The sequence below is a fragment of the Polymorphum gilvum SL003B-26A1 genome (genome assembly GCF_000192745.1).
Lineage (GTDB): Bacteria > Pseudomonadota > Alphaproteobacteria > Rhizobiales > Stappiaceae > Polymorphum > Polymorphum gilvum.
In genome coordinates this window covers 3,800,045-3,913,887 of the sequence record NC_015259.1, presented here as the reverse complement: position 1 = coordinate 3,913,887, position 113,843 = coordinate 3,800,045, and the positions used below count along the sequence as shown (strand labels likewise).

Below are 113,843 nucleotides of genomic sequence, written 5' to 3'. Positions count from 1 at the left end.
GACCTTTTCAAGATACACGATCATCGGCGGCCGTATCCTCCGCCGCTGCCTGCGTGCGCGCAGCGGGCAGGTAGCGGTAGAGCGTGGCCGGCGAGATATTGAATCGCTTCGCCACATATTCGATTGAGATGTCGCTGTCGGCGAGCATGGTCCGCGCGGCGGCCACATCCTCGTCCGTCAGTTTTGGCGGGCGGCCGCCGCCCCGTCCTCGCGCTCTGGCGGCATCGAGGCCGGCGCGCGTCCGCTCAAGGATCATCGCGCGCTCGAACTCGGCCAAGGCCCCGAAGATATGGAAGACCAGCCGGCCGCCGGCGGTCGTCGTGTCGATCGCTTCCGTCAGGGAGCGGAAGCCGACGCCCTGACGTTCGAGGACTTCGATCGTTTCGATGAGCTGCTTCATCGACCGGGCCAGGCGGTCGAGCTTCCAGACGACGAGCGTGTCGCCCGGCCGTAGATAGTCGATTGCCGACATGAGGGCCGGGCGCTCCCGATGTGCGCCGCTCGCCTTGTCGATGAAGGTGCGCCCGCAGCCCGCCTGCTTCAGCGCGTCGAGCTGAAGGGCCGGATTCTGGTCGTGCGTCGAAACCCGCGCATAGCCGACCAGCACCTACTGTCTCCCATGGTCGAGAACCCGAACTTCCGGGACGTGCAGTTCGTCGGGCTTCCTGCCGCGCAGTTGTGCGATCAGGTCACGTTGGTCGTGGAGCGTCGCCCGAAACAGGTCGAGCACGATCTGATCGAGCACGGTCGCCGGCTTCGTGACGTCGATGTGTTCCGGCAGGTCGCCCATCTTTGCACAAGCGTCTTCGAGCACCTTGGCAAGAGCGTCGAGCCTTTGCCCGATTGCAACGGCGATCGGATTCTCCGGGTCATCATCGTCAAGCGCCGCCAAAATCGCGGCCCTGTCATTGTTGTCGAATGGCTTGGTCACATACTCCTTCCCTTCTCTCAAAACCCGTCGGTGCGTGCGAGCGTGAGCGGTTGATTTCTAGATGCGTTTTTGAGAGCCGACAGGCGCGGCTTACAGGGCGCGACGCGGACGTCGCGGGTTTCTCTCAATAACGGTCGTTTCTGCGGTTGCCGTCACGACGGCGCGCGGCGCCGGTGACGATGCATCCGAAGCAGGCAGTTGGCATTCCCTGGGAAGCGAACGTCGCCACCGGGCGGGAAGCACCAGAGCCACATAATTTGCGACGAAGACTGCCGGGACGCAGACTCCGGCAGCGATGAATGTGTCAAGCAGTGCATCAAGGCCGACCGCGTGACCAGAGAGGAGCACCACGGCGCAAATGGTGGGGACCGCGAGGGCAACGCTACCCAGCGTCGTCTTCGCCGCGCTGTGTATCGGGCAATCAGTCATCGTGCCGCTCCCGCGTTCGCTTGATCGGAACGCTGACGGTCTGCACGCATCGCGCGGCGAATGCATTGTCCGTGCTTGCTGTTCCCTCCTCGCCTGTGAGGAAGCTGCGGATCGAGGGGGTGAACAGCCCACGCAATTGTGTCGCTGACCAATGCCACCCGGCATCGAACGTCCCGGCGAAGGCGCCGACATCTCGCCCGACATAAAGGGTCGTCAACTCGGCCTTGGTCGGCAACCGCCACTGTGGCCCCAATGCGGCGCAATCTGCCTTCGCGCGCTCCCATGAATGCAGTTCGCCGCGTGGCAGGGCCTCGACATAGATGTAGCTGCCGTCACTGATGCCGCCGAAGACAACATCACCGCAGCGCTGCCCAATCGCCGGGGCAGCGCCTTCTCCGCATCCTGCGGGAACAGCCTGCTGCCCCCACGCCGGATTGCAGAGAGACACCGCAGCAATTGAAACAAGAAAATACAAATATATCGACAGTCTTGAATAAGGCATCTATGTTCAAATCAATATTCAATGAATTTGATAAACATATCACATCTAGAAGTTTATGATAAAGCACATTATCAAGATAACAACCGCATGCATAATGATTGCCGGGCTTCTGCTGCTCTCAAGCGGTCCCGTCGCCGCCTCATGCCCTGTTCCGCTCGCCGGTCAATTCTCCCTGACCTATAACAACGGCACGAAATTTATGGCGGGCTGCAAATTTGGAGATTCCTACCGGAATCTCTGCGGCTTGCCCGGCGCGGCATGTACGCCTTCACAGGAAGGCGACCTCGAATATAGCACAGCCGGAAGCGTGCTCCGCTACTGCAACGGCAGCAATTGGATCAACGTCCAGTGCGAGGCTCTTGGATCATGCGTCGGGATTGAAGCCGGGACGATAACAGCCGACGCCCTTCAGATGAAATACTGTAACGGTGTCACCTGGCAAGCGATGTACAATGACGGTATCTGCACCGGGATCGGTGTCCAAGAGGCACTATTCACGCCATCGGGCGCCGCTGGTGGTGTCGAGGCGACCTACTATGCCTGGGGACGAAGCATCGACATGACCGATGACTACGCGATTGTTGGAGCCCATCGGGCAACAACAAATCGTATCGTTGATGGTGCAGCGACGATCTACAAGCGTTCCGGCGCATCGTGGACACGGCTGAAGGAGTTGTCGCCTACGGTCCACTCTGCAAATGGTGCCTTCGGGCGAGCAGTTGGACTATCTGGCAACTACGCGATCGTCGGTCACGAGGGCGCATGGCGCATATCGATATTCAAGAAGGATCAGGGAGGTGCTGACAACTGGGGGCAGATCGCAACACACACAGGCGACAGCAACTTTGGGGTTAGCGTTGATATCTTCGGCGATAAAGCGATCGCGGGGAGCCACAATTACTCGGCAGGCGGAACCGTTGGGATCGGACGTGCGCGCATCTATCGCCGCGACCGAGGTGGGGCAGACGCTTGGGGCCTCGCCGCAATCCTCAACTTCCCAGACGTGAATCCCGTCCACTACGACTATTTCGGCTGGGTGGTGACGATCGCCGGGGACATCGCGGCCGTAGCGGCGGCGCACCGCGACGAGCCGGGAGCGGTGAACACCGGAGCAGTGTACCTCTACCGCGAGACGTCCCAGGACACCTGGACGTACTTCAAGAAGCTGACAAACCCCAATGGCATGGATGCGAACGACTATTTCGGTCACTCCATGGATATCATCGACTTGGACGGCGACGGCACAGCCGACCGGCTCGCCATTTCTGCGCCTTATGATGACGAGCAATTTGGGGATCGAGGCACGGTCTTCATCTTTGAACGCAATCAGGGCGGTGCAAACAACTGGGGACTCGTGGCGAAGGCGGCGGACGCGACCGTTTCTCCGACATCGCGGCATATCGGTCTTGAACAGCTTGGCCTCGGGGGCGACTACATGGTCGTTGGATCGCGCTTGAATGACGCGCTCGGAACCGACTCAGGAGCGGTCCTTGTTTTCCGCAAAGACGAGGGCGGGGCCAACAACTGGGGTTTGCAGACGTACCTCTGGGGATCAGATACCAACACCTTGGACGAAATCGGCAGGGCCGCAACGGTATCCTCGACCGGCAACTACCTCATGGCCGGCGCCCCGTATCAGGAAAACGACGGCATCAAAGTCGGAGCCGCATACGTCTTCGGTCGGTCGGGAGCCACGTGGTCCCAGCAGGCGAAACTCACTCCGCCCGGGACGTATGGATACTCAAGACGTATGGGTGACTCTGTTGCAGTGTCCGGCGACTACGCGGCGGTTTCCATCATCTTCAAGAGCGGCTTCTGGCTGACAAACCGGCTTGCACGTGAGGGGGGAGTAAACATCTACAGACGACAGCCTAACTCTACCTGGACACTTGAAAAGCATGTTACACCGCCATCGCCGCAGAACGATCTATATTTTGGCCAGAAGATCGACATTTCACCGGAATACATGGTTGTATCTGTGCCGCTCGATAGCACCGGCGGTGTCACGAGAGGCGGTGGGGCGTGGATTTTCGGGCGTAACGTCGGAGGTGCGGGCAACTGGGGGCAAATCAAGCTCATCAAACCGATCGGTGTGCAGGTGGAAGACCGTGCCGGTGAGACAAATGGTCTTTCCCTTTTTGGGGACTACATCGCATTGGGCGCATGGCGCCACGACCGCGATCTTATTCCGCCGCTTCAGGGGGATGCTGGAGCCGTGTATTTGTTCCATCGCAATGAGGGTGGGGCAGACAACTGGGGACAGAGAAAGAAGATCGAATCGAGCGTGACGGAGCACTCGGCCCGGTTTGGTCAGTCGGTTGACATAGCCGGAACAGTATTGGTTGCAGGGGCGCCCTACGAGGACGCCAATGGGACGGACGCCGGAGCGGTCTACATATTCGAGCGAGACTTCGGCGGCGCGGAGAACTGGGGCCAGACGAAAAGGTTAGTCGGGCAAGCGGCCAGCGACCTTTACGGTTGGGATGTTGCTGTCTCAGGGGACACCGTTGTTGTGGGGTCGCCCAACCATGACGAAGGCGGCACCGACAAAGGCGCCATATACATCTACTATCGGAACCATGGCGGGCCGGGTAACTGGGGGCTTTTCAAGAAGATTCCCTACCCAGGAGCAGGCGTGGGGAATGCTCTCTTTGGGAGGTCTGTAGACCTCTCCGGCGACATTCTTATCGTTGGGGCGCCAGCGGACGATGTGAATGCGACTGACGCAGGATACGTCTATGTGTATTCCCGAAACGAGGGAGGAGCAGACAATTGGGGCGTGTTGGCGACGATCGTTCCGAATACGCCTTCTGAGGGCGACTATTTTGGAGAGGATGTCGCCGTGTCCGGCAACGTCGTTGCGGGAAGTGGACTATACAATGATGACAGCGCAACCGATGACGGTTCCGTTTATCTTTTTGGATGTCCACCTCTTTGATGCTTGTTTCCGATTTCAATCGGGTATGATATATTGATGGTATAGCTCATTTACTGCGGCTATGTCAGAAAACTAAAACGCCCCTGATATTTCAGGGGCGTTCTTTTGTCTCGGTGGTGTGCCATTTATCTGATCTTGTATCCGAAGGCGCACAGCTTCTCGGTGTTATTTTCGCGATAGTTGCGACCGTTGACGCAGGTTTCTTGACCAAATGCAAGAAGCGACCCCGTGCCAGGAACACCATCGTCGATCTTCCGATCAAGACGTGCTGTTTCGGAAGGCGTGTTTACCCGGCCCGAACGGGGGTTGGCATTCTGGTGCAGCGACTGGCTCACATAGATTCCGGCCGGTGTGAACGCCGTACCGGAGCCTCGGTGATAGGATGCGTTTCCAAGGATGTCTCCAAGATACAGGTAGCCACCGATTTTCGCGCTGATGAGCGCGTCAGTTCCAGGTGCGGTGTTCAGGCGAATGCCGCCGATGAGGTCGGCTGCCGCCATGTGCTTCAGGGCCTGATACAGCTCGCCGGCGACGCCTTCGTCAGTCGCGCCAGGATTGCTCATAGAGCTGTTGGCGTGCCAAATCCAGCCATTCCCGTCACCATTGCGACAGCGGTTCCCGCCAATGCAGGCTTGTATTTTGGCGGTGGCAGTGGACAGATCGCCAGGCTTCCCACCGTAAACGTCGATAAAGGTCGTGTAGGCCGCTTCAAATGCCTTGAGCTGTGCAGCTGTTGCCGAAACTGACGCGTTCTTGATAAGCTCTTGGCCCTTCAAAATGCCGCCGATCAGCAATCCAATGATGACCATCACAATTGCTAGCTCGACGAGCGTAAATCCCTTTTCTTGTGTTACCGTTTTCATCAAAATCTCCTAGTAGATATTTTCTATAATGCTTTGCTTTCTGCAATGTATGGTCATTATACATGAGGAAATAAGAAACAAGTAGTTAACGATGAATGTCCAAGATTCTCAATTCAGAGTATTGAGCAGCTTAGTGGTGCGTTCGATTTTGGAATATTTGCAAGCCCTTCGGGTCAGGCTTTACTCGCGTTGCTCCCCGAACCGGCCGCAAGCGCCCGTTTCGGCCATTCGGTGACAATCCTTCTTGCAAGGGTCGAGTGCGGTCATCGCCCACCTTTCCTTCTCCTTTGATGCTGCGGCTCCGTTGGATCGGATTGAGCGGCGTCATCGCGCACAGGGCGGGAGCGCAGGCTTGATGCCCTTACGGTCCGATCGCATCGGACAGTGGCCGGAGCGGGCGGGCTTGGTTCCCGGCACGAGGGAATACGGAGCCACTTCGTGGCGGCTTCTGCCTTTCGGCGGAGGAGACGCATGACCGTCCCGATCATGGAACGAGGTTCCGGCGAACGCCCCCCGCACGGCCTTTTTTCGGGAGGAGCAAGGCCCATCCCGGCCGTCGCGCAAGGGGATGCCCGCACCACCCCCTTCGGGGCCGTGTTACCCCTTGCGCCCCGGCCTCACGGGATCGGCCCGAATGTCCCCCGTAAGGCCGCGAGGGTCGCGGTCTTGGAACCCAAGATCAGGAGATACGATCATGACCACCACCGAAACCACGAAAAGCAAGAAGCCCACCCACGCCGTGTTCCACGTCACCGGCAAAGAAGACAAAGCCCGCTGGAACCGCATCGGCGCCGCCTGGGCGCACAAGGACGGCAAGGGCTTCAACCTCGACCTCGACATGATCCCGATGAAGACCGGCCGCTTCGTGATCCGCGAGAACCGCCCGGAGGACGCCAAGGAGGAGAAAGAGGGGCAATAGGCCCCTCGACCTTCCCGCCCCGGCGGGAAGGCGTCCCGTCTTGGGCTGCGGCACGATGGCGCCGGGCGGTGCGCCCGGCAAGGAAGGGCGCGGCGAGTGCCGCGCCACCGCCTTCAGCGCGGCTTGTGCAGATCGTTGCCGAGCCCCTCCAGGGCGGGATCGGCGAACCAAGGCGTCTTGTCGGCGAGGATCGGATAGCCGTTCTCGACGAACAGAAGCTGGCGCTCCTGCCGGAGCGTCATCAGTTCGTCGGGATAGGCGAGCGAGCGTTGCGCGTTCGCCGTCGTCCGGCTTTCCGACTCGCGGCTTCCGCCGCCCATCGCCGACGACACGGCGGTCGAGATGTTCCACACCGTCGCCACGCCGCACAGGGCGGAGAAATACTCCGCCGTCATGCGGTCCCGGCTCCCGAAATACTGCAACACCCCGGAATTGCCGATGAAGGTCTCCCAGCCGTCGCCGTAGAGGCGACGGAGCTGGGACAGGTCTTGTACGATCCCCCAGAGCTGCATGCCGAAGCCCGCCATGAGGCCGAAGGCTTGCTCGACCATCGTCAGGCGGCCGAGGGCCGCCATCTCGTCGAGCAGGAACAGGATCGGCCGCGCGGGGGTGGCCTCGATGTTGCGGGCGTTGACGAGGATCGCCTGTTGCACCAGCAGCCGCAGCCAGCGGCCATAGGTGTCGAGGCGGTCGGCCGGCAGGATCAGGAACACGGTCGAGGGCTTCGCCTTCAGATCGGCGAAGGATAGATCGGAGCCGGAGAGGCTTTCCCGGATGCGCGGGGAGTCGAGCATGTTGGTGTGCGACTGTGCCGTCGCCAGCACGTTCGAGAAGACCTTCTCCTCTTTTTGCATGGCGCGGGTGCCGGAGGATTCGACCACGGGATGATCGGATTCGATCATCCGCCCGAACACCCCGAATAGCTCCTTGGGTTCGAGGACGAGCAGGTCGCGCACGCGGCCGAGCGTGCGCTTGCCCTCTTCCTGCGGCGCGGTGACGACCCATAGGATGAGGCCCACGATCATCGCGCGCGCTTCGTCGTCCCAGAAGCGATCATTCGCCCCGCCCGACGATACGACGAGCGCGTCGGCGATCAGGTTGGCGTTCTCGACGAGATCGGGATCGTCGGGCCGCAGCATGTCGAGCGGGTTGAACCGCGCGGGCTTCATGCCGAGCTTGCCGGCGGCGATGTTCCACGGATCGAGCAGGTGGACGGCCTGGCCAAGCGCCACGCGGCGCTTGGCCGTGATCAGCGCGTTCTCTCCCTTCGGGTCGATCACGAGCGCCGAGCCGCGATAGGTGAGCAGGTTCGGCACGATCGCCGCGACGCCCTTGCCGGCGCGCGTCGGCGCGACGGTCAGGAGGTGACGCGATCCCGCATAGCGGATGATCGCTTCCTCCTTGCCCTCCCGGAAGGCGCCGAGCCGAAAGCCTTCCTCGCCGGTCAGGCCGGCATCGGTGAGGTCTTTCAGCTTCGCCCATCGTGACGTGCCGAAGGTCTCCGGGAGGGAGACGCCTTCCTTGCCGAACCACCACACGCCGAGCGCGATGCCGCCGACCACGGCGGCCGCGCCGGTGAAAAACACCATCCCCGTGCCGACCACGGGCAGGAAGATGAAATAAAGCAGCAGCACCCCCAGCAGCGCGAGGCCGATATCGCGGAACCGCGTCATGAGCAGCACCGGGACGAGGCCGAGGATCAGACCCGCGACGGCGGCGAGGGCGTTCGCGCCGAGCTGGGAGAACAGGAAAGCTTCGGGCGGCTGCCCGCCCACCAATGCGGGCGGGACGTTGCGCCGCGCATGTTCAAAGACCAGCCATGCCCCGACCACGAAAACGATCAGGCCGCGCCGGTAGCGCGCCCATGCGCCTTTCTGTGACTCCGCCGCTTGCCCCCGCGCCTTCGGCGCATCGGGCTGCGGCGTCGGCTTTGCTGGACGCTTGGGCGTCTCGCTATCGGTCGCCGTGGCCGTCTCCCGCAGCGCCGCCCCGGCCGCGTTCAAGCGGCCGAGCGCATCGCGCCCGAACCGCCCCAGCGTGGCCTTCAGCTCCGGCGCCCTGGCGGCGACATTGGCCAAGGGCGAAGGCGCATCCGCGCCCTTCGCCTCATCGTCTGCTTTCCCGGCGGCCGTCCTTGGCGGCTCCGCCGGCCGGGCCGCATCGCCGTCCTGAAGGTTCTGGAACATCGGAGGCGGCTTGCCGAACGCGCCGCTGGCCGGGAAGGGACTGAACGGCGGCTTGCCGGCTTTGTCCTTGTCGTCCTTTCCCGCCATTGCGACACCCCTGTGCTATGTCACGGCCTTAATATGATGGACGGCTTTGACGGCGGCTTGTCCGCCGTGCCGCCCTGACCCGGCAGGATCAGCGACGACTTTGCCGGAGCTTCTCTTGCCGCCGTATGCGGTGTCTCTTGTGGCACGGGCGGCGCGGCCTTGGGGGCCTGCGCCTGCCGTGATCCGGCGGCATCTTCGAGCGACGGCGACGCTACGGATGCCAGCCATTCCGCGAGGAAGTCCCGGTCCTTGTCACCGGCCTTCTCTTCGATCAGGCGGCGCACTGCGGCCCGCAGGTCCGCGTCGCTTTCCATCTCCGCCATGACCAGCCCGCCGATGATGATCTTGCGGCGGGTGTCGTCCTTGCGCTGTTGCTCACGATCACGCGCATCGAGCGCCTTCAATTGCGCTTCGATCCTGCGGCGCTTTTCGAGCAGCGCGTCGCGTGAGTTGCGAGGGGCCATCGGTCGAGCCAGGCGATTGAATCGTGGTGCGAGTTGCCCCCATCGTGCCGGATTTCGGTGCATGTGTCCAGATTACCACAAATGCGTTAAGGAATTGGAAAGCTGAAGCGTGTGAAACTATAATAGCGCGGTTATACATTGCTGGCGCAATGTTCCGCGCTAGGTGCTCAAGGGGAGGTATCCCCTCGCCGCAGGGCTTCCCCTCGCCTGCGCGCCTTTGGCGCTTCGGCACGGGCGCTGCCCGAACCCGCGAACACAAGCGCCGTTCGATCACGCCCAGAGGGAGGCGGCCCCTCTGGACTGGCCGGGCGGCAGGGAGACCCATCGGTGGCGATCTATCGCTGCGAGTTCAAGATCATCTCGCGCGCGGCCGGCCATAAGGCCGTCGCGGCGGCCGCCTATCGCGCCTCCGAGAAGATCGTTGACCAGACCTATGGCGAGACGCACGACTTCACCCGGAAGTCGAACGTCAAGGCCGCCTTCATTCTCGCACCCGATAACGCCCCCGACTGGATGCAGGACCGCGCCAAGCTCTGGAACGCGGTCGAGGCCGCCGAGCGTCGCAAGGACGCCCAGCTCTCCCGCGAGGTCCTGCTCTCCCTGCCGCACGAATTGACCGACCAGCAGCGTGAGGCTCTGGTCCGGCAATTCGTGAACGAGCGGTTCGTCAGCCGGGGCATGATCGCGGATGTCGCCATCCACGGCCATTCCCCGTCGGGCGACGAGCGCAACTACCATGCGCACGTCATGCTGACGACCCGCGCGCTCACGCTCGGCACCTTCGGCCCCAAGGAGCGGTCCTGGAACGGCAAGGAGTTTCTGCATGAGACGCGGGTGGCCTGGGCCGAGGCGCAGAACCGGCTCTTCGAGCGGCTTGGCCTCAATCTCCGCGTCGATCATCGCAGCCTTGCCAATCAGGGTGTGGACCGCGAACCGGAGCCGAAGCTCGGCCCGACCGCAACGGAGGCGTTGCGCAATGGCGAGCCGGAGAAGGCCGAGCGCACGATCGGCGACTACGAGGCGGTCAAGGACCGCAACGCCGACCGTGAGCGCCTGAAGGAACAGCTCGAAGTGATCGACCTTGCGCTCGCCCGGCTGGACAAGGCCCAGGGGGATCGCGCGGCCGAGGCCGTGGCGGAGCTGGCACTTCGCCACAGCCGGAGCTTCGAGGCCCTTCAGGACGCGCAGCGCATGGCGCAGCTTACCGCCCGCCGTGCGGCGATGGCGGAGCTGCGCAGCGCCGTCCATGACGCCCGCGCGGCCCATGACGCCTACCGGGACGAGCTGAAGCCGGGCTTCATCCGCCGCCTTGGCGAGATCGTCACCTTGAAGGGGCGTGCTGCCAAGGCCGAGCGCAATGCAAAGCTCGCCGCCTTCAAGATGGAGCAGGACCGCCAGCTCAACCTGCTGCGGGCGCGGCTCAGGGCCGAGGGCCGCAGCCTGCTGGCCGATCATGCCGACGCGCGGGACCGGCTGCGCGAGGCGCAGGCCGGGGAGCGCGATGCGCTCGCGCGTCAGCATGAGCAAGACCGGACGCGCGAGGTCGATGCCCTGATCGAGCGCATGAAGGCGCGCCATGCGCAGGCCGAGGGCCGCGCGGTGTCGCAGGGAGGATCTTCACCTTCGGCCGCAACGCCGGTCGCCCGTCCGGTCGCCGAGATACCGGAGGCCGTCCCGTCGTCGGAGCTTCAGCCCGATGACACCCATCCAGACCTCGATCCCGCCCGCCTGAAGGCGATGAACGAGGAGGTCGATCGCATTGTCGCGCGCGTCCTCGACGAGCTCGGTCACGGCGATCAGGGGGGCGGCTCAGACAGCGGCGACAAGGGCGACGGCAAGTCCGGGTCGTCATCGTCGGGCGGCGGCGCGAAGCCGCGCGCGACCGTGCTGCCCGATACCGGCCAGCCCTCGACCTTCAAGCGCAAGCCCCCGGCTGGACAGCAGGGTCTCGATCCGCTGCCCGATCAGAGCGTGCCGGGATTCGATGCCGAATCCCTCAAGCGCATGGACGCGAAAACGGACGCGGTGGTGGCGCGACTCAGGGACGAGCTGGAGGCCAAGGAGCGCGGCAAGCCCGCACCGCTCCCCGTCGCCAAGGTCGATCCGGCCAGGGTGCGCGGTGGGACGCCTGTCGCCCCCGGCGGCCAGCCGCCGACGGTCAAGCCGCCTGCGGCGCCTCCCGGATCGACGCCGGAGGCGAAGCCGGCGGGTGCGCTGCCGGGAGATACTGGCCGGCCGCGCGAGCGCGACAGGAAGCCCGGCCTGATCCCTTCTGACGGATTGAAGCCGGCGGACGAGCGCACGCCCCTGACGCAGGAGGAGCTTGAGAAGCTGGCGCGCCGCGAGAAGGCCATCCGCATGAAGAAGGCGCGCGAGGCGCGTGAGCGGCGCGCCCGCGAGAGAGACCGCGATAGAGGCGGGCCGGAGCGGTAAATACCTATACGATCAAACCAGTATATTTCAAAACCTGTATATGTGTTAATGTGTATACATGTTTGATTCGTATTGTATTGGTGAGGCGTTATTGAAGATAATTTCCATTATTTCTCAAAAAGGCGGCGTCGGAAAAACGACACTTGCAACAGCGCTCGCGGTCGAGGCGACAAGGCGCGGGCAACAATGCCTGCTTCTCGACCTCGATCCGCAGGCGAGCGCGACATTCTGGAATGACAACAGGGGCGACGACGGGCCAGCCGTCACGGCGATCCCGCCCGCCCGGCTTGAGCATGTCCTGAAGGCGTCCGAGGAGGCCGGGGCCGATCTGGTCATCATCGACACGCCGCCTTTCGCCAAGGACATTGCCTATGACGCGGCGAAGCTCGCCGACTTCGTGTTGATCCCCGCCAAGCCCGCCGTTCTCGACATCATAGCCATGACGCGCACGGTCGATCTCATCAAGGCGTTCAGCAAGCGCGCAGCCGTGGTGCTGACGTTTTGTCCGCCGAGCGGCAGGGAGGTAGGCGATGCGGAGGAGGCCGTGGCGCAGCTCGGCATCGCCCTTTGTCCGGTGCGGATCGGCAACCGCATCGCCTACTCCCGCGCCCAGCAAACCGGCCAGGTCGCGCAGGAATACGAAGCCCAGGGCAAGGCCGCCGAGGAGCTCAAACACCTATACGACTATACCTGTATACACATTGCGGAGGCACCGAATGACATCACCGAGCAGAAAACCAAACGCGCTCTTGGCGGCCATTAACCGTGCAGCGCCACTCGATGAACCGCCACCCGCCGCAGCGCCGGACGTCAGCAAGTCATCGGCTGACGCCCGAAGCGCGCCCGCTGCGCAGCGGCCATCACGCGTCGGCACCAAGCTTGTCGCCGGGCATTTCGATCCGAGGATCGCACGTCAGCTTCGCATGATCGCAGCGGAGGAAGACACCACCGTTCAGGCCCTTCTCGAAGAAGCCCTCGACCTGCTGTTCGTGAAGAAGGGGAAAGCCCGGCTGGACGACATCGCCCGCGCTTGATTCTCGAATCGGCGCTTTGATTCGTGACTTGGCGGCTATTTCAGGATTGGACGACATCTCGAAAGCAAGGGTTTCTGCGCCATCCAATATTCTTGTTGCCAATAAACAAAAATATACCCACCATGTTTTCATGAAAAGCAATAAAGAAGTCAAAACCAATAAAGAATACCTTGCTCTGTACCACGAGAAGAAGCGGTCGGAAGGGGGGCGTATCGTCAACGTCTACGTTCCCGCCAATCTCGTTGCCCGCCTTGACCAAATAAAGGACGCTCTCGGCGTTCGGAGTCGCGCTCCGGTTATAGAGAAGGCGCTTGAAGCCTACCTAGATAACATCAACCAAAGGGCAAAATGACAAAGCCCCTGCCGTTTGCAGCGGCGAGGGGCTTTTTTGATTGGCGATAGACGCGCCTATATTCGGAAACCAACATTCCCAATATAGGCCAAAGCGACATCGACTTGCAAGTATTACTTGCGAGGCAGGAGTGCTTTTGTCTTTCGCCCGCGTCATCGCGCCCTCCAACAATGGAGGAGACCATGACATTTCAACATATACACACATTCGTTGGCGACGGGCCGCGCAAGCGACCGGCTTCCGTTCCGGTGCGCCGCGCAAGCCGTCCCAAGGGGCGCTGCGAGGCCGCGTTCTGGCAGCCTATAGGACGGCATGAGGCGAAAGCCGTGCTCATGGCCGCCAAGCGGTTTGAACTGGCCGAACGGCGACCTGGCGAGCGCAGCGGGCCGCTCGGATCGGTGGCGATCGAGCTGCTTGAGCTTCTGGTCCGCCTGGTCGATTTCCGCACCGGGCGGCTGGAGCCGTCCATCCAGACCATGATGCACCGACTGAAACGGTCGAAGGACGCCATCGTCCGCGCCATGAAGAACCTCCGCCGTCACGGCTTCATCGACTGGCTGCGCCGCTACGAGCCGACCGGGCTGGACGGGCGCGGGCCGCAGCTCCGGCAGACGAGCAACGCCTATCGCCTTTGCCTGCCGCAGGCCGCGCGGCGGATACTCGGCTTCTTCGGCATGACGACACCGGTTCCCGACGATCACCTTCATGCACGGCAGACGAGCGAGGCCGAGACGGAAGAACGCTTGGCGTCGCTACCCCTCGACCGGTGGGCCACGTTCATCGCGGCCGACGACGTGATCGGGCGCACCCTGGCGCGCTTTGCCCGCTCGATTGAGCAACGCGAGTCCGCCGGGCAGGCTGAATCCATGATTTAAATCCAATATGGAGCCTGATCCCGACATCCGCATGGGTCTTTGACGCCCAACCCCGACATTCGCGCATGCGGGATCATCGCATAGGGCTATCCGAGGATGCGCCCGTGGCAAGATCGCGCCCTTTGGGAAGGAGGGGCGCGAGGCTGTTTCTCCGCAAGGCATCTTCGCGTGAAGGGGAGGACGGGGCGCCGCCCCATCCCTCCCCAGCAAGCGCAATCAGCGCGGCCGTGGCTCCGCGTTGCACTTGTGCGCCCGCACCACCCGCGCAGATTCCGTTTGCTCCCCTCCCATTCCCCGCTCTCGGCGAGGGCCAGGGGTTCAGGGCGCGGGCCTGAACCCGGCCTTTAACCTCGATCACGGAGAGCAAACATGACCACCATCACCACCCCGGAAACCGTCACCATCCCCCTCAACAAGCTGGTGCCGAGCAAGGCCAATGTCCGGCGCACAGGAGCCAAGGACGGGCTGGCTGCGGGCATCGAGCGAGAACCTTGAGCGCCATGTCGAGGTCATGGAGGACTGCACCGCCCATGCAGCCCTTGCCAAGGAGGCGGAGCGGTGGGGCGACCACCTTCCGGGCGATGCCGCCGACCTGTTCGGCTGGTGCCTTGCGCAGCCGCAGGACGTGTTGCTCGATCTTCTGGCCTTCCTTGCGGCCCAGAGCGTCAACGCCGTCGAGACGAAGCACGATCACACGAAGACCGCCCGTCTCGATCATGCCAGCGATCTCGCCGAGGCCCTGTCCTTCGACATGGCGCAGCACTGGACGCCGAGCGTCGAGGGCTTCTATGGCCGTGTCAGCAAGGCGACCCTTCTGCATATCGTCACCGAGACCCGCGCACCGATGCAGGTGTCGATCAGCGAATTGAAGAAGAAGGACGCCGCCCGGTACGTGGCGAAGGCCATGCAGGGCATTGCATGGCTTCCGGCCCCGTTCCGCATGACCGGAGCCGAACCCGTGCGGGCGGCAGCCTGACCACGGCAGGGGCGGCCCAAGCGGCCGCCCCGAACCGCCCCTGAAAACTCGCCGCCGCCGTCCAAACCGGACGGCGGCGGCTTCGCCTTGCTGCGTTTCGGCATGGGTTCGGCCCGCCATTCGTGCAATATGGCCGGAGGCTTGGGGCTGACTTCATGGCGGAGACGCAGGCAGCGGAGCGAACACAGCAGACCCGGTTCGATCAGGCGGACCGGGATCGTGTTCGGCGTGCCTTGCTGCGCTACATGGAAGATCACCGCATCGGCGTGCCGACCCTGCAAAAGCTGATCGCCGAGGCCAACGACCTGGCTCTCGACAACCTTCCCCTGAAAACCCTGCAACGCTTCCTCGCCGCGTCGCACCGTTCCAACGACATCATCGTCCGGTTCTGCCACCGCTTTGCGGAGGGCTTGCCGGACGATGATCCGCTCGCCGATCTTGGCGAGGCCGTCGCCGCCTTCGTCGGCGGACGCCGCGACGGCGCGGCATTGCAGCCGCCCGCCGATTTGATCGGCGTCTTCGCGGGGCGAACGGAACCTGCGCAGACCGGCTTCGCCGTCTCTCCGCCGGGCTATGACCATTGGGTGCCGTTCTCGACTCTGACCGTCGCGGCTTTGCCTGCGCGGCCCTTCGCGGCCGTTTCCGAGACCGTCACCAACTGGCGGCGGGCGACGGTGGAAGCCACCGCGCCCGCGCGCCGTACTTATGAGGGCGTGCTGTTCCAGCCCGCCGGAGCCTATTGCGCCCTCATGCGCAACGTCCTGACCGGGACGCTGCGGCTCTATTGGCTTGGCCCGGTTCCGGGCGAGCCGTTCCCGGTCGTCGGTCACGGCCATGAGGGCATCGGCCCGCTGGACGATGCACCGACCACGGGGCCGCGCCTGTTCCGCGCGGAGCGCGTGAACTTCGCGCCCGCTGCGGGGGAGGCATCGCCATGAGCGCCGCCACGCCCAAACGTCGCGCGGCACGGCCGCAGGACAGTGCCGAGGCGGAACGCCTCGACCGCGCCTTGCTCAAAGCGGCCTATGACGCCGACTTCGACAGCGCGGTCGCCGCCCTGGAGGCCGGGGCCGATATCGACTTCGCCGATCCCAGCACCGGCCTTGCCGCGCTTCACATCGCGGTCGGCACCAACCAGCTCGCGCTTGTGCGCGCATTGATCGAGGAATGGGGCGCGACCATCGGGCCGGACGGGCGGGGCCGCTGGCCCAGCGTCATCGCGGCCCGGAGCAGGGTGGACGACGAGCTATCGGACTACATCGTCGAAGCCGAGGAGCGAATCTTGTCTGGATAAACGCCCGATCTTGGCTGGGAGAATCGGGTCGGATCGGGTATAATCGGGTATGGAATCGGATATGACGGCTTCCCGATCATGAGGGAGCCAAAGCTCATACTCGGCCCCGATCTCGTCAAGCTCGTCGCCGAAATCGACGAGTTCAAGGGGAGATGGGAGGCCCTCAAGACACTCTCTCCCGACCGCCTCAGCGCACTTCGCAGGGTCGCGACCATCGAGAGCGTGGGCTCCTCTACGCGCATTGAAGGAGCGAAACTGTCGGACATCGAGGTCGAAGACCTGCTTTCGCGAGCGATCTCCGTCCAGTCCTTCAAAACGCGCGATGAGCAGGAGGTGGCAGGGTACGCCGAAGCCATGGACCTCGTTTTCGAGGTCTATACCGATATGCGCCTCACCGAGAACCATATCCGCCAATTGCACCAGACGTTGCTTCGCCATAGCGAAAAGGATTCACGTCACCGCGGTGCCTATAAGACGTTGCCCAACAACGTCGTCGCTCTTGATGCGGAAGGGCGGGAAATCGGAGTGATCTTCGAGACGGCCTCGCCTTTCGACACGCCGCGCGAGATGGAACAGCTTGTCAGTTGGACACGCAAGGCGCTTGACGAAGAATCGCTTCATCCGCTTCTTGTCATTGCGGTATTCGTTGTAACCTTTCTTGCAATTCATCCCTTTCAGGACGGGAACGGGCGGCTTTCGCGCGTCCTTACCACTCTTCTCTTGCTACGATTGGGCTATGCGTATGTTCCATACGCATCGCTGGAGCGCGTAATCGAGGAAAACAAGGACCTGTACTACAAGGCATTGCGGCGAACGCAGACAACGCTCAAAAAAGACGTGCCAGATTGGGAGCCGTGGATCGGCTTCTTCCTTCGTTGCCTCAAGAAGCAGAAGGATGGCCTTGCGGCACGGTTGGAGCGCGAACGCGCGGGCCAGGGGAGCGAATCCGAATTGCCGGAACTGTCTCTACAGGTCATCAAAGCTCTAAAGGCGAAAGAGCGTCTCACGATCGCCCAGCTTGCCGAGATCACCGGCGCAAACCGGAACACGCTGAAGGTGCGGCTTCGCGAGCTCGTCACGACAGGGCGCATCCGGCAACACGGCAGGGCGCGTGCGACATGGTATTCGCTATGAACGCCGAAGCGCCAATCGACCAAGGCCAGCTCACCGGCATTATCTGTGAGCGGCCGCAAAATTTCGGATGGTTTCTTGGTGCGGGAACCTCGCGAACCGCCGGTCTTCCGACCGCGACCGACATCATCTGGGATTTGAAACGCCGCTACTACTGCCAGCAGGAAAACGAAGACATCTCCCGGCAGGACGTGCAGCTTGAAGCAGTGCGATCGCGTATTCAGTCCTACATGACATCGAAAGGTTTTCCAGACGAATGGGCGCCAGAAGAGTATTCGACCTACTTCGAGAAGATATTTGGCGAGGACAGAGAGCGACAGCGCCGCTATCTGGCGGGCATCCTTGCCGAGGACAAGGCCACGCTGTCCATCGGCAATCGCGTGCTCGGGGCGATGCTTTCCTGCGGCCTCAGCCGGATCGCCTACACGACCAACTTTGATACCATCGTCGAGAAGGCTATCGCAGAGGTCAGCGGAGCCTCGCTTTCCGCCTTTCATATTGAGGGGTCCCGTTCGGCCGTCCAGGCCATCAACAACGAGGAGTTTCCGTTCTACTGCAAGCTTCATGGCGACTTCCGGCATGACAGCATCAAAAATCTTGCCTCAGACCTTGCCGCTCAAAATGCGGAGCTTGCACAGTCTTTCAAAGTATCCGCCGCCCGCTTTGGCTTCGTCGTCATGGGCTTCAGCGGGCGAGACGACAGCGTAATGACCATGTTCAAGGAGGCGCTCGACGCTCCAAACGCCTTTCCGCACGGTTTCTATTGGACGGGCATCAAAGGCACAGCGCCGGCTTCTGCGGTCGATGAACTCGTGAACGCAGCGCGCGCCAAAGGTGTCAAGGCGGCATACGTCGCCATAGAGACATTCGACGCCCTGATGCTTCGTATATGGCGGAATCTTCCGGGCAAGCCGCCTGATCTGGACAAGAAGGTTCGCAAATCGCAGGCGGCCAGCGTTTCGATCCCGTTGCCGGGCGCCGGAACCGGCAAGCCGATCATGCGGCTGAATGCGCTGCCGCTCACCAGCCTTCCCGGCGAATGTCAAAGCCTTTCCTTTACGTGTGATAAGGACTGGCGCGCATTGCGGGATGTGCAGCGGAAATCGGAAGGCCGCCTGATCCTGACCAAGGGGGATACGGTCCTTGCCTGGGGAGCTGAGGCCGATCTGCGCGAGCATTTCAAGTCCGATCTCAATGCGCTCGTTCCGCACGATCTTGGCCAGCAGCTCCTTACTCTTGATGAGCATCTGTACCTCAAGGGCTTCCTTGAGGAGGCGCTATGCGCGGCGCTCGTTCGAGGCAAACCGCTATTGACGCGAACCCATGGGCAGAGCGCCTTCATCATCGCGAACGCCCATGCGGAGGATCAGTCGCCTTTCTATGGGCTGGCCCAAACAGTGGGGAAGGTTCACGGCCAGATCGACGGCTTGACCGCGCCCGCCGACGATCACCATCCTGAGCCGGAACGCGTTCGGTGGGCCGAGGCAGCGCGCGTATCCCTCGACCTGCGCGACGGGAAATACTGGCTGATCGTCGATCCCGACATCTGGATTTGGCCCAGCCGAGCACGCCGCATTGCCGACGAATTTCTGTCAAAGCGGCGAGGCGATCGTTTCAACAAGAAGTACAACCAGCTCCTTGATGCCTGGGTCCGCCTCGTTGGCGGAACGGAGGCGAGAAACACGGAAGTCACTGTATCTGCCTTTGGCTCCGGTAACGTCGCCGAGAATCCTACGTTTTCCTTCGGCACACGGACGGGCTTCTCCCAAAGGCTTCGGTCATGAGCGGCCCGCAAAGCGAACTGTCGGGCTATGCGATCCTGCCGGAGCCGGACCTGTTGTTTGCGGGAAATAAGCGGCACAAGCACCCGCTGCTGGGCCTCATCAACCACGGCCCCTTCGGCCTCAAATACGGTACTCCGAGCACCTTGCGGCTTGCGCTTGTTGCACCGAAGCTGGATCAGAAAAAACTGCCGGCCCTTCTCCGGGAATTGAACGGCCGCGCGAAGCCGAAGGAGGCCGTCAACTACTATCCCGACTATCCGGGATTCACGGACGTGTTTCGGATTCCGGTCGCGGCCGTAAGCGACAATCTGACCCTGACATTCCCGGACGCTCTGGAGAACCATGCGCGCAACGGCGAAAAGCACGAGCTTGCCCGCGGACTTTTCCAGTGCCTTGCGCAGCTCGGGCCGTTGCGCAGCAATTTCGATGTTGCCATGGTCTATCTCCCGGAACATTGGGCGACCTGTTTTGAGGGCGAGAATTTCGACTTTCACGACTTTCTGAAGGCGTACTGCGCAGCGTCCAGTATTCCCATTCAGATCATCCGGGAGTCGAGCCTGACACGCACTTGCCGCGCGAACGTCATGTGGGGGCTGAGCGTCGCCCTCTATGCCAAAGCCGGCGGCGTTCCGTGGAAGTTGACCGGCTTGCGCCAGGACGAAGCCTATATCGGCATCAGCTATGCGATGAAGGCGGACAAGGCAGGCAACCAGTACACGACCTGTTGCAGCCAACTTTTCGACCCGGACGGCACCGGCTTCAGGTTTGTCGCCTACGACGCACGAGAGTTCACGCAGGACGGTCGGAAGAATCCCTATCTGTCCTACTACGAGATGCAGTCCGTCCTCTCTCGCAGCCTGGAGATTTATCAAGGAGGGCATTTCGGGCGTTCACCCCGAAAGGTCACGATCCACAAGAACACGCCGTTCAAGGAGGAAGAGCAGCTTGGTGCGCTCGACAGTTTCAAGGACGGTACCGAGATAGAACTGGTTCAGATCGTGAAGGGAACGGATTGGAAGGGCGCGCGATTCGACCTCAAGTCGCCGCCACAGCCCCACAACTATCCGGTTGAGCGCGGAACCTACTTTCCGATTTCGACGAATGAAGCCCTTTTGTGGACGCAGGGCAGCGTCCGGGGTGTACACGTCACCAACCCGAACAACAATGTCTACAAAGAGGGCGCGCTCAAGCCCACGCCGTCGCCTGTCCTAGTCCGGCGATTCAGCGGAGCTGGGGGATGGCACGAGACATGCGCCGGGATCATCGGCCTTACGAAAATGGATTGGAACAACAACACGCTCTACAAGAAGCTCCCCGTGACGCTGGTCTATTCCAAGGCGTTTGCCGACATCATCCAGCAGAACCCCAACATGGTTGACAGCGTGTTCGATTTTCGGAGCTTCATGTAGGGAGGCCAACTCGCCTCCGGCGGAGTGCGCCGACCCAGCTACGCCTTAGATGAAAATTTATATAGCAGAAACAATGACATATGAGTTCCCAGTTTCATCCTCACGGGCGCGCCATTTCTCTTTTAGAGTCGTGAATTTCACTCAAAATCTTGAACGGTAATGTCATATTTTCCGTTCTGCATCCATCACCGCGCGTAGCGCAGGCGCTCCCCAAATGTCAGTTTGAGTACCGTACGGCGGTTGTCGAGACACCCAGAATATTGACCTGCCCCCCGGTCGTCCCTCGATCATAACGAGAGGCCTTGGGGCTGATAGTGGTCGGTTTGGTTTTGGACAAGCGGGCCGGGCGCGGAACCCTCAGAGTGCTCAAGCGCCCGGCCCGCTTCTGCGGGTGTCTTGTTGCCAAGCAAGGAATGCGGCCTGACGGTGTTGTAGTCGTAGCGCCAGATGTCCTGCTTCCGCCGCTCCCGATACCCGGGTTGCGGCAGCGACGATCATATGCCCTCGGGCGAATCGGGGCAAATCCGGCAATGCCGGCGGGGGCCTCAATCCGCGTCCGGCGCGCGCACCAGGAGGGCGACTAGCCGGCGCACGATCGGGGCGACGACCAGCACGCTGGGAAAGGCGATCGCCCAGGCGGCCAGCCACGCCTGCAGCCACAGCGCGACGAAGTCTGGCGCCGGCCCGAGCGCGCGCAGCGTTGCGATCGCCGACACGATCAGCGACATCAGTCCGGACAGCAGGGCGCCGAACAGCAGCGGAGCAAAGCGGGGATGCATGTGGCGCGGGTCCTCTGAGGTGCGGTCGTGCGGGCGGGGCTCAAAGCCCGCGCGCGATCCCGGTGATGATATCGTAGGCCGCCGTCACGTCGTCGCGGGTGGTCTCGAACTGGCCGGCCTGGAAGCGGATGGCATAGCGGCCGTCGACTGTGGTCTGGGTCAGGTAGATCCGGCCGTCGTCGTTGATGGCGGTGAGCAGCCGCTGGGTCAGCGCATCCGCATCCGCATCCGCGCAGCCGGCAGGCTTGTAGCGGAACGAGAACAGCGACAACACCGGTGCGCTGACGATCTCGAAGTCGGGTTCGGCATCGATCCGCTCCGCGAGGTCCCGCGCCCAGGCGACGTGGTTGCGGATCATCGTCCTGAGGCCGTCCAGGCCATGGGCGCGGATCAGGAACCACAGCTTCAGCGCGCGGAAGCGGCGCCCGAGCGGCACCGACCATTCCGAATAGTTGACGACGCCGTCCTTGCCGTGGGTCCTGAGATAGTCGGGCCTGATCGCCAGGGTGCGTACCAGCGCCTCCGGGTCGCGGACGAAATGCGCCGAACAGTCGAACTGCGCGCCGAGCCACTTGTGCGGATTGAACACCAGGCTGTCGGCCGCCTCGACGCCGGCCCACAGGGTGCGGAATTCGGGGCAGATCATCGCCGAGCCTGCCCAGGCGGCGTCGACATGCAGGAACAGTCCGTGCCGGGCGGCGACGGCAGCGACCGCCGCGATGTCGTCCGTGCCGCCGATGCTGGTGCCACCGATGCAGGCGACGATGCCGGCCGGCAGGAAGCCGGCGGTTCGGTCGGCGGTGATCGCCGCCTCCAGCGCCTGCGCCTGCATGCCGCGCAGCGGGCCGTGGGTCGGGATGCGCACCAGGTTGTCCGCACCGATGCCGGCGATCCAGATCGCCCGTTCCACCGAGCTGTGCGCCTCGGGCGAGGCATAGACGCGCACCGCCGGCACGCCGGCGAGCCCCTGTCGGTTGCCCGCCCAGCCGAGCGCCCTCTCGCGCATCGTCAGCACGGCGGCCAGCGTCGCCGAAGAGGCGGAATCCTGGATGACACCGTGAAAGCCGTCCGGCAGGCCGAGCGCCTGGCGCAGCCAGTCGAGCACGCGCGTTTCCAGTTCCGTCGCCGCTGGCGATGTCTGCCAGAGCATGCATTGTGCCGCCATGGCGCTGACCAGGATTTCCGCCACCACCGAAACGGGCGCCGCATTGGCTGGGAAATAGGCGAAGAAGCGCGGGTGCTGCCAGTGCGTCATGCCCGGCACGATGTCGCGCTCGAAATCGGCGAAGATCGCCTCCATCGGCTCGGGCGCCTCCGGCGGCGCTGCGGGGATCCTTGCGGCGATCTCGCCCGGCGCGGTCCGCGCCCGCACGGGCCGGGTGCGGATCGTGTCCCGGTAGTCGGCCGCCCAGTCCGCCGCCCTGCCGGTCCAGAACCTGTAGTCCGCGCTGTCCACTGTTGTTCTCCCTGCCCGTCCCGGGCGCGCTCCGTCCATCTTGGCCAAAGGCCTAGCGGCTGCGTCGATACCTGGCAAGGGCGGGTCGTGCGGCCTGCGGGTGGAGCTATGGCGAAATGCGGCGATTTTGGTAAAGTCTCAACCAATGACCTCCAGACTTCGGGATTCGCGGGTGGTGAGCGGGAGGGCGTCGGGAGACGCCGCCGAAGGGGACGATCCTTGACGCCGGAACAGATCAGGCTGGTGCAGCAGAACTTTGAGGCGCTGAAGCCGGCAGCGGACGAGGCCATGGCGACCTTCTACCGGCGCCTGTTCGTGCTGGCGCCGGACGTCAGGCCCCTGTTTCGCGCCGACATCCGCTCGCAGGAGCGCAAGCTGGCCGAGGCGCTGACGGCGGTGGTCGACATGCTGTCGAGCCTGCAACTGATCCTTCCGGACATCGAGGCGCTGGCCAAACGCCACGTCGCCTACGGTGTGCGCGAACGGCACTACCGGGCCGCCGGCGAGGCGCTGCTGTTCACGCTCGAGGTCCACCTCGGCGAGGACTTCACGCCGCAGGTGCGCAAGGCGTGGCAATCCGCCTATGCTGTGCTGTCGGACATCATGATCGCCGGCGCGGAATACCGGGCCGCCTGACCCGGCGGTTCGGTCAGGTACTGACGCTCGAACGGATGAAGAGGGACGGGCCCATGCAGCCTCTCACGGTTGTCGGCACCATCAGCGGCACATCGGCGGACGGCATCGATCTGGCCGTGATCGACACCGACGGCATCGCCGTCGCGCGCCAGGGCCCGGCGATGACCGTGCCCTATCGGGCTGCCACGCGCCAGGCGGTGCTGGAGGCGATCGCCGCCGGTCCGTCCGACCGCAGCCGTTGGGACGAGATCGGTCGCGCCGTCGGCGACGACCATGCCGAGGCGCTGGGCGCCTTCGTCGCCGCCCACGGCCTGCGGCCCGACCTTGTTGTCTTCCACGGCCAGACGGTGTGGCACGATCCGGATGGCGGTGAGACCGTCCAGCTCGGCGATCCGCAGCACGTCGCCGATGCGATCGACCTGCCGGTGATCGGCGATCTGCGCAAGGCCGACATGGCCGCGGGCGGCCAGGGTGCGCCGCTGGTGCCGGTCTATCACCGGGCGCTCGCCGCTGGCCTCGATGCCCCGTTGTGCTTCCTCAACATCGGTGGCGTGGCCAACCTGACCTATATCGACGGCGACGCGATCCTCGCCTTCGACGTCGGCCCTGGCAACGCCCTGCTCGACGACTGGATCCGCCGGCACGGTCTCGACGACTGCGACCGCGACGGCCGCTGGTCGGCCGCCGGGGTCGCTGAACTCGCCCATGTCGAGATCGCGCTGACGCATCCCTTCTTCGCCCGGCCGGCGCCGAAATCGCTCGACCGCAACGCCTTCTCGCTGAAGCTCGTCGACGGCATGAGTCCGGAGGATGGCGCGGCGACGCTGGCCGCCCTTACCGCGGAGGCGGTCGCCCGCGCGGTCGCCCTGCTGCCTGCCGATCCGCTGCTGTGGGTTGTCTGCGGCGGCGGCCGGCGCAACCCGACCGTCATGCGCGAACTGTCCGAGCGCCTCACCGGCCGCGTCGCACCGGCCGACGACTACGACCTCGACGGCGACGCGCTGGAGGCGCAGGCCATGGCCTTCCTCGGCGCCCGCTTCATGGCCGGTCTGCCGACCAGCTATCCGCAGACCACCGGCGCGCGCGAGCCCGTCATCGGCGGTCGCCTGTTCAGGCCGTCTCGCCGATGATGTTCGGACGCGAAAGGATTCCAAACGACGCGCGGACAGGCTATGGAACCGTCATGAACGGAGCCGAAATCTACAAGCGCCTGGTCGAGGCGATCGAGGACCGGACCCTGAAGCCGGGCGACCGCCTGCGCGAGGCGGAACTGGCCGAGTCCTACGGTGTCAGCCGCACGCCGATCCGCGAGGGCCTGAAGCGTCTGGAAGCGCAGGGCCTCGCCGTGCACGAGCCCAACCGCGGCATGGTCATCCCGACCCTCGACCACGGCCAGATCAGCGAGGTCTACTACATGCGCGAGGTGCTGGAAGGCACCGCCGCCCGCCTCGCCGCCCAGCACGCCTCCAACGCCGAGATCGAGATCCTGCAGGATCTGGTCGAGGCCGACCGCAAGCGCGTCGCCGACGAGGACAGCCTGGTGCGCTCCAACCGCGAGTTCCATCGCCGCCTCTGTCTGGCCTCGCACAACCGCTACCTGGTCGACCAGATCGACCACCTGCGCCTGTCGATGATTCTCATGGCCGGCACCACACTCGACACGCCCGAGCGGCGCGAGACGGCGGTCGAGGAGCATGCCGCCATCGTCGCGGCGATCGCCTCGCGCGATCTCGATGCCGCCGAGGCGGCGGCGCGTCGCCACATCGAGCACGCCCAGAAGACCCGTCTCAAGCAGAACTGACCGGCGGATCCGAGCGGCAGTGCGAACCGGCGGCGGCCTCCGCTTCACGTCGCACTGGTCAAGACGCGGCTTCGGTGCTTACCTTGCGCCGACGCATGCCCACACCACACGGGAGGATACCTGCATGAAACGTCGTGACTTCCTCAAGACCGGCGCCCTCGCGGCGGCGGCCGCGCCCGCGCTGGCGGCGCCGGCGCTTGCCCAGGCAACCCTGAATCTCAAGCTCGTCGGCGGCTTTCCGCGCGGCTTTCCGGGTGTCGGCACCGGCGCCGAAAAGCTCGGCAAGCGGCTGGAGGAGATGTCCGACGGCAAGGTCAAGATCACCTATTACGGCGGCGGCGAGCTGGTTCCGCCCTTCGAGGTGTTCTCGGCGGTCTCGTCCGGTACGGCGGACATCGGCCACACCGCGCCCTATTTCCACGTCGGCAAAGTCCGCTCGACGATGTATTTCACCACCGTGCCCTACGGCCTCGACCAGACGGAACTGTCCGGCTGGATCGCCTACGGTGGCGGCCAGGAGCTGTGGGACGAGGCTTATGCGCCCTTCGGCGTGAAGCCTTTCTACGCCGGCGGCTCCGGCGCCCAGGCCGGCGGCTGGTTCAAGAAGCCGATCGAGAAGCTGGACGACCTCGCCGGCCTGAAGATGCGCATCGCCGGCCTCGGTGGCGACGTCATGCGCAAGCTCGGCGTGGCGACCGTCCTTACCCCGCCGCCGGAGATCTTCCCGGCGCTGCAGTCGGGCGTCGTCGACGCCGCCGAATTCGTCGGCCCGTGGAACGACGTTGCTCTCGGCCTCTACAAGATCGCGCCCTACTACTACCTGCCGGCCTTCCACGAGCCCGGCCCGGCGCTCGAGATGATGGTCAACCGCAACGTCTACGAAAACCTGTCGCCGGCCATGCAGGCGATCTTCGCCAACGCCGCCAAGGCCCAGGCCGAGGATACCGTGGCCGAGTTCCGCTACAACAACACCAAGGTTCTGGCCGACCTCGTCTCCAAGGGCGCCAAGGTATCGGCCTTCCCGGACGACGTCGTCGCCGCCCTCGGCAAGGCCGCGCGCGAGGTGCTGGACGAGTTCCCCAAGGGCGACGCCATGTCGGAGAAGATCCACGGCGCCTACATCGACTACATCAAGGAATGCACCGCCTATACCAAGGCGATGGAAGGCCGGATGTTCGCCGAGCGCGCCGCCGTCTGGGGCATCTGACGCATCATCCGGTGCGGGCGGTTCCTGCCGCTCGCACCGGTCGCCCTCACTGGCCGCTCACTGGCCGCCTCAGCATTCGACGACGTTGACAGCCAGACCGCCGGTCGAGGTCTCCTTGTATTTCTCCGCCATGTCGAGGCCAGTCTGGCGCATGGTCTCGATACAGTCGTCGAGCGGCACGAAATGTGTGCCGTCGCCGCGCAGGGCGAGCGAGGCGGCCGTCACCGCCTTGACCGCGCCGAGCGCGTTGCGTTCGATGCACGGAACCTGGACCAGGCCGCCGATGGGGTCGCAGGTCATGCCGAGGTGATGCTCCAGCGCGATCTCGGCCGCGTTCTCCACTTGCTCGTTGCTGCCGCCGAGGGCGGCGCACAGGCCGGCGGCCGCCATCGCCGAGGCCGAGCCGACCTCGCCCTGGCAGCCGACCTCGGCACCGGAGATCGAGGCGTTGGCCTTGATGATGCCGCCGATCGCCGCTGCGGTCAGCAGGAAACGGCGCACGCCGGCCGCATCCCCGTGCGGGCAATGGTGCAGGTAGTAGCGGATCACCGCCGGGATCACGCCGGCCGCGCCGTTGGTGGGCGCCGTCACCACCCGGCCGCCGGCGGCGTTCTCCTCGTTGACGGCCATGGCATAGACGCCGAGCCAGTCCATCACCGCATGCGCCATCGGCAGGTTGGTGTCGGCTTCCGCCCGCAGCTTGTCATGGATCGCCTTGGCGCGACGTTTCACCTTCAGCCGGCCGGGCAGCACGCCCTCCTGCGCCAGGCCGCGCTCGATGCAGCCGTCCATCGCCACCCACAGCCGGTCGAGCTCGGCGTCGACCTCCTCGGGTGCGCGCGTCGCGCATTCGTTGCGCCGTTTCATCTCGGCGACGGACAGTCCCGACGCTCGGCCCATGGCCAGCATCTCGGCAGCGCTGGCGAAGGGGAAGGGCACGTCCTGTCCGGCCAGCCGGTCGACGGCCTCGCTGGCGCGGCCGAGGTCCTCCGGCGTGGCGACGAAGCCGCCGCCGATCGAGTAGTAGGTCTGTTCGGCGCGCACGCCTCCGCCGGCATCCATGAGCCGGAACACCATGCCGTTGGAATGCAGCGGTAGCGCCGGGCCGAAGTCGAACACGAGGTCCGTCTGCGGATCGAAGGCGAGCGGCGGCAATCCGGGCGGCTCGATGAGCTTGGCGGCTTCGAGTTGCGCCAGCATCGGCTCGACCGCTTCCGGGTCGAGCGTGTCGGGTCGCGCGCCCATCAGCCCGAGGCAGATCGCGCGGTCCGTGGCGTGGCCCTTGCCTGTGAAGGCCAGCGAGCCGTGGAGGCGCACGCTCATTCGGTCTCCGCCGGCTGCCGTGCCGTCGGCCGCGATCACGTCCAGGAACCGTGCCGCGGCGACCATGGGACCGACCGTATGCGAGCTGGACGGACCGAGACCTATCTTGAACACGTCGAAGACGCTGATGAACATGGGGGCACCGGGCCGGTGGATCGAAGTTGCCGGATCATGGCGGCAGTTCCGGCCGTCGTCACGCGGCACTGCAGCACCCGGCGTTTTCGCGACAGGATCGCGTCGCAAAACCGCGTCGCGAACGGCCGGTAGGCAACGCTCAGCCGCCCGCTTGCGGCCACAGCGCCTCGTAGACGGCCAGCGAAAAGCCGATGTGCTCGATCAGCAGGGCTTCGGCGCGTGCCGTGTCCCGGGCCAACGTGGCCTCCATCAGCGCGCTGTGATGGGCAAGGCCGAGATGGTCGGCGAAGATCTGCCGCAGGGCGTCGTTGCCGGGGGCGGCAAGGCGCGCGGCGACCTCCGGCGCGCGCAGCATGAAGCGGTGGTGGCGGCGCAGCTGCTCCGCCACCTGGGCGGCGAAGGCGGCAAGCCAAGGCGCTTCGGCGCCGGCCAGCAGCGCGGCGTGGAAGGCGTCGTGGCGGGCCTCCCAGACGCCGACCTCGGCTACCGTCGCGTTCGCAAACGGCGCCGGCGCCTTGGCCAGCAGGTGATGGGCGGCGACGATCTGCGCCTCCCAGTCCTCGCCGCCGCGGTCTATGGCACGCGACAGCAGCCGGATCTCGATCGCCCTGCGCGCCTCCTGCAGGTCGCGCAGGCTGGCGGCGGAAACGCCGGCGACCCGGTAGCCCTTGTTGGGTTGGAACTCGACCAGCCGCTCCGCCTCCAGCCGCGACAGCGCTTCGCGAAGCGGCGTCCAGCCGAAGCCGAAGCGCGCCTTCAGGCTCGACACGGCGAGCGGCGCCTCCGGCGGCAGGCGGCAGTCCAGGATCGCGGCCCGCACGGTCGCATGGGCGTCTTCGGTCTTCGACATTCCACTCTCCGCAGCCGGATGGTTCCGGATAGAAATATAGGATCGATCATGTTATATATAATCATTGCGACTGCTCCTGTCTGCTGTTAGCGTTCGTGAAAGTGCCGGAAAGACACCCGACAGGCAGGACCATTCCATGCAAGACCGATCCGATGCCGTCCATCCGCTCGATGCGGCAGATCCGCTCAGCCGCAAGCGCGCCGCCTTCGAGCTGCCTGCCGGCGTGATCTATCTCGATGGGAATTCCCTCGGTCCCCTGCCGGCCCATGTCCCGGAGCGGCTCGCCGGGGTGGTGCGCGCGCAATGGGGCCAGAGCCTGATCCGCGCCTGGAACGACCACGACTGGATCGACCTGCCGCGCCGCGTCGGCGATCGTATCGCCCGCCTGGTCGGCGCCGCGTCCGGCACGGTCGTCGCCGGCGATTCCACCTCCGTCAACCTGTTCAAGGTGCTCGCCGCCGCGCTTGCCCTGCGCCCCGGCCGCACGGTGATCCTGTCCGACACCGGCAATTTCCCGACCGACCTCTACATGGCTCAGGGATTGAGGGACCTGCTCGCCCGCGGCCACGAGCTTCGTGTCGTCGCGCCGGAGGAGGTCGCCGGTGCCCTCGGTCCCGACGTTGCGGTGCTGATGCTGACCGAGGTCGACTACCGTACCGGCCGCCGCCACGACATGGCTGCGCTGACCCGCGCCGCGCATGTTGCCGGTGCCCTTGCGGTCTGGGATCTTGCCCACTCCGCCGGCGCCCTCCCGGTCGATCTCGCCGGTGCCGGCGCCGACTTCGCCGTCGGCTGCGGCTACAAGTATCTGAACGGCGGCCCCGGCGCGCCGGCCTTCCTCTATGTCGCGCCGCGCCACCAGGCCGAGGCCGTCCAGCCGCTTGCCGGCTGGATGGGCCACGAGGCGCCCTTCGCCTTCGATCTCGACTACCGCCCGGCCGCCGGCGCTGACCGCATGCGCGTCGGCACGCCGCCGATCCTGTCACTGGCCGCGCTCGACGCCGCGCTCGACGTCTTCGACGATGTCGATATGGCCGCCCTGCGTGCCAGGTCGATCTCCCTCTGCGAGCTGTTCCGCACCGAGGTCGAAGCGCGCTGTCCCGGGCTCGTCCTCGCCAGCCCGCGCGATCCGCAGGCGCGCGGCAGCCAGGTGTCGTTCCGCTTCGCCGACGGCTACGCGCTCATGCAGGCCCTGATCGAGCGCGGCGTCATCGGCGACTTCCGCGCTCCCGACATCGTCCGCTTCGGCTTCGCGCCGTTGTATGTCTCCCATGCGGACGTTCTCGCCGCTGTCGACATCCTCGCCGACATCCTCGACACCCGCGCGTGGGATGCCCCGCGCTTCAAGATCCGCGCCAAGGTGACCTGATGACCGGCCCCGACACCACGCCCTTCGACACCACCCCCTTCGATCCGGCCGGGGACGGCGCCCAGATGCGCTTCGATGGCCGCATGTCCTATGGCGACTATCTGTCTCTCGACGCGATCCTGTCGGCGCAGAAGCCGCTGTCCGACGCTCACGACGAACTGCTGTTCATCGTCCAGCACCAGACTTCGGAGCTGTGGATGAAGCTCGCCCTCCACGAGCTTGCCGCCGCCAAGGCGAACATCGCCGACGGCTGCCTGCAGCCGGCGTTCAAGCTGCTGACCCGTACCGCGCGCATCTTCGAGCAGCTCAACTCCGCCTGGGACGTGCTGCGTACCATGACGCCGAGCGACTACACCGCTTTCCGCACCGCGCTCGGCCAGTCCTCGGGTTTCCAGTCCTACCAGTACCGCGCCATCGAGTTCATGGTCGGCAACAAGAACCCGGCCATGCTGCGCCCGCACGAGCACGTGCCGGAGGTCCATGCCTGGCTGGAGCGGATCCGCCGCGACACCAGCCTCTACGACGAGGCCGTCCGCCTGCTCGCGCGCACCGGCTTCGAGATCTCCGATGCCGTCCGCAGCCGCGACGTGTCGCAGCCCTATGTGGCTGACGACAGCGTCCGCGCGGCATGGACGGCGGTCTACCGCGACCCGCAGCGCTACTGGCCGTTCTACGAACTGGCCGAGAAGCTGGTCGATTTCGAGGACTATTTCCGCCGCTGGCGCTTCAATCACGTCACCACGGTGGAGCGCGTCATCGGCTTCAAGCGCGGCACCGGCGGCACCAGCGGCGTCACCTATCTGCGCCGTATGCTCGATGTCGTGCTGTTCCCGGAACTGTGGGATCTGCGCGCCGATCTTTAAAGCATATTCCGGCCGGATCGAATCGATCCGGCCGGTAAGAATATGCTCCAGTGACCAAGCTGGAGCGAATTCTTGTCGATCAAGCGGCTCCGCTTGATCGGAAAGGGTTCTGGCGGCCGCCGTCAGGTCGAGCGCAGCACGCGCCCGGGCTGTTTCGGCGTCACCATCTTCAGGTGCGGCTCGAGCCGCTGCTGGGTCCGGTACAGCTCGACGAACTCGGCCAGCGGCAGCGGTCGGCTGAAATAGTAGCCCTGGTATTCGTCGCAGCCGTTCTCCACCAGCCAGTCGAGCTGCTCGCGTGTCTCCACGCCCTCGGCCACGACACGCACGTTGAGCACGTTGCCGAGTGACAGGATCAGGCGCGTGATCGGTTCGCTCGTCCGGATGTTCTTGATGAAGGTCTGGTCGATCTTCAGCACCCCGATCGGGTATTTCTGCAGATAGGCGAGGTTGGAATAGCCGGTGCCGAAATCGTCGATGATGATCTCGAAGCCCTTGGCCTTCATCCGGCGCAGGGCGGTGCGGATCGCCTCGCTGTCGCCGAGCAGCACCGACTCGGTGATCTCGAAGCCGAGCCGCTTGGCAGCGCAGCCGGTTTCCTCCGGCAGGCGCAGGATCTTCTCGATCAACTCCGGATCGGAGAACTGGCGCGGCGACAGGTTGATCGACAGCGAGATGTCGATCCCCGCCTCGCCGAGCTCGCGCTGCTGGCGCGCGACGGTCCGGTAGACCCACTCGCCGACGTCGATGATCAGGCCCATCTCTTCGCAGGCCTGGATGAACAGACTCGGCCCGAGCAGGCCGCGCTCCGGATGCTGCCAGCGCAGCAGCGCTTCCGCCGACAGGATGCGCCCGGTCTGCACGCACAGGCGCGGCTGGTAGAACATCACGAACTCGCCCCTGTCGAGCGCGCGCAGCAGGTCCTTCTCCAGCGCGATCTTCTCTTCCATGCGCTCGCGCAGGTCCATCGAGAACTGGGTGCAGCGGTTGGCCCGGTCGGTCTTGGCCTCGTAGAGCGCGAGATCGCAATGGCGCATCAGGGTGTCCATGTCGCGGCCGTCGTCGGGGCAGATGCTGAGCCCGACGGCCAGGGTCACCTGCAGGACGTGGCCGCTGATGTCGATCGGCTCGAGGAACAGGTCGAGCAGTTGGCGGCCGAAGTCCTGCGCGTTGAGCGTGCCCGACCGGTCGGGAATGCAGACCAGGAATTCGTCGCCGCCGAGCCGGGCGACGATGCCGCGCTCGCCGACGAAGCCGGACAGCCGTCCGGCAACGGCGCGCAGCAGCAGGTCGCCGGTGGTGTGGCCGAGCGTATCGTTGACCGCCTTGAAGCCGTCGAGGTCGATGAAATAGAGGTAGAGCGGCTGGTCCTGATCGACCGATTCGACGATCAGCGGCGGCAGGTGCGTCTGCAGGTAGCTGCGGTTCGGCAGGCCGGTCAGGAAGTCGTTGTCGGCGAGATACTGCGCCCGCTCTTCCGTCTCCTTCAGTTCGGTGACGTCGATCTCGCTGACCAGATAGGCCGGTACGCCGGTGACCGCGTCCTTGCAGGTGCGCGCGGTGATCTCGTGCCAGCGGATGCCGCGGTTCGTTCGCGTCCGGGCGATGATGCGGCAGTCCTTGCCGTCCTTGAGCGCGGTCGCCAGCGCGGCGGCCTCGCCGCAATCGACCAGCCGGTTCTGCAGCGTGGTGTCGGGATCGATCTGCGAAGCGCGCGAAGCCGGGTTGCGGTACAGCGGCTCGCCGTCGCTGGCGAACATGGAGATCATCACCGGCGTGTGCAACAGCGCCTCCGCGCTGCGCAGGGTGTCCGGCTGGCTCTCGTGATTGATCTTGCCCTCGCACAGCATCGCCATGCGGCCGTCCTTGAGGTGCAGGCCGCGATAGACGACCTTGACGGTCTTCGGCACGTCGTTCGGATAGATCGTCCAGACCTCGGAAAAGGCGACGTCGCGCCGTTTGAAATCGTTCTTGTACTGGTTCAGCTGCTCCGCGACGCTGCGCGACATGTCCAGCCCGAGGTCGCGGGCGCGCAGCGCCTCCATGGACTCCGCGTCCCAGATGTCGAGCGCGGCGCGGTTGGCCCACAGCACCCGCTTGCGATCGAAGTCGTAAACCCACAGCGCCGTGGCGATGCGGTCCGCCTGGTGCAGCAGGAGGTCCCGGTCGAGCACTTGATGAATTTCGGGGCAGTCGCCTTTGCTGACCATGTCCGTTCCGGTTTCGCTTCGCTGCTGCACTGGTTGCTGCAGCCGATGCCCGCCGCCCTCGTGTCCTTTCCTGCATCGTCCGCGGCGCAATCTCGAATTGCAGCCTGACTGTTCCAATATCGCATGAATATATGGGCTATCGATTAACGGGGATGGTTAACAGGAGATTAAATCTTAAGAATTCAATGAGATATGAAATATGTTCCGTTGGTGGTGCTGGCTTGGTTGGAAGTCTTCGTAAGGATCGAAGTCTTTTCGATCGGCAGCTGATAGAATTGCCGAGGGTTGAAATCCAGCGGGAGACGGAAGGCGACGCGATTGCCGAGAGGAGCTACCCAGACGCGCGCAATTCTCGGTTGTATAGATTGTATGCGTCGTTTCATTCTGTGGATTTGCTTCCCCCTAATCACTAAAGTGTATTGTTAGTATATTTTTCATATATTTGAATATTTATAAATTATATATGGTATAATATAAAGTAAAAATACAAGTTGTGATCGATTTGTATTCAAGACGACTGTCCGTGCGTCGGTGTATCCGTGTCGCAAGGGGTCGCAAAGGCGTGCGCTGCACACATTGAAAGCGTCTGGTGCGCGCTGGAGAAGCCTGAGCCGCGCAACCGCGAGCGCCTCCGGAGCCGGCGGTTGCACAGGTGCCGGGGGCGCGGGATGCGCGCCGTATCGGCTGCGCATTGCGGCTGCGGTCGTCCCTCGGATAAGGTTTCCACCGTGGCGCCATGCCAGCGCAGGTCGGATCTCGGGCATGTGCCGGGACAGCGGGCCGGGACAGCGGGCTGGGACAGAGTGTCGCGCTGCATGACCGGGAACGGGAGCATTGCCTTTGGGCCGCATCATCGACATCACGCCGGCCGTCCGTCTCGGCATGGCCGTCTTCCCGGGCGACGCCGCCTATCGGGTGACCCAGACTTTTGCGATCGGGCCGCAATGCCCGGTCAATGTCGCCGAGTTCGCCATGTCGTGCCACTGTGGCGCCCATGCCGACGCGCCGCTCCACTACGATCCGGACGGTGCGCCGATCGATCGGCTCGACCTTGACGACTTCATCGGTCCCGCCCGGCTGGTCGACGCGCGCGGCGACGGCCCCCTGGTCCGCCCGCAGGACATCGAGCCGGCGCTCGACGGCGTCCCGGCACGGGTGCTGCTGCGTCTCGCCGAGCGCCTCGACCCGCTGGCGTGGCCGGCCGGCTTCCGCGCCCTGGCGCCCGAGACCATGGACCTGCTGGCGGCGCGCGGTGTCCGCCTTGTCGGCGTCGATGTGCCTTCCGTCGACCCGGATACCTCGAAGGATCTGCCGGCGCATGGGGCTGCTCGGCGTCACGACCTCCGGATTCTGGAAAATCTGGCCCTTCAGGACGTGGAATTCGGCGATTATGAGTTGATTGCGCTGCCCATCAAGCTAGAAGGGCTCGATGCGGCACCGGTCCGAGCCGTGTTGCGTCCGCTGCGCGCGGACTGACGCACCGGAACGGCAAGGAAAAAACAAACGAGAACTGGGCGGCCGCCGGCGAAACCGGTCCGGGCGGACCGCAGCCGGCGACGGGGATGAGTAAATGCTGGAGCTAGACCAGCTTGTCATGGATTTTGGCGGCTTTCGGGCCGTCGACAGATGTTCCTTCCGTGTCGAAGCGGGAACGATCACCGGCCTGATCGGGCCGAACGGGGCGGGAAAGACCACGCTCTTCAATCTGATCGCGGGCGCGTTTCCCCCGGTCAGCGGCAGCATCCGCTTCCTCGGTGAGGAGGTCACGGGCCTGTCCAGCGACGCGCTGTTTCACAAGGGCCTCGTGCGCACCTTCCAGATACCGCATGAGTTCCACCGGCTGACGGCGCTGGAGAACCTGATGATGGTGCCGCCGGCCCAACCGGGCGAAAGCCTGTTCGCCAACTGGCTGTCCTGGGGCCGGGTCAGGGCGGCGGAGGCGAAGGTGGAGCGTCTCGCCTGGGAGGCGCTGGAGTTCCTCGAACTGACCCATGTCGCCCACGAGCGCGCCGGCAATCTGTCCGGCGGCCAGAAGAAGCTGCTGGAACTCGGCCGCACAATGATGACCGATGCTAGGCTGGTGCTGCTCGACGAGCCGGCGGCGGGCGTCAACCGCACCTTGCTGCGCAAGCTCGAGGACAAGATCCGCATCCTCAACGAGGAGCGCGGCTACACTTTCATCCTGATCGAGCACGACATGGAAATGATCCAGAAGCTGTGCGCTCCGGTCATCTGCATGGCCGAGGGAAAGGTGCTGATAGAGGGCGATTTCCAGACCGTGCGTGCCGATCCGCGCGTGCTGGAAGCCTACCTTGGCGAGACCGTGGGAGATGCGGCATGAGCGCGCTTCTCGACATGCGGGAGCTGAGCGGCGGCTACGGCGACGCCGACATCCTGCAGGGCGTCTCGCTGCATGTCGGCGAGCGCGAAATCGTCGTCATCGTCGGTCCCAACGGCGCCGGCAAGTCGACGGCGATGAAGGCGATCTTCGGCCTGCTGCGCATCCGCCGCGGCAGCATCGTGTTCGACGGCGGCGACATCACCGGCTGGGCGCCCAACCGCATCGTCCAGCGCGGCATCTGCTACGTGCCGCAGGTCGACAACATCTTCCGCGAGATGACCATCCACGAGAACCTCGAGATGGGCGCCTTCCTGCGCAAGGGCGACCTGTCGGCCGCCTTCGACCGGGTCTACAGCCTTTTTCCCGACCTGAAGGAACGCCACCGCACGCTCGCCGGCAATCTGTCCGGCGGCCAGCGCCAGATGGTCGCCATGGGCCGGGCGCTGATGCTCGATCCCAAGCTGTTGCTGCTCGACGAGCCGACCGCCGGCCTGTCGCCGAAATACATGGAGCAGATCTTCCAGATCAGTCGCGACGTGCGCGATACCGGCGTCGCCATCCTGCTGGTCGAGCAGCACGCCAAGCAGGCCCTGGCCTTCGCCGACCGCGGCTATGTCCTCGCCGCCGGCGCCAACCGCCACGAGGGCACCGGCAGCGCGCTTTTGGCCGACCGTGAGGTCGCCGAAATGTTCCTCGGCGGCTGAGGGGGCAGGGCACATCATGACCGTTCTCGATCTTGTCAACTTCTACCTCGTGCCGGGCCTCGTCATCGGCTCGATCTATGCGCTCGGCGCCGTCGGCATCACGCTGATCTTCGCCATCCTGCGCTATGCCCATCTCGCCCACGGCGATCTCGCCACCCTGGGCGCCTTCGTCGCCCTGGCGGCCGTCACCGGCTTCGGGATCCCGCCGCTCGCGGCCTTGCCGGTGGCCGTGGTGGTCACCGCCTTGGTCGCGGTCGGCATCGACCGGACCTTCTACGAGCATCTGCGTGCCCGGCCGAAGATCGTCACCGTCATGTCGTCGCTCGGCGTGGCGCTGATGATCCGTGCCGTGGTGCAGGTGATCTGGGGCGTCGACACCCAGACCTACGTGCGCGGCATCGTTCGGCCGGAGGACTATTTCGGCCTCAGGCTGCGCGACCGCGAGATCTACACGGTGCTCGCCATGCTGGCGTTGGTCGGCGCCCTGCAGTTGTTTCTCGCCCGCTCCAAGTGGGGCAAGGCCATGCGCGCCATGTCCGACAACCCGAACCTGGCCCTGCTGTCGGGCATCGACAACCGCAAGGTCGTCACGCTCACCTGGCTGATTTCCGGCGCTCTGTGCGCGGCCGCCGGCGTCTTCCTCGGCCTCAACACCGAGGTGAAGTCGATGATGGGCTGGCACATGCTTCTGCCCATGTTCGCCGCCGCCATCCTCGGCGGCGTCGGCCGGGTCGAGGGTGCGGTGCTCGGTGGCCTCGTCGTCGGCATTGCCGAGGAACTGTCGGTCCTGGTTCTGCCGACCGAGTACAAGGCAGCCATGGCCTTCTCGATCCTGCTTCTCGTGCTGCTGGTACGCCCGACCGGGCTGCTGCGCGGCAAGGTCCTTTAGGAGGGAGGCCCGCATGGAACTCATCGGCCTTGCCAACTACGCCCTGTTCATGGGCGTGTTCATCGGCATCTACGCCCTGCTCGCCCTCGGTCTCAACATCCAGTGGGGCTATTCGGGACTGTTCAACGTCGGCATCGCTGGCTTCTTCGCCGTCGGCGCCTACACGTCGGCGATCCTGACCAGTCCCCATGCCGCCGGGCGCATCGGCGGCTTCGAGTTGCCGTTCTTCGTCGGCTGGCTCGGCGCCATGCTCGCCGCCGGGCTGATCGCCTGGCCGATCGGCAAGATCTGTCTGCGCTTCCGCTCCGACTATCTTGCCATCGCCACCATCGGCGTCGCCGAGATCATCCGTCTGGTGATTAAGTCGGAGCCGGCGCTGACCAACGCCGCGCGCGGCATCACCGGCATCCCGCGCCCCTTCGGCGACCTGCCCTATGTCGAATCGCAGATGGCCTATCTGGCCATCGTCCTGGTCGTGCTCGCCGTCGCCTACGTGATGCTCGAGCGCCAGTTCAACGCGCCCTGGGGCCGCATGATGCGCGCCATCCGCGACAATGAGAACGCCGCCCAGGCGATGGGCAAGGACATCGCCTACCGGCGCCTGGAGGCGTTCGTCTTCGGCGCCGCGCTGATGGGCCTTGGCGGCGCGCTGTTCGCCCATTTCAACCGTTCGATCACGCCCGAGGCGATCGACCCGATGATCGCCACCTTCCTGGTCTGGATCATGCTGATCCTCGGCGGTTCGGGCAACAACCGCGGCGCCATCCTTGGCGCGCTGGTGGTTTGGACCATTTGGTCAGTTTCAGAGATTGCAACTGATCGGCTCCCGCATGAATATGCCATCAAGGCGAAATACATACGGGTCTTCCTCATCGGCCTGATGCTGCAGTTCGTGCTGCGCTTCCGGCCCGAGGGCCTGCTGCCGGAGCCCCTGCGGGGCGACGCGGCGGCCGTCGACAGGTCGACCCGGCGCTGATCGCCGACATGGAGAAAGTTCTCTAAGAGGGACTGCGTGTCCCCGCAAAAAAGTGGAGGTATCTTGATGAAAACGAAGCTTCTCGCGCTGGCCGGCGCCCTGCTGGCGACCACCGCCCTGGCCGGTGCCCCGGCGAAGGCCGATGTCAAGATCGGCCTGCTCGGCGGCATCTCCGGTCCGATCGCGGCCATGGCCCCGGCGATGATCGACGCCGCCCAGCTGGCGATCTCCCAGGTCAACGAGCAGGGCGGCCTGATGGGCGGCGAAAAGCTGGTCGCGGTCATCGGCGACAGCGCCTGCAACCCGCAGAACGGCACCGACGCGGCCACCAAGGCGGTCAACGTCGACGGCGTCGCCGCCATCGTCGGCCCGCACTGCTCGGGCGCGGTGCTCGCCGCCGCCAACTCGGTGACCATCCCGGCCGGCATCGCCCTGATCACCCCGTCGGGCACCTCGCCGGAGATCACCGGCCTGAACGACAAGGACACCGTGTTCCGCACCGTGCCCTCCGACGACTACCAGGGCCGCGCGCTCGCCCGCACGCTCAAGGCGCAGGGTTACACCAAGGTCGCCGTCGCCTATCTGAACAACGACTACGGCACCGGCCTCGCCAACGCCTTCAAGTCCGAGTTCGAGGCCCAGGGCGGCGAGATCGCCGGATTTGCCGCCCATGAGGGCGAGAAGGCCTCCTACCGCTCCAACCTCGCCGAGCTCGCCAAGGGCGGCGCCGACACCCTGGTCATCTTCGACTACGGCGACGGCTCCGGCCTGACCATGCTGCGCGAATCGCTGGAGAACGGCTTCTTCGAGAAGTTCGTCGGCGGCGACGGCATGCGGTCCGACGCGCCGATCAAGGAACTGGGCGCAGAGAACCTCGCCACCTTCGTCGCCTCCTCGCCGGTCGGCGAGAAGTCGGACTCCCTCGACCTGTTCAACGAGGCGTTCAAGGCGGCCGGCGGCGATCCGGACGCGATCTTCGTCACCACCTCCTACGATGCGGCCTTCCTGCTCGCGCTGGCGCTGGAAAAGGCTGGCGGCGACAAGTCCAAGGTCGCGGCCGCCCTGCGCGAGGTCGCGGCCGGCGAAGGCGGCGAGCCGATCCGTCCGGGCGAGTGGAAGAAGGCCAAGGAGCTGATCGCGGCCGGCAAGGCCATCGACTACAAGGGCGCGGCCGGCGACCACAACTTCGACGCCGCCGGCGACGTGCCGGGCGCCTACTCGCTGTTCAAGGTCGGCGCCAACGGCTTCGAGCTGCTGACCGAGATGCAGTGATCCCTGTCCTTCGGACAGAGGACGTGATGGCCGGCGGTCTCGTGAGGGACCGCCGGCTTTCCGTTCCGTTCAGCGCTGGAACACGAAGAATGCGCCCGCGGCGATCAGCGCGAAGCCGATGACGTGGTTGATACGGATCGCCTCGCCCAGGTAGAGCACCGAGAAGCCGGCGAACACGGTCAGCGTGATCACCTCCTGGATCGTCTTCAGTTCCACCGCGCTGAAATAGCCGTGGCCGATCCGGTTGGCCGGCACCTGGAAGCAGTATTCCAGGAATGCGATGCCCCAGCTCGCCAGGATCACCGTCCATAGGGACGCGCTTTTGAACTTCAGGTGCCCGTACCAGGCGAAGGTCATGAAGATGTTGGAGGCCAGAAGCAGGCCGATGGTCGCGACCGGGACCGGGACCGGGACGAGGGACATGAATCACCCTTTGGCGCTAAAGCATAGTCGTATCGACCGGATCGAATCGGTCCGGTCGATACGACTATGCTCCAGTGACTATGCTGGAGCGATTTCTTGTCGATCAAGCGGTTCCGCTTGAGCGGAAAGCGCTCTGGCCCGGCGCCGCGACGGCGGGTGGGGCGCGGGACGGCCCCGCACAGCGGCACATCGCCGCCACGCCGGGCTTTCCGCCATGGACCGGTGCCGCCGGCCGTGCAACGGGGAACGTTGCCTGTGGCCGCCCGCGCTATTTGGTCAGGATCAGCTTGCCGAGCTTGGTGATCGTCAGCCGGTAGGTTTCCTCGTTGTGCTGGATGCGCACCTCGCGGCCGCCCTTGAACAGGGTCTGGCTGTCCACGACCGCCCGCTCACTGCCGGCCGCTGCCGCCCGGCGGGCCGCCGGCAATGTCATCTTGTCCTGTCTCGGGTTTGCTTCGCCCATCGGATTTGCCCCGCCACTTCAAGAGTTTAGAAGGATTCAAAAGTTGCGATCGGTTCGCAACAAATAACTTGACTCTAATACTCAGAATAAAGTATCAAGACAAGGCCTGATCGGCGGCAGTACGGAATTCGCGTCCTCCGGATCCCCGCCGGTCGGCAGACTGACCTCTTCAGTCGAAATGCCGGCCAGCCAGCTGTTTTCTCCTCTCCCTCAAGCGGCAAGCCAGCCCGGCATTCCCCTTCGGCCCCTTTCCGGGGGGCGTCTCCGATCCCGCCACGACCGATCTCCGTCCCGTCGGACGCGCAAGGCGCGCTCCGCCATACCCCTCCGCCGTCACCCCGGGCGAGCATCGCGAGACCCGGGGCCTACTCGTTCGCAGGGCGGTGGTTGATTGGTTCGGTCCGCGCCGCCTTACCCCTTCCGCCCCTGCGGCAGGCGGCCCAGCGAGTGGGTCCCCGGCTCTCCGCTGCGCTGCGGCCGGGGTCGAGGGTGACAAGAAGAGGGAAGGCAACGACCCGCCGCCCTCCGCCGTGCGTGCGGCGTCGGCGGTCCTTGATCCGTCGTGACGGGGTAAGCCTGTGCGGTCGGCCTCAGCTCGCGGCGGCGAGCGGCGCCTCGATGTGCAGGAGCTTGCGCAGGTCCTTGCGGTTCTCCGCGATGTCCTCGATCGTCTTGCTGTCGAGGACGTCCATGAAGGCCTCCAGCGCCTCGTGCAGCACGCCGTTGAAGCCGCAGGTGGTCAGGATCGGGCAGTCCTTGCGGCCCGAATTGAAGCATTCGGCCAGGTAGAAGGACTCTTCCGCCACCCGGACGACTTCGCCGATGGTGATCTTGTTGGCGGGACGGGCCAGCACGATGCCGCCGTTGCGACCGCGGATCGTCTTGATCAGACCGCCGTCGACGAGCACCTTCATGATCTTGAACAGATGCGTTTCCGACATGGCGAAGCTTGCCGCGATGTCGGCGACCTTGCTCGGCCGTTCCGGATTCGCGGCGCAGTACATCAGGGTACGGACTGCATAGTTGGTTTGCTGTGTCAGACGCATGGCTTAATATATGTCTTTGCGGAAGTGTCGCGTCAACACGTCCTTTGAATTATTATAATTCAAGTTCCGCTGCGAATGCGGCAACGCACCGATTCGGCCGCTCCGGAACCTTTCTCCGAGCCACAGGAAATCATATCGCGCGGGCCCTGCCAAGCGTTCAGATGACGCAGGGCGACCCGTGGCCGTGCGGCGGCAGGTTGTCGGGCAGGAAAATGTCGATGCCGATCCGTTCCTGCCCCTCCATCAGCGGCTTGCCGTCGATCAGCGCCTTCAGCACGCGCACGGCGCTGCGCACCTCGTGGCCCGCATCCTGGGCGATAACGGCGTCGAGGGTGCCGGCCAGCAGCGCGGCCCGGGTATGGGGCGTCAGTTCGTGGGCGACCACGGTCACGCGTCCGGCCGCCCCGGTCTCCTCCAGCGCCGCGATCACGCCGCGGTTGCCGGCGCCGATGCTGTACAGCCCGGCGATGTCCGGATGCTCGTCGAGCAGTCGCAGCACGATCTCGCGCGTGCGGATGTTGTCGTCGCGCCCCTCGCGCACGCGCAGCGGCTCCAGATGCGAAAACGCCTCCTCGAACAGCTCCAGGCAGCCGCCGTGGCGTTCCGCATGGTCGCGCAGGCCGAGCGATCCGGCGATGAAGCCCACCTTGGCCGGCACCTTGGGCAGGAAGCGGCCGAGCAGGCGCCCGGCGACCCGGCCAGCCGCCACGTTGTCGATGCCGACGAAATGCGACCGGGCCGAACCGGGATGGTCCGATACCAGCGTCACCACCGGCACGCCGCGCAGCGTCAGCCGGTCGATTGCGGCGCGCACCTCCGTCGAGGCCGGCGCCACCACCGCGACGCCGTCACAACTGGCCCGGTCGAGGATCGCCAGCGTGCCGGCGACCGAATGGCTGTCGAAGGCGTCGATGGGCAACACGCCGAGGTCGATCCGCTCGCCGGCCAGCCGCAGCGCCAGGTCCTCGGTTTCCCGCCTCAGGTCCAGCATGAAGGCATTGGCACCGTCGGGCAGCAGAAACTTCAGCCGGTAGCGGCGCTTCTTGGCGAGGCTGGCGGCATGGACGTCCGGACGGTAGCTCAGCGCCTCGACCGCGGCGGCCACCTTGGCCACGGTCGCCGGCCGTACCCCGGACCGCCCGTTCAGCACCCGGTCCACCGTCGCCAGGCTCACGCCCGCCCGCGCCGCCACGTCATGGATGGTTACCCGCCGCATCGCCTTTTCCGGTTGTCGAGGCCGCGACTATAGCGAAGAATGTTCGTCTGTCTGCATTTTTGTTGCAGTGCGGCAAGGGGCGCCCGTTGCGAAGCGGACGCGATCTTGAGCGCCTGCCCGCGCAGGCCGTGGCTGTCGTGACCGGCAAGGCCGGGGCCATGTCCGTCCTGCAGGCGCTCACACCGCCTGTCCGGCCGCCCAGCCGGAAGACCAGGCCCACTGGAAATTGAAGCCGCCGAGATGGCCGGTCACGTCGACCACCTCGCCGATGAAATAGAGCCCGGGCACTCTGGCGGCCTCCATGGTCTTGGACGACAGTTCCCGCGTGTCGACGCCACCGAGCGTCACCTCCGCCGTGCGGTAGCCCTCCGTGCCCGCCGGCACCAGCCGCCAGGCGTTGACCGCTTCGCCGGCCTTGCGCAGCACCTTGTCGGAGGCGTCGGCGAGCCGGCCGGACAATCCGTGTTCGCCGGCCAGTTCCTCGGCTAGCCGCTTCGGCAGCAGGGCCGCCAGCGCGGTCCTGAGATCCTGCCGGCCATGGGCCGCGCGCGCCGCCTTCAGCACCGCGAAGGCGTCGGTGCCGGGCAGCAGGTCGACCGTGATCGGCCGTCCCTCGCGCCAGTAGGACGAGATTTGCAGGATGGACGGCCCGGACAGGCCGCGGTGAGTAAAAAGCAACCCCTCGCGGAACCGGGTACCCTCGACGCTCACCGTCGCGTCGACCGACACGCCCGCCAGCCGTTGGCATAGCGCCCGGTGATGGTCGGAGAAGGTCAGCGGCACCAGCGCCGGGCGTGTCGGCACCACGGCGAGGCCGAAGCGCCTGGCGATGTCGTAGCCGAAACCGGTCGCGCCGATCTTCGGGATCGACGGCCCGCCGGTCGCCACCACCAGCGACGCCGCCCGCAGCGCGCCCCTGGAGGTCGCCACCGAAAAGCGTTCGTCCGGCCTGTCGACCGCCGTGACCTCGGTCTCCAGCAGCAGCCGCCCGCCCGCCGCCGCGAGGTCGCCGAGAAGCATATCGATGATGTCCTGGGCGCTGTCATCGCAGAACAGCTGGCCGAGGGCCTTCTCGTGCCAGCCGATTCGATGCGCCTCGACCCGCTTCAGGAAGTCGTGCTGGGTGTAGCGCTTCAGCGCCGACACGCAGAAGCGCGGATTCTGCGACAGAAAGTTTGCCGGCGCGCAGTGGAGGTTGGTGAAGTTGCAGCGCCCGCCGCCGGAGATGCGGATCTTCTCCGCGGCCCGCCGGGCATGGTCGAGCACCAGCACGCGCCGGCCGCGTCTCGCGGCCTCGATCGCGCACATCAGTCCGGCCGCCCCGGCACCCAGGATCAGGACATCGACATCCGTCATCGCGCCCGCTTATAGGGGCTACGACGGTCCGCCGCCAGCGGTCTGCCGCCTCCTGGAGGTCTCAGGCACCTCTCCGGCAGGTGCCCACCAGGACTCCGGATGGGCGTCGGAGGGATGCCGGAGTGAAGTGGGAGAGTCTCGGGACGCTTTGTCGGCAGCGTCTCAGAATGGGCTCGAAACGTCGCCCGCCTCCACGTAGACGCTCTTGATCTGGCTGTAGTGCTCGATCGCGGCGTGGCCGTTTTCCCTGCCCATGCCCGATTGCTTCACGCCGCCGAAGGGCATTTCGACCGGGGTCAGGTTGTAGGCGTTGATCCAGCATGTCCCCGCCTGCAGCGCGGCAACGACCCGGTGCGCGCGCTGGATATCCTTCGTGAACACGCCCGCAGCGAGGCCGAAGTCGGTGCCGTTCGCCCGTTCGATCACTTCCGCCTCGCCGGAGAAGTCGAGCAGGCACATGACCGGGCCGAAGATCTCCTCGCGTGCGATGCGCATGTCGTCGCGCACGTCCGCGAACACCGTCGGCTCGACGAACCACCCGCCCTCGAACCCGGGTACCCGCGCGGGTCCGCCGCCGGTCACGATCCGGGCCCCTTCCTGGCGGCCAAGCTCCATGTAGGACAACACCTTTTCCATCTGCGCTGCCGACACCAGCGGACCGATGGTGGTCGCCTCGTCGAGCGGATCGCCGATCCGCGCCTGTACGGTGCGGGCCGCCAGCCTGTCGAGGAAGGTGTCGCGGATCGCCCGGTGCACGAACACCCGCGTGCCGTTGGAGCAGATCTGGCCGCTCGAGTAGAAATTGCCGTTGATGGCAGCCGACACGGCGTTGTCGACGTCGGCGTCGTCGAACACGATCAGCGGGGATTTCCCGCCGAGTTCCAGCGTCGTCTGCTTGAGGTTTTCCCCCGCCAGCGCAGCGACCCTGGCGCCTGTCGCCACCGATCCGGTGAGCGACACCTTGGCCACCGCCGGATGGCTTATCAGACGGCGCGCGGTCTCCGCGCCGCCTTGGACGACGTTGAAGGCGCCGGCCGGCAGCCCCGCCTCCAGCAGCGCTTCGGCGAGCTTCAGCGCACTCAGGGGCGTCACCTCTGACGGCTTGAAGATCATCGCATTGCCGCAGGCAAGCGCCGGCGCGGCCTTCCAGCAGGCGATCTGGATCGGGTAGTTCCAGGCTCCGATGCCGACGCACAGCCCCAGCGGCTCGCGCCGTGTGTAGGCAAAAGACCCTCCAAGATCAATATGTTGGCCGGTCAGGGTGGCGGCCAGGTTGCCGTAGTATTCCAGGCAGTCGGCACCCGAGGCGGCATCCGCCACCAGGGTTTCCTGCAGCGGCTTGCCGGTGTCCAGCGTCTCCAGCACCGACAGCTCCCGGTTGCGCGCCCGCAGGATCTCCGCCGCCTTTCTGAGCACCCGTCCACGCGCCGCCGCCGGCGTCGCAGCCCAGGCCATCTGCCCCTCTCGAGCCGAGGATATCGCCGCCTCGATCGTCTCCGCGTCGGCCATGTGCAGGCGTGCGATGGTCTCGCCGGTTGCCGGATAAAGGCTCTCGAACGGCGTGCCCTGCGGGCTCTCGGCATAGGTGCCGGCAATGAAGTGGGAGGCTTTCGGCTGCGCACGCATGGAGACAATTCCCTTCGTTGTCAGTCTGTTGCCGGTACCGTCAGCGCTGGCGCGTGCGCCAGTGCGGATGGATCCAGGGCTCCAGGGGCGAGGCCGGCAGCGGCAGCCTGCCGAGAATATGGTCCGCAGCCTTCTCGCCGACCATGATCGACGGCGCGTTCAGGTTGCCGTTGGTGATGCGTGGAAAGACCGAGCTGTCGGCGACCCTGAGGCCCTCGACGCCGATCACCCGGCATTGCGGGTCGACGACCGCCATCGGGTCGTCCGCCGCTCCCATCCGGCAGGTGCCGCAGGGATGATAGGCGCTTTCCGCATGGTCCCGGATGAAATCGTCAAGTTCTTGATCGGACTGAACATTCCCGCCCGGCTGGAGTTCCTTGCCGCGATAGGGCGCGAACGCCTCTTGGGCGAAGATCTCGCGCGTCAGGCGGATGCAGGCGCGAAACTCCGCCCAGTCGTCCTCGTGGCTCATGTAGTTGAAGCGGATCGACGGCGGGGCCTTCGGGTCGGCGCCGGTCAGTCTTATCCGACCCCGCGACTTCGATCGCATCGGTCCGACATGGGCCTGGTAGCCGTGGCCTTCGGCCGCCGCTCTGCCGTCGTAGCGCACGGCAAAGGGCAGGAAATGAAACTGGATGTCGGGATACTCGACGCCCGCGCGCGAGCGGATAAAGCCACAGGATTCGAACTGGTTGGAGGCGCCGAGGCCCTTGCCGGTGAACAGCCACTGCGCCCCGATCAGGGCCTTGGAGACGAGGTTCCAGTGCTTGTAGAGCGTGATTGGCCGGAGGCAGGCCTGCTGGATGTAGAGTTCCAGGTGGTCCTGCAGGTTATCCCCCACGCCTGGCCGGTCGGCGACGACCTCGATGCCGTGCTCGGTCAGATTGGCAGCTGGCCCGACCCCCGACAGCATCAGCAGCTTGGGCGAGTTGACCGCCGACGCCGACAGGATCACCTCGCGTCTGGCCCGCGCCGTCCGGATTCGGCCGCCGCGCTCGTATTCGATGCCAGTCGCGCGCTTGTTCTCAAATAGGATTTTCCGCGCCAGCGCGCCCGTGACGAGGCGGAGGTTGCCTCGCTTCAGCGCCGGCCTCAGGTAGGCGTTGGCCGCCGACCAGCGCCGTCCCCTGTGGACGGTCATCTCCATGGCGCCGAAGCCTTCCTGGCGCGCGCCGTTGTAGTCGGCGGTGACCGCATAGCCGGCCTGTCGGCCGGCCTCGATGAAGGCGTCGAACAACGGGTTCCATTTCGTTCCGCGCGTGACGTGGAGCGGCCCGTCCATGCCGCGCCAGCTGGCATCGCCTTCCTTCGTGTTTTCAAGGCGTTGGAAATAGGGCAGGACATCGCGGAAGCCCCAGCCGGCGGCACCCATCGCCTCCCAGGTGTCGAAGTCGCGGGCATGGCCGCGCACATAGACCATGCCGTTGATCGACGACGAGCCGCCGATCACCTTGCCGCGCGGCGTTGCCAGCACGCGCCCGCCGAGGTGCGGTTCCGGCTCGGTGGCGAAGCCCCAGTCGTAGCGGCGCATATTCATCGGATAGGACAGCGCAGCCGGCATCTGGATGAACGGCCCGACGTCGCTGCCGCCGTATTCGAGCAGCAGCACGGACACCGACGGGTTCTCCGACAGCCGGCAGGCAAGCGCGCAGCCCGCCGACCCGGCGCCGACGACGACGAAATCGAAGGTCTCGTTCATGCCGGCGGCTCCGTCCGCCGCATGCCATGGGCGAGGATCTGCGCCTCGACATAGTCCTCGACCAGTCGGATCGCCGTCTCTGCATTCGGCGGACCGTCGGTGAGCGCGCGCCGCAGCCAGACGCCGTCGATCATCGATGCCGTCCCTTCGGCCACGCGCGCCGCCTCCGCGACGGGCAGGAAGGCCTTGAGATTGTAGGTCAGGTTGGAGGTGAGGCGCGCGGAATAGATCCTCAGCAGCCGCTTGCTTGACGGCGTCGTCTGAGCCTGGGTGTAGAAGGCGAGCCAGGCGGCGATAACCGCCTCGCGGAACTGCTCGGGTGCGAAGTTGCCGGCGATGATCGCCGAAATCCGCGCCCGCGGCGTCTCCGCCCGGGCGAGCCGTGCGCGGATGCCTTCTCCCAGGTCTTGCAGCAGGTGGCGCATGGTAGCGGCCAGCAACTGGTCCTTGGAGCCGAAATAGTGGTGCGCCAGGCCACCGGACACGCCGGCGCGCCGGGCAATCTGGGCGATCGTCACGTCGCAGAAGCCGTGTTCGTGGATTGCGTCCACGGTCGCGGCGATCAGGCTGCGGCGCCGTTCCGCTTCCATGCCGATCTTGGGCATCGACATCCTCCGTATCAGGAGCAGTCATATTTTTGATTGAGTGATCAATCAATCAAAACTTGCCAAAGCCGGAAGTCAATGTTTTGCTAAGGAGGCCTGTGGGGGGCGATCCGGGCGGCACGCCGCGACCCGGACGAGATCTCCCATTGCCTGAATGCCTTGGGCGGGGTTCACTGACCGTGAGCCATCGAAGAAATCACGTTGTCGAAACGGACGACGGATCCAGCCAGCAGGAGGACGAACCGAATGACCCTGATCTCCAAGACCATCGCCGGCGGCGCGCTCTTCCTCGCGATGACCGCGGGCGCGCTGGCGGCCGAGCCGGCGTCCTGCAAGACGGTGCGCTTCTCCGACGTCGGCTGGACCGACATCACGGCGACCACGGCGGCGGCGACGACGGTGCTCCAGGCGCTCGGCTACGACACCGAGATCAAGATCCTTTCGGTTCCCGTCACCTATGCCTCGCTGAAGAACAAGGACATCGACGTCTTTCTCGGCAACTGGATGCCGACCATGGAGGCCGACATCGCGCCCTACCGCGAGGACGGCTCCGTGGAAACGGTCGGCGTCAACCTCGAGGGCGCCAAATATACCCTGGCGGTGCCGAAATACACCTACGACAAGGGCCTCAGGTCCTTCGCCGACATCGCGGCATTCAAGGACAGCCTCGACGGCAAGATCTACGGCATCGAGCCGGGCAACGACGGCAACCGGCTGATCATCGACATGATCGACCAGGACAGCTTCGGCCTGAAGGGCTTCCAGGTGGTGGAATCCTCCGAGCAGGGCATGCTGGCCCAGGTCGCCCGCGCCACCAGGCGCAACGAGGACATCGTCTTCCTCGGCTGGGAGCCGCACCCCATGAACGCCAATTTCGACATGGCCTATCTCGACGGCGGCGACGATGTCTTCGGTCCCGACTACGGCGGCGCAACGGTTTACACCAACGTTCGCGCCGGCTATCTCGACGAGTGCCCGAACGTCGGCAAGCTCCTGAAGAATATGACCTTCACCCTGTCGATGGAAAACCAGATCATGGGCGCCATCCTCAACGACGGCGCCGACCCGGCCGCCGCCGCCAGCGCCTGGCTGAAGGCCCAGCCGGCCACCTTCGAGGGCTGGCTCGCCGGCGTCACCACCGTCGACGGCGGCGAGGCGATCCCGGCCGTGAGGACGGCGCTCGGCCTGTGATGGGGTCGGCCGGCCCGCGGGGAATATCCGGTGCGGCCGGCCGATCCGACTTGGCCGACAGGAGGGGGAGCGCGCCTTGGACTGGCTGACGGAACACAAGCTGCCGGTCGGGCCCTGGGCGAAAGCCGTTGTCGACTGGCTGACCGACAACGCGGATTGGCTGTTCGATGGTCTCTCCCTCGGTCTGGAGACCATGATCAGGGCGATCCTCTGGGTCCTGCAGGCACCTCATCCGCTGGTCGTCGTCGTCCTTGCCACCGCGCTCGCCTATGGCATCAGGCGCAGCCTGTCCTTTCCGCTCTTCGTGCTCGCCGCCCTGCTGCTGATCATCAACCAGGGCTACTGGAAGGAAACGACAGAAACTCTGGCGCTGGTCGTCGGCGCATCCACCGTCTGCATGGCGCTCGGCGTTCCGATCGGCGTCGCCGCCGCCCATCGCCCGCGGCTCTATGCGGTGCTGCGCCCGATCCTCGACCTGATGCAGACGATCCCGACCTTCGTCTATCTCATCCCGGCGCTGATCCTGTTCGGCCTCGGCATGGTTCCCGGCCTGATTGCCACGGTCATCTTCGCCATTCCGGCGCCGATCCGGCTGACCCGGCTCGGCGTGGCCTCGACCCCGGTGCAACTGCTCGAGGCAGGTCACGCCTTCGGCGCGACGCGAAGCCAGCTCTTGTGGAAGGTCGAGCTGCCCTATGCCCTGCCGCAAATCATGGCCGGCCTGACCCAGACCATCATGCTGTCGCTGTCCATGGTGGTGATCGCCGCCCTGGTCGGCGCCGACGGCCTCGGCGTGCCCACCTTGCGCGCGCTCAACACGGTCAACATCGCCCGCGGCTTCGAGGTCGGCGTCGCCATCGTGCTCGTCGCCATCGTGCTCGACCGCTTTTTCCGTCCCGGCGCCGAGCGGGGAGAGCGGTCGTGAGCGAGCCGGTCGTCTCGTTCCGCAATGTCGACATTGTCTTCGGCGACCGGCCGCAGGCGGCGCTGCCGCTCATCGACGCGGGCCTGTCACGCCGCGAGATCCGCGAGCGCACCGGCCAGATCCTCGGCGTCGCCGACGCCACGTTCGACATCCATCCCGGCGAGGTGATCGTGCTCATGGGCCTGTCCGGCTCCGGCAAGTCGACGCTCCTGCGCGCCGTCAACGGCCTCAATCCGGTCATTCGCGGCACGGTTCTGGTGCGCGACGGCGACGAGCTGGTCGATCCGGCGACCTGCGGCGAGGAACGCCTGCGCCGCCTGCGCCGCAGCCGCATCGCCATGGTGTTCCAGCAGTTCGCCCTGCTCCCGTGGCGCACGGTCGCCGACAACGTCGGCTTCGGCCTCGAACTGGCCGGCGTGCCCGCCGAGGAGCGGCGGACGCGCGTCGCCGCCCAGCTCGACCTCGTCGGCCTGCAGGGCTGGGGCGAGAAGCAGGTCCACGAACTGTCGGGCGGCATGCAGCAGCGCGTCGGCCTCGCCCGCGCCTTCGCCACCGAGGCGCCGATCCTGCTGATGGACGAACCGTTCTCGGCGCTCGACCCGCTGATCCGCGCCCGCCTTCAGGACGAGTTGCTCGACCTGCAGAAGACGCTCAACCGAACCATCGTGTTCGTCAGCCACGACCTGGACGAGGCGGCCAAGATCGGCTCGCGCATCGCCATCATGGAGGGCGGCCGGGTGATCCAGCTCGGCACGCCGCAGGAGATCGTACGCGCGCCGGCGAACGGTTACGTCGCCGATTTCGTCGGCCACATGAACCCGCTCAACGTGTTGCGTGCGCAGGACATCATGACGCCGCTGCCGGACGGATCGGCGGAGCGGCTGTCGGACGCCCCGCGCTGCGTGCCGGCCGCGTCCCTGCGTCAGGTGATCGCCCTCAAGCGCGGTTCGCCGCTGCCGGTCCTGGTCGCCGACGGCGACCGCCTCGTCGGTCAGGTCACCGAGGCGGAGCTGCTCGGCTGCATGGCCTGATCGCGCGCGCCGCCGGCGGCGTCGACGGCGTAAATGCGGATCGGCTCGCTCTTGCCCTTCACCCGGATCGGTTCCAGCGCCGCGAAGGCGAAGCCCTCGGCATTGCCGACGGCCTGCCGCACGGCGTCCGAAACGATCGTCTGCCGCGGCTCGGCGGCCGAGCACAGCCGCGCGGCCAGGTTCACATGGTCGCCGAGTACCGTGTAGTCCATCCGCTCCGGGCTTCCCATGGCGCCGACGACCACCTCGCCGGCGTCGATGCCGATGCCGATGTCCAGTTTCCAGTCCGGGTGTTCGCGTGCCGAGGCTAGCATGATGTCCTGGATCTCGAGCGCACAGCGCACCGCGTCCTCGCACATCGCCGGCCCCTGGAACACCGCCATCAGCTGGTCTCCGACGAACTTGTCGATGTCGCCGTTGTGCCGGGCGACCGCCTCGCCCTGGTTGGCGAAATAGTGGTTCAGCACCTCGACCACCACCTCCGGCTCGCGGCTTTCGGAAAAGGCCGTGTAGCCGCGGATGTCGGCGAACACGATCGCGACCCGCCGGCGCGAGCCGCCGAGCTTGACGCCGCCGTGGTCGGAGCCCTGGATCGCATGGATGGTGCCATGCGAGACGAACTTGGCCAACTGGAACCGCTCGTTGATCTGCACGATCATCTCGTTGATGCGGCTCGCCAGGTCGCCGATCTCGTCGCGCGAGCGCACAGCCTGCACGCGCGCCTGGAAATTGCCCTTGCCCACCTCGATCGCCGCCTGGCCGATCTTCAGGATCGGCCGCGAGATGCCGAGCGCGAAGGCCAGCGCGCCGAGGCCGGCGACGATGAGACCGGCCGACACCCACAGCATCAGGTTCTGGATCATCACCGTGATGGTGAAATAGGCGGCGCGCTCGCTCTTTTCGGTGATCACCGCCCAGTCGAACGGCTCGGGAAACGACAAGGCACCGAGCATCGCCTCGCCGTCAGGACGCGCATAGGGCTTCACGCTGACCAGCCGCGACTGCAGCGGAATGAGTTCGACGGCCTCGGCGACGATGGCGAAGTCGCGGAGGTCCTCTCGGCCGTCCCCGAACAGCCGCCGGCCGGTCCGGTCGACGAGGATGATCGTTCCGGTCTTGGCGAACGGGTGGTCGCGCACGAGGTCGCGCAGCGGCGACAGGTCGATGCGCGCCGATAGCGTTGCACGGCCGCCGGCCAGCGGCCGGCGCAGCGGCAGCACCACCGTGGCGAGCCAGATGTCGGTGCCGGCCACCTGCTGGGCCATCCTCTCGAACCCCGTGTCGCCGTGCAGAAAGGCGTCGATGCGTTGCGCCGGGATGCGCAGCACCTCCGCCGGATCGAGTCCCGCCTGCGTCAGTCGGGCGCCGAGGCTCTCGCGCGTCACCAGCAAAGGCTGGTCGCGGCCCTCGACCGTGATCTGCAGCGCGGCGATGTCGGCGAGGTCGCCGATGCCGAGCGTCAGCAGGGCGATCTTCGCTTCCACGCCCAGCTTGTCGTCGTCGATCGCATTGGCGATCAGCGACAGCGGCGCCAGCCAGGCGTTGCGATGCGTGTTGTCGATCTCGTCGGTGATCTGGCGAGCGGTGGTGACGAGCTGGTCGTTGGCCGAGCTTTTCAGTTCGTCCCGGGCGATGCGGATCAGCGTGCCGCCGGCGATCAGCAGCGGCAGGACCGCAATCGCGACCGAGAAGACGAGCAGTTTCTTGCGCAGTGTCAGCCGCATCCGGATGTCGCCCCGCCCTGGCGGCGCCTCAGAACCCCTCCCGCGCGCGCACCTTGACCGCGATCGTATCAGAAGCGACGCCGCAGGACAGGCCCGTCATGTCGGAAACGGTCAGCGTCACCTGATAGTCGCCGGGCCCGCTGAACATGTGCGACACCCGTTCGCCGGTCCGCTGGCCGTCCGGTCCGAAGTCCCAGACGTGGGCTAGGTCCGTGCCGTCAGGGTCGTAGGAGCGCCAGCCGCTGAACGCGACCTGATCGTTGGCGCCGCCGACGAACACCTCTTTGTCGCCGCCGGCATCGGCGCTGGGCGGCGCGTTGACGATGACGGTCAGCCGGTCGGTCTGGGTCGCGCAGGACGACCCGCTGTCGTCGGTCACGGCAACCTCGACCTCGTAGGTGCCCGGCTTGTCGAAGATATGCTCGGCGCGCGGTCCGCTTGCCGTCGCGCCGTCGCCGAACGACCACGTGACCGCGGTGATGGTGCCGTCCGGATCGCTCGACGCGGCGGCGTCGAACATCACCGGCACGCCGGGGCAGACGATCCGGTCGGCGCCGGCGACCGCGTTGGGCGGCCGGTTGACATGCAGGATGTGCGAGGCCTCGCGCCGGCTCGAAGCCCGGCCCATGCCGTCGTCGAGCAGCACCGACAGATTGTAGCGGCCGGGCGAGACGAAGCGCTTGGTCAGCGACGGTGCATCCGACGTGGTGCCGTCGCCGAGCGACCAGGCGTAGCTCCTGATCGGCCCTTCGGGCGAGGTCGATCGCGCGGCCGACAGCGTCACCTGTTCGCCGACGCAGGCTGCGGCCGGTGCGTCGAGCACCGCGGCGACGCCGTCGTGGACGATCACCGTCAGCGTGTCGGTCGCGACCGAGTTGGCGAGCCTGGCGGTATCCTCGACCGTCAGCGTCACCGTGTAGCGGCCAGGCGTGGCATAGCGCTGGCGGGTGACCGCGCCCTCTGCGCTGCGGCCGTCGCCGAGATCCCAGCGGTAGGCCGCGATGCCGCCGTCCGGATCCCGCGACGCGCTGGCGTCGAGGACGAACTCCTCGTTGACGCCGACGATGAGGTCGGCGCCGGCTTCCGCGACCGGCGGCGCATTGACCGTCAGGACGTGATAGGCGGTGATCTGCCGGCAGTCGTCCGACTGCGCTGTGCTGTTCACGGTCAGCGCGATCCGGTAGGTGCCGGGCGTGTCGAAGACGTGGCGCGCGGTTTCGCCGTCCGCCGCCGTGCCGTCGCCGAGATCCCAGCGCCATGCGGTGATGGCGCCGCCGTCGAGATAGGAGGTCGAGCCGTCGAGGACGACTTCGGCGCCGGCGGGCACCGCCTGGGGCGCGACGATCAGCGGCACCGGAGCGGCGACCACTTCCACCGTCACCTCGTCGGTCGAGCGGATGTCGCACTGGCCGACCTGGTCGCCCTCGATGGTCAGGTGCACCCGGTAGGTGCCGGCGCGCCGGTAGAGGTGCTTCGGCCGTTCGCCGCCGCCCGATCCGCCGTCGCCGAAATCCCACAGGAAGCGGTTGACGACGCCGTCCTCATCCCACGATTTCGAGCCGTCGAAGGTCACTTCCGTGTTGGCGCAGATCTTCATGTCTTCGCCCGCCTCGGCCACTGGCGCCTGGTCGACCGTCACCGCGATGCGATCGGTATGGCTGGCGTTGCCAAGGCCGCTGTCGTCGGTCACCGTCAGAGCCACCGGATAGACGCCGCCGCGCCGGTAGGTCTTGGTCGGGTTGACGATGTCGGAACTCTCGCCGTCGCCGAAGTCCCAGGCGTACTTGAGCACGCCGCCGTCCGGATCGTAGGAATTGCTGCCGTCGAGCACCAGCACGTCGCCGGTGCACAGGCGCTGGTTCTCGCCGGCGACCGCCACCGGGGCGCTGTTGATCGTCACCGTCATCGCGTCCCGGTGCGTGGCATTGGCGAGCCCGGTGCCGTCGTCGACGGTCAGCATCACCGGATAGCGGCCGCTGGCGGCATAGGTATGGGCGACCACGGCGCCTTGGGCGCGCGTGCCGTCGCCGAAGTCCCAGTTGTAGGTGAGGGCGTCGCCGTCCGGGTCGAGCGAGCCGGAGCCGTCGAAGACGACGAAAGTGCGCGCCGTGAACTGGTCCGCACCGGCCTCCGCCACGGGCTGGTGGTTGACGCGGATGGTCACCTCGTCCTCGGCCAGGCTGTTGTCGACGCCGGCGTCGTCCGAGATGGTCAGGCGCGCCGTGTAGACGCCCGGCGTGTCGAAGCGGCGCTCGGCCACGGCGCCGAACACGGGTTCGTCGCTGTCGCTGAAGTCCCAGCGGTAGTCGGTCACCGTGCCGTCCGGATCGTGCGAGCGCGAGCCGTCGAGGCGCGCCGTCTCGCCCGGAGCGATCAGGACGTCGGGCCCCGCCTCCGCCACCGGCTCCGCGTTGATCGTCACCTGCGCCTCGTCATGGTCGACGGCATTGTCGTGGCCGGTGTCGTCGCGCACCGTCAGGCGCACGTGGTAGGTGCCAGGCTTGTCGAAGGCATGCACCACGACCGGTCCGCTTGCCGTCGTGCCGTCCTTGAAGTCCCAGTCGTAGGCGACCACGTCGCCGTCCGGATCGACCGAGCGCGTCGCCTGGAAGGTCAGGTCCTCGCCCGGCGCGCCGATGAGATCGGGGCCGGCGTCGGCGATCGGCGGTGCATTGACGATCACGGTCAGGCTGTCTTCGGCCGTGTTGCGGATCGTGCCGGAGGCATCCGTCACCGTCAGCCGCACCCTGTAGGTGCCCGGCCGGCGATAGACATGGGCCGGCGCCGGCCCGCTGCCGGTCTCGCCGTCGCCGAACTCCCAGTGATAATCCGCCACCGCGTCGTCGGGGTCGGAGGAACTGAAGCCGTCGAACTGGACGACGCTGGCGGTGACCATCTGGTCGGGACCGGCGACCGCCACCGGCGGCGCATTGACGCGCACGCTCAGCGTGTCGGACGCGGACCGCGTTGCGGTGCCGGAATCGTCGGTCACCGTCAGCCGTACGGAATAGGTGCCGGGCGCGCCGTAGGCGTAGCTTGCCACCGCGCCGGAGGCGGTCGACCCGTCGCCGAAGTCCCAGGCATGGTCGATCAGCGTGCCGTCGGCGTCGCTGGAGGCAGAGCCGTCGAAGCGGATCACCTCGCCGATGGCGACGCTGAGGTCCAAGCCGGCGACCGGATAGGGCGTCTCGTTGACGATCACCTCGGCGGTGTCGCTTGCCGTGCTGTTGGCGACGCCGGCGTCGTCGGTCACCGTCAGCCGCACTGTGTAGCGACCAGGTCCTGCATAGCCGTGCTCGACGGCGGCGCCCGACAGCAGCGTGCCGTCGCCCATGTCCCAGTCGTAGGCGGTGATCCGGCCGTCCTGGTCGTAGCTCCGGCTGCCGTCGAAGCGCAGCCGCGTGCCGGCTTCCGTGCGCCGGTCCGGGCCCGCCTCTGCCACCGGCCGGGCGTTGGCGCGCACCGCGATCTCGAGCGCGGCCGTGTCGCAGGCATGGCCGGAATCGTCGCGGATGCGCAGCACGACGCGGTAGTCGCCGGGCGCCTCGAACACCCGTGTCACGGTCCTGCCCGTCGCCGTGCTGCCGTCGTTGAACACCCAGTCGTAGCCGGTGATCCGCCACGGCCCGGCATCCGAGGCGGCTGCCTCGAAGGTCACCGTCTCGCCGGCCGCCACCGTCGCCGGCACGTCGATGCGCGGCACCGGCGGATGCTTCACCAGCACGTTGATGTCGGCCGCGCTGCCATTGCCGACCTGGTTGGAATCGTCCGTCACCTCCAGCCGTTCGGTAAACCGGCCGGGCTCGGGATAGTCCTTGACCACGCTCGGTCCCTCGGCCGTCGTTCCGTCGCTGAAGCGCCAGGTGAAGCTCAGGCGGTTGCCGTCCGGGTCGCCGGAGCGCGAGGCGTCGAAGGCCACCGCCCGGCAGCTGTCGAGGAAGGTCGTGTCGACCTCGACTGTCGGCCGCCGGTTCGCGATCCAGTTGAACGGCGGCAGGTCGAGTGGCAGCAGCCTGTCCGCCTTGACCGAGATGAAGAAGGTGGCGTCGTTGGGGATCTCGCCGCCGCCGGCAAGCGTGATCGCTGCCGTCTCGCCCAGCTCCCGCTCCTCCAGTTCGACCGTGTCGTGCTTCCACTGGTCCTGGCCCGAGGCGGTCAGCGGCAAGGTGCGGAACCGGGTGGTCAGCGCCACCCGCCCGTGCGCGGCGTCGAAATTCTGTACTTCCAACCTGCGCTGGTCGGCGGGCGCGGTGAAGCGCAACTCGGTCAGCGTCTGCCGGTTGGGCACCCGGATCGTTGGCGCGAAGGAGAACAGCCTGGTGCCGGCAGGCTCCACCGCGCGCCGCTCGCGCAGGCTCAGCGCGACGCCGTAGAGGTTGCCGTCGTTGCCGGACGTGCCTTCGACCAGCAGGCGGAACACGCGCCGGTCGCCGACCAGGTCGCCCTGCTCGGGCGAGAGCAGCGCGAACGGGATCCATTGCCCGTCGGCGCCCTCGTCCGTGCCGTAGTTGCGCTCCTGCAGCAGCGTTCCGCCGGTCAGTTCCTCCGGCGTCTCGGCGCCCCCGGTTGCCATGTCGCCGGCATAGGCGCCCGTGCCGCCGAACAGCGCGAAGCGGGTGACCGTGTCGGCCTTGCCGTAGACGAGGTCGTGGTCGCCGCCGGTCTCGGGATCGAACAGGCGGACGTAGACGCGTTCGTTCGTTTCGGCGGGCAGGCTTAGGTAGATCACCTGGCGGTTGGTCGGGTCGCCCTCGCGGCTCGGCGCGTCCTTGCCGTAGGTGACCAGCAGCGGCACGTCGATCGGCCGATTGTCCTGCGCCTGTGCCGAGCCGGCGCACAGAACGGTGGCGAGCGCGACGGCCCAGCCCTTGGCCCGTCGCCCAGCCCGGCGTGTCAAGCGGTTCGCGTCGACGACATACATTCCAGCGACCATCCCCGGCTATCTGATGCGGACCCTGGCCCGGTTGCCCGCATCGTCCTCGAGTTCCACCTCCGCCAGGGTGGCTCGCCCCGCTTGGCCCGCGGCCACGGCCACGGTGCCCTTGTAACTTCTGCTCAGCTTGTTGTAGCGCAAGAATCCCTGGTGCGCCTCGCCATTCGCCAGCACGGTAAACGGCGCCGCCTTGGCCAGACCCGTGCCGTCCTCGGCGACCACCTCGACCTCGACGCGACCGTCCGGCCGGGCCTCGACGCTGTGGCGTACGTAGCTCGGCGGCTCCTGGTCGAGCGTCACGCTCCAGCGCTCCACCGCGACGTTGCCGGCCGCGTCGGTGGCGGTCATCTCGATCGCATTGGCGCCGGCGACCAGGGTGATCACCTCGTCGAAGGTGCCCTCGGCGAGCGGGATCGGGCGCCCGTTCAGCGTCGCCGTGCCGCCGCCCTGGATCCGCCCGCGCAGCGCCAGCCACTCGACCGAGGTCAGCCGGGGCAGGGGCGCGTCGAGGCGTATCGTCGGCGGTTCGCGGTCGACGGACGCCTCGAAGCCGTCGCGGCTCTCGAACCCGGACGGCGCGACGATGACGAGGCCGAAACGCTCGCTGTCGGCGGCAAGCGCGACCGTGATGCCGAAACGGCCGTCGTGCGCCGAGGTGGTCGATGCGCGCACGGCGCCGGCCGCGTCGACGACGTCCAGCCGAGCATCGGCCGTCGTGGTTCCGCTCAGCGTGATCTCGCGGGCAGGCGCGAGGAAATGACGCGCCGACAGGCGCGCCAGCCGCTCGTCGAACACGACCGTCGCCGCCGCATCCGGCATGTGGACGAACTCGCGGATCGCCGCCGTCTCGTTGCCGGCCGCATCGCGCGCGACGATGTCGAGCCGGTTCAGGCCCTCGCGCGCCGTCACCGTCACGCTGTAGCTCCCGTCCGCTGCCACGGCCGCCGGCACGCCGTTGACCGACACCTCAGCGCCCGCCTCGCTTTCGCCGCGCACCTCGACCGACGGCTCACGCAGGATGCTTTCGCTCGCCGGCGCCTCGATGCGCAGGAACGGCGGCGCGGTGTCGATACGCATGTCGAAGCGCCGCGTCTGGCTGCGCTGGCCGGGCAGCCCGAACCGGTCCAGCGCCGACACCCGCCAGTAGTAGAGTCCGGCCTGCAGGTCTCCGGTCGTATAGCCCGCGTCTGCGAGGCCCGAGGCCGAGCGCACCATGGTGTTGAAGCCCGGGTCGAGGGCGATCTCGATCCAGTAGCCGGACGCGGCCGGATCGGTCTGCCAGGCGAGCTGGACCTCGGAATTGAACACCACGCCGTCGTCCGGCGGCGCGACGAGCACCGGTGCGCCGAGCAGGTCGATCTTGGCGCGCGGCTGCTCGCCGGAGCGGATCACGACGCCTTCGTTGCGCCCGAGCGCCACCGTGTCGCCGCGCGCGGCGATCTGCACCTTCTGGTCGTCGTAGTTGGTGAATTTGGCGCCGCTGACGTCCTGTCGCACCCAGAAATCGCCGGAATCGATCTTCGCCTCGACGTCCGGCACGTCGACTTTCAGGTTCTTGCGGCTCGAGTTGCCGCCGAGCAGGGCGTAGAAGTCGCCCTCCACCAGGCTGACTTTGGCGTCCTCGCGCTTCTTCAGCGGATCGACGCGCATGCGTTCGATCACCGCGTGCGAATTGGCGTTGAGCCGCAGCCGGCCGGCGTCGCGGAAGGTGATCTGCGCGGTTGAGCGCGACAGCGTGCGCACCTTTTCCTCCTCGACCAGGATCGCGTTGAGCGGTCGCTCGCCCCAGCCGAGGTCTTCCGGCCGTTGGCCTTCGACCCAGCCCTGCCGGTCGCTCAGCCGCGCTTCCGCCGCCTGGTCGCGGTTCTGTTCGGCAATCGCGAAGGCGGCCTGCGCCGCCGTTCCCGATTCCGAGGCGAGCGCCAACGCCTGCGACCACTCGCCGGCCTTCTGCAGGTCCAGCGCCTGATCGTGCAGGGCGATGGCGCGGCTGATGTCCTCGAAGGCGAACACCTGCGCACCGATGGCGTTGGCTTCCTGGATCCGCTCCAGCGAGCGCGTTAGCGCGCTGCGCGTCTCCTCGACCGCGCCGACCGGGATGGTCAGGGCGAGCCCGGGCCGCAACTCGGCCAGGCCGGCGAGCCCGGTGCTCTTGAGGATCGACGGCCACAGGTCGGCGTCGCCCAGGTAGGTCTCGGCGATCGCGCGCAGGTCCAGACCGGGGGCGTAGGATATCGACAGGGTCGGGGCGGCCACGCCAGGTGCGGACAGGCCGAGCCACAGCGCCGCTCCCGATGCGAGCGGGCCGGCCCAGGGCGTCATGCGCCTTTGCCTGCGGCGTCCGGAGATCATGGTCTGTTCCAATCATGCTGCCAGGCAGCACCGGAAATATTAACAGTTTGGTAAGAAATTGGCAGGTTTGCCGTTGGAAATTGTGCAAACGCGGTTAAGCGGACGCTCAAATGCGCCGCTTGCGCCCGCATGTCAAGACGGCGGGCTCAAGACGCGAACGCGCGGCCGGGGGGCAGCCGCGCGTTCGCGTTCCGGGGCTCTGTGTTCAGACGGTGCCGGCGAGCGCTCGGTCGAAGATGTCGAGAGCGGCGTCCTTGGTGAGCTCGACCGGATTGCCGCCGGCGGTCGGATCGACGACGGCCATCTCGGCGATCAGCTCGCGCCTGGCGGCGTCCACGCCCAGTCCTCCCAGCGTGTGCGGCACGCCGAGGTCCTCACGCAGGGCGAGGATATGGTTCAGGAAGCCGTCGAAGCCGCCGGAAATGCCGACGAAGCCGGCGAGCCTGTCGATCTTGGCCTCGATCGCCGGGCGGTTGAAGGTGAGCACATAGGGCATGAACACGGCGTTGGTCATGCCGTGGTGCGTGTCGTAGAGCGCGCCGACGGGGTGCGACAGCGAATGGATCGCGCCGAGGCCCTTCTGGAACGACACCGCGCCCATCGCCGCGGCGCTCATCATGTGCCCGCGGGCGAGCAGGTCCGAGCCGTCGGCGGCGACCTTCGGCAGATTTTCCAGCACCAGGCGCACGCCCTCGACCGCGATGCCTTCCGACATCGGGTGGTAGAACGGCGAGGAATAGGCCTCCAGGCAGTGGGCGAGCGCGTCCATGCCGGTGCCGACCGTGATCGTGCGCGGCATGCCGGCGGTCAGTTCCGGATCGCAGATCACGTAGGCCGGCAGCATCTTCGGGTGGAAGATGATCTTCTTGGTATGCGTCGCCTCGTTGGTGACGACGCCGGCGCGGCCGACCTCGGACCCGGTGCCCGCGGTGGTCGGCACGGCGACGATCGGCGCGATGCCGGCCGGGTCGGCGCGGGTCCACCAGTCGCCGATGTCCTCGAAGTCCCACATCGGTCGCGTTTGGCCGGACATGAAGGCGATTACCTTGCCCGCGTCGAGGCCGGAGCCACCGCCGAAGGCGATCACGCCGTCATGACCGCCGGCTTTGTAGGCGGCGACACCCGCCTCGATGTTGCTGTCGACCGGGTTCGGCTTGACGTCCGAAAAGACTGCGGTCGGCAGGCCGACCGCGTTCAGCGCGGCGACGGCGTCGGCGACCATCGGCATCCTGGCCAGCACCGGATCGGTGACCAGCAGCGGCCGGGTCATGCCGGCGGCTTTGACGACCGTCGGCAGTTCCTTGATGCGCCCGGCGCCGAAGCGCACGGCGGTGGGATAGGACCAGTTGGCGGAGGGCAGGGAAGTCATGGCTGTTGGCTTTCGGTAAGTTGGGTCCGTGTGGCGATGCCGGTTGCGTCTCCCTCTCGATTGTGGGGGAGGGGTAGGGGAGAGGGATGCGGCCGTCGACCCTTCCCTTCCCTGATCCTCCCCCTTGCGGGGGTAGCGCGAACCGGCCCCGTTCGTCTCAGTGCTCGACGCGCAGGTGGAACGACTTCGGCCGGGTCAGGTTGGCGAAGCCGATCTCTGACAGCGCCGCGCCCTTGCCGGTGTCCTTGACGCCGGTCCACACCAGGCCCGGGTCGACGTAGTCGCAGCGGTTCATGAACACCGTGCCGGTGTCGATCTGGTGGCCGATGTGCTCCGCTGCCGCCAGGTCCTCGGTCCAGATCGACGCGGTCAGCCCGTAGGGGCTGTCGTTCATCAACTGGATCGCTTCGGCGTCGTCCTTCACCTTCATGATGCCGACGACCGGGCCGAAGCTCTCTTCGCGCATCACCGACATCTGGTGGTTGACGTTGGTCAGCACCTGCGGCGCCAGATAGGGCGTGCCGGCTTTGTCGGCGGGGAAGGCCGCCGTGTCGATATGCGCCTTGGCGCCCTTGCGCAGGGCCTCCTCGGTCTGTTCGCGCACCCAGGCAGCGAAGCGCGCCTGTGCCATCGGGCCGATGGTGGTCTCCGGGTCGAGCGGATTGCCGAGCGTATACTGCCGGGTCAGGTTGACGAAGCCGTCGACGAAGGCGTCGTACCGGCTTTCGTGGACATAGATGCGCTCGATGCCGCAGCAGCACTGGCCGGAGTTGTAGAAGGCGCCATCGACCAGGTTGGCGACCGCGTAGTCGAGGTTCGCGTCGGCCATGACATAGGCCGGGTCCTTGCCGCCCAGTTCCAGCCCGAGCGTGGCGAAAGTGCCGGCCAGCGCCTTCTCGATCGCCTTGCCGCCGGCCACCGAGCCCGTGAAGTTGACATGGTCGATCAGGCCGGAACCGAGCAGCGTCTCAGTGCCGTCGTGGGACAGCACGATGTTCTGGAACACGCCCTTGGGCAGGCCGGCCTTCTCGAACGCCATGGCGAAGCGCTCGCCGACCAGCAGGGTCTGCGCGGCGTGCTTGAGCAGCACCGCGTTGCCCGCCATCAGCGCCGGGAAGATGGTGTTGCCTGCGGTCAGGTAGGGATAGTTCCAGGGCGCGATCACCATCACGACGCCGAGCGGCTCGTGGGTCAGGTAACGCTTGAAGCCGGGTCGGTCGGTGCGCTCGATCGGCGCCAGCGCCCCGGCCGCGATACCGGCCATGTAGCGGGCGCGTTCCTCGAGGCCGCCCTTCTCGCCGCCGTAGCGAACCGGCCGGCCCATCTGCCAGGTCAGTTCCGGCACGATCTCGTCGTTCATGGCGAGCAGCGCGTCCAGCGCCTTCAGGCACAGCGCGACGCGGGTGTCGAGCGGCGTCGCCGCCCAGTCGCGCTGCGCCGCCTTGGCCGCCGAGACCGCGCGGTCCACCGCCGCGGCGTCCGCCGTCGGACGTTCCGCATAGACCGATCCGTCGACCGGCGAGATGAGCTTGAGTGTTTCGGTCATGGTCTTCTTCCAGTTGGCAAGCGAGTGTCTTGTTCGGGTTAACAGGCGAGGGTCCGGACGTGTCCGGCCTCTCCGTAGGCTAGGATCGCGCGGTCGCGGGTGACGATGGTCAGGTCGTGCTCGCGCGCGGTTGCTATCAGGATCCGATCCATCGGATCGCCGTGGACGGGTGCCGGCAGGCAGGAGGACGCGATCAGGATGTCGGCCGTCACCGCCTCGACGGTGACATCCGCGGCTGCGACGAAGTCCTGGAACCATCGCAGCGGCGGTTTGGTCGATGCGATGCGCCCTGTGGCGACAAGCAGCCCGAGTTCCCACGCCGACATGACCGACAGGCTGATCGGCTCGCCCGCTGCTTCGACGGCGTCGATGGCAGCCATGGCCGCGTCGGCGACGGGCTCGCCTTGCGACAGCCAGATCATCGCGCAGGTGTCGAGAAGCAGCCGGTCAGCCATTCCCGTAGACCTTTCCCCACTCCGGATCGGCCGACCCGGTCAGATCCACGCCGGGAAGAACGGTCAGCGTCCCCTTCATGCAGCCGAAAATCCTGTTGCGGGACCGCTGTCCGGTCGCCCCTTCGTCGATCGGCTCCGGCATGAGCGCGCGGCGGAAGACGAGCTTGCCGGCCGTGACGTCGACCTGTTCGGTGCGATAGCCGGCGGCAAGCCACTCCCGCGTCATGGGGTTGTTGCTCGGGTTGTTGCTCCACCAGGCCGGATACTGTTTCGACGCCGGCAGGCTTTCGCCGAGCAGGCGCTCGATTTCCGAGAAGGTCATCGGAACCGTTTCCCGGCCCTGATCGAGCAGGAACATGCGCAAGGGCGTGTACTTTCCCATCCCGGCCTCTTTCAGCCCTCACCAGGGCTGGTCGCGGTGTGCAGATTCAGTGTTGCCGCTCCAGGTCGAAAAAAGCAACATTAAAGCTTTAACACCTCTCGAAGCCGCGGGCGATCTCGTAGTCGGTCACCACGCGGTCGAAGTCCTCCTGTTCCCATTCCGCGGCGCGCACGTAGTGGTCGACGACCGCGTCGCCCAACGCCTCGCGCAGCATCTTCGACTTGCGCAGCGTGCCGATGGCGTCGCGCAGCGTCTTCGGCACCTCGCGCGCCCGCGCCGCCTGGTAGACGTCGCCGCTCGCCGGCGGCGCCAGCTCCAGCGTGTCTTCCATGCCCTTGATGCCGGCGGCGATCTGCACCGCAAGCGCAAGATACGGGTTGAGGTCCGAGCCGCCGATGCGGCATTCCACCCGCAGCCCCTTGGTGCCTTCGCCGCACAGGCGGAAGCCGGCGGTGCGGTTGTCGATCGACCACACGGTCTTGGTCGGCGCGAAGGTGCCTTTCAGGAACCGCTTGTAGCTGTTGACGTAGGGCGCCAGGAAATAGGTGTAGTCGGCGGCATAGTGGATCAGCCCGGCCATATAGTGGCGCATGGTCGCCGACATGCCGTAGGGTCCCTGCGGGTCGCAGAAGGCGTTCTCGCCGTCCTTCGTCCACAGCGACTGGTGGATGTGTGCCGACGAGCCGACCCGGTCCTTGTGCCACTTCGGCAGGAAGGTCGCCGCGTGGCCGTGCTGCCAGGCGATCTCCTTGGTCGCGTGCTTGGCGATGGCGTGGTTCTCGGCGCAGTCCATCGCCGGCGCATAGCGGATGTTGAGTTCCTCCTGGCCCGCCTCGGCCTCCCCCTTGGTGTTCTCGATCGGGATGCCGGCCGCGAAGAGATGGTTGCGCAGCGGGCGCATGATGCTCTCTTCCTTGGTCGTCTGCAGGATGTGGTAGTCCTCGTTGTAGGCGGAGATCGGCGTCAGGTCGCGGAAGCCGGACTTGGCGATCTCGGCATAGCTCTTCTCGAACAGGAAGAACTCAAGTTCGGTGCCCATCATCGGCACCAGGCCCATCGCCTCCAGCCGGGCGACCTGCTTCTTCAGCATCGCGCGCGGCGAATGCGGCACCTCCTCGTGATGGTGATGGTCGAGCACGTCGCACAGCACCATCGCCGTGCCCTCCAGCCACGGCACCAGCCGCAGCGTCGTGAGGTCCGGCTTCATGACGTAGTCGCCGTAGCCGCCGGCCCAACTCGTCGCCGCATAGCCCTCGACCGTGTACATCTCCAGGTCCGTCGCCAGCAGATAGTTGCAGCAGTGGCTCTCCTTCCAGGCGCTCTGGACGAAGTGGTGGGCGTGGAAGCGCTTGCCCATGAGCCGGCCCTGCATGTCGACGATGCAGGTCAGTACGGTGTCGATCTTGCCTTCGGCGACGGCCTGCTTGAGGGCATCGAATGTCAGATTGCCGGCCATGGGGAGTGTGGTTCCGTGTTGTGTTGAGGTCTGTTGGGCCTGCGCGAGGCCGGGGGCGCACCCCGGCCTCGGGATCTCGTTTCGCTGGTGCCGCTCAGGTGTAGCGGTACGGCCGGCCGGCCTTCTGCATGTCGGCGTTGTACTTCTTGATGATGTCGACGACCTTCTTCTTGGTCTCCGACTCCGCCGCGATCTCGTCCCAGAACTTGATCGCGGCCTCCTCGACTGTCGCCCATTCCGCGTCCGGGATGGTGGTCAGTTCCAGCTTGGTGCCCTCGACGCGCAGCGACGCCTCGCCGCCCCAGTACCACCACTGGCGATAGTAGTGCGACGCATCCATGGCCAGCTGCAGCATGGTCTTCAGGTGGTCGGGCAGTTCGTTCCAGCGGTCCATGTTGGCGAAGAACGATCCGGCCCAGGCGCCCGAGATGTTGTTGGTCAGGAAGTAGTTGGTCACGTCGGCCCAGCCGACAGTGTAGTCCTCGGTGATGCCCGACCAGGCGATTCCGTCGAGTTCGCCGGTCTGCACCGCGACTTCGATGTCCTCCCACGGCAGCGTCACCGGCACGACGCCGAACTGCGTCAGGAAGCGGCCGGCGGTCGGGAAGGTGAATACCCGCTTGCCTTTCAGGTCGGCGAGGCTGCGGATCGGGTCCTTAGTGGCGAAGTGGCACGGGTCCCAGGCGCCGGCGGAGATGTGCTTGACGCCGACCTTGGCGTATTCCTCCTCCCAGATCTCCTTAAGCCCGTACTGGTTGAACAGCACCGGCACGTCGAGCGAATAGCGGCTGGCGAAGGGGAAGTAGCCGCCGAACACGGTCACTTCCGTCGGCGAGGCCATGGAATCGTCGTCCGACTGCACGGCGTCGATGGTGCCCTTCTGCATGGCGCGGAACAGCTCGCCTGTGGGTACGAGCTGGTCGGCGAAATAGAGCTCGATCTCCATCTGGCCGTTGGCCGCCTTGTTGAAGGCGTCGATGTGCGGCTTGATCACGTGCTCGGCCAGCGCCGGGCCGGCATAGGTCTGCAGCCGCCACTTGATCGGCGCCTGGCCGAGCACGGCGGGGGCGGCCAGCGTGCTGGCGCCGGCGCCGGCGACGGCGGTCAGGCCGGCGGTCTTCAGGAATTCGCGTCTGTTGGTCATGTCGAAGTACTCCCCTGTTGGTGATGCGGTATGGCGTCTCCCGTGCCGGGTTTCCGGTCGTTCGTGCGGGAGGGAATGCGGGCGATGTCAGGTCGCAATCGGTCCTTTCGGCAATGGGTCTGTCCGGCGCTGCCGCGTCGGTCTGGTCCTGTCCGGCTTGCTCATTTCGCGTACACCGTCTCGGGCAGCCACAGCGCGATCTGCGGGAACGCCATGATCAGGGCCAGCGCGGTCATCATGACCAGAACGAAGGGCAGGATCGAGCCGTAGATGTCGCGCAGCGAGACCTCCGGCGGCGCCATCGCCCGCATCAGGAACAGATTGTAGCCGAACGGCGGCGTCATGTACGCGATCTGCGTCGTCACGGTGTAGAGCACGCCATACCAGATCAGCACCTGCTCGCGCGGCAGGCCCAGGTCGAGGGTGGCCACCAGCGGCACGTAGAGCGGTGCGACGATGACCAGCATGGCCGTGTCGTCGAGGAACGTGCCCATCAGCAGGAATGAGATCTGCATCAGGATCAGGATCGTCCACGGATCGAGGCCGAGCTGGCGGGTGAACAGGTTGTCGATCGCCTTGACCGCGCCGAGACCGTCGAACACGGCGCCGAAGCCGAGCGCGGCGAGGATGATCCACATGAACATGCAGGAGATGGCCAGCGTCTGGCGGATGCACACCTGGAACACCTGGCGCGTCATGCGGCCCTTGGCGACAGCGATCGCGAAGGCGGTCATGGCGCCGATCGCCGAGCTTTCCACCAGGCTCGTCCAGCCGTTGACGAAGGGCACCATCATCGCCGCGAAGATGATGATCGGCAGCAGGCCAGCACTCAGCAGCTGCAGCTTGTCGGCCAGCGGCAGGGCGCGCTCCTCCGCCGGCAGCACCGGGCCGAGACGCGGGTTCAGGCGGCAGCGGATGTAGATGTAGACGATGAACATGCCCGCCATCATCAGCCCCGGCACGACGCCGGCCAGCCACAGCTGGCCGACCGGCTGGCGCGCGATCATGGCGTAGAGCACCAGCACCACCGACGGCGGCACCAGGATGCCGAGCGACGAGCCGGCCTGGATGACGCCGGTGACCATCTTCTTGTCGTAGCCGCGCCGCAGCAGCTCCGGCAGGGCGATGGTCGCGCCGATCGCCATGCCGGCGACCGACAGGCCGTTCATGGCCGAGACCAGCACCATCAGCCCGATGGTGCCGATGGCGAGCCCGCCGCTCACCGGTCCCATCCAGACGTGGAACATCTTGTAGAGGTCGTCGGCGATCTTGGATTCCGACAGCACGTAGCCCATGAAGATGAACATCGGCAGCGTCAGCAGCGGATACCACTTCATCAGTTTCATGGCCGCCGCGAAGGGAATGTCCGAGCCGCCGGTGCCCCACAGCGTCAGCGCCGCGACCGCGGCGATGCCGCCGATGGCGCCGAACACCCGCTGTCCGGTCATCAGCATCAGCATCATCGACGCGAACATGAACAGCGCGATCATCTCGTAGGACATCAGATCTCCTCTCCGCGGATCCGCGCGATGTCCTTGATGAATTCCGACAGCGCCTGCAGCAGCATCAGCGTGAAGCCGACGCACATGGTCACCTTGATCGGCCACAGCACCGGCCGCCAGGCCGTCGGGCTGCGTTCGTTGTACTGGAACGAATAGAGCGTGCTCTCCACCGCGCCGTAGAGCAGCACGCCGAGATAGAACATCAGCAGAAACACGGTGAAGGCGTCGAACCAGGCCTTCTTCTTCGGCGACCAGTCGCCGTAGAACAGGTCCATGCGCACGTTCGAGCCGAGCTGGATCGAATAGGGTCCGCCGAGCACGTAATAGGCGACCATGGCGAACTGGGCCATCTCCAGCGTCCACAGCGAGGGCAGGAAGAAGGTCTTGGAGATCGACGACCACAGCAGGATCGCGGCCATGACGAATACGCCGTACATGACGATCCGGCCGATCCCCTGGTTCAGCGCGTCGACAGAGCGGACGTAGAGCCGCAGCGCCTCAGGCATGGCCGCCGCTCCGTGCCGGCGCCGCCTTGCAGGGCGCCGCGCCGATGGCGCCGAGCGCGCGCGTCAGGATCGGCGCCAGCCGCTCCGCCCAGGCCCGTTCGCCCGCCGCGTCGGCGATTTCGTCGTTGCGGATCTCGATCATCGCGCAGGCGAGGCCGTTGTCCTCGCCATGCCGGGCGAGCGTGTAGTAGACGCCGTCCGCCGGCGAATAGGGCTCGTTGTCGCCGACCGTGCAGTCGCTCTGCGTGGAGAGGTCGGCGAGGATCGCCTCCGCATAGCGCCGGTCGTGGTTGGACAGGATGCCGATCTCCCACGGCCGTTCGATGCCCTTGTAGACCGGCGTGAAGCTGTGCACCGAGACCAGTACGCTGGCGAGCCCCGCCGCCGCCCGCTCGGCCAGCAGCCGTTCGATGGTGTCGTGGAACGGCCTGTGCACCAGGTCGATGCGGCGCTGGCGCTCGTCCGGCGAAAGTCCCGCGTTGCCGGGGATGATCGTGGTCTCGCTCACCTCTGGGATCAGGTCGCGCGCGGTCAGCGCGCGGTTGCAGTCGATCACCAGCCGTGACACGCAAGGATGCACCAGCGGCGCGTCGAGCAGGCGCGACAGGTCCCGCGACACGCCGAGCCCGCCCGGATCCCAGGCGATATGCGCGGTCAGGCTCGGGCCCGACAGGCCGAGGTCGTCCAGCTCGGCGGGAATGTGGTTGGACGCGTGGTCGCACAACAGCACGATGGGGCTTCGCCCGCCGCGGTTTTCCACCACGACCGTGGCCCCCTCATCGACCCCCTCATCGACCCCCTCATCGACCCTCGGGTCTTCGGCCGGCACCATGCTGCACCCCCTGTTCGTGCAAGGGCCATTCCCGCTTGTATTATTTGTTACAGAATTGCGTAAATGGCAAAGCTATGTATGATTTGATACATTCTTGTTTCGCATGTCAAACACAATTCCGCGCCATTCGGGCGGGCGGCCGGCAGGAAAGCGGAAGGGATCTCGCGCGATGGAACAGGCTCTCGTCGAGCAGATCAGGCAGCGGCTGGACGATTTCACTGCGACGGAGCGGCGTGCCGCCCATGCTTTGCTCGCCAACTATCCGATGCTCGGCCTGGAGACGGTTGCCCAGTTCGCCGAGGCCGCCGGCGTCAGTTCGCCGACCATCCTGCGCTTCGTCGCCCGGCTCGGCTTTCCCGCCTTCGCCGATTTCCAGAAGCGCCTGCGCAGCGAACTGGAGAACCAGCTCAAGTCACCGCTGGCGCGCGACCCGTCGCTACCCGACGAGGGCGGCGGCACCGGCAATCCCTTCGCCGACAAGGTCATTGAGAACATCCGCGAGACCTTCCTGCACCTGCCCGCGCGCGACATCGAGGCCTTCGCCGACCTGCTCGCCGACGATCGGCGCACCGTCTATCTGCTCGGCGGCCGCTTCACCGACGCGCTGGCGTGCTACATGGCGGCGCACCTGCGCATCGTGCGCGACAACGTCGTCCATGTCGCCGGCCAGGAGGGCAACTGGCTCGACCAACTGATCGGCATGGGCCCGCGCGACGTGCTCATCGTCTTCGACATCCGCCGCTACCAGGCCGAGGTGGTCCGCTTCGCCGAGGCGGCCGCCCGCCAGGGCGTCGCCGTCGGCCTGGTCACCGACAGCTGGATGTCGCCCATCGCCCGCATCGCCGCCCATGTTCTGCCGGCCCGCGTTGCCGTGCCCTCGCCGTGGGATTCCGTCACCGCCTTGATGGCCATCGCCGAGGCCCTGATCGCCGCCGTCACCCGGCGCAACTGGACGCGCAGCGAAAAGCGCATGAAACGCCTCGAAGCCCTGCGCGACCGCCAGGAACGCTCCGGACCCTAGCAGCCGGCCTCGCCCCGACGGCGGTCCTCGCCCTCATGGTGAGGAGACGCGCAGCGCCGTCTCGACCCGTCGGCGGCAGGCTCCGGCGCCCGGGCACCTTTCGCGACGGTCGCTCGTGGGGCGCAATCACCCGCTTGCAAAATCGTCCAAAACATGAATAGTGATTCATGTTTCATGTTTGCCTCGGGAGGACCGCCGGGTGGCGCAGGGCAAGGACAGGACGGCACGGCCGCGCGCGCGGGTGGCCGGCGGGGGGCGTGCCGGGACACGGCCGGGAGCAGGACCGGGACCGCAATCCGGCTCCGCCGCGGGCAGCCAGACGGCCGGCCAACCGAAGACGGCGCGCGGCGAGGCGACGCGCCGGGCGATCCTTGGTGCCGCCGAGCGCGTCATCGGCGCCAAGGGCTTCAACGACGCCTCGATCGGCGCCATCACCCGCGAGGCCGGCTGCGCGCAGGGTACATTCTACATCTATTTCAAGAGCAAGGACGAGGTCTTCTCCGAACTGGTGCTGGAAATGGGCCGGCTGGTGCGGCGCGCCCTGACCGAAGCGACCGCAGACATTCCTGATCGGCTGGAGGCGGAGAAGGCGGGCCTGAACGGCTTCCTCGCCTTCGTCGCCGCCCATCCCGACCTCTACCGGATCATCCAGGAAGCCCTGTTCGTCGACCCGGCCGCCTACCGGGCCTATTTCCGCACCTTCGCGGAAGGCTACCGCACGGCGCTCGAGGCCGCCGACGCCGCCGGCCAGATCCGACCCGGCGACAGCGAGATCCGCGCCTGGGCGCTGATGGGCATCGCCCGCGCGCTCGGCGAGCGCATGGTCGTGTGGGGCGATACCACGCCGATCGACACGGTGGTCGAGGCCGCCCACGACCTCATCGCCCATGGCCTTGCGCCGGAGCGCGACCGATGACCGCCCCGGTCGAGCTTGCCCTGCGCGACGGTATCGCGACGCTGACGCTCGCCCGCACCGACCGCCACAACGCCCTGGTGCCGGAACTGGTCGACGCCCTGCGCGCGCGTCTCGCCGAGGCGGTGGCCACCGAGCCGGTTGCCCTCGTGCTCGCCTCTGCGGCCAGGAGCTTCTCCACCGGCGGCGACATCGCCGGCTTCCTCGCCCATGCCGGTACGGCGGAGGAACTGCTTGCCTATTCCCGCCGTCTGGTCTCAGGCCTGCACGCGGCGATCCTCGAGCTGCTGCGCTTTCCAGCTCCGGTCGTCGCCGCCGTCAACGGTCCGCTCACCGGCGGCTCACTCGGTCTGGTGCTTGCCGCCGACCTCGTCGCCATGAGCCGCAGCGCCTTCCTGCAGCCCTATTACGTCGAGATGGGCTTTGCCCCCGACGGCGGCTGGACCGCGCTGTTGCCCGAGCGCGTCGGCGTGTCGGCCGCACTCGCGATCCAGCTGCTCAACCGCCGCATCGACGCCGACGAGGCGCATGCCCTCGGCCTTGCCACCCAGGTGGTCGAGCCGGACGGCCTCGGCTCAGCGGTCGACGCCTGGATGGCAGCGCTGCGCACCAAGGACCGGCGCGCCCTGGCCGCCACCCGCTCTGGCGTCTGGGACGCGCCGCGCCTGGCGCTCGTCGCCGCGCGCCTCGACCGTGAGCGTGACCGGTTCCTGGATCTCGTCGGCCATCCGGACACGGTGGCACGCATGCGGCGCTTCTCCGGCGGTCGATAGGCACCGATCCGGCGGTTTTTGACGGGGGAAACGATGGACTATGTCACCGACATGGCGGCCCGGCGGGCGGAACTGACGCCCGGCGCGACCGCTTTCGTCGACCGCGAGAGCGGGCTCACGCTGACCTTCGAGGATGTCGAGCGGCGTGCAAGACGCCTTGCCAACGCCTTGACGGAGCTGGGTCTTTCGGCGGGCGACCGGCTCGCGGTCCTGTGTCTCAACCGGCCCGACTTCTTCGTCGTGCTGTTCGCCGCCCAGAAGGCGCGGCTGATCCTGGTGCCGCTCAACTGGCGCCAGCCGGTCGCCGAGCTGTCGCCGCTGATCCCCGCCTGCGGGGCGAAAATCCTCATCCACGACAAGGCCTTCGAGGCCGAGGCGCGGCACTTGTCCGCCACCCACCGCCTCCGCCGCATCGCCATGGGGCCGGGCCAGGACGCCGACTTCAGCCTCGACGAGCTGATCGCCGCCGCCGCAGAATCTCGCGCTTCGGTCCGGGTGTCGGCCTCCGATCCCTGGTATCTGCTGTTCACCTCCGGCACCACCGGTCTGCCCAAGGCGGTGATCCAGACCGCCGGCATGGCCTGGGCCAACGCCATCAACTACGCCCAGGCGACGGACCTGACCTCCGCCGATACCAGCCTGAATTTCCTGCCGCTTTTCCACACGGCCGGGATCAACCTGATGACGCTGCCGCTGTTCCTGCTCGGCGGCGCCTCGACCGTGCTGCGCAAGTTCGACGCCGATGCCGTCGTCGACCTGCTGGGGGCCGGCGCCTGTACCGCCTTCTTCGGCGTGCCGGCGATCTACCAGGCGCTGTCCCTGCACCCGCGCTTTTCCGAACTGGATCTCGCCGCCGTCCGCTCCTATGCCTGCGGCGGCGCGCCGATCCCCGAGCATCTCCTGCGCCTCTACGCGAGCCGTGGCGCCACCATCTGCAACGGCATGGGCATGACCGAGACCGGCCCGACCGTGTTCATCATGGACCGCGCCGGCGCCGCGCGGAAGATCGGCTCGGTCGGCAAGGCGCAGATCCTCGCCGAGGTCCGCCTGGAGGCGCCCGACGGCAGTCTTGTCGAGGGGCCGGGCGAGGGCGAGCTGCAGATCCGCGGGCCCGGTGTCACCCCCGGCTACATGGATAATCCCGCGGCCACCGCCGCCGCCTTCACGGCCGACGGCTGGCTGAAGTCCGGCGACGTCGCCCGCCGTGACGCCGATGGTTACTACTACATCGTCGACCGCATCAAGGACATGTACATCTCCGGCGGCGAGAACGTCTATCCAGCCGAGGTCGAGCGCGTGCTGGTCGACCATCCCGACATTCTCGAGGCGGTTGTCGTCGGCATTCCCGACGAGAGATGGGGCGAGGTCGGCGCCGCCTACCTGATCGCCCGCCCGGGGCATACCGTCGACCCCGCCGGCCTGCCCGCCTGGTGCCGGGAGCGCCTTGCCGGCTACAAGGTGCCCCGGCGCTTCGCCGTCGTCGCCGACCTGCCGCGCACCGCCGCCGGCAAGGTGCGCAAGAACCTCCTCAAGGACCAGCCGGCGGCACCGGCCAAGCCAGGGACATCCGACGCATGACCCCGCCGTTCCCGATCATCGACACCTGGACCCCGCGCCAGGCCGATTTCGACGCCTTCGCCCGCGTGTCGGGCGACGACAACCCGATCCACGTCGATCCGGACTTCTCCGCCCGCACCCGCTTCGGCCGCACCGTGTCGCACGGCATGCTGCTCTACACGCGTCTGCACGGTCTGGTCGGGCGCCACTGGCCCGGCCGCGCCCAGGCGTTCCAGGCGTTGATGTTCCCCAACCCGGCCTATGCGGACGAGGAACTCGTGCTCGAGATCGCGCCGAAGGACGGCGCACCGGGGCACATGGCGGTGCGCGTCACGCGCCGCGCCGACGGCGCCGAATGCCTGGTCGGCGACTTCACCCTGGCCGGAGACCCCGCAGCCGGAGACCCCGCATGAGCTTCGAGACCGGCCAGTCGGCCGAAACCACGCGCATCTTCGGGGCCGACGACATCGCCGTCTTCGACGCCTTGTCCGGCGGTCCCGCCGTTGCGCCCGGCACGGTGCCCGGGCCCCTGATCGGCGCGCTGTTCTCCTATCTGCTCGGCGTCGAATTGCCGGGGCCGGGCACGAATTACCTCAAGCAGGACATGCGCTTCCTGGCGCCTGCCCCGCTCGGCGTGCCGCTGACCGCGCGCGTGACCATCACGCGCCTGCGTTCCGAGAAGCACCTGGTCGATCTGGAGACGGTCTGCGAAACCGCCGACGGCACCCGCCTGTGCGAGGGTCGCGCGCTCGTTTATGTCGAGGATGCCGTCAAGCGGCTCTGACGGTCGCAAAAAAAACGCCGCCGGACGATCCGGCGGCGTTGGGCAATCGTCTCGGTCGGCGAGGCCGGTGGCCTCACGCCAGTTCGAGCTGGCCCGCCTGCTTGCCGCGGCCGCGGCGGTCGTCCTCGGCGACGAAGGTGACCTTCGCGCCCTCTTCCGGAGCCGGCAGACCAGCCTGTTCGAAGGCCGAAATGTGGACGAACACGTCCTTGCCGCCGTTTTCCGGGGTGATGAAGCCGAAGCCGCGGTCGTAGTTGAAGAACTTGATGGTTCCGTTTTCACGCATGGGGAAGTCCTCTCCCGTAGTTTGGTTGTGCGCGTTGGCGGGCGTTCCTGCACAACGCGCGGCGACGAGCAGTCAAGGTAGAAACGGGAAAGGCAGTACGTTTAAGGCGCATGCGCCGAAACCAATCTTTCCGGGTCTAGTCGAAGCCCGTTCGGTAACCCGCAGGTATGCCGATGCGGTCAAGATAGGGCGTTCGCGGCACGGTTACAAGCGCCGCCGCCGCCTCGCGCGGTTAGCCGGCGAGCAGCGTGCCGAGTAGTGCGTTGAACCGGTCGGCTTCCTCCAGATGCGGCGCGTGGCCGGACGCCGCGAACCGGTGCAGGCGCGCCGTCGGCACCATCCGCCGGTACCAGTCGGCGACCTCGGGGCCGTAGAGGGCGCTGTGGTCCCCCATGGCCAGGTGCAGCGGCACCTCGAGCCGCGGCAGCACCGCGCGGAAATCCTGCCCGGTCAGGGATGCCCACATGGCGGCGAGCAGCACCGGATCGCTGGCCGCGATTTCCCGCCGCGCGAAATCGAGCAGCGCCGCGTCGGGCGTCCTGTCGGTGGCGAAGATCCGCTCGGCGATGCGGGTCGCCGGCGCCGGCCAGGACGGCACCAGACGGGCGAGTACGTCGGCATTGCGCTCCGCGTCGAGCCCGTCGCGCGAGCCGAGCCGCCAGTCGGCGTCGTTGAGCACCTTCGGCGTCATGTCGATGGCGATCAGAGCCTTGATGCGGGCGGTGCCGTGCCGCTGCGCCAGGGCATAGGCGACATGCGCCCCCATCGACCAGCCGCAGACGACCACGCCCGACAGGTCGCGCTCGGCGAGCAGCGCGGCTGCGGCGTCGGCCGCGACCTCGATGGTCGGGGCGAACGCGCCGCCGGTGCGGCCGTGGCCGGGCAGGTCCGGGGCGAGGACCAGCGCGCGCTCGGCAAGCGCCTCGACCTGCGGCGCGAAGAAGCCGCCGTGGCACGACCAGCCGTGCAGCAGCAGCAGCGGCGTGCCACTGCCGGCCTCGTGCAGGAACAGGCCGTCCGGCATCAGGACTTTCCGGCGCGCAGGCGCCCGACCACCCCGGCGGGGAAGAAATACACCGACAGCACGAACAGCACGCCCAGCCACAGCAGCCAGCGTTCCGGCGCGATCAGCATCGACACCAGCGGCACGGCGCTGGTCGCCTTCTCGGCCGCTCCCATCAGGTCCTGCAGATAGGTCTGGGCGAGGATGAACAGCGTCGCGCCGATCACCGCGCCGTACATCGTGCCCATGCCGCCGATCACCACCATCAATAGGATGTCGATCATGATCTCCATCGACAGGGTGGTCGCCGGACCGGTGTAGCGCAGCCACAGCGCCAGCAGCGAGCCGGCGAGCGCGGCCATGACGGCGGACAGCACCGTTGCCGTGGTCCGGTACCAGACCACGCGGTAGCCGATCGCCTCGGCGCGGAAGGCGTTGTCGCGCACCGCCTGGAGCGTGCGCCCGAACGGCGAATTGACGATCCGCAGCATGGCGAGGAACAGCGCCAGCGAGACGCCGAACACCAGGTAGTAGGACAGCACTCGTCCGTCGATGCGCACGCCGAACACGCGCTCCTCGACCAGCCGGAAGGCCGGCGTCAGTTCGCGCGGGATCCGGTAGTTGAGCCCGTCCTCGCCGCCGGTCAGGTGCGACAGCTGCGACACCAGCACCGCGAAGGCGCTGGCGATGGCGAGTGTCACCATGGCGAAGAAGATCGCCTTGACCCTGAGCGAGAACAGGCCGATGGCCAGCGCCAGCGTGGCGGCGACGCCTGCGCCGGCGGCCGAGCCCCACAGGATCGACACGAAGCTCGGGCCGGCCGAGGACAGAGCCAGAGCCGTGCCGTAGGCGCCGATGCCGAAAAACATGGTGTGAGCGAAGGACACGATGCCGGTGTAACCGAGCAGCATATCGTAGCTCGCCACCAGCACGATGAAGATGCAGATCCGTGCCGCCGTCTCCAGCGGCTTCGTGCCGGGAAACAGGAACGGGGCCAGCAGCAGGCAGAGAGCGACGGCGGCCAGCAGCGCGCTCAGCAGGCGGTTGCGCGGCATGTCGCCGGAAAGGATGCGTCTCAGCATGGCGTCCGCCTCACTTCGCCTTGACCACGGGATAGAGCCCCTGCGGTCGCCACATCAGGATCGCGACCATCAGCGCGATGGTCGACACCAGCGCCACCTTGGGCGCCACGAAGGCCGTGTAGTTGGACAGCAGGCCGACCAGCAGGGCGCCGATGAAGCAGCCTTCCACCGAGCCGAGGCCGCCGATGATGACGACGATGAACACCAGCACCATGATCTCCGAGCCCATGTGCGCGGTGATCGTCTCCTGGTAGAGTCCCCACATGACGCCGCCGAGGCCGGCCAGCGCCGAGCCGGCCATGAACACCAGAAGGAACAGCCGCCGGATCCGGTAGCCGAGGGCCTCGACCATCTCGCCGTTCTCCACGCCGGCGCGCACCAGCAGGCCGATCTTGGTCGAGCGCAGGATGTGGCGCATGGCGAGGAACAGGCCGAGCCCGATGGCCACTGCCAGCAGCCGGTACTTCTCGATCGCCGCCTCGCCGAGCACGATCGAGCCGCGCAGGCTCTCGGGCCGGGCGAGGTGGATGGCGTCGGGCCCCCAGATCACGTGGATCATCTGCTGCGCGATGATCAGGCCGCCCATGGTGACCAGGATCTGCTTCAGGTGCTGGCCGTAGACCGGCATCACGATCACCCGCTCGAAGGCGTAGCCCATCGCCCCGGTCGCCGCCATCGAGGCGATAATGGCGATGAACACCGCGCCGAGATTGACCATGAAGCGCGGGTCCGCCGTCCAGCCGGCCAGCCAGCCGAGCACCGTGAAGCCGACGAAGGCGCCGACCGAGATGAAGGCGCCGTGGCCGAAGTTGATGACGTCCATCAGGCCGAACACGATCGTCAGCCCGGATGCCATGATGAAGATCATCAGGCCCATGGCGAGGCCGGCGACGGTCAGCGTCAGCCAGGTCGACGGATTGCCGACGGCGAGGAAGCCGGCGAGCGCCAGTGCCGGCACCAGTGCCAGCGGCACCGCGGCGCCCAGCCGGTCGGACAGCGGGCGGCGCTCGAGGCGCGGGCGGATTGCGGTGTCGCTCATTGATGCGCCTCCAGGCTCAGACCCATCAGCTTCTCCTGCAGGGCGGCGTCGGCGGCCAGCGCCGCCATTCCGCCCCGGTGCACGATCCGGCCGTCGTCCATCACCGCCACGTCGTCGCCGATGCTCGACGCCATGGCGAAGTTCTGCTCGACCAGCAGGATCGTGGTGTCGGTTTCCTTCAGCTGTCGCAGGGCGTCCGTCATCGACTTGATGATCGCCGGTGCGAGGCCCTTGGTCGGCTCGTCGATCAGGATCAGCACGCGCGGCTCGATGATCGCGCGCGACACCGCCAGCATCTGCTTCTGCCCGCCCGACAGCGTGCCGGCCGAGGAGGTCCAGAACGTGCGTATCGGCGGGAACAGGTCCTGCACCCAGTCGAGGCGCTGCTTGTCGATCGGCCCGGACGCGGCCGCCAGCGTCATGTTCTCGGCCACCGTCAGGTCGGTGAAGATGCCCATGGTCTCCGGTACGTAGGCGATGCCCGCGCGTGCGATCGCCGGCGTCTCCAGCGCGGTGATGTCGCGGCCCTGGAAGCGGATCGAGCCCTTGCTCGCCGTCCATAACCCCATGATCGTGCGCAGCGTCGTGGTCTTGCCGGCGCCGTTGCGGCCGAGCAGCACCGACACGCCGCCGGTGGGGACCGCAAGATCCACGCCCTGCAGGATGTGGTAGGGCCCGATGTGGGTGTGCACCCCTTCGAGGCTCAGCAGCGGTTCAGCCATGCGTGGTCTCCTCCGGCGTGCGGCCGAGGTAGGCTTCCTGGACGATCGGCGAGTTGATCACTGCGGCCGGCTCGCCGTCGGCGACCAGGGCGCCGTTGTGCAGCACGATGATCCGGTCGGCCAGCGAGCGGATGACGTCCATCTTGTGCTCGACCAGCAGGATGGTGCGGTCGAAATCCCGCTTCAACTGCCGGATCAGGTCCAGGATCACCGGCACCTCGTCGACGCTCATGCCCGCCGTCGGCTCGTCGAACATCAGCACCTGCGGTCCGAGCGCGATCAGCAGCGCCACCTCCAGCTTGCGCTGGTCGCCGTGCGGCAGCACGCTGACCTTTTGGTCGGCGACGTCGAGCAGCCGCACCTCGGCCAGCACGTGCTCGGCCCGCTCGATCAGCTCGATGTGGCTGTCCGCCATGGAGAACAGGTCGAAGCCCTTGCGCGCCTTGGCCTGCGCGACCAGGCGCACGTTCTCGCGCACGCTCAGCGAGGGGAACAGGTTGGTCAACTGGAACGCCCGACCGATGCCGCGGTCCGTGCGCTCCGCCACCGAGGTCCGCGTCACGTCCTCGCCGTTCAGGAACACCCGCCCGTCGGTCGGCCGCAGCTGCCCCGAGATCAGGTTGAAATAGGTCGTCTTGCCGGCCCCGTTCGGACCGACGATGGCGGTCAGCGTGCCGCGCGCGAAGGCGCAGCTGACGTGATCCACGGCGACATGGCCGCCGAAGCGGATGCTCAGGTCGCGGGTCTCCAGGATGGGATGTTCGCTCGCCACTGGTCGTTCCGTATCGAATGGGCCGTGTCGAAGGGTCTTGTCATGGCATCGCGCGCCATGCCCGCGAGGGTCGAGCCGGTTCCCGCCCCGTCCCGGTCCGCTCCGCGCGGGGAGCCGTCGGGTCGCGGCGGCGGGAGAAATTCGCGCGGGCGCCGTGGACGGGACGGCGGCAGGGGAGCGCCGCCCCGTGCGGATCGGATGCCCCGGTCCGAGCAGGCCCTACCTTACTGCTTCGTCTTGATCGGGATCGTCATGTCCTCGATCTTGAGCTCGCGGACGAGTTCCGGGACGCCCCAATCCACCTCCGGATCGACCCGGATCTTGAAGTGGTACATCGACTGCAGTGCCTGATGGTCCTCGGGACGGAACACCATCTTGCCCTTCGGCGTCTCGAATTCCATGCCTTCCATCGCCGCGATCAGGGCGTCGGTGTCGGTCGAGCCGGCCTTCCGGATCGCTTCGACGATCGCGATGCCCGCGCTCATGCCGCCGGCGGTGAAGAAGTCGGGCGGCGAATTGTGGCGCTTCTTGTGTTCGCTCACCAGCCAATCGTTGATCGGGTTCTGCGGGATCTCGTAATAATAGTAGGTCGCCCCTTCCATGCCCGGCAGGGCCTTGTAGGCCTGCATGGCGGCCAGGATGTTGCCGCCGCTGGCGATCTCGATGCCGAAGCGCTCCGGCTCCATCGCCTTGATCTTGCCGATCGGGTTGTTGGCGCCGGCCCAGATGACGAACAGGAACTTGCGGCCCGGCTTGTCTTTCAGCGCGTCGAAGATGCGCTGCGCCGAGGCAGTGAAATCCTGCGCGTCGGTTGGCGCGTATTCCTCGAAGGCGAGCGTGGCGCCGGTGTCCTTCAGCGCGTCGCGAAAGGCCGCGACGCCGTCGCGGCCGAAGGCATAGTCCTGCGCCAGTGTGGCGATGGTGACGCCCTGTGCGCCCAGCGCCACCGCGTTGGCGATCGCGTCCTGCGACGAGTTGCGCCCGGTGCGGAAGATGTAGCGGTTCCAGTTCTCGCCGGTGATGCTGTCAGCCACCGCCGGCTCGACCAGCAGGATCCGGCCGTATTCCTCCGCCACCGGCAGCATGGCCAGCGCCACGCCCGACGACACCGGTCCGACCGCGATATGCGCGTCGTCGTCGCCATAGGCCTCCGCCAGCGCCGCCTTGCCGATGTCGGGCTTGAGCTGGGTGTCCTTCTCGATCACTACGATCTTGCGGCCGTCGATCTCCATCGTGCCGCCGGTGGCGTATTCCAGGCCCATCATCAGGCCGATGTGCGACTGCTTGGCATAGGCCTCCAGCGCGCCGGTCTTGCCATAGACATGGGCGATCCGGATGTCCTCAGCCGAAGCGGCGCCGGCAAGACCGACGAAACAGGCGAGGCTCGCCGCGGCGAGCCGTCTCGAAACTGGCATCATTGACTTCGTCCTCCCGACTGCCGGCCGATCGCGCCGAGGGGGCGCGTCCGCGCTCCCGGGTGGCTGGCGCGCGGCCGGACTGCCAACATATGAAACCTGAATCAGGATTCATGTCAAATGACAGTTTCGCTTTTTTCGCGTCGTTTCCGGCGTTGCCCTCCGCGCCGCGTCGTGCCGGCCAAAGTGGCCATTGCGTGACGGCGGTCACATCGCCCGGGCGCCGGTTCGCCTAGGGTGCTTGCATGGAATGACGGACCGTCCATCCGCAACCGGGCGCAAGCAAACCCTGCAGAGAAGGAACCGAAGCGATGTTGAACACAGTCACCAGGACCGCCGCCGCTGCCGCTCTGACCGCCGGCGTGCTGATCTCCGCCGGCGCCGGCGATGCCCAGGCCGGTCACCGCCATCATCACTGGGGGACCGGTGCCGCCGTCGCCGGCGGGCTCGTCGCCGGCGCGCTGATCGGCTCGGCCCTGACCGCTCCGCGCTACTATGCGCCGGCGCCGGCCTATCCGGCTCCTAGGCCGGTCTACTACCGTCCCGCGCCCTGGACATCCGAATGGTACAGCTACTGCTCGTCGCGCTATCGGTCGTTCAACCCGCGCACCGGCTACTTCGTGTCTTATTCCGGTCGCCATGTCTTCTGCCGCTGACGGCAGGCGCCGTGGCCGGTTTCGGAAAGCCCCCGGCGGGTCAGCCCTCCGGGGGCTTTCCCGTGCCCGGGTTCGTGCCCGGGTTCGTGCCCGGGTTCGTGCTTGGCCCAGGTGCCGGCGGGGCTTGGCGCCTGGCGGCGCGCAGCGTCGTCTCCAGCGTGCCGAGGAACTTCGATCGGTCGGCACGGGTGAAGGCGGGGCCGCCCTCGCGGATCGCGCCGGCTTCGCGCAGCCGCGTTTTCAGATCGCGCATGGCCAGAGCCATGCCGATGCCGTCCTCGCGGAACGGCTTGCCGGTCGGGCCGACCACAAGCGCCCCGGCCTTGACGCAGCGTGCGGCCAGCGGCACGTCGGCGGTCACCACGACGTCGCCCCGGCCGACCCGCTCTGCAATCCAGTCGTCGGCGGCGTCCGGCCCGTCGGAGACGATCACCCGCGTGACGAATTCGCTTTCCGGCAACCGCATCCAGCTGTTGCTGACGAAATGGATCGGCACCTTGTGCCGCTCGCCGACGCGCACGGCCTCGTCCTTCACCGGGCAGGCGTCGGCGTCGACATAGAGCACGGTCATCGCGCGCCCCTTTCCGCCCAACCTTGTTTCCGGTGCGCGAGAAAGCCGGCGATGCCCTCGGCGGCCGCCCGCCCCGTGGCGAAACAGGCCTGCAGGAGGTAGCCGCCGGTCGGCGCTTCCCAGTCCAGCATCTCGCCGGCGACGAACACGCCCGGCAGCTTCCTCAGCATGAACTGCGCGTCGATCTCGTCGAGCGCGACGCCGCCGGCCGAAGAGATCGCCCGCTCGATCGGCGCCGCGCCGACGAGGCGCAGCGTGACGCCCTTGATCCGGTCCGCGAGTGCGGCAGGATCGTCCGGGACCGGTCCGGCTTCGCGCAGCAGCGCCACCTCGACCGGGTTCAACCCCGCCGCCTTGCGCAGGAAGGTCGATAGCGACTGCTTGCCCCGCGGTCTGGCGAGCCGCGCGGTCAGCGCCTCCGGGGCCAGGTCCGGCCTGAGGTCGAGGACCAGCCGGGCTTCGCCCTCGGCCTGAAGCGTCCGCCTGAGTGGCGCCGACAAGGCATAGACCGCGCCGCCCTCGATCCCCGCCTCCGTCACCACGGCCTCGCCCCTGATGCGCTCTCCGTCGTGGCTGGCCGCCAGCCGCTTCAGCGGCGTCCCGGCGAACCGCTCTCGGAACACCCGGCTCCAGCCGACCGCAAAGCCGCAGTTCGACGGCACGAACGGACGCACGCAGACGCCCCGCGCCTGCAGCGCCGGCGCCCAGTCGCCGGTCGCCCCGAGTCGGGGCCAACTGGCGCCGCCGAAGGCGAGCAACGTCGCGCGGGCGGCAACCAGCGTCTCCGCGCCATCCGCCGCGCGGAACCGGCTGCGCCCGTCGTCGGCAAAGCCGGCCCAGGTCTGCCGGGGGTGCAGCACGATGCCCCGCGACGCGAGACGCCCGAGCAGGGCGCGCAGGAGCGGTGACGTCTTCATCGCGACCGGAAACACCCGCCCGCTTGAGCCGACGAAGGTCTCCTGACCGAGCCCGGCGCACCAGGCCCGCAGCGCGTCGGGGTCGAAGGCGCGGATCGCCGGCTCGAGCGTCGGAGCCGCCTCGCGGTAGCGGCCGAGAAAGACGTCGAGGGGTTCGGAATGCGTCAGGTTGAGGCCGCCGCGCCCGGCCAGCAGGAACTTGCGGGCCGGCGACGGCATGCGGTCGCGGATCTCGACGGCGAGGCCGAGTTCCGACAACCTGTCGGCCGCGATCAGGCCGGCCGGTCCGGCGCCGGCAATGAGGACATCGGGCGTCGCCGCGGACATGACGTCTCCTTCGTTGGGACTCCTTCGCTCGAGGCGCCTGCATACCCCAAGCCGGGCTGTGTCGATAGGGTGGAGCCACGGTTCTCGCAGAGGCAGAACGGGCGTTCTGGAGAGCGAAACGGCAAGATTCTAATCAATTTTTACAGGGAGGGTCTGGCGGTGAATAAGTTTAACGATAGCAAATCCTGCCCGAAAATATTTTATTAGCACTTTGGGTTGTTAGATTCCTTGACGTCATGGAACGGCGCGTCGATTGATCCGGAACGCAGCCGTCGAGGAGGGGGGACAGGCATCCGCCGGTCTTCCGTCAGGGAGTGTCGCCATGCAGGAGGCTTTGCCGCAGATCCTGGTCGTCGACGACGACGTCAAGGTCCTGTCAGGGTTCCAGACCCTGCTCGGGAAGAAGTACCACATCCGCACCGAGCGCACGGCCGCCGGCGCGCTGGCCTGGCTGAAGCTCAATCCAATGGCCGCCGTGGTCGTCTCGTGCTTCAACATCCCGGACATGCCCGGTGGCGCCTTGCTGCGCGCTGTCCAGGAAGCGGCGCCCAACGCCGCCCGTATCCTGCTGTCCGATGCTCATTCGTCGGACGAGATCATGAAGGCCCTGAGCGCGGCCAACGTCTACCTGCATCTGCGCAAGCCGGTCGCCGTCGAGGAGGCCGAGATGGCCTTGCGCTCGGCCGTCGCCTACCACCGCCGCATCGTCAAGGAACGCAACCTGCTCGAGAAGACGCTGGCCGGCTCGGTGAAGCTGATGATCGAGATGCTGTCGCTGTTTCATGCGGACGCGTTCCGCAAGACGTCCGTGCTGCGCACCCAGGCCCTCAAGGTCGCCCGGGCCATGGACATGAAGAAGACCTGGGAACTTGAGATGGCGGTGATGCTGTCGCCGCTCGGCGAGGCGCTGCTGCCGCGAGAGATCCTCGCCCGCTACCGCTCGGCGAAGACCCTGACGGATCCCCAGCGCGAACTGCTCGCCCGCGCGCCGGAACAGAGCCGGGATCTGCTGAAGAACATTCCCCAGCTCGATAAGGTGGCGGATGTCCTCTACTATTCGGGCCGGGGTTACGACGGGTCCGGCTTCCCGGCGGACGGTCCTGTCGGCGCGGACATCCCGCTCAACTCGCGCATCCTGAAAATCTTGATCGACCTGTGGTACGCCAGCCCCGACACGGGGGTGGATCTGGCCGCCTTCGAGGCGCTGAACATCAACCGGCGCCAGTACGATCCCGCACTGCTCACCCTCGTGCGCGAATGCCTGCTCGAGGACGCCGAGGCCAGAGACAGGGAGCGGATCGTCGCCTGCCACATCCGGGCGCTCCACTCCGGCGACGTCCTGGTCGACGACATCCTCACCGAGGGGTCGCACGAACTCGTGCTGTCGCGCGGCCATCAACTGACACTGACCACCATCAAGCGGCTCGCCCAGTTCGACCGCATCTCCGGCCTGCGCCAGCCGATCCGCGTGCGCCGGCGGGAGGAGATTCCGGCCGAACGGGTCACCATACCGGCGTGAGGCGTGCCGCAGCCTCCGCAACGCCTGTTCTGACCACCCGTTCCGGGTCGTTCAGGGCTACCTTCGCGTGCGCTCGGCCAGGCGGGCCTCGTAGGCCTTGGCCACCCGCAGGAAGCGGGCATGGGCATAGTTGACCGCGAGGATCAGCCCCCACCAGCCGTAGCGCGCGTAGCGCCGGCCGACATAGGCCTTCAGGAACGCGAAGGGAAACTCGGTCAGCAGGCGCCAGCGCGGCAGTCCTCGGCCGCGCGCCCGCATGTCGGCGACCTGCATGTCGGAATAGCGGTTGTACTTGCCGACCTGGAAGGCGAGCGAGCGGATCGACCGGTGGGCGATGATGCCCTGCAGCGAAGCCACTCTGGCACCGGCGTCCGGCCGCACCGTGTCGTGCACGGTTGAGGCCGAGAAGCGGCCCTTGCGCCGGTCGTAAAGCCGTATCTGATGGTAGCCGTATGCCCAGGGCGCGGGGCCGGCCTCATGCGGATAGACGTCGCGGATCATGATCCGCCAGCAGTCGGCCTCCGTGTGGCGGCCAGTGGCGAAGAGGGTGCGGATCTCCGCCTCGAGGTCCGGCGTCACCGCCTCGTCAGCATCGAGGTTGAGCAGCCAGTCGTTGCGGCACTGATCCTCGCCGAAGCGCTTCTGCGGCCCGTAGCCGGGCCAGGCGTTTTCGACCGCGCGCGCGCCGCGGGACCGGGCGACTGTGACCGTGTCGTCGCTCGAGCCGCTGTCGATAACGATCACCTCGTCGACCCAGCCGGCGACGCTGTCGATCGCGCCCGCGATCCGGTCGGCCTCGTCGCGGGCGATGATGAAGGCGGATACCGGCAGTCTGTCGGCCATGGGGGTCCCGGATGCTTCTTTACCGCGGCCCAACGCACCGGCCGCGCCCGGGTGTTCTAGAGCATCGCGCGAAAAAGTGGGAACCGGTTTTTCGCTCCCCGGCGATGCGGGGGGAAAGCGCATCGCGCGAAAAAGTGGGAACCGGTTTTTCGCTCCCCGGCGATGCGGGGGGAAAGCGCATCGCGCGAAAAAGTGGGAACCGGTTTTTCGCTCCCCGGCGATGCGGGGAAACCGCCGCGAGGGTACGCCAGAAAAAAGTCGGACCGCCGCAGCGGCCCGACTGTCGGGGTAACCCCCCGAAAACACGCTCTGAAATGAATGCTTGCGGGAACGCGGACCTTATGCCCGGCCTCTGTGACATGCGTGTGAAATGGCGGTCGCGTCGGAACAAAGCGCGCGATCTGCGCGTCCCGGAGACTCCTCTTTTCGGCTAGGTTCAGCGTCATAACATATTGAAGAAAAAGAACGCTGAACTGAAGGATGACGTTAAAGTCAACATGGGGCTTGCGCCCGGCCGCAGTTGGTGGAACCATCCGCGGCCGGGAACCGCGAGCATCCGCGCCCCGTGCCGGGCACGGGCTCAGGGCACCGTCCGGATGCCCCTGGTGGCGGATCACATGACGAGGACAAGGCCATGACAGCAGCGATGGTGGGCTGGGCGCATCTGCCCTTCGGCAAGCATTCGGAAGAGACCGTCGAGAGCCTGATCGTCAAGGCGGCCGTCGACGCCATCCGCGACGCCGGCCTCGAGCCGTCGGACATCGACGAGATCCTGCTCGGCCATTTCAATGCCGGCTTCTCGCCCCAGGACTTCACCGCCTCGCTGGTGCTGCAGGCCGATCCGGCGCTGCGCTTCACGCCGGCGACGCGCGTCGAGAACGCCTGCGCCACCGGCTCGGCCGCCGTGCACCAGGGCGTGCGGGCGATTGCCACGGGCGCGGCCCGCTTCGTGCTCGTCGTCGGCGTCGAGCAGATGACCACGACGCCGGGGCCGGAGGTCGGCCGCAACCTGCTGCGCGCCTCCTATCTCAAGGAGGAGGGTGATATCCCGGCCGGCTTCGCCGGCGTCTTCGGCAAGATCGCCGACGCCTATTTCCAGCGCCACGGCGACCAGTCCGACGCGCTGGCGAAGATCGCCGCCAAGAACCACAGGAACGGCGTCAACAACCCCTATGCCCAGATGCGCAAGGATCTCGGTTACGAGTTCTGCCGTGCCGAGAGCGACAAGAATCCCTTCGTCGCCGGCCCGCTCAAGCGCACCGACTGCTCGCTGGTCTCCGACGGCGCCGCCGCGCTGGTGCTGACCGATCCGGCCACGGCGCTCGGCATGAGGAAGGCCGTCGCCTTCCGCGCGCTCGCCCATGTGCAGGATTTCCTGCCCATGTCCAAGCGCGACATCCTCAAGTTCGAGGGCTGCCAGCAGGCCTGGGGCAAGGCGCTCGGCACGGCACGTCTGTCGCTCGACGACCTGTCCTTCGTCGAGACCCACGACTGCTTCACCATCGCCGAGTTGATCGAATACGAGGCGATGGGCCTGACCAGGGAAGGCGAGGGCGCCCGCGCGATCCTCGAGGGCTGGACCGAGATGGACGGCAGGCTACCGGTCAATCCGTCCGGCGGCCTCAAGGCCAAGGGGCATCCGATCGGCGCCACCGGCGTCTCCATGCACGTCCTGACCGCCATGCAGCTGACCGGCGAGGCCGGCGGCATCCAGGTGAAGGACGCCGAGATCGGCGGCATCTTCAACATGGGTGGCGCCGCCGTCGCCAACTACGTCTCGATCCTGCAGGCGATGAAGTAGGGGACGCCCGGCCGGCGGAGGCCTGACGCCGTCCCGCCGACATCCTGCGGTCTTGGCAAGCGGCAGGAGCATTTTCTCCGGCTCCGGGCAACTTTGAAAAACGATGCCCGGCGCCCGGCGCCCGGCGCGGCTATCTCTAGGGGGTGATGCCATCGCCCCCGGAGTGCCGCCGCATGCCCGCCCGTGTCCCCGCCAGCCGATCCGCCCGGCTCGACGTCTTTCCCGCCTTCCACAAGGTCGCGGGCCGGCGCGTCGTGGTCGTCGGCGGCGGCGGCGAGGCGGCCGCCAAGGTCCGCCTCTTGGCCGAGACCAATGCCGTCGTCGAGGTCGTCGCCCCGCACATCGACGCGGAGCTTGCGGCCGCAGTCGAGGCGGCCGGCGCCGTCCATGTCGCCGAGGCGTTCCGCCCGGCCCATCTGACCGGCGCGGCCCTCGTGTTCTCCGCGCGCGAGGACGAGGCGCTCGACCGCGCTGTCGTCGACGCCGCGCGCATCTTCGGCGTTCCCGCCAACGCGGTCGACAAGCCGGATCTGTGCGACTTCTACACAGGCGCGCTGGTCAATCGGGCGCCGATCGCCGTCGCCGTCACCTCGACCGGTGCCGGCCCGGTGCTCGCCCGTCACATCCGCGCGCGCATCGAGGCGCTGCTGCCGCGCTCGACCGGCGATCTCGCCCGCCTCGCCGAGAGCTTCCGCGACGCCGCGGCGCGGCTCCTCCCGGACGCCGCCGCCCGCCGCCGCTTCTGGGCCCGCTTCTTTTCCGGCCCGGTCGCCGACACCCTCCATGCCGGCCGTGCGGATCTGGCCCGGGCCGAGGCGCAGCGGCTGCTGAACTCCGCTGTCGACGGCACCGGCTTCGTCTGGCTGGTCGGCGCCGGTCCCGGTGCCGAGGACCTGCTCACCCTGCGTGCCCAGCGGCTGCTGCAGGAGGCCGACGTCATCGTCCACGATGCGCTGGTGCCGCAGGCCGTGGTCGCCATGGGCCGGCGCGACGCCCGCCGCATCGCCGTCGGCAAGCGCAAGGGCGCCCATTCGGTCGCCCAGGCCGACATCGACGCCCTGCTCGTCGCTCTGGCGCGCGACGGCCATCGCGTCGTCCGCCTCAAGGCCGGCGATCCGCTTGTCTTCGGCCGCGCCGGCGAGGAAATGGCCGCCCTGCGCAAGGCCGGCATCTGCTTCGAGGTCGTGCCCGGCGTCACCGCCGCCCTGGCCGCCGCCGCCTCGGCCGGTATCCCGCTCACGCTGCGCGGCGTCGCCTCCACGCTGGTCTTCGCGACCGGCCACGACGCCGACGGCGCCACGCTGCCCGGCTGGGCCGGCCTGGCGCTCGCCGGCGCCACCGTTGCCGTCTACATGGGCCGCACCGTTGCCGGCGCGGTGTCGCGACGCCTGGTCGAGGCCGGTCTTGCCGCCTCCACCCCGGTCGCCGTGGTCGAGAACGCGGCCCGGCCGGACGAGCGCCTGTTCGTGGGAACCTTGGACGCGTTGGCCGCCCTCGCGGATCGCCCCGACGTCACGGGTCCGGTGCTCATCGTCGTCGGCGACGCCGTCGCCCATGCGTCCCTGCAGGGCGCCGCACCGATCGCCGTGCGCCCCATCCGTCAATCCGTGGCAGCCTGAGGAGAGGGCCATGAAAGTCGTCACCGCCAACCGACTGATCGACGGTGAAGTCGTCTGGCAGGCCGAGGACGGCGCCTGGGTCGAACGGCTCGACCTCGCTCGCGTCCTGGGCACGAAGGAGGCGGTCGCCGAGGCCATGGCGCTGGCCGCCCGCTCGGTCGCCGACCAGGTCGTCGTCGAGCCCTACGAGGTCGAGGTGCGCCGCGACGGCGAGCGCATCGTGCCCGAGCGCCTGCGCGAGGCGATTCGCGCCGCCGGCCCGACCACCCATCCCGAGTTCGGCAAGGAGGCGCGCCTCGCGCCGGTCTGATCCGCGCGTCCCGCCCGCACCGCCGCCGCCATCCAGGAGACATCCCGCATGTACCGCTACGACGAATTCGACCGCGGCTTCGTCAGCCAGCGCACCGAACAGTTCCGCGACCAGGTGCGCCGCCGCCTCGCCGGCGAGCTGACAGAGGACGAGTTCAAGCCGCTGCGGCTGATGAATGGCCTGTACCTGCAGCTTCATGCCTACATGCTGCGGGTGGCCATTCCCTACGGCACGCTCGACTCCCGCCAGATGCGCAAGCTCGCCCACATCGCGCGCACCTACGACCGCGGCTACGGCCATTTCACCACGCGCCAGAACATCCAGTTCAACTGGCCGAGCCTCGCCGACACGCCGGCGATCCTGGAGGAACTGGCCGAGGTCGAGATGCATGCCATCCAGACATCCGGCAACTGCATCCGCAACGTCACGGCCGACCATTTTGCCGGCGCTGCCGCCGACGAGATCGCCGACCCGCGTCCCTATGCCGAGATCCTGCGCCAGTGGTCCTCGCTGCACCCGGAATTCTCGTTCCTGCCGCGCAAGTTCAAGATCGCTATCACGGGCGCCCCGCACGACCGGGCGGCGGTCCAGGTGCACGACATTGGGCTTCAGGTCGTCCGCGACGAGGTCGGCGCGATCGGCTTTTCCGTCTTCGTCGGCGGTGGCCTCGGGCGCACGCCGATGATCGGCCGAAAGGTGCGCGACTTCCTGCCCGAGGCGGACCTCTTGGCCTATTCGGAGGCGATCCTGCGCGTCTACAACCGCTACGGCCGGCGCGACAACAAGTACAAGGCGCGCATCAAGATCCTCGTCCACGAAACCGGGCTCGACGATCTCAGGGCCGACATCGAGTCCGAGTTCGAGAAGATCCGCCATGGCGTGCTGCGTCTGCCGGAGGAGGAGGTGCGCCGCATCGAGGCCTATTTCGCGCCTCCGCCGCTGGAGGTGCTGCCCGCCACGGACGCCGCCGTCGAGGCGCGCCGGGTCGCCGATCCCGCCTTCGCCCGCTTCGTCGAGCACAACCTCAACCCGCATCGCGTGCCCGGCCACGTCAGCGTCACCATCTCGATGAAACCGATCGGCGGCATCCCTGGCGACGCCACGGCCGATCAGATGGACGTCATCGCTGCCATCGCAGAAGCCTTCGCCCATGACGAGATCCGCATCAGCCACGAGCAGAACGTCATCCTGCCCCATGTCGCGCTCAAGGACCTGCCGGCAGTCTTCGACCGGCTGGTGGCCGCCGGCATGGCCGAGGGCAATGCCGGTCTGGTCACCGACATCATCTCCTGCCCGGGCATGGACTACTGCGCGCTTGCCACCGCACGGTCGATCCCGGTCGCGCAGCGCATTTCCGAGCGCTTCGGCGCGCCCGAGCGCCAGGGGGACATCGGCGGACTGAAGATCAAGATTTCCGGCTGCATCAACGCCTGCGGCCATCATCACGTCGGCCATATCGGCATCCTCGGCCTGGAGAAGAAGGGCGAGGAATTCTACCAGATCACGCTCGGCGGCTCGGCCGACGAGCGTTCGTCGATCGGCGAGATCGTGGGCCGCGGCTTTTCCTCGGAGGAGGTCGTCGACGCGGTCGAGACCCTGGTCGACACCTATCTCGGCCTGAGGAAGGGCAGGGAGGAAACATTCCTGGAGACTTACCGCAGGCTGGGCGACGCACCCTTCAAGGAGGCCCTTTATGGCGCTGGCTGACATCGCCAATGCCGCGCTGGATCCCGAACTCGCCCTCGGGGCCGAGGCCCGTGCACTCGCCGCCCGCTACGGCGAGGCGCCTGCCGAGGACATTCTCAGGGCCGCGATCCGCGAGCAGTACCGTGGCGAAATCGCGATGGTTTCGAGCTTCGGCGCGGATTCCGCCGTGCTGCTGCACATGGTCGCGCGCATCGATCGGACGACGCCGGTCCTGTTCATCGATACCGGCAAGCTGTTTCCGGAAACGCTTCGCTATCGCGATCGGATCGTGGCGCAGTTGGGCCTCGCCGACATCCGGTCCCTGGGGCCGGATCCGCAGGATCTTGCCGCATCCGATCCGGGCGGCATGCTGTGGATGAGCGACACCGACCGCTGCTGTCACGTCCGCAAGGTGTTGCCGCTCGATCGTGCGCTGAAGGGATTCGCTGCCTGGATTTCCGGCCGCAAGCGCTTCCAGGGAGGCGTCCGGGCGGCTCTGCCGGTGTTTGAAGCCGAGGACGGCCGCATCAAGGTCAATCCGCTTGCCGGCTGGAGCGCCGGCGAGATCCTGGCCTATGCCCGCAGCCATGACCTGCCGCCGCATCCGCTGGTCGCTCAGGGCTACCCGTCGATCGGTTGCCTGCCGTGTACGGACAAGGTCCGCCCGGGAGAGGATGCGCGCGCCGGACGCTGGCGCGGCCAGGCCAAGACCGAGTGCGGCATTCACCTGACGACCCACGGCCGGGAGATCGACGGCAGCGGAATCTGATCCGCCGGTGCGGGCGGCCGCGTCCGCCTTGCTCCCGGAAGCCACCTGGATACGACATGACGGACGGAAGGAAATGGGCCGAGGCCGCTCTTTCCGTCCTGGACAAGGGATGCGAGACACGATGAACGAGACGACCCACCTGCCGGATGCGGCGCTGCGCAGGATCTACGCCAACGGAACCTTCACGCAGGAAGTCTGGACGGCGGTCGAGGGCGATGGCCCGCTTGCGCCCGAGGGCGGCCTGCTCGTCGCCTTCGCCCGGTTCCTCGAGGCCCCGCATGCTTTCGCCGGCCTCGACCGCCGCGTAGGCGTGCTGATCGGGCCGGCCGACGACGTCGCCCGCCTTGCCGGCCATCTCGCCGGGCTGGACCTCGTCGTGGTGGATTTCCCGAAATTCAGCGACGGCCGCGGCTTCTCCTCCGCCCGCATCCTGCGTGAGCAGCTCGGCTACGTCGGCGACATCCGCGCCGCCGGCGCCTACATTCTCGACCAGATGCCGCTCCTGCGCCGCTGCGGCGTGACCAGCTTCGAGATCGTCAAGCCGGAGATCGAGAAGGCGCTTGCGGTCGGCCACTGGCCGGAGGTCACCCGCTACCTGCAGCCGGTCGGCACGGTCGCCGAGCGGCCCGCCGGCACCCGCCCCTGGGCCCGCCTGCCGGCCTCCGCCGTGCCCGAGGCCGCGGAGTAGGAGCGCCGCGCTCTTGATTTCCCGCCATGTCCGGCCATAGTGCTGCGGCGCAACAGGAGGCGGTCATGAGCGACGAAATTGCAGCGGACCCCGTGCCGGACGACATCGCCATCCTGTCTCGGACGCGCGTGCACGACGGCCTGTGCAGCGTCGAGGCCGTGCGCCTGTCGCAGCAGCGCCGGGACGGCGCGGTCCAGGAAGTCCGCCGCGAGGTAGTCCGCTACGGCGGCGACGTGGTTGCCGTTCTGCCGGTCGATCGCGCCCGCCGCACCGTGCTGCTGTGCCGCCAACTGCGCGTGCCCATGCTGCTCGAGCAGGGCGATCCGTTTCCCTGGGAGGTCTGCGCCGGCCGGCGCGAGGCCGGCGAGGAGGCGCTCGCCTGCGCCTGGCGGGAACTGGACGAGGAACTCGGTCTCGTCCCGCGCACCCTTGGCCATGTCGGTGTCGCCTATACCAGTCCCGGCATCCTCGCCAACCGGGCCGACCTCTATCTCGCCGATTATACCGAGGCAGACCGCCGTTCCCACGGCGGCGGCGTCGCGGGCGAGGGTGAGGACATCGAGGTGGTCGAACTGACCTGCGCGGCGCTGGCCGGCCTGCTTGCCGCCGGCGCCCTGCGCGACGCAAAGACGCTGATCCTGGTCCAGCACCTCATGCTCACCGCTCCGGCGCTGTTCCGGCAGGCTTCCGGCACTCCTTAGCAGTCTTTCAGGACACTCTCAGGACACTCTCAGGACACTCTCGGGACGACACCAACGATGACCCCTTCCGATCCCGCAGACGCCTTCCCCGCTCCTGGCCACGCCATGGAAATCCGCGGCCGCAAGCGCCTATACGACGGATTCTGCAAGGTAGATATGCTCGATATCCGCTATCTCGGCCTGGACGGCAGGCCGCGCGAGATGCACCGAGAGGTGCATCATTTCGGCGACGCGGTCGCTGTCCTGCCCGTCGACCGCGCCCGCCGCACCGCCCTGCTTGTCCGACAGTTGCGGGTACCGGTCGAGGCGGTTCACGGCGCCGGTTATCTCCTGGAGGCCTGTGCCGGCGTGGTCGATCCCGGCGAGGACGAGGAGACGGCCGCCGCCCGCGAGATGGAGGAGGAGACCGGCGTTGCGCCGACGGCGCTGCGCCGCGTCTGTTCGATCTTTTCCAGTCCCGGCATCCTCGGCGAGAAGAATACCCTGTTCCTCGCCGGTTACCACGACGGCGGTCGCGTGCATGCCGGCGGTGGCATCGCGGAGGAGGGCGAAGACATTGAGGTCGTTGAGCTTTCCTGCGCCGATCTGGCGCGGATGGTGCGCTCCGGCGAGGTCTGCGACGCCAAGACAGTCGTGCTTGTGCAACACCTGATGCTGACCGAGCCGGATCTGTTCGCCTGACCGGACGGGCCCGATTGCGGCCGTCCCGCCGTTTCGCTACGGTCGGAACGACGTCAAGGGAGGGTCTGCATGAGCGAGAAGTCCGCGACCGGTACGGGCGCAATCCTGCATCTCGACGCCGTCATCGACGGCAGCTTGTCCCCGGCTGCGGCCGGACGTCGCCTGGACGTGTTGTCCCCGTCCGACGGCGCGCTCATCGCCACACTGCCGCGCTGCGACGCCGCCGACGTCGGCCGCGCCGTCTCCGCCGCCCGCCGCGGCTTCGAGGCCGGGCCGTGGGCGCGCATGACCGCAGCCGAACGCGGTCGTCTGCTTTCCCGTCTCTCCAATTTAGTGTCTGAAAAAATTGATGAATTGGCGGATCTGGAATGCCGCGACACCGGCAAGCCGCTGCGCCAGGGCCGCGCCGATATCGCCGCGCTCGCCCGCTATTTCGAGTTCTACGGCGGCGCCGCCGACAAGGTCATGGGCGACACCATCCCCACCGCGGACGGCTTCCTCGCCCTCACCCTGCGCGAACCCCACGGCGTCGTCGGCGGCATCATTCCCTGGAACTACCCGGCCCAGATCATGGGCCGCGTCGTCGGCGGTGCGCTCGCCATGGGCAACACCGTGGTGCTCAAGCCTGCCGAGGACGCCTGCCTGTCGGTCGTCCGCGTCGCCGCACTGGCGCTCGAGGCCGGCTTTCCGGCCGGTGTTCTCAACGTGGTCACCGGCTACGGCGACGAGGCCGGCGCGGCGCTTGCCAATCACCCGGGGCTCGATTTCCTCACCTTCACCGGTTCGCCCGCGGTCGGCACGCTGATCCAGGCCGCGGCGGCCCGCAACCACATCGGCTGCACCCTGGAACTCGGCGGGAAATCCCCGCAGATCCTGTTTCAGGACGCCGATCTCGACGCGGCTGTCCCCGTCGTCGTCAACGCCATCATCCAGAACTGCGGCCAGACCTGCTCGGCCGGAAGTCGGGTGCTCGTCCAGCAGACGATCTGGGACGAGGTCGTCGAGATCCTCCGCGCCCGCATCCGCGCCCTGGTCGCAGGCCCCCACCATCTCGACCTCGATCTCGGCCCGCTGATCAGCGCCGCGCAGGTCGCCCGGGTCAGGTCCTTCGTCGACCGTGCTGCCGCCGACGGCATCCCGCTGATCGCCGAAGGCGCCATTGCGCCCGACTGCCCGGCTGGAGGGTGCTACACCCCGGCGCGTCTCTATGGTCCGGTCCCGCCGGCGCATCCGCTGGCGCGCGAGGAGGTCTTCGGTCCGGTGCTGTCGATGATCCCGTTCCGCGACGAGGACGAAGCGGTCGACCTCGCCAACGCCACCGATTTCGGCCTCGTTGCCGGCGTGTGGACCCGCGACGGTCAGCGCGGCCTGCGCATGGCGCGCCGGATCCGCGCCGGCCAGGTGTTCGTCAACGCCTATGGCGCCGGCGGCGGCATCGAACTACCGTTCGGCGGCTTCAAGAAGTCCGGCCATGGCCGCGAGAAGGGTTTCGAGGCGCTGTACGAGTTCTCCGCGACCAAGACCGTGGTTCTCAGGCACGGTTGACGGGCGTTCTCAGGCACCTGAACGAAAAGGGGAAATGCGGCCGAGCCGCCGGCGGGAGGGCAAGGCCGCTCCGGCCGATGGCGACGGCTTCATCGGCCCGGCCCGAGGATGCAGGTCACACCTTCCCTTGGCGCTTCAGTTCGGCATGGGTGTCGTCGAGGGTCTTCCTGGCCAGTGCGACGAGCTGGTCGGCCTCGTCGTGGGAAAGCACCAGCGGCGGCGAGATGATCATGCTGTCGCGCACGGCGCGCATGACCAGACCGTTCCTGAACGAGATGTCGCGGCACAGCGTGCCGACCGTGCCGGTGTTGTCGAAGGCCTTCCTGCGGTTGCCCTTTTCGGGCACCAGTTCGAGCGCGCCGACAAGCCCGGTCATGCGCGCCTCGCCGACCAGCGGATGCTCGCCGAGCGCCTTCCAGCGCGCCTGCAGATATGGGCCGATGTCGTCGGCGACCCGTTCGACCAGCTTCTCCCGCTCCATGATGTCGAGATTGGCGAGGGCGGCGGCACAGCAGGCCGGATGACCGGAATAGGTGTAGCCGTGGTAGAACTCGCCCGGCATGTCGACCAGCGCCGACGCTACCTTGTCGGAAATGAGCAGGCCGCCGATCGGCAGGTAGCCGGACGACAGGCCCTTGGCGATCGGCATCAGGTCGGGTTCGAGGCCGAAATACTGCGAGCCGAACCAGGTGCCGAGCCGCCCGAAGCCGCAGATCACCTCGTCGGCGACGAACAGGATGTCGCGCTCGGAAAGGATGCGCCTGACCTCCGGCCAGTAGCTTTCGGGCGGAATGATCACGCCGCCCGCGCCCTGGATCGGCTCGGCGATGAACGCCGCGACCTTGTCCTCGCCGATGCGATCGATTGCCTTTTCCAGTTCCTGCGCAGCCCAGATGCCGAACTCGTCCGGGCTCATGTCGCCGCCTTCGCCGAACCAGTAGGGCTGGGCGATGTGGGTGACGCCGGGCACCGGCAGGTCGCCTTGGCCGTGCATGGCCTTCATGCCGCCGAGGCTGGTACCGGCCAGCGTCGAGCCGTGATAGCCGTTCCAGCGGCCGATGATGACCTTCTTCTCCGGCTTGCCCATCTGGTCCCAGTAGTAGCGCACCAGACGGAACACCGTGTCGTTCGCCTCCGATCCCGAGGAGCAGAAGAACACCCGGTTGAACTGCGGCGGCGACAGCTTGGCCAGCCTCTCCGCAAGCGCGATCACCGGCGGGTGGGTCGTCTTGAAGAAGGTGTTGTAGTAGGACAGGTCACTCATCTGCCGGTGCACGGCGTCGGCGATTTCCTGGCGTCCGTGGCCGACCTGCGAGCACCACAGGCCGGCCATGCCGTCCATGATCCGGTTGCCGTCGGAATCGGTCAGCCACACGCCTTCGGCATGGGTGATGATGCGGCTGCCTTCCGCGTTCAGCATCTTCGTGTCGGTGAACGGATGGATGTGATGCGCGGCATCGAGCGCACGCAGGGCGGCGGTCGGATAGATGTTCGAAACGGCCGTCATGGCGGGATACTCCGTTCAATGGCCGACCCTGCCGCGACATGGGCGCGCCGGTCGTGTCCGTGTGGGAAGAGGGGTCAGACGTTGAGCAGCAGGTACTCGCGTTCCCAGGGGCTGATTACCGCCATGAAGGTCTCGAACTCTTCCTGCTTGATCGCCCGGTAGGTGGCAACGAACTTCTCGCCGAACACCTCGACGAGTTCCTCGCATTCCTCGAACAGGGCGACCGCCTCCAGTAGGCCGCGCGGCAGCGAGCGCTGGATGTCGCTCGCATAGCCGGTGCGCGGTTCGTCGGGCTGCAGCTTGCCGTCGATGCCGAGATAGCCGCAGGCGAGCGAGGCGGCGATGGCGAGATAGGGATTGGCGTCGGATCCGGGCACCCGGTTCTCCAGCCGCCGCGCGTTCGGCTTCGAATAGGGCACGCGCAGGCCGACGGTGCGGTTGTCGTAGCCCCAGAACACGTTCGTCGGCGACGTCGTGTTGCGCGAGAAGCGCCGGTAGGAGTTCACATAGGGCGCCATGATGCAGGTCACGTGCGGCAGGTACTGCTGGTGGCCGGCGATGAAGGACAGGAATTCGGGCGTCGCCTCGCCGTCCTCGTTGGAGAAGATGTTGCGTCCGCTGTCCATGTCCGTCAGCGACTGGTGGATGTGCATGGCCGAGCCCGGCTGGTTCGACATCGGCTTGGCCATGAACGTGGCATACATCTCGTGGCGCAGCGCCGCCTCGCGGATCGTGCGCTTGAACAGGAACACCTGGTCGGCCAGTTCCAACGGGTGGCCGTGGCGCAAGTTGATCTCCATCTGCGCCGCGCCCTCCTCGTGGATCAGCGTGTCGATTTCCAGTCCCTGCTTTTCCGACAGGTCGTAGATGTCGTCGATCAGGTCGTCGAACTCGTTCAGCGCGGAAATCGAATAGGACTGGCGGCCGACCTCGGGACGTCCGGAGCGGCCCGTCGGCGGTTCCAGCGGATAGTCGGGGTCGGTGTTTGGCCGCACCAGGTAGAACTCGATCTCGGGCGCGACCACCGGCTGCCAGCCCTTGTCCTCGTAGAGCTGAAGGACGCGCTTGAGCACGTTGCGTGGCGCCGTCTCGACGGGAATGCCGTCGCGGGTGTAGGCGTCGTGGATGAGCTGCGCGGTCGGGTCGGTCTCCCAAGGCACGGTCGTCAGAGTCGAATAGTCGGGCTTGAAGTAGAGGTCGCCGTCTGTCGGATTGTGCTGGAAGCGGTCATCGTCCTCGGGATAATCGCCGGAAATGGTCTGGGCGAAGATCGACGACGGCATGGTCATCAGCGGTCCGGAAAAGAACTTTTCCGTCGGCATCATCTTGCCGCGTGCAACACCCGCAAGGTCGGGCGCGATGCACTCGATGTCCTCGATGCCTCGTTCGGTCAGCCAGACGCGCGCCTCTTCCAGATCGGCAACGCCGCGCAGGCTCGCCAGGGTCGGGGCTTTTTTCTTCTTGGTCACGCTGGGCTCCAGGCTTGCGGGTCGGCGGGCGAGGCAGTTGCCCCTCCGAGGCGCTGCACGCAGGGATCGGAAGCCGTCTGACCGTCGTCGGGCGGTCACCGTCTGCCGGCCGAGGCCGCCGACTTGTTCGAATTGTGCGATTTTGTGATCACATATGATGCAAGTCAATCGCTTTCTTGGCGCTTTCCTGGCGTGCGCGCTCAGGCGTCGACCAGACCGTTCCGGCCGATGATGCCCATGCCCTCGCGGATGTCTGCGGCGATCGCTTCCGCCAGCGCCGGCGCATCCTGATCGCGGATCGCGCGGATCGCCTCCTTGTGCCAGTCGATCAGATTGGCGGTGCCGACCCGGCCGTAGACCGTCCGCATGTAGGGGGCGAACTGCAGCCACAGGCTTTCGGTCAGGGGCAGCAGCACTTCCGATCCGGAGGCCCCGTAGATGTGGAAGTGGAACTGGTAGTTCTGCCGCATGTAGTCCTCGGCATCGCCGCTCGCGATGCTGGCGTCGATCGCAAGGTCGAGCCGTTCGAGGTCGCGCGCATCCGCTCGGGACAGGTTCCCGAGCGCCATGACCGCCAGTTCCGGTTCCAGCAGAAGGCGCCCCTTGAGGATTTCGTCGAACCGTGCCCGGGTCATTTCCGGTACCTGTACGCGGCCGTTGGGGCGCACGTTGAGCGCGTTTTCCGCCGCCAGCCGCTGGATCACCTCGCGCACGGGCATGGGGCTGACGCCCAGTTCCAGCGCGAGGCCGCGCAGCGTCACCGCCTTGCCGGGAATGAACCGTCCGGTCAGCAGCGCGCGCCGCACGCTCTGCTCGACGTGATCGCGCGCGAGGTGGCGGATCGGCTGCTCGCCCGGTCGGGCGTCATTTGCGCCGGTGCGGGTTCCCAACGCTGGCCTCCTTCTTGCGACTTTCCTGAAACGGTTCCCGGATGTCCGTCCGGCACGTTCCTTGACAGCTCCGATGATACGTGATCACATTTTCCAAGCGTTCGCAATCATTCAACGTGCTCCGCCGGCTTGCTCCTTCCGGGATTTGCGGGGCGGCAACCGGCAAGGAGACTCCATCATGGTGACAGCCCCTCGGCAGGCCTGGGAGAGACCGTCGGAGGAGGGCTGGGAAGACGAACTGGACCGTTTTCTCGCCGATCATCCCGACATCGACACGCTGGAAGTGATCCTGCCCGACACCAACGGCGTGCTGCGCGGCAAGTGGCTACCCGGCGCCGCGATCCGCAAGGTGTTCAAGGAGGGGGTAGCGCTGCCATTCGCCCTGTTCGGCCTCGACGTCTGGGGGCGCGAGGTCGAGCAGACCGGTCTGCACATCGAGACCGGCGACATGGACGGCGTCTGCTGGCCGATTGCACGCACTCTGAAGCTGGTGCCCTGGGCCGAGCGCAAGACCGCCCAGGTCCTCATGTCCATGTACGACCGGGCGGGCGTGCCATTCCTGATCGATCCGCGCCACGTGCTCGCCCGCATGACCGACCGCGCCGCTGGGCGCGGCGTCACCGCGACCGCCGCCTTCGAACTCGAGTTCTACCTGTTCGAGGAAAGCGAGGACGACTGGAGCGGGCCGCCCAAGCCGCTGTTTTCCACCCATCTCGGCCCGGCGCGGCAGAACATGTACGCTCTGTCCGATCTCGAATCGCTGATGCCGCTGGTCGACGACATCCGCCGCGGCGCCGACATTCAGGGCATTCCGGCCGACGCGGCGGTGTCGGAGGCTGCGCCCGGCCAGTTCGAGCTCAACCTGCATCATCGCCGCGACCCGCTGCTGGCCGCCGACGATGCGGTGCTGCTGCGCCGTCTGGTCGCCGGCGTCGCGCGCAAGCACAATCTCAAGGCCTCCTTCATGGCCAAGCCCTTCGCAGAATGGCCGGGCAACGGCATGCATGTCCATGTCTCGCTGGAGGACGGCAGCGGCAACATCTTCGCCGATCCGCAGGCCGGCGAACGGCGTCTGGAGCACGCCATAGCCGGCCTGCTCGACACCATGCCGGAATCGCTGCTGCTCTACATCTCGACCTTCAACGGCTTCCGCCGCATGCAGCCGGGTTCCTATGCTCCGACGTCGATCTGCTGGGGTCATGACAACCGCTCCGTCGCCCTGCGCGTGCCGGCGAGCCGCGCCGAGGCCTCGCGCATCGAACACCGCATCGCCGGCGCCGACGCCAATCCCTATCTGGTTCTGACCGGCGTGCTCGCGGGCATGCTCGAGGGACTGGAGGCGGGACGCGAGCCGCCGCCGCCGGTGGAGGGCAACGCCTATGAGAAGACCCACAAGCGGCTGACGCCCTGGATGGACGAAGCGATTGATGCCTTTGAGGAATCCTCCCGCATGAAGGAGGCTGTCGGCGCCCATATGCACAAGGTGCTGACCGACATCAAGCGGGAGGAACTGAACGCCTTCGGCCGCGAGATCTCGTCGCTGGAGCGGCAGACCTATCTCTAGCGAGGGTTAAAAACGACCGGTGCCCGAAAAATCGGCAGAACACCGGCAGGGAACAGTTGAGCGAGCCCCGTTTCGCTTCTAGGCTTCGGGGCAAGGGACCGGCCCGCGTCGCCCGACAGACCCGTTGCAGCGGGCAGGGCATGCGGACCGGCAACAGGGAACCATCAGTCTGGAGTGGAGCAAGGTATCATGTTGAAAGCCATTCTTTCCGGCGTCGCGGCGCTCGCCCTTGCCGGCGGCGCGGCCAGCGCTCAGGAACGCGTCGTCAACGTCTACAACTGGTCGGACTATATCGACGAGTCGATCCTTGAAGACTTCACCAAGGAGACCGGCATCAGGGTCGTGTACGACGTCTTCGACAGCAACGAGATCCTGGAGACCAAGCTGCTCGCCGGCGGCACCGGCTATGACATCGTGGTGCCGACGGGCACCTTCCTCGGCCGCCAGATCCAGGCCGGCGTGTTCCAGAAGCTCGACAAGTCCAAGCTGCCGAACCTGGTCCACATGTGGGACGACATCGAGGCCCGGCTGCAGAAATACGACCCTGGAAACGAATACGCCATCAACTACATGTGGGGCACCACCGGCATTGGCTATAATGTCGAGAAGATCACGGCGATCATGCCCGACGCGCCGGTCGGCAGCTGGGACATGGTGTTCAACAAGGACATCGTGTCGAAGTTCGCCGAATGCGGCATCTTTGTGCTCGACACGCCCGAGGAGATGATTCCGGCGGCGCTCAACTACCTCGGCCTCGACCCCGATTCCAATGAAACGGGCGACATCGAGAAGGCCGGAGAGTTGCTCCTGTCCATCCGGCCCCATATCCGCAAGTTCCACTCGTCCGAATACATCAACGCGCTCGCCAACGGCGACATCTGCCTCGCCGTCGGCTGGTCGGGCGACATCCTCCAGGCCCGCGACCGCGCCGCGGAGGCCGGCAACAACGTCACCGTCGAATACGTTATTCCAAAGGAAGGCGCGCTGATGTGGTTCGACAACATGGCGATCCCGGCGGACGCCAGGAACGTCGCCGAGGCGCATGAGTTCCTGAACTACATCATGCGTCCCGAGGTGGCCGCCAAGGCGTCGAACTACATCTTCTACGCCAACGGCAACAAGGACAGCCAGCAGTTCGTCGACAAGGAAGTGCTGGAGGACACGGCGATCTATCCGGACGAGGAGACGGTCAAGAAGCTCTACACGGTGACCACCAAGCCGCCGCAGGTCAACCGCGTGCAGAACCGCGTCTGGACCAAGGTCAAGAGCGGACAGTAACGGCCAGGAATCCGGTGGCCCGCCGCCTCGTCAAGAGGCCGGCGGGCCGTCTCGGGGCGTCTTCAGGCGAGGGGCGAGGGACTTGGCCAAGAAACCGATCGGACCCGTGCGGCGGGCGTTTGCACCCTGGGAGAATCCGCAGGCCGTTCCGTACATCGAATTCCGGAACGTCACCAAGCGTTTCGGCGACTTCACTGCAGTCGACAACCTCAGCCTGAAGATCTACGAGCGCGAGTTCTTCGCCCTTCTCGGCGGGTCCGGTTGCGGCAAGACCACGATGATGCGCATGCTGGCCGGCTTCGAGACGCCGACCGAGGGCGAGATCTTCCTCGACGGGCAGAACCTCGCCGGCGTTCCGCCGCATCGCCGGCCGGTCAACATGATGTTCCAGTCCTATGCCCTGTTTCCGCATATGACCGTCGAAGGCAACATCGCCTTCGGTCTGAAGCAGGACAGGATGCCGAAGGGCGAGATCGATGCTCGCGTCCAGGAGATGCTGAAGCTGGTCAAGCTCGAGGCCTTCGCCAAGCGCAAGCCGCACCAGTTGTCCGGTGGCCAGCGCCAGCGGGTCGCGCTGGCCCGCTCGCTCGCCAAGCGACCGAAGGTGCTGCTCCTCGACGAGCCGCTCGGTGCCCTGGACCGCAAGCTGCGCGAGGAGACCCAGTTCGAGCTGACCGACCTGCAGGCCGACCTGGGCATGACCTTCCTGATCGTCACCCACGATCAGGAGGAAGCAATGACCGTTGCCGATCGGATCGCGGTCATGGATGCGGGGCGGATCGTCCAGGTCGCGACACCCGCCGAAATCTACGAGACACCGAACTCGCGCTTCGTCGCCGACTTCATCGGCGACATCAACCTGATCGAGGCAACGGTGGCCGAGCGCGGCCCGGGCTACACGCGGCTTCTGGCCGTCGCCGGTGGCTTCCCGATCGAGACCGACCAGGAGACCGACGCGGCCGTCGGCGCCACCGTCTGGTATGCCATGCGGCCGGAAAAGGTCCGCATCGCCCACGGCACGCCCGACCCCGGATGCGCCAATGCCGTCGGCGCCACGGTCTGGGACATCGCCTATCTCGGCGACGTGTCTATCTACCATGCCCGCGTCGGCGACGCCGTGACCCTGCGCTCGACCGTGGCCAATGTCACCCGCCTCGTCGAACGGCCGATTTCCTGGGACGATCAGGTTGTGCTGTCCTGGGAGCGCGGCGCCGGGGTCATACTCACCAGCTAGCGGCACGCCGCCGGACGCCGGCGCAGGCAGGAGGACGGGATCCATGGATGGGTTCGCTTCGGACAGACGCAAGGCCTCCCTGGGGCGGTTCGTCCTGGTCGTCGTACCTTATGCCTGGCTGCTGGCGTTCTTCCTGGCGCCGTTCTTCATCGTCTTCAAGATCTCCCTTTCCGAGGTCGCGGTCGCCATTCCGCCCTATCTTCCCGTCTTCGACCTCGCCGAGGGCTGGGCCGGCATCCGGGACGCCGTCGTCGCATTCTCCTTCGACAACTACCTCTGGCTGGTCGAGGACGACCTCTACTGGAAATCCTACCTGTCCAGCGTCTGGATCGCCGGAACGTCGACGCTGATCACGCTGGTCGTCGGCTATCCGATCGCCTACGGCATGGCGCGCAGCCCCAAGGCCTGGCGCCCGACGCTGCTGATGCTCGTGATCCTGCCGTTCTGGACCTCGTTCCTCATCCGAGTCTACGCCTGGATCGGGATCCTCAAGAGCGAGGGCCTGCTCAATCAGGCCCTGCTCGCCATCGGGCTCATCGACACGCCGCTGACGATCCTCAACACCAACACGGCGGTCTATATCGGCATCGTCTATTCCTACCTGCCGTTCCTGGTCCTGCCGCTCTACGCCAGTCTCGAGAAGCTCGACGAAAGCCTGCTCGAGGCGGCTCAGGATCTTGGCTGCCCGCCCTGGAAGGCGTTCTGGGCGATCACCTTCCCGCTTTCCATCCCGGGTGTCGTCGCCGGCTGCTTCCTCGTCTTCATTCCCGCTGTCGGCGAGTTCGTCATCCCCGATCTGCTCGGCGGCTCCGAAACGCTGATGATCGGCAAGACCCTGTGGGTCGAATTCTTCGCCAACCGGGACTGGCCGGTTTCCTCGGCGGTGGCGGTGGTACTGCTGCTCATCCTGGTGGTGCCGATCGTGCTGTTCCAGCACCAGCAGCAGAAGGCATCGGAGAAGGCGGCATGAGGTCCGGTCCCACCTGGTTCAACGTCACGTCCCTGGCGCTCGGCTTCGCGTTCCTCTACCTGCCGATCCTGATCCTGGTCGTGTTCTCCTTCAACGCGTCCCGGCTGGTCACCGTCTGGGGGGGCTTCTCGACCGTCTGGTACGTCGAACTGCTGAAGAACCAGCAGCTGCTCGACGCCGCCTGGGTTACCGCCAAGGTCGCCTTCCTGTCGGCCAGCGTCGCCACCGTGCTCGGCACCATGGCCGCGCTCGTGCTCGTCCGCATCGGGCGGTTCTGGGGCCGCACCCTGTTCTCGGGCATGATCTATGCGCCCCTGGTCATGCCGGAAGTGATTCTCGGCCTGTCGCTGCTGCTTCTGTTCGTCGCCGTCGACCAGTCGCGCGGCTTCTGGACCGTGATGCTTGCCCACACGACCTTCGCCATGTGCTATGTCGCGGTCGTCGTCCAGTCGCGCCTGATCGGCTTCGACCGTTCGCTGGAGGAGGCTGCCCAGGATCTCGGCTGCCCGCCGGCGCGTACCTTCTTCGTCATTACCCTGCCGCTGATCATGCCGGGCGTCGTCGCCGGCTGGATGCTCGCCTTCACCCTGTCGCTGGACGATCTGGTCATCGCCAGCTTCACCACCGGCCCCGGCGCGACAACCCTGCCGATGAAGATCTATTCGCAGGTGCGCCTCGGCGTCACGCCCGAGATCAACGCCGTCTGCACCATCCTCGTCGGGCTTGTCACGATCGGTGTCATCGCCGCCTCGATCGTCACCAAGCGGCACGAGGTTCAGCGGCGCAAGGACGAACAGGTGGCCCTGCGCCAGGCCTGAGGGGACTGCCGCCGCCGAGTGCCGGTTTGGTCGAACCGTCTTTCGCCCAGTTGACGCGCTTGGGGATTCCGAGTCTTGTTGCAACGCAACCTGATTGCCGCGTCAGGTCGTGCGCGTCGGCGCCGATCGGCGGCGGCCGGTCTTGACGCTGTGCGCGGCTTGCGCTCAATACGGATGGTTTCGGCCAGGGTGGGTAGTGAGGAGACAAGGATGAACAAGGTTTACCCCGACGCGGCGGCCGCGCTCGACGGATTGGTGTTCGATGGCATGACCATCATGGCCGGCGGCTTCGGCCTGTGTGGCATCCCGGAAAACCTGATCGTCGCCCTGCGCGACAGCGGGGCGAAGAACATCACGGCGATTTCCAACAACGCCGGCGTCGACGATTTCGGCCTTGGACTGCTGCTCCAGACGCGCCAGATCAAGAAGATGATCTCCTCCTACGTCGGAGAGAACGCCACCTTCGAGCGCCAGTATCTGAACGGCGAGTTGGAGCTGGAGTTCAATCCGCAGGGCACGCTGGCCGAGCGTATCCGCGCCGGCGGCGCAGGCATCCCCGGCTTCTACACCAAAACCGGCGTCGGCACGTTGATTGCGGAGGGCAAGGAGCACAAGGTGTTCAACGGCGAGACCTACATCCTGGAAACGGGCCTGGTCGCCGACGTCTCCCTGGTCAAGGCCTGGAAGGCCGACAAGGAAGGCAACCTGATCTACCGCAAGACGGCGCGCAACTTCAATCCGATGATGGCGACCGCCGGCAAGGTCACCGTGGTCGAGGTCGAGCAGATCGTCGAGATCGGCGAACTGGACCCGGACCAGATCCACACGCCGGGCATCTTCGTCGACCGGATCATTTCCGGCAGCCACGAAAAACGCATCGAAAAGCGCACCACGCGCGCAGCCTGACGGGATTTGAGGAGAGACGACATGGCCTGGACACGCGACGATATGGCCAAGCGCGCAGCGCAGGAGCTGCAGGACGGCTTCTACGTCAATCTCGGGATCGGCATCCCGACCCTGGTTTCCAACTACATTCCGGAAGGCGTCCACGTGACCCTGCAGTCGGAGAACGGCATGCTCGGCATGGGGCCGTTCCCGACCGACGACGAGGTCGATGCCGACCTCATCAACGCCGGTAAGCAGACCATCACCGAACTGCCGCAGACGAGCTACTTTTCCTCCGCCGACAGCTTCGCCATGATCCGCGGCGGGCATATCGACCTGTCCATCCTCGGTGCCATGGAAGTGTCCGAGAAGGGCGATCTCGCCAACTGGATGATCCCGGGCAAGATGGTCAAGGGGATGGGCGGCGCCATGGACCTCGTTGCCGGCGTCAAGCGCGTGGTCGTGATCATGGACCACACGTCCAAGAGCGGGGAGTCCAAGCTGCTGAAGGCATGCACCCTGCCGCTGACCGGCGTCGGCTGCGTCGACCGCATCATCACCAATCTCGGCGTCTTCGACGTCACCGACCGCGGCCTCGCCCTTGTCGAGCTGGCGCCGGAGGTGACGATGGACGAGGTCAAGGCGGCCACCGACGCCCATCTGTGGGTTGCCGCCTGAAGCCTGCCGAAAGCACATGAAAACGACGGGGCCCGGTCGTCGCGACCGGACCCCGGTTCTGTGCACCGGGTCGACGCCCGCGCTTCAACGCTTGGGGCGACCGCGCTACTCCGCGGCCGCGCGCCGCGTCTGCGGCCGGATCGCGGGAAAGTCGTCGGCGGTCAGCACTTCCTGCTTCAGCAGCAGCGCCGCGCCGGCCTCCAGTTCCTTGCGGTGCTGCGTCAGGATATCGACCGCGCGCCGGAACGCCGCCTCGACCCGCTCCTTGACCGCAAGGTCGATCTCGCGCGCCGTCTCCTGCGAGGCGTCGGTGACGTCGCCCATCGGCTGGTTCAGGAACGATTGGCGCGGCGCGGCATAGACGCGGTTTCCCAGCTTGTCGTCCATGCCGTAGCGCATCACCATCTCGCGGGCGATCTCCGTCGCCCGTTCGATGTCGTCCGAGGCGCCGGTGGAGATTTCGCCGAACATCAGCTGCTCCGCCGCCCGTCCGCCCATCAGCACCGTCATACGGTGTTCCAGGTCCTCTGTGGTCAACAGGAAACGGTCCTCTGTCGGCCGCTGCATGGTGTAGCCGAGCGCCCCGACGCCGCGCGGAATGATCGACACCTTGTGCACCGGATCGACGCCGGTCAGGTTGGCGGCGACCAGCGCATGGCCCATCTCGTGATGGGCGACCGTGCGCCGCTCCTTGTCGTTGAGCACCCGGCTGCGCTTTTCCAGCCCCGCGACCACCCGCTCCACAGCCTCGGTGAAATGCGATAGGTTGACTGCCTTGGCATCGGCGCGCGTGGCCAGCAACGCCGCTTCGTTGACCAGCGTCGCGAGGTCGGCACCGGAAAAGCCGGCGGTGATCTGAGCCACCTGGTCGAGATCGGTCCCTGGCGCAAGCTTGATCTTTTTCACGTGAACGTCGAGGATCGCCCGCCGGCCGCTCCGGTCCGGCCGGTCGACCAGCACCTGCCGATCGAAGCGCCCCGCGCGCAGCAGTGCCGGGTCGAGGATTTCCGGCCGGTTGGTCGCCGCCAGCAGGATGATGCCGACGGAGGGGTCGAAGCCGTCGAGTTCGGCCAGCAGCTGGTTGAGCGTCTGTTCCTTCTCGTCGTTTGCGATCATCGGGTTGGCGCCGCGCGCGCGCCCCAGCGCGTCCAGTTCGTCGATAAAGATGATCGCCGGGGCTGCCTTGCGGGCCTGCTCGAACAGGTCGCGCACGCGCGCTGCGCCGACACCGACGAACATCTCGACGAATTCAGAGCCCGAGATGGAGAAGAACGCGACGCCGGCCTCGCCGGCCACCGCGCGCGCCAGCAGCGTCTTGCCGGTGCCCGGCGGGCCGACCAGCAGGATGCCCTTGGGCACCCGCGCGCCGAGCCGGCCGTAGTTCTCCGGGTCCTGCAGGAAGTCGACCAGTTCCTGCAACTCGCGCTTGGCCTCGTCGACGCCGGCGACGTCCTTGAAGCTCACCTTGATGTCGCGTTCGACATAGACCTTGGCCTTGGACTTGCCGACCGTCATCATGCCGCCGAAGCCCTGCTTCTCGGCGATGCGGCGGATGAAGAACATCCACAGGCCGAAGAAGAACAGCACCGGAATGATCCACGACAGCAGGTCGCGCAGGAAGGTCGACTGGATCACGCCGGTGAACTTGACGTCGTACTGGGTCAGCTGTTCGGCCAGCGGCAGGTCGACCCGCGTGGTGATGAAATACTCCTTGCCGTCCTGCGGCTCGCGGAACTTGCCCTCGATCGTGTTGTCCTTGATCGCGATCTCGGCGATCTTCCGATCCTTCAGGTACTGCTCAAACTGGCTGTAGGGGATCGGCTCGATGGTCTTGTAGGCCGTCCACCAACTCTGGAAGGTGAGCAGCAGGAACACGGCGGCGACCGCGTACCAGACGTTGATCTGATGCTTCTTCTCCATTCCCTGGCTCCTGCCGAGTCGCGGTCCTTTGGGCGATTGAGGCGCCTCGGGCCGCGCCTGTCAATGACCGGGGTCATGCCCTGGCGACGCGCGCTCGCGCGCCGGGAGTGCCGGTCCGCGCGCTCGCCCGGTCGCGGAACGAGGCTGCGCTGGTGCGCGCCAGCAGGATCACCGGCAGCAGGCCGACGAGCATGATAGCCAGAGACGGCAGGGCGGCGTCCTCGAACGCCTCGCGCGAGGCGGCTTCGAACACGGTCGTGGCCAGGGTGTCGAAGTTGAACGGGCGCAGCAGGATGGTCGCCGGCAGTTCCTTCATGCAGTCGACGAAGGCGAGCAGCAGTGCGGACAGCAGGATCGGCCGGATCAGCGGCAGGTGGATCTGGGTCAGCGTGCGGCCGGCGTTTCGCCCGAGCGTGCGCGATGCCATGTCGAGATGGACCGAGATCTTGGCGAAGCCCCCGTCGACCTGACCGTAGGCGACCGCCAGGAAGCGCACGACATAGGCGTAGACCAGCCCCGCGCCGGAGCCGAGCAGCAGCAGCCCGGTGCCGAAGCCGAACAGGTCGCGCATCGCCGCGTCGACCATGTTGTCGAACCGGGCAAGCGGAATCAGGATGCCGACCGCCAGCACAGTGCCCGGTACCGCGTAGCCGATCGAGGCGACGGTGGCGCCGAACCGCAGCACGGGCGAACGGCTCAGCCGCAGGCCGTAGACCAGCACGACGCTGATCGCCACCGTCGCGACCGACGCGATGATGGCGAGTGCCATGCTGTTCCACACCGCCGACAGGAAGGCCGGCGCGAGGAGGTCGTCGAGGCGACGGCTGGCGCGGTCGGCCAGAAGCAGCGCCGGCAGCACGAAGCCGAGCAGGACCGGCAGCGCGCAGGCCGCGAAGGCGAGCCAGGCGCGCAATCCGGTCAGCATGTAGCGGGACGGCGCGTGGTGCTTGCCGCGGCCGGCGTCGAAGCGCTGCCGCCGGCGGGCGAACCGCTCCAGGCCGATCAGGGCGAACACCATCACCAGCATGGCGCAGGCGAGTTGCGCCGCCCCGGCGAGGCTCGAGCGATGCAGCCAGGTGTCGTAGATCGAGAAGGTCAGCGTCTTGACGCCGAAGAAGGTGACGGCGCCGATGTCGTTGAGGCATTCCATGAGCGCCAGCGATACGCCGACGGCGATCGCCGGGCGCGTCAGCGGCACGGCGACGCGAAAGAACAGGCGCAGCGGCGACGCTCCGAGCGTCCGCGACACGTCGAGCGCGGACGCCGACTGAATCAGGAAGCTCGCGCGTGTCGTCAGGTAGACGTAGGGGTACAGCACGGCGCTCATCACGAAGATGGCGCCGCCGAGCGAGCGGATCTCGGGGAACCAGTAGTCGCGCGCCGAGGTGAAGCCGAACACGGCGCGCAGGGCCGACTGGACGGGCCCGGAATAGTTCAGGATCTCCACATAGGAGAAGGCGATGATGTAGGTCGGGACGGCGAGGGGCACGAGCAGCGCCCAGTCCAGGATGCGCCGGCCTGGAAAGCGGCACATGGTCACCAGCCAGGCGGTGCCGACGCCGACAACGCCGGTGGCCAGGCCGACGCCGAGCATGAGCAGCGCGGTGGTGCGCAGCGAGCGCGGCAGCACGGTGCTGAGCAGGTGCGGCCAGACGTCCCCCGACGATCCGCTGGCGATCACCGCTATGGCGACGAGCGGCATCAGCACCAGCGCCGCCATGGCCGCCGCCACCGCGAACCACGCGCGCTCGACCGGGCGCACGGGTCCGGCCGTCGCTCGGTTCGGGGGCGCCGCATGCGCGCCAGGGTCGGGTCTGTCGGTCATCTGGCGGTTGCTATTACCGGTTTCCGTGGGGAACGCAAAGGGGCGCCGCGCGGAACGCGGCGCCCCTTTGGCGATGGGCAGGCGGCAGGTCTCAGCTTGCCGGGCCTTCGTCGAAGCCGACCCTGTCGACCAGCTCGCTGGCCGCCTTGCGGTTCCTGGCGATCTCGTCGAGCGACAGCGTGTCCGCCTTCAGCTCGCCCCAGGACTTGACCAACTCGGACGGCGCGACCGCCGGATCGAGCGGATATTCGTGGTTTGCCTCGGCATAGATCTGCTGCGCCTTCGGCGTCGACAGGAACTCGATCAGCTTGACGGCGTTGTCCCTGTTCGGCGCGTTCTTGGCCAGCACGACGCCCGAGATGTTGACGTGCGCACCGCGGTCGGTGGCGTTCGGGAACAGGATCTTGGCGGAGTTTGCCCAATCCTTCTGTTCCGTCTCCTTCTCGTTGGTCAGCATGGCGCCCATGTAATAGGTGTTGCCGAGCGAGATGTCGCATTCGCCGGAGAAGATGCCCTGTACCTGCGAACGGTCGTTGCCGGACGGCTTGCGGGCGAGGTTGTCGCGCACGCCGGCGAGCCATTTCTCGGTCTCCTCGGCGCCGTGATGGGCGAGCATCGAGGCGATCAGGCCGATGTTGTAGACGTGCTGGCCGGAGCGGGTGCAGATCCGGCCCTTCCACTTCGGATCGGCCAGTTCCTCGTAGGTGATCGAATCCTGCTCCACGCGGTCCTTCGACGCGTAGACGACGCGCGCACGCATGGTCAGGCCGACCCAGTGCCCTTCCGGATCCCTGTAGGTCGCGGGAATATTGGCGTTCACGACGTCGGAGGTGACCGGCTGGGTGATGCCGAGCTGCTTGGCCCCGTCGAGGCGGCCGATGTCGACGCTCAGCAGCACGTCGGCCGGCGAGTTGGCACCTTCGGCCGCGATGCGCTCGTCGAGGCCGTCGGCGGCGTAGATGACGTTGGTCTTGACGCCGGTCTCGGTCGTGAAGGCGTCCAGGAGCGGCTGGATCAGAAACGGCTGGCGATAGGAATAGATATTCACCTCGCCGTCTGCGCGCGCGACCGTGCCGGTCAGCGAGACGAGCGCCGTCGCCACGAGGGCGGCATTGGCGAGAGAGCGGACTTCGTGCAGCTTCATCATTTCCTCCGGTCCTTTGGCCCAGGGGCCGGTTTCTGCCGGCCATTGTCGTTGGATATCTGACGCAGCGGAAATATGACTACAGCATTCCAGAAAGTCAATAAAGGCTTTCAATTCAATAATTTAGAATCATTCAAATGTAACTTGAGGGTAAAATGCCGAAAATCGGCAGGCAAATCCGGGCCCTGGCTCCGGGTATGCGGAGACGTCACGGCACGGGTCGCGATCCGTGCCGCCGGCGGGTCGCCTGCGCGCTCATCACGTCTCGGTGATCAGGGGGCGGCTGCGGGCACGCCGCCCGTCAGGATCGTGGCCATCCAGTCGCGGTCGATGTTCTGCCCGCTCAGCACGACGCCGACCTTGTGGCCGCCGTAGACGCCCTTTTCCGCCGCCAGCGCGGCCAGCGCAGCCGCGCCGGCGCCTTCGGCGAGATTGTGTGTCGCCCGGTAGAGAAGCCGCGTGGCGCGCACGATGTCCTGGTCAGACACCCGCACGATGCGCTCCGCGCCCTCGCGGATCACGGCGAGTGCGTTCGGATCGGGCATGCGCACCGCCATGCCGTCGGCGAAGCTGAAGCCTGGGCCGGTCTCCACCAGGCCGCCGGTCTCGACGGAACGGGCGTAGGCGTCGAAGGCCTCCGACACGACGCCGATGATGCGCGTCTTCAGGCCGAGGGCGTTGCGGGCCGAGATCATGCCGCAGATCCCCGAGCCAAGCCCGATCGGCACGTAGACCGCCGCAAGGTCCGGACAGGCGCGCAGGAATTCCAGCGCATAGGTTGCCACGCCGCTGACCAGGTCGGCGTGAAACGACGGCACGAACACCAGCCGGCGTTCCTCGCACAGCCGTGCCGCATGCGCCTTGGCGGCGTCGAAATCCTCGCCGTGTTCGATCAGGTCCGCCCCGAGTGCGCGCATGGCGGCATTCTTTTCCTTGGAGTTGCCGAGCGGCACGACGATCGTGGCTTTCATGCCGAAGCGGCCTGCGGCGAAGGCGATGCTCTGGCCGTGGTTGCCGCGCGTCGCGGAGATGACGCCGGTGCCGGGCGCCGCGTGCCGGGCCAGCCCGGCCATGAAGGCGAGCCCGCCGCGCACCTTGAAGGCGCCGACCGGGGTGTGGTTCTCGTGCTTGACCCACACCTCCGCGCCGAGCGCTTCGCGCAGCAGCGGCCAGGCGTATTGCGGCGTCGGCGACAGGTGGCGGTAGACGATCCGGGCGGCGTCTTCCATCGCGGCAAGGGTCAGCATCGACGGGTCCGTGAGAGGCCGCCCCGCGGGCTGCGGGGTCGGAGCATGGAGCTACGCGTAACCTCTCCGGTCCGGGCCGGCCCGTCAAGCGCGCGGCTGGTCGCGGGTCTATTCCGCCAGAACCCGCTGCGAGGGGAAGGTGATTTCCACCAGCGTGCCCTGCTCGGGCGTCGAATCGATGTGGAACACCGCGCGGTTGGCCTCCACCAGGGCCTTGGTCAGCGGCAGGCCGAGGCCGGTGCCGCCGCCGATGCGGGCGGTATGCACCTGGCGGAACGGCTCCAGCGCGGCGGCAAGGTCCTTGGCGTTCATGCCCGTCCCCGTGTCGCGCACCCGCAGCACCACCTCGCCGTTCGGCTCCAGCGCCGTCGAGACGATCACCTGGCCGCCCGACCTGTTGAACTTGATCGCGTTCGACAGCAGGTTGAGCACGATCTGGCGCAGCGAGCGCGGGTCGGCGACCACGCTCGGCACGGTCGCCGGCAGGCTGGCGCGGATGATCACCCGCTCGCGGTTCGCCTGCGGCTGCATCAGCGCGACGCATTCGCGCACGACATCGTTGGCCGACACCGCGCTGAAGCTGAGGTCCAGCTTGCCCGCCTCGATCTTCGACAGGTCGAGCAGGTCGTTGACCAGGCTCATGATGTGGGCGCCCGATGTGCGGATATCCTTGAGGTATTCCTTGTAGCGCTCGTTGCCGATCGCCCCGAAGCGCTCTTCCATCATGACCTCGGAAAAGCCGATGATGGCGTTCAGCGGCGTGCGGATCTCGTGGCTGATCTTGGCCAGGAAGTCCGATTTCTGCGAGCTCGCCGTCTCGGCCTGCCGCTTGGCCTCGGTCAGTTCCTCCTCGGCCGCCTTCCACTGGGTGATGTCGCGCAGAACGGCGCAGAACTTCATCGCCTCTCCGCCGTTGCCGATCCGGCCGATGGTCATGAACAGCGGGATCAACCCGCCGGAGGCGACCTGGCCGATCACCTCGCGTCCGTCGTTGAGCACGCTGGCAACCCCGTTGCGCGCCAGCCCGTCGAGATAGTCGGTTGCCGAGCGATGGCTTTCGGGCGCCAGGTAGGCTGTCAGCGGCGCGCCGATCATGTCTGCGCGGCTGGCCCCGAACAGCGCCTCGGCCGAGCCGTTGGCCTTGACGATCGTGCCGTGCCGGTCGAGTACCAGCACGCCGTCGGTCGCCGTCTCCAGGATCGTGTCCATCTCAG

General features: G+C 66.8%; 103 protein-coding genes and 1 pseudogene (2 of these 104 running past the window's edge). 53 read left to right on the top strand and 51 right to left on the bottom strand.

Translation table 11 applies throughout. From position 1 onward, the window contains the following. From SL003B_RS18210 to SL003B_RS23430, 4 genes are all read right to left on the bottom strand, one after another. On the bottom strand, positions 1–24 hold the start of the coding sequence (locus tag SL003B_RS18210) for a WGR domain-containing protein (protein ID WP_013654342.1). The gene continues 204 nt to the left of window position 1, outside the view; the window shows 24 of its 228 coding nt (coding positions 1–24); it begins with the start codon at positions 22–24; its stop codon lies beyond the left edge, outside the window. Then, a complete protein-coding gene (locus tag SL003B_RS18205) occupies positions 8–607 on the bottom strand; it encodes a recombinase family protein (RefSeq protein WP_013654341.1) in 600 nt (199 codons plus the stop codon). Before SL003B_RS18205 ends, SL003B_RS18210 begins: the two co-directional genes overlap by 17 nt. Beyond that, a complete protein-coding gene (locus SL003B_RS22465; RefSeq protein WP_049792613.1) occupies positions 608–931 on the bottom strand; it encodes a hypothetical protein in 324 nt (107 codons plus the stop codon). Positions 932–1,352: 421 nt separating this feature from the next. Further along, complete coding sequence (locus SL003B_RS23430) at positions 1,353–1,835, bottom strand: Lcl C-terminal domain-containing protein (RefSeq protein ID WP_148259342.1); 483 nt, start codon at positions 1,833–1,835, stop codon at positions 1,353–1,355. Positions 1,836–1,917: 82 nt separating this feature from the next. Between SL003B_RS23430 and SL003B_RS18200 the strand changes: the two genes are divergently transcribed. Continuing rightward, positions 1,918–4,800, top strand: a complete 2,883-nt coding sequence (locus SL003B_RS18200; protein ID WP_013654338.1) for an FG-GAP repeat protein — start codon at positions 1,918–1,920, stop codon at positions 4,798–4,800. A gap of 125 nt (positions 4,801–4,925) precedes the next feature. On the opposite strand, the gene SL003B_RS22460 is transcribed toward SL003B_RS18200, so the two are convergent. Next, positions 4,926–5,663, bottom strand: coding sequence for a prepilin-type N-terminal cleavage/methylation domain-containing protein (locus SL003B_RS22460; RefSeq protein ID WP_013654337.1), 738 nt, complete (start codon positions 5,661–5,663; stop codon positions 4,926–4,928). A gap of 694 nt (positions 5,664–6,357) precedes the next feature. Between SL003B_RS22460 and SL003B_RS18190 the strand changes: the two genes are divergently transcribed. Further along, positions 6,358–6,582: a hypothetical protein gene (locus SL003B_RS18190; RefSeq protein WP_013654336.1), complete on the top strand. Its 225-nt coding sequence runs from the start codon at positions 6,358–6,360 to the stop codon at positions 6,580–6,582. Positions 6,583–6,695: 113 nt separating this feature from the next. On the opposite strand, the gene SL003B_RS18185 is transcribed toward SL003B_RS18190, so the two are convergent. Together SL003B_RS18185 and SL003B_RS18180 are read right to left on the bottom strand one after the other, a co-directional pair. Then, positions 6,696–8,855, bottom strand: a complete 2,160-nt coding sequence (locus tag SL003B_RS18185; protein WP_013654335.1) for a type IV secretory system conjugative DNA transfer family protein — start codon at positions 8,853–8,855, stop codon at positions 6,696–6,698. A 20-nt stretch (positions 8,856–8,875) separates the two neighbouring features. Then, on the bottom strand, positions 8,876–9,319 hold the full coding sequence (locus SL003B_RS18180) for a hypothetical protein (RefSeq protein ID WP_013654334.1): 444 nt from the start codon (positions 9,317–9,319) through the stop codon (positions 8,876–8,878). 327 nt (positions 9,320–9,646) lie between these two features. Here SL003B_RS18180 and mobQ point away from each other — a divergent pair, with 327 nt between their 5' ends. The 12 genes from mobQ to SL003B_RS18130 all read left to right on the top strand — a co-directional run bounded on the left by mobQ (position 9,647) and on the right by SL003B_RS18130 (position 20,607). After that, positions 9,647–11,752 carry a MobQ family relaxase gene (mobQ, locus tag SL003B_RS22455; protein WP_013654333.1) on the top strand — a complete coding sequence of 702 codons (2,106 nt, stop codon included), beginning with the start codon at positions 9,647–9,649 and terminating at the stop codon, positions 11,750–11,752. A 58-nt stretch (positions 11,753–11,810) separates the two neighbouring features. Then, on the top strand, positions 11,811–12,515 hold the full coding sequence (locus tag SL003B_RS18170; RefSeq protein WP_206771941.1) for an AAA family ATPase: 705 nt from the start codon (positions 11,811–11,813) through the stop codon (positions 12,513–12,515). Continuing rightward, entirely contained in the window at positions 12,469–12,786 is a 318-nt protein-coding gene (locus SL003B_RS23425) for a ribbon-helix-helix domain-containing protein (RefSeq protein WP_049792612.1), read from the top strand. Before SL003B_RS18170 ends, SL003B_RS23425 begins: the two co-directional genes overlap by 47 nt. Before the next feature lie 46 nt (positions 12,787–12,832). Beyond that, positions 12,833–13,138, top strand: a complete 306-nt coding sequence (locus SL003B_RS22865; protein ID WP_206771940.1) for a ribbon-helix-helix protein, CopG family — start codon at positions 12,833–12,835, stop codon at positions 13,136–13,138. Positions 13,139–13,320: 182 nt separating this feature from the next. Further along, positions 13,321–14,013 (top strand): helix-turn-helix domain-containing protein, encoded by a 693-nt coding sequence (locus SL003B_RS22450; RefSeq protein ID WP_013654330.1) that lies wholly within the window; start codon positions 13,321–13,323, stop codon positions 14,011–14,013. A 369-nt stretch (positions 14,014–14,382) separates the two neighbouring features. Then, positions 14,383–14,508 carry a hypothetical protein gene (locus tag SL003B_RS24015; protein ID WP_277914608.1) on the top strand — a complete coding sequence of 42 codons (126 nt, stop codon included), beginning with the start codon at positions 14,383–14,385 and terminating at the stop codon, positions 14,506–14,508. Further along, entirely contained in the window at positions 14,450–14,989 is a 540-nt protein-coding gene (locus SL003B_RS18155) for a hypothetical protein (protein ID WP_158306645.1), read from the top strand. The genes SL003B_RS24015 and SL003B_RS18155 overlap by 59 nt, the downstream gene beginning before the upstream one ends. Before the next feature lie 155 nt (positions 14,990–15,144). Next, positions 15,145–15,927, top strand: a complete 783-nt coding sequence (locus SL003B_RS18150) for a hypothetical protein (protein WP_013654328.1) — start codon at positions 15,145–15,147, stop codon at positions 15,925–15,927. Beyond that, the gene (locus tag SL003B_RS18145) at positions 15,924–16,283 is read left to right on the top strand and encodes an ankyrin repeat domain-containing protein (protein ID WP_013654327.1); all 360 of its coding nucleotides are present in this window, start codon (positions 15,924–15,926) and stop codon (positions 16,281–16,283) included. Before SL003B_RS18150 ends, SL003B_RS18145 begins: the two co-directional genes overlap by 4 nt. A 78-nt stretch (positions 16,284–16,361) precedes the next feature. Next, positions 16,362–17,417, top strand: coding sequence for a Fic family protein (locus SL003B_RS18140; RefSeq protein ID WP_013654326.1), 1,056 nt, complete (start codon positions 16,362–16,364; stop codon positions 17,415–17,417). Next, entirely contained in the window at positions 17,414–19,198 is a 1,785-nt protein-coding gene (locus tag SL003B_RS18135; protein ID WP_013654325.1) for an SIR2 family protein, read from the top strand. Before SL003B_RS18140 ends, SL003B_RS18135 begins: the two co-directional genes overlap by 4 nt. Next, positions 19,195–20,607 carry an argonaute/piwi family protein gene (locus tag SL003B_RS18130; RefSeq protein WP_013654324.1) on the top strand — a complete coding sequence of 471 codons (1,413 nt, stop codon included), beginning with the start codon at positions 19,195–19,197 and terminating at the stop codon, positions 20,605–20,607. The genes SL003B_RS18135 and SL003B_RS18130 overlap by 4 nt, the downstream gene beginning before the upstream one ends. A gap of 287 nt (positions 20,608–20,894) precedes the next feature. Here SL003B_RS18130 and SL003B_RS22860 read toward each other — a convergent pair. The 3 genes and pseudogenes from SL003B_RS22860 to SL003B_RS18120 form a co-directional block, all read right to left on the bottom strand. Then, positions 20,895–21,071: pseudogene (locus SL003B_RS22860) on the bottom strand (integrase core domain-containing protein); the annotation flags it as partial. A gap of 81 nt (positions 21,072–21,152) precedes the next feature. Further along, positions 21,153–21,386: a DUF2798 domain-containing protein gene (locus tag SL003B_RS18125; RefSeq protein WP_013654323.1), complete on the bottom strand. Its 234-nt coding sequence runs from the start codon at positions 21,384–21,386 to the stop codon at positions 21,153–21,155. A gap of 40 nt (positions 21,387–21,426) precedes the next feature. Continuing rightward, positions 21,427–22,842 carry a pyridoxal phosphate-dependent decarboxylase family protein gene (locus SL003B_RS18120; RefSeq protein ID WP_013654322.1) on the bottom strand — a complete coding sequence of 472 codons (1,416 nt, stop codon included), beginning with the start codon at positions 22,840–22,842 and terminating at the stop codon, positions 21,427–21,429. A 219-nt stretch (positions 22,843–23,061) separates the two neighbouring features. On the opposite strand from SL003B_RS18120, the gene SL003B_RS18115 reads away from it, so the two are divergent. From SL003B_RS18115 to SL003B_RS18100, 4 genes are all read left to right on the top strand, one after another. After that, positions 23,062–23,478 carry a globin family protein gene (locus SL003B_RS18115; protein WP_013654321.1) on the top strand — a complete coding sequence of 139 codons (417 nt, stop codon included), beginning with the start codon at positions 23,062–23,064 and terminating at the stop codon, positions 23,476–23,478. A gap of 53 nt (positions 23,479–23,531) precedes the next feature. Next, on the top strand, positions 23,532–24,608 hold the full coding sequence (locus SL003B_RS18110; RefSeq protein WP_013654320.1) for an anhydro-N-acetylmuramic acid kinase: 1,077 nt from the start codon (positions 23,532–23,534) through the stop codon (positions 24,606–24,608). A 53-nt stretch (positions 24,609–24,661) separates the two neighbouring features. Continuing rightward, the gene (locus SL003B_RS18105) at positions 24,662–25,279 is read left to right on the top strand and encodes a GntR family transcriptional regulator (protein ID WP_041375626.1); all 618 of its coding nucleotides are present in this window, start codon (positions 24,662–24,664) and stop codon (positions 25,277–25,279) included. Between the two features lie 124 nt (positions 25,280–25,403). Further along, a complete protein-coding gene (locus SL003B_RS18100; protein WP_013654318.1) occupies positions 25,404–26,486 on the top strand; it encodes a TRAP transporter substrate-binding protein in 1,083 nt (360 codons plus the stop codon). A gap of 69 nt (positions 26,487–26,555) precedes the next feature. On the opposite strand, the gene SL003B_RS18095 is transcribed toward SL003B_RS18100, so the two are convergent. Both SL003B_RS18095 and SL003B_RS18090 read right to left on the bottom strand, forming a co-directional pair. Continuing rightward, on the bottom strand, positions 26,556–27,944 hold the full coding sequence (locus tag SL003B_RS18095) for an L-serine ammonia-lyase (RefSeq protein WP_013654317.1): 1,389 nt from the start codon (positions 27,942–27,944) through the stop codon (positions 26,556–26,558). Positions 27,945–28,083: 139 nt separating this feature from the next. After that, on the bottom strand, positions 28,084–28,794 hold the full coding sequence (locus SL003B_RS18090) for a GntR family transcriptional regulator (RefSeq protein WP_013654316.1): 711 nt from the start codon (positions 28,792–28,794) through the stop codon (positions 28,084–28,086). A 136-nt stretch (positions 28,795–28,930) separates the two neighbouring features. Between SL003B_RS18090 and kynU the strand changes: the two genes are divergently transcribed. Then, the gene (gene kynU, locus SL003B_RS18085) at positions 28,931–30,163 is read left to right on the top strand and encodes a kynureninase (protein WP_013654315.1); all 1,233 of its coding nucleotides are present in this window, start codon (positions 28,931–28,933) and stop codon (positions 30,161–30,163) included. Next, positions 30,163–31,026 (top strand): tryptophan 2,3-dioxygenase, encoded by an 864-nt coding sequence (gene kynA, locus SL003B_RS18080; protein ID WP_013654314.1) that lies wholly within the window; start codon positions 30,163–30,165, stop codon positions 31,024–31,026. Before kynU ends, kynA begins: the two co-directional genes overlap by 1 nt. 122 nt (positions 31,027–31,148) lie before the next feature. On the opposite strand, the gene SL003B_RS18075 is transcribed toward kynA, so the two are convergent. Beyond that, the gene (locus SL003B_RS18075) at positions 31,149–33,236 is read right to left on the bottom strand and encodes a putative bifunctional diguanylate cyclase/phosphodiesterase (protein WP_083812122.1); all 2,088 of its coding nucleotides are present in this window, start codon (positions 33,234–33,236) and stop codon (positions 31,149–31,151) included. A gap of 840 nt (positions 33,237–34,076) precedes the next feature. Between SL003B_RS18075 and kynB the strand changes: the two genes are divergently transcribed. From kynB to SL003B_RS18045, 6 genes are all read left to right on the top strand, one after another. Then, entirely contained in the window at positions 34,077–34,712 is a 636-nt protein-coding gene (kynB, locus tag SL003B_RS18070; protein WP_013654312.1) for an arylformamidase, read from the top strand. 94 nt (positions 34,713–34,806) lie between these two features. Next, entirely contained in the window at positions 34,807–35,577 is a 771-nt protein-coding gene (locus SL003B_RS18065) for an ABC transporter ATP-binding protein (protein WP_013654311.1), read from the top strand. Beyond that, a complete protein-coding gene (locus SL003B_RS18060) occupies positions 35,574–36,281 on the top strand; it encodes an ABC transporter ATP-binding protein (RefSeq protein ID WP_013654310.1) in 708 nt (235 codons plus the stop codon). The genes SL003B_RS18065 and SL003B_RS18060 overlap by 4 nt, the downstream gene beginning before the upstream one ends. A gap of 16 nt (positions 36,282–36,297) precedes the next feature. Next, the gene (locus SL003B_RS18055) at positions 36,298–37,170 is read left to right on the top strand and encodes a branched-chain amino acid ABC transporter permease (protein ID WP_013654309.1); all 873 of its coding nucleotides are present in this window, start codon (positions 36,298–36,300) and stop codon (positions 37,168–37,170) included. 13 nt (positions 37,171–37,183) lie between these two features. After that, positions 37,184–38,146 (top strand): branched-chain amino acid ABC transporter permease, encoded by a 963-nt coding sequence (locus SL003B_RS18050; protein ID WP_013654308.1) that lies wholly within the window; start codon positions 37,184–37,186, stop codon positions 38,144–38,146. A 66-nt stretch (positions 38,147–38,212) separates the two neighbouring features. After that, positions 38,213–39,418 carry an ABC transporter substrate-binding protein gene (locus tag SL003B_RS18045; protein WP_013654307.1) on the top strand — a complete coding sequence of 402 codons (1,206 nt, stop codon included), beginning with the start codon at positions 38,213–38,215 and terminating at the stop codon, positions 39,416–39,418. 69 nt (positions 39,419–39,487) lie between these two features. On the opposite strand, the gene SL003B_RS18040 is transcribed toward SL003B_RS18045, so the two are convergent. The 8 genes from SL003B_RS18040 to betI form a co-directional block, all read right to left on the bottom strand. After that, entirely contained in the window at positions 39,488–39,841 is a 354-nt protein-coding gene (locus SL003B_RS18040) for a DMT family protein (RefSeq protein WP_013654306.1), read from the bottom strand. Between the two features lie 268 nt (positions 39,842–40,109). After that, a complete protein-coding gene (hemP, locus tag SL003B_RS18035; RefSeq protein ID WP_083812186.1) occupies positions 40,110–40,274 on the bottom strand; it encodes a hemin uptake protein HemP in 165 nt (54 codons plus the stop codon). Between the two features lie 620 nt (positions 40,275–40,894). Next, entirely contained in the window at positions 40,895–41,350 is a 456-nt protein-coding gene (gene rirA / locus SL003B_RS18030) for an iron-responsive transcriptional regulator RirA (RefSeq protein WP_083812121.1), read from the bottom strand. Positions 41,351–41,507: 157 nt separating this feature from the next. Continuing rightward, positions 41,508–42,566, bottom strand: coding sequence for a LacI family DNA-binding transcriptional regulator (locus tag SL003B_RS18025; RefSeq protein WP_013654304.1), 1,059 nt, complete (start codon positions 42,564–42,566; stop codon positions 41,508–41,510). Positions 42,567–42,743: 177 nt separating this feature from the next. Further along, the gene (locus SL003B_RS18020) at positions 42,744–43,922 is read right to left on the bottom strand and encodes a BaiN/RdsA family NAD(P)/FAD-dependent oxidoreductase (protein WP_013654303.1); all 1,179 of its coding nucleotides are present in this window, start codon (positions 43,920–43,922) and stop codon (positions 42,744–42,746) included. Positions 43,923–44,084: 162 nt separating this feature from the next. Next, entirely contained in the window at positions 44,085–45,548 is a 1,464-nt protein-coding gene (betB, locus tag SL003B_RS18015; RefSeq protein ID WP_013654302.1) for a betaine-aldehyde dehydrogenase, read from the bottom strand. Between the two features lie 40 nt (positions 45,549–45,588). Further along, complete coding sequence (gene betA, locus SL003B_RS18010; RefSeq protein ID WP_013654301.1) at positions 45,589–47,247, bottom strand: choline dehydrogenase; 1,659 nt, start codon at positions 47,245–47,247, stop codon at positions 45,589–45,591. Then, on the bottom strand, positions 47,244–47,852 hold the full coding sequence (gene betI, locus SL003B_RS18005) for a transcriptional regulator BetI (protein ID WP_013654300.1): 609 nt from the start codon (positions 47,850–47,852) through the stop codon (positions 47,244–47,246). Before betI ends, betA begins: the two co-directional genes overlap by 4 nt. A 246-nt stretch (positions 47,853–48,098) precedes the next feature. Here betI and SL003B_RS18000 point away from each other — a divergent pair, with 246 nt between their 5' ends. From SL003B_RS18000 to choV, 3 genes are all read left to right on the top strand, one after another. Beyond that, positions 48,099–49,043: a choline ABC transporter substrate-binding protein gene (locus SL003B_RS18000; protein WP_013654299.1), complete on the top strand. Its 945-nt coding sequence runs from the start codon at positions 48,099–48,101 to the stop codon at positions 49,041–49,043. Between the two features lie 76 nt (positions 49,044–49,119). After that, positions 49,120–49,968 carry a choline ABC transporter permease subunit gene (gene choW / locus SL003B_RS17995; RefSeq protein WP_013654298.1) on the top strand — a complete coding sequence of 283 codons (849 nt, stop codon included), beginning with the start codon at positions 49,120–49,122 and terminating at the stop codon, positions 49,966–49,968. Further along, positions 49,965–50,999, top strand: coding sequence for a choline ABC transporter ATP-binding protein (choV, locus tag SL003B_RS17990; RefSeq protein ID WP_013654297.1), 1,035 nt, complete (start codon positions 49,965–49,967; stop codon positions 50,997–50,999). Before choW ends, choV begins: the two co-directional genes overlap by 4 nt. On the opposite strand, the gene SL003B_RS22445 is transcribed toward choV, so the two are convergent. The 12 genes from SL003B_RS22445 to SL003B_RS17930 all read right to left on the bottom strand — a co-directional run bounded on the left by SL003B_RS22445 (position 50,960) and on the right by SL003B_RS17930 (position 69,200). Continuing rightward, entirely contained in the window at positions 50,960–52,723 is a 1,764-nt protein-coding gene (locus SL003B_RS22445; RefSeq protein WP_013654296.1) for an adenylate/guanylate cyclase domain-containing protein, read from the bottom strand. The two genes, choV and SL003B_RS22445, sit on opposite strands and share 40 nt — an antisense overlap. 28 nt (positions 52,724–52,751) lie before the next feature. Continuing rightward, positions 52,752–57,644 (bottom strand): PKD domain-containing protein, encoded by a 4,893-nt coding sequence (locus SL003B_RS17980; RefSeq protein WP_013654295.1) that lies wholly within the window; start codon positions 57,642–57,644, stop codon positions 52,752–52,754. An 18-nt stretch (positions 57,645–57,662) separates the two neighbouring features. Beyond that, positions 57,663–60,008, bottom strand: a complete 2,346-nt coding sequence (locus SL003B_RS17975; RefSeq protein ID WP_013654294.1) for a FecR domain-containing protein — start codon at positions 60,006–60,008, stop codon at positions 57,663–57,665. Between the two features lie 205 nt (positions 60,009–60,213). Continuing rightward, positions 60,214–61,377 carry an iron-containing alcohol dehydrogenase gene (locus tag SL003B_RS17970; protein WP_013654293.1) on the bottom strand — a complete coding sequence of 388 codons (1,164 nt, stop codon included), beginning with the start codon at positions 61,375–61,377 and terminating at the stop codon, positions 60,214–60,216. Positions 61,378–61,534: 157 nt separating this feature from the next. Next, positions 61,535–62,923, bottom strand: coding sequence for an aldehyde dehydrogenase family protein (locus tag SL003B_RS17965; RefSeq protein WP_013654292.1), 1,389 nt, complete (start codon positions 62,921–62,923; stop codon positions 61,535–61,537). Positions 62,924–62,961: 38 nt separating this feature from the next. Continuing rightward, the gene (locus tag SL003B_RS17960; protein WP_013654291.1) at positions 62,962–63,378 is read right to left on the bottom strand and encodes a type II toxin-antitoxin system VapC family toxin; all 417 of its coding nucleotides are present in this window, start codon (positions 63,376–63,378) and stop codon (positions 62,962–62,964) included. Continuing rightward, positions 63,371–63,760: a DUF7662 domain-containing protein gene (locus SL003B_RS17955; RefSeq protein WP_013654290.1), complete on the bottom strand. Its 390-nt coding sequence runs from the start codon at positions 63,758–63,760 to the stop codon at positions 63,371–63,373. The genes SL003B_RS17960 and SL003B_RS17955 overlap by 8 nt, the downstream gene beginning before the upstream one ends. An 88-nt stretch (positions 63,761–63,848) precedes the next feature. Next, positions 63,849–65,216: a glutamine synthetase family protein gene (locus SL003B_RS17950; protein ID WP_013654289.1), complete on the bottom strand. Its 1,368-nt coding sequence runs from the start codon at positions 65,214–65,216 to the stop codon at positions 63,849–63,851. A 94-nt stretch (positions 65,217–65,310) separates the two neighbouring features. Beyond that, positions 65,311–66,360, bottom strand: coding sequence for a TRAP transporter substrate-binding protein (locus SL003B_RS17945; protein ID WP_013654288.1), 1,050 nt, complete (start codon positions 66,358–66,360; stop codon positions 65,311–65,313). A gap of 161 nt (positions 66,361–66,521) precedes the next feature. Then, positions 66,522–67,862, bottom strand: a complete 1,341-nt coding sequence (locus SL003B_RS17940; protein ID WP_013654287.1) for a TRAP transporter large permease — start codon at positions 67,860–67,862, stop codon at positions 66,522–66,524. Further along, positions 67,862–68,368 (bottom strand): TRAP transporter small permease subunit, encoded by a 507-nt coding sequence (locus tag SL003B_RS17935; protein WP_013654286.1) that lies wholly within the window; start codon positions 68,366–68,368, stop codon positions 67,862–67,864. The genes SL003B_RS17940 and SL003B_RS17935 overlap by 1 nt, the downstream gene beginning before the upstream one ends. Further along, positions 68,361–69,200 (bottom strand): N-formylglutamate amidohydrolase, encoded by an 840-nt coding sequence (locus SL003B_RS17930; protein WP_049792611.1) that lies wholly within the window; start codon positions 69,198–69,200, stop codon positions 68,361–68,363. The genes SL003B_RS17935 and SL003B_RS17930 overlap by 8 nt, the downstream gene beginning before the upstream one ends. A gap of 169 nt (positions 69,201–69,369) precedes the next feature. On the opposite strand from SL003B_RS17930, the gene SL003B_RS17925 reads away from it, so the two are divergent. The 6 genes from SL003B_RS17925 (at position 69,370) to SL003B_RS17900 (ending at position 74,248) form a co-directional block, all read left to right on the top strand. After that, positions 69,370–70,221 (top strand): MurR/RpiR family transcriptional regulator, encoded by an 852-nt coding sequence (locus SL003B_RS17925; protein WP_013654284.1) that lies wholly within the window; start codon positions 69,370–69,372, stop codon positions 70,219–70,221. 199 nt (positions 70,222–70,420) lie between these two features. Continuing rightward, a complete protein-coding gene (locus SL003B_RS17920; RefSeq protein ID WP_013654283.1) occupies positions 70,421–71,137 on the top strand; it encodes a TetR/AcrR family transcriptional regulator in 717 nt (238 codons plus the stop codon). Further along, positions 71,134–71,907 carry an enoyl-CoA hydratase/isomerase family protein gene (locus tag SL003B_RS17915; RefSeq protein ID WP_013654282.1) on the top strand — a complete coding sequence of 258 codons (774 nt, stop codon included), beginning with the start codon at positions 71,134–71,136 and terminating at the stop codon, positions 71,905–71,907. The genes SL003B_RS17920 and SL003B_RS17915 overlap by 4 nt, the downstream gene beginning before the upstream one ends. A gap of 33 nt (positions 71,908–71,940) precedes the next feature. Continuing rightward, positions 71,941–73,485, top strand: coding sequence for an AMP-binding protein (locus SL003B_RS17910; protein ID WP_013654281.1), 1,545 nt, complete (start codon positions 71,941–71,943; stop codon positions 73,483–73,485). Beyond that, positions 73,482–73,877 carry a MaoC family dehydratase gene (locus SL003B_RS17905; protein WP_013654280.1) on the top strand — a complete coding sequence of 132 codons (396 nt, stop codon included), beginning with the start codon at positions 73,482–73,484 and terminating at the stop codon, positions 73,875–73,877. The genes SL003B_RS17910 and SL003B_RS17905 overlap by 4 nt, the downstream gene beginning before the upstream one ends. Then, entirely contained in the window at positions 73,874–74,248 is a 375-nt protein-coding gene (locus tag SL003B_RS17900; protein WP_013654279.1) for a hotdog family protein, read from the top strand. Before SL003B_RS17905 ends, SL003B_RS17900 begins: the two co-directional genes overlap by 4 nt. A gap of 73 nt (positions 74,249–74,321) precedes the next feature. Here the strand turns inward: SL003B_RS17900 and SL003B_RS17895 are convergent, their stop codons facing one another. From SL003B_RS17895 to SL003B_RS17865, 7 genes are all read right to left on the bottom strand, one after another. Beyond that, positions 74,322–74,534 (bottom strand): cold-shock protein, encoded by a 213-nt coding sequence (locus SL003B_RS17895; protein ID WP_013654278.1) that lies wholly within the window; start codon positions 74,532–74,534, stop codon positions 74,322–74,324. Positions 74,535–74,766: 232 nt separating this feature from the next. Further along, complete coding sequence (locus SL003B_RS17890; RefSeq protein ID WP_013654277.1) at positions 74,767–75,558, bottom strand: alpha/beta fold hydrolase; 792 nt, start codon at positions 75,556–75,558, stop codon at positions 74,767–74,769. Next, entirely contained in the window at positions 75,558–76,619 is a 1,062-nt protein-coding gene (locus SL003B_RS17885; protein ID WP_013654276.1) for a branched-chain amino acid ABC transporter permease, read from the bottom strand. The genes SL003B_RS17890 and SL003B_RS17885 overlap by 1 nt, the downstream gene beginning before the upstream one ends. 10 nt (positions 76,620–76,629) lie before the next feature. Further along, positions 76,630–77,658, bottom strand: coding sequence for a branched-chain amino acid ABC transporter permease (locus SL003B_RS17880; protein ID WP_013654275.1), 1,029 nt, complete (start codon positions 77,656–77,658; stop codon positions 76,630–76,632). After that, positions 77,655–78,380: an ABC transporter ATP-binding protein gene (locus tag SL003B_RS17875; RefSeq protein ID WP_013654274.1), complete on the bottom strand. Its 726-nt coding sequence runs from the start codon at positions 78,378–78,380 to the stop codon at positions 77,655–77,657. The genes SL003B_RS17880 and SL003B_RS17875 overlap by 4 nt, the downstream gene beginning before the upstream one ends. Beyond that, positions 78,373–79,152, bottom strand: a complete 780-nt coding sequence (locus SL003B_RS17870) for an ABC transporter ATP-binding protein (RefSeq protein ID WP_013654273.1) — start codon at positions 79,150–79,152, stop codon at positions 78,373–78,375. Before SL003B_RS17870 ends, SL003B_RS17875 begins: the two co-directional genes overlap by 8 nt. Before the next feature lie 224 nt (positions 79,153–79,376). After that, on the bottom strand, positions 79,377–80,570 hold the full coding sequence (locus tag SL003B_RS17865; protein WP_013654272.1) for a substrate-binding domain-containing protein: 1,194 nt from the start codon (positions 80,568–80,570) through the stop codon (positions 79,377–79,379). Positions 80,571–80,878: 308 nt separating this feature from the next. Between SL003B_RS17865 and SL003B_RS17860 the strand changes: the two genes are divergently transcribed. After that, complete coding sequence (locus SL003B_RS17860; protein WP_013654271.1) at positions 80,879–81,223, top strand: BA14K family protein; 345 nt, start codon at positions 80,879–80,881, stop codon at positions 81,221–81,223. Positions 81,224–81,263: 40 nt separating this feature from the next. Here the strand turns inward: SL003B_RS17860 and SL003B_RS17855 are convergent, their stop codons facing one another. Both SL003B_RS17855 and SL003B_RS17850 read right to left on the bottom strand, forming a co-directional pair. Further along, a complete protein-coding gene (locus SL003B_RS17855) occupies positions 81,264–81,794 on the bottom strand; it encodes a YaiI/YqxD family protein (RefSeq protein ID WP_041375624.1) in 531 nt (176 codons plus the stop codon). Beyond that, on the bottom strand, positions 81,791–83,038 hold the full coding sequence (locus SL003B_RS17850) for a TIGR03862 family flavoprotein (protein ID WP_013654269.1): 1,248 nt from the start codon (positions 83,036–83,038) through the stop codon (positions 81,791–81,793). Before SL003B_RS17850 ends, SL003B_RS17855 begins: the two co-directional genes overlap by 4 nt. Positions 83,039–83,360: 322 nt before the next feature. Here SL003B_RS17850 and SL003B_RS17845 point away from each other — a divergent pair, with 322 nt between their 5' ends. Next, complete coding sequence (locus SL003B_RS17845; RefSeq protein WP_013654268.1) at positions 83,361–84,557, top strand: HD domain-containing phosphohydrolase; 1,197 nt, start codon at positions 83,361–83,363, stop codon at positions 84,555–84,557. 57 nt (positions 84,558–84,614) lie between these two features. Here SL003B_RS17845 and SL003B_RS17840 read toward each other — a convergent pair whose 3' ends face one another. Continuing rightward, a complete protein-coding gene (locus SL003B_RS17840; RefSeq protein WP_013654267.1) occupies positions 84,615–85,400 on the bottom strand; it encodes a glycosyltransferase family 2 protein in 786 nt (261 codons plus the stop codon). Between the two features lie 634 nt (positions 85,401–86,034). On the opposite strand from SL003B_RS17840, the gene SL003B_RS17835 reads away from it, so the two are divergent. The 9 genes from SL003B_RS17835 to SL003B_RS17795 all read left to right on the top strand — a co-directional run bounded on the left by SL003B_RS17835 (position 86,035) and on the right by SL003B_RS17795 (position 95,200). Further along, on the top strand, positions 86,035–87,201 hold the full coding sequence (locus SL003B_RS17835) for an acetyl-CoA acetyltransferase (RefSeq protein WP_013654266.1): 1,167 nt from the start codon (positions 86,035–86,037) through the stop codon (positions 87,199–87,201). A gap of 173 nt (positions 87,202–87,374) precedes the next feature. After that, the gene (gene cysG, locus SL003B_RS17830) at positions 87,375–88,820 is read left to right on the top strand and encodes a siroheme synthase CysG (RefSeq protein WP_013654265.1); all 1,446 of its coding nucleotides are present in this window, start codon (positions 87,375–87,377) and stop codon (positions 88,818–88,820) included. A 10-nt stretch (positions 88,821–88,830) separates the two neighbouring features. After that, positions 88,831–89,130 (top strand): DUF2849 domain-containing protein, encoded by a 300-nt coding sequence (locus SL003B_RS17825; RefSeq protein ID WP_013654264.1) that lies wholly within the window; start codon positions 88,831–88,833, stop codon positions 89,128–89,130. A gap of 48 nt (positions 89,131–89,178) precedes the next feature. Then, the gene (locus tag SL003B_RS17820; protein ID WP_013654263.1) at positions 89,179–90,837 is read left to right on the top strand and encodes a nitrite/sulfite reductase; all 1,659 of its coding nucleotides are present in this window, start codon (positions 89,179–89,181) and stop codon (positions 90,835–90,837) included. Next, complete coding sequence (locus SL003B_RS17815) at positions 90,824–91,585, top strand: phosphoadenylyl-sulfate reductase (protein WP_013654262.1); 762 nt, start codon at positions 90,824–90,826, stop codon at positions 91,583–91,585. Before SL003B_RS17820 ends, SL003B_RS17815 begins: the two co-directional genes overlap by 14 nt. Before the next feature lie 121 nt (positions 91,586–91,706). Continuing rightward, positions 91,707–92,273, top strand: coding sequence for a DUF934 domain-containing protein (locus SL003B_RS17810; RefSeq protein WP_013654261.1), 567 nt, complete (start codon positions 91,707–91,709; stop codon positions 92,271–92,273). 65 nt (positions 92,274–92,338) lie between these two features. Beyond that, complete coding sequence (locus SL003B_RS17805; RefSeq protein ID WP_013654260.1) at positions 92,339–92,974, top strand: NUDIX domain-containing protein; 636 nt, start codon at positions 92,339–92,341, stop codon at positions 92,972–92,974. Between the two features lie 57 nt (positions 92,975–93,031). Beyond that, positions 93,032–93,655 carry an NUDIX domain-containing protein gene (locus tag SL003B_RS17800; protein ID WP_013654259.1) on the top strand — a complete coding sequence of 208 codons (624 nt, stop codon included), beginning with the start codon at positions 93,032–93,034 and terminating at the stop codon, positions 93,653–93,655. A gap of 69 nt (positions 93,656–93,724) precedes the next feature. Continuing rightward, positions 93,725–95,200 (top strand): aldehyde dehydrogenase family protein, encoded by a 1,476-nt coding sequence (locus tag SL003B_RS17795; RefSeq protein ID WP_013654258.1) that lies wholly within the window; start codon positions 93,725–93,727, stop codon positions 95,198–95,200. A 115-nt stretch (positions 95,201–95,315) separates the two neighbouring features. Here SL003B_RS17795 and SL003B_RS17790 read toward each other — a convergent pair whose 3' ends face one another. The 3 genes from SL003B_RS17790 to SL003B_RS17780 all read right to left on the bottom strand — a co-directional run bounded on the left by SL003B_RS17790 (position 95,316) and on the right by SL003B_RS17780 (position 99,066). Further along, positions 95,316–96,707 carry an aspartate aminotransferase family protein gene (locus SL003B_RS17790; RefSeq protein WP_013654257.1) on the bottom strand — a complete coding sequence of 464 codons (1,392 nt, stop codon included), beginning with the start codon at positions 96,705–96,707 and terminating at the stop codon, positions 95,316–95,318. A gap of 74 nt (positions 96,708–96,781) precedes the next feature. Further along, positions 96,782–98,176 carry a glutamine synthetase family protein gene (locus SL003B_RS17785; RefSeq protein WP_013654256.1) on the bottom strand — a complete coding sequence of 465 codons (1,395 nt, stop codon included), beginning with the start codon at positions 98,174–98,176 and terminating at the stop codon, positions 96,782–96,784. Between the two features lie 200 nt (positions 98,177–98,376). Next, positions 98,377–99,066 carry a GntR family transcriptional regulator gene (locus tag SL003B_RS17780; protein WP_013654255.1) on the bottom strand — a complete coding sequence of 230 codons (690 nt, stop codon included), beginning with the start codon at positions 99,064–99,066 and terminating at the stop codon, positions 98,377–98,379. Between the two features lie 178 nt (positions 99,067–99,244). Between SL003B_RS17780 and SL003B_RS17775 the strand changes: the two genes are divergently transcribed. The 7 genes from SL003B_RS17775 (at position 99,245) to SL003B_RS17745 (ending at position 106,493) form a co-directional block, all read left to right on the top strand. Further along, entirely contained in the window at positions 99,245–100,630 is a 1,386-nt protein-coding gene (locus SL003B_RS17775) for a glutamine synthetase family protein (protein WP_013654254.1), read from the top strand. Between the two features lie 189 nt (positions 100,631–100,819). Beyond that, complete coding sequence (locus SL003B_RS17770) at positions 100,820–101,908, top strand: polyamine ABC transporter substrate-binding protein (protein WP_013654253.1); 1,089 nt, start codon at positions 100,820–100,822, stop codon at positions 101,906–101,908. A gap of 82 nt (positions 101,909–101,990) precedes the next feature. Continuing rightward, a complete protein-coding gene (locus SL003B_RS17765; protein ID WP_013654252.1) occupies positions 101,991–103,142 on the top strand; it encodes an ABC transporter ATP-binding protein in 1,152 nt (383 codons plus the stop codon). Positions 103,143–103,185: 43 nt separating this feature from the next. Beyond that, positions 103,186–104,112 carry an ABC transporter permease subunit gene (locus SL003B_RS17760; protein ID WP_013654251.1) on the top strand — a complete coding sequence of 309 codons (927 nt, stop codon included), beginning with the start codon at positions 103,186–103,188 and terminating at the stop codon, positions 104,110–104,112. Further along, positions 104,109–104,930: an ABC transporter permease gene (locus tag SL003B_RS17755; RefSeq protein ID WP_013654250.1), complete on the top strand. Its 822-nt coding sequence runs from the start codon at positions 104,109–104,111 to the stop codon at positions 104,928–104,930. The genes SL003B_RS17760 and SL003B_RS17755 overlap by 4 nt, the downstream gene beginning before the upstream one ends. 210 nt (positions 104,931–105,140) lie before the next feature. Beyond that, positions 105,141–105,836, top strand: a complete 696-nt coding sequence (locus SL003B_RS17750) for a CoA transferase subunit A (RefSeq protein ID WP_013654249.1) — start codon at positions 105,141–105,143, stop codon at positions 105,834–105,836. A 21-nt stretch (positions 105,837–105,857) separates the two neighbouring features. Then, positions 105,858–106,493 (top strand): CoA transferase subunit B, encoded by a 636-nt coding sequence (locus SL003B_RS17745; protein WP_013654248.1) that lies wholly within the window; start codon positions 105,858–105,860, stop codon positions 106,491–106,493. 105 nt (positions 106,494–106,598) lie between these two features. Here SL003B_RS17745 and ftsH read toward each other — a convergent pair whose 3' ends face one another. From ftsH to SL003B_RS17720, 5 genes are all read right to left on the bottom strand, one after another. Then, positions 106,599–108,413: an ATP-dependent zinc metalloprotease FtsH gene (gene ftsH / locus SL003B_RS17740; protein WP_013654247.1), complete on the bottom strand. Its 1,815-nt coding sequence runs from the start codon at positions 108,411–108,413 to the stop codon at positions 106,599–106,601. 73 nt (positions 108,414–108,486) lie between these two features. After that, a complete protein-coding gene (locus SL003B_RS17735; protein WP_242390279.1) occupies positions 108,487–110,238 on the bottom strand; it encodes an ABC transporter permease in 1,752 nt (583 codons plus the stop codon). 91 nt (positions 110,239–110,329) lie between these two features. Further along, the gene (locus tag SL003B_RS17730) at positions 110,330–111,382 is read right to left on the bottom strand and encodes a Fe(3+) ABC transporter substrate-binding protein (protein WP_013654245.1); all 1,053 of its coding nucleotides are present in this window, start codon (positions 111,380–111,382) and stop codon (positions 110,330–110,332) included. A 272-nt stretch (positions 111,383–111,654) separates the two neighbouring features. Next, positions 111,655–112,629 (bottom strand): threonine dehydratase, encoded by a 975-nt coding sequence (locus SL003B_RS17725; RefSeq protein ID WP_013654244.1) that lies wholly within the window; start codon positions 112,627–112,629, stop codon positions 111,655–111,657. 108 nt (positions 112,630–112,737) lie between these two features. Continuing rightward, positions 112,738–113,843, bottom strand: partial view of an ATP-binding protein gene (locus SL003B_RS17720; RefSeq protein WP_013654243.1) — the final stretch only. It continues 2,590 nt past the right edge of the window; 1,106 of the gene's 3,696 nt are visible here — the last part of the coding sequence; its start codon lies beyond the right edge, outside the window; its stop codon occupies positions 112,738–112,740.

Bases quoted from the DNA above. Each gene is read 5' to 3' on its own strand.
- SL003B_RS17795 (WP_013654258.1), top strand. From the start codon at position 93,725: ATGAGCGAGAAGTCCGCGACCGGTACGGGCGCAATCCTGCATCTCGAC.
- SL003B_RS18150 (WP_013654328.1), top strand. From the start codon at position 15,145: ATGGCGGAGACGCAGGCAGCGGAGCGAACACAGCAGACCCGGTTCGAT.
- SL003B_RS17800 (WP_013654259.1), top strand. From the start codon at position 93,032: ATGACCCCTTCCGATCCCGCAGACGCCTTCCCCGCTCCTGGCCACGCC.
- SL003B_RS18060 (WP_013654310.1), top strand. From the start codon at position 35,574: ATGAGCGCGCTTCTCGACATGCGGGAGCTGAGCGGCGGCTACGGCGAC.
- SL003B_RS17895 (WP_013654278.1), bottom strand. From the start codon at position 74,534: ATGCGTGAAAACGGAACCATCAAGTTCTTCAACTACGACCGCGGCTTC.
- SL003B_RS17925 (WP_013654284.1), top strand. From the start codon at position 69,370: ATGGAACAGGCTCTCGTCGAGCAGATCAGGCAGCGGCTGGACGATTTC.
- SL003B_RS17880 (WP_013654275.1), bottom strand. From the start codon at position 77,658: ATGAGCGACACCGCAATCCGCCCGCGCCTCGAGCGCCGCCCGCTGTCC.
- SL003B_RS18190 (WP_013654336.1), top strand. From the start codon at position 6,358: ATGACCACCACCGAAACCACGAAAAGCAAGAAGCCCACCCACGCCGTG.
- SL003B_RS17790 (WP_013654257.1), bottom strand. From the start codon at position 96,707: ATGACGGCCGTTTCGAACATCTATCCGACCGCCGCCCTGCGTGCGCTC.
- SL003B_RS17865 (WP_013654272.1), bottom strand. From the start codon at position 80,570: ATGATGCCAGTTTCGAGACGGCTCGCCGCGGCGAGCCTCGCCTGTTTC.
- SL003B_RS17775 (WP_013654254.1), top strand. From the start codon at position 99,245: ATGGTGACAGCCCCTCGGCAGGCCTGGGAGAGACCGTCGGAGGAGGGC.
- SL003B_RS18090 (WP_013654316.1), bottom strand. From the start codon at position 28,794: ATGTCGAAGACCGAAGACGCCCATGCGACCGTGCGGGCCGCGATCCTG.
- SL003B_RS17810 (WP_013654261.1), top strand. From the start codon at position 91,707: ATGAACGAGACGACCCACCTGCCGGATGCGGCGCTGCGCAGGATCTAC.
- SL003B_RS17735 (WP_242390279.1), bottom strand. From the start codon at position 110,238: ATGACCGACAGACCCGACCCTGGCGCGCATGCGGCGCCCCCGAACCGA.
- SL003B_RS17875 (WP_013654274.1), bottom strand. From the start codon at position 78,380: ATGGCTGAACCGCTGCTGAGCCTCGAAGGGGTGCACACCCACATCGGG.
- SL003B_RS18075 (WP_083812122.1), bottom strand. From the start codon at position 33,236: ATGGTCAGCAAAGGCGACTGCCCCGAAATTCATCAAGTGCTCGACCGG.
- SL003B_RS18130 (WP_013654324.1), top strand. From the start codon at position 19,195: ATGAGCGGCCCGCAAAGCGAACTGTCGGGCTATGCGATCCTGCCGGAG.
- hemP (WP_083812186.1), bottom strand. From the start codon at position 40,274: ATGACATTGCCGGCGGCCCGCCGGGCGGCAGCGGCCGGCAGTGAGCGG.
- SL003B_RS18000 (WP_013654299.1), top strand. From the start codon at position 48,099: ATGACCCTGATCTCCAAGACCATCGCCGGCGGCGCGCTCTTCCTCGCG.
- SL003B_RS18140 (WP_013654326.1), top strand. From the start codon at position 16,362: ATGAGGGAGCCAAAGCTCATACTCGGCCCCGATCTCGTCAAGCTCGTC.
- cysG (WP_013654265.1), top strand. From the start codon at position 87,375: ATGCCCGCCCGTGTCCCCGCCAGCCGATCCGCCCGGCTCGACGTCTTT.
- SL003B_RS17890 (WP_013654277.1), bottom strand. From the start codon at position 75,558: ATGCCGGACGGCCTGTTCCTGCACGAGGCCGGCAGTGGCACGCCGCTG.
- SL003B_RS18040 (WP_013654306.1), bottom strand. From the start codon at position 39,841: ATGTCCCTCGTCCCGGTCCCGGTCCCGGTCGCGACCATCGGCCTGCTT.
- SL003B_RS17820 (WP_013654263.1), top strand. From the start codon at position 89,179: ATGTACCGCTACGACGAATTCGACCGCGGCTTCGTCAGCCAGCGCACC.
- SL003B_RS18095 (WP_013654317.1), bottom strand. From the start codon at position 27,944: ATGTTCATCAGCGTCTTCGACGTGTTCAAGATAGGTCTCGGTCCGTCC.
- SL003B_RS17815 (WP_013654262.1), top strand. From the start codon at position 90,824: ATGGCGCTGGCTGACATCGCCAATGCCGCGCTGGATCCCGAACTCGCC.
- SL003B_RS17840 (WP_013654267.1), bottom strand. From the start codon at position 85,400: ATGGCCGACAGACTGCCGGTATCCGCCTTCATCATCGCCCGCGACGAG.
- SL003B_RS17910 (WP_013654281.1), top strand. From the start codon at position 71,941: ATGGACTATGTCACCGACATGGCGGCCCGGCGGGCGGAACTGACGCCC.
- SL003B_RS18145 (WP_013654327.1), top strand. From the start codon at position 15,924: ATGAGCGCCGCCACGCCCAAACGTCGCGCGGCACGGCCGCAGGACAGT.
- SL003B_RS18065 (WP_013654311.1), top strand. From the start codon at position 34,807: ATGCTGGAGCTAGACCAGCTTGTCATGGATTTTGGCGGCTTTCGGGCC.
- SL003B_RS17965 (WP_013654292.1), bottom strand. From the start codon at position 62,923: ATGACCGAAACACTCAAGCTCATCTCGCCGGTCGACGGATCGGTCTAT.
- SL003B_RS17745 (WP_013654248.1), top strand. From the start codon at position 105,858: ATGGCCTGGACACGCGACGATATGGCCAAGCGCGCAGCGCAGGAGCTG.
- SL003B_RS18100 (WP_013654318.1), top strand. From the start codon at position 25,404: ATGAAACGTCGTGACTTCCTCAAGACCGGCGCCCTCGCGGCGGCGGCC.
- SL003B_RS17850 (WP_013654269.1), bottom strand. From the start codon at position 83,038: ATGTCCGCGGCGACGCCCGATGTCCTCATTGCCGGCGCCGGACCGGCC.
- SL003B_RS23425 (WP_049792612.1), top strand. From the start codon at position 12,469: ATGACATCACCGAGCAGAAAACCAAACGCGCTCTTGGCGGCCATTAAC.
- SL003B_RS17855 (WP_041375624.1), bottom strand. From the start codon at position 81,794: ATGACCGTGCTCTATGTCGACGCCGACGCCTGCCCGGTGAAGGACGAG.
- SL003B_RS18050 (WP_013654308.1), top strand. From the start codon at position 37,184: ATGGAACTCATCGGCCTTGCCAACTACGCCCTGTTCATGGGCGTGTTC.
- SL003B_RS17835 (WP_013654266.1), top strand. From the start codon at position 86,035: ATGACAGCAGCGATGGTGGGCTGGGCGCATCTGCCCTTCGGCAAGCAT.
- SL003B_RS18170 (WP_206771941.1), top strand. From the start codon at position 11,811: ATGTTTGATTCGTATTGTATTGGTGAGGCGTTATTGAAGATAATTTCC.
- SL003B_RS18045 (WP_013654307.1), top strand. From the start codon at position 38,213: ATGAAAACGAAGCTTCTCGCGCTGGCCGGCGCCCTGCTGGCGACCACC.
- betB (WP_013654302.1), bottom strand. From the start codon at position 45,548: ATGCGTGCGCAGCCGAAAGCCTCCCACTTCATTGCCGGCACCTATGCC.
- SL003B_RS17900 (WP_013654279.1), top strand. From the start codon at position 73,874: ATGAGCTTCGAGACCGGCCAGTCGGCCGAAACCACGCGCATCTTCGGG.
- SL003B_RS18105 (WP_041375626.1), top strand. From the start codon at position 24,662: ATGAACGGAGCCGAAATCTACAAGCGCCTGGTCGAGGCGATCGAGGAC.
- SL003B_RS17755 (WP_013654250.1), top strand. From the start codon at position 104,109: ATGAGGTCCGGTCCCACCTGGTTCAACGTCACGTCCCTGGCGCTCGGC.
- SL003B_RS18180 (WP_013654334.1), bottom strand. From the start codon at position 9,319: ATGGCCCCTCGCAACTCACGCGACGCGCTGCTCGAAAAGCGCCGCAGG.
- SL003B_RS22445 (WP_013654296.1), bottom strand. From the start codon at position 52,723: ATGCGGCTGACACTGCGCAAGAAACTGCTCGTCTTCTCGGTCGCGATT.
- SL003B_RS17975 (WP_013654294.1), bottom strand. From the start codon at position 60,008: ATGATCTCCGGACGCCGCAGGCAAAGGCGCATGACGCCCTGGGCCGGC.
- SL003B_RS17980 (WP_013654295.1), bottom strand. From the start codon at position 57,644: ATGTATGTCGTCGACGCGAACCGCTTGACACGCCGGGCTGGGCGACGG.
- SL003B_RS17905 (WP_013654280.1), top strand. From the start codon at position 73,482: ATGACCCCGCCGTTCCCGATCATCGACACCTGGACCCCGCGCCAGGCC.
- SL003B_RS17760 (WP_013654251.1), top strand. From the start codon at position 103,186: ATGGATGGGTTCGCTTCGGACAGACGCAAGGCCTCCCTGGGGCGGTTC.
- SL003B_RS17885 (WP_013654276.1), bottom strand. From the start codon at position 76,619: ATGCTGAGACGCATCCTTTCCGGCGACATGCCGCGCAACCGCCTGCTG.
- SL003B_RS18020 (WP_013654303.1), bottom strand. From the start codon at position 43,922: ATGACGGATGTCGATGTCCTGATCCTGGGTGCCGGGGCGGCCGGACTG.
- SL003B_RS17805 (WP_013654260.1), top strand. From the start codon at position 92,339: ATGAGCGACGAAATTGCAGCGGACCCCGTGCCGGACGACATCGCCATC.
- SL003B_RS18110 (WP_013654320.1), top strand. From the start codon at position 23,532: ATGCAGCCTCTCACGGTTGTCGGCACCATCAGCGGCACATCGGCGGAC.
- ftsH (WP_013654247.1), bottom strand. From the start codon at position 108,413: ATGGAGAAGAAGCATCAGATCAACGTCTGGTACGCGGTCGCCGCCGTG.
- SL003B_RS17915 (WP_013654282.1), top strand. From the start codon at position 71,134: ATGACCGCCCCGGTCGAGCTTGCCCTGCGCGACGGTATCGCGACGCTG.
- SL003B_RS17930 (WP_049792611.1), bottom strand. From the start codon at position 69,200: ATGGTGCCGGCCGAAGACCCGAGGGTCGATGAGGGGGTCGATGAGGGG.
- SL003B_RS17750 (WP_013654249.1), top strand. From the start codon at position 105,141: ATGAACAAGGTTTACCCCGACGCGGCGGCCGCGCTCGACGGATTGGTG.
- SL003B_RS17940 (WP_013654287.1), bottom strand. From the start codon at position 67,862: ATGTCCTACGAGATGATCGCGCTGTTCATGTTCGCGTCGATGATGCTG.
- SL003B_RS17725 (WP_013654244.1), bottom strand. From the start codon at position 112,629: ATGCTGACCCTTGCCGCGATGGAAGACGCCGCCCGGATCGTCTACCGC.
- SL003B_RS17825 (WP_013654264.1), top strand. From the start codon at position 88,831: ATGAAAGTCGTCACCGCCAACCGACTGATCGACGGTGAAGTCGTCTGG.
- SL003B_RS18025 (WP_013654304.1), bottom strand. From the start codon at position 42,566: ATGCGGCGGGTAACCATCCATGACGTGGCGGCGCGGGCGGGCGTGAGC.
- SL003B_RS22460 (WP_013654337.1), bottom strand. From the start codon at position 5,663: ATGAAAACGGTAACACAAGAAAAGGGATTTACGCTCGTCGAGCTAGCA.
- SL003B_RS17970 (WP_013654293.1), bottom strand. From the start codon at position 61,377: ATGACTTCCCTGCCCTCCGCCAACTGGTCCTATCCCACCGCCGTGCGC.
- SL003B_RS17950 (WP_013654289.1), bottom strand. From the start codon at position 65,216: ATGGCCGGCAATCTGACATTCGATGCCCTCAAGCAGGCCGTCGCCGAA.
- SL003B_RS18135 (WP_013654325.1), top strand. From the start codon at position 17,414: ATGAACGCCGAAGCGCCAATCGACCAAGGCCAGCTCACCGGCATTATC.
- SL003B_RS17960 (WP_013654291.1), bottom strand. From the start codon at position 63,378: ATGGCTGACCGGCTGCTTCTCGACACCTGCGCGATGATCTGGCTGTCG.
- SL003B_RS17955 (WP_013654290.1), bottom strand. From the start codon at position 63,760: ATGGGAAAGTACACGCCCTTGCGCATGTTCCTGCTCGATCAGGGCCGG.
- SL003B_RS17860 (WP_013654271.1), top strand. From the start codon at position 80,879: ATGTTGAACACAGTCACCAGGACCGCCGCCGCTGCCGCTCTGACCGCC.
- SL003B_RS24015 (WP_277914608.1), top strand. From the start codon at position 14,383: ATGACCACCATCACCACCCCGGAAACCGTCACCATCCCCCTCAACAAG.
- kynA (WP_013654314.1), top strand. From the start codon at position 30,163: ATGACCGGCCCCGACACCACGCCCTTCGACACCACCCCCTTCGATCCG.
- SL003B_RS22450 (WP_013654330.1), top strand. From the start codon at position 13,321: ATGACATTTCAACATATACACACATTCGTTGGCGACGGGCCGCGCAAG.
- SL003B_RS17770 (WP_013654253.1), top strand. From the start codon at position 100,820: ATGTTGAAAGCCATTCTTTCCGGCGTCGCGGCGCTCGCCCTTGCCGGC.
- betI (WP_013654300.1), bottom strand. From the start codon at position 47,852: ATGCCCAAGATCGGCATGGAAGCGGAACGGCGCCGCAGCCTGATCGCC.
- SL003B_RS18055 (WP_013654309.1), top strand. From the start codon at position 36,298: ATGACCGTTCTCGATCTTGTCAACTTCTACCTCGTGCCGGGCCTCGTC.
- SL003B_RS18155 (WP_158306645.1), top strand. From the start codon at position 14,450: ATGTCCGGCGCACAGGAGCCAAGGACGGGCTGGCTGCGGGCATCGAGC.
- kynU (WP_013654315.1), top strand. From the start codon at position 28,931: ATGCAAGACCGATCCGATGCCGTCCATCCGCTCGATGCGGCAGATCCG.
- SL003B_RS17945 (WP_013654288.1), bottom strand. From the start codon at position 66,360: ATGACCAACAGACGCGAATTCCTGAAGACCGCCGGCCTGACCGCCGTC.
- SL003B_RS17935 (WP_013654286.1), bottom strand. From the start codon at position 68,368: ATGCCTGAGGCGCTGCGGCTCTACGTCCGCTCTGTCGACGCGCTGAAC.
- SL003B_RS18185 (WP_013654335.1), bottom strand. From the start codon at position 8,855: ATGGCGGGAAAGGACGACAAGGACAAAGCCGGCAAGCCGCCGTTCAGT.
- SL003B_RS18200 (WP_013654338.1), top strand. From the start codon at position 1,918: ATGATAAAGCACATTATCAAGATAACAACCGCATGCATAATGATTGCC.
- betA (WP_013654301.1), bottom strand. From the start codon at position 47,247: ATGAACGAGACCTTCGATTTCGTCGTCGTCGGCGCCGGGTCGGCGGGC.
- SL003B_RS17845 (WP_013654268.1), top strand. From the start codon at position 83,361: ATGCAGGAGGCTTTGCCGCAGATCCTGGTCGTCGACGACGACGTCAAG.
- SL003B_RS18125 (WP_013654323.1), bottom strand. From the start codon at position 21,386: ATGCATCCCCGCTTTGCTCCGCTGCTGTTCGGCGCCCTGCTGTCCGGA.
- rirA (WP_083812121.1), bottom strand. From the start codon at position 41,350: ATGCGTCTGACACAGCAAACCAACTATGCAGTCCGTACCCTGATGTAC.
- SL003B_RS17730 (WP_013654245.1), bottom strand. From the start codon at position 111,382: ATGAAGCTGCACGAAGTCCGCTCTCTCGCCAATGCCGCCCTCGTGGCG.